The following is an 87055-nucleotide window of genomic DNA, read 5'->3' as shown; positions in this document are numbered from 1 at the left end:
GCTTCGACAGGCGAAGCAGACGCAGAACAAACCACGGGAGCTGAGCATGAGCGCGAAGAAATACGACGCCGGTGTCAAAGAATACCGGGACATGTACTGGACGCCGGACTACGTCCCGCTGGACACCGACCTGCTGGCCTGCTTCAAGTGCACCGGCCAGCCGGGCGTGCCGCGTGAAGAGGTCGCCGCCGCCGTGGCCGCCGAGTCCTCCACCGGCACCTGGTCCACGGTCTGGTCGGAGCTGCTGACCGACCTGGAGTACTACAAGGGCCGCGCCTACCGCATCGAAGACGTGCCCGGCGACAGCGAGTCGTTCTACGCCTTCGTCGCCTACCCCATCGACCTGTTCGAGGAAGGCTCCGTCGTCAACGTGCTGACCTCGCTGGTGGGCAACGTGTTCGGCTTCAAGGCGCTGCGGCACCTGCGCCTGGAAGACATCCGCTTCCCCATCGCCTACATCAAGACCTGCGGTGGCCCGCCGGCCGGCATCTCGCTGGAGCGCGACCGCCTGAACAAGTACGGCCGCCCCATGCTGGGCGCCACCATCAAGCCGAAGCTGGGCCTGTCCGCGAAGAACTACGGCCGCGCCGTCTACGAGTGCCTGCGCGGCGGCCTGGACATGACCAAGGACGACGAGAACGTGAACTCCCAGCCCTTCATGCGCTGGCGCGACCGCTTCGAGTTCGTCGGCGAGGCCATCCAGAAGGCGCAGGCCGAGACCGGCGAGCGTAAGGGGCACTACCTGAATGTCACCGCCGCGACGCCTGAAGATATGTACAAGCGCGCCGAGTTCGCCAAAGAGGTCGGCTCGCCCATCATCATGCACGACTTCCTGACCGGTGGCTTCACCGCCAACACCGGCCTGGCCAACTGGTGCCGTGAGAACGGCATGCTGCTGCACATCCACCGCGCCATGCATGCGGTCATCGACCGCCATCCCAAGCACGGCATCCACTTCCGCGTGCTGGCCAAGTGCCTGCGCCTGTCCGGTGGCGACCACCTGCACACCGGCACCGTCGTCGGCAAGCTCGAGGGCGACCGTCAGTCCACCCTGGGCTTCGTCGACCAGCTGCGCGAGTCCTACGTGCCCGAGGACCGCTCCCGCGGTGTCTTCTTCGACCAGGACTGGGGCTCCATGCCCGGCGTCATGGCCGTCGCCTCCGGCGGTATCCACGTCTGGCACATGCCGGCCCTGGTAACCATCTTCGGCGACGACTCCATGCTCCAGTTCGGCGGCGGCACCCAGGGCCACCCCTGGGGCAACGCCGCGGGTGCGGCCGCCAACCGCGTCGCCCTGGAGGCATCGGTCAAGGCCCGCAACGAGGGCCGCGAGATCGAGAAGGAGGCCCGCGACATCCTCACCGAGGCCGCCCGGCACAGCCCCGAGCTGGCCATCGCCATGGAGACCTGGAAGGAGATCAAGTTCGAGTTCGACACCGTCGACAAGCTCGACGTCAAGTAACAGAGGGCCAAGGGCCAAGGGCCGGGCGGCGACCGGCGGTCCTCGCGCGAGCCTCGGCCCTGAACGCTGGACACAGATGACGGCCTTGCGGCCGGCGGTCACGCCCAACGAATCGACCAACTTCGAACAAACCTTCTATACAGGAGCACCGAACCATGCTGCAGAACACCATGGGTGACTATCAGACCAAGCGGACGCTCGAGACCTTCGGTTTCCTTCCGCCCATGAGCCAGGACGAGATCTACACCCAGATCGCCTACATCCTGGCGCAGGGCTGGACGCCCGCCATCGAGCACGTCCACCCCAGCCAGGCCATGGACGACTACTGGACCATGTGGAAGCTGCCCTTCTTCGGCGCGCAGGATCTGGGCGACGTGGTTGCGGAGCTGGAGGCCTGCCACCGCACCTACCCGGACCACCACGTGCGGCTCACCGGCTACGACAACTACACCCAGAGCCAGGGCTCCTGCTTCGTGGTCTTCCAGGGCCGGGGCTGAGCGCCCGCCCGGACATGGGTAGTCGGTCCGGGCTCGCCACGCGGTGAGCTCGGGCTGACCAGCCGAGGCCGCTGCCGCGCCGCCTGCCGCCCGCAGACAGATGCCGATCGGATGCTTCTCCGTCTTCACCCATCTGGCGGGCGCCGGCGGCGGCACCGCCGGGCGGCTCAGCTACCCGGAGCTGCCGCCCACCGCCCGCGTCGGTGATGGCAGTGACGACGACGGCCCAGATCCGGGCCCGGCCTCGATGATGGCTCCGACCTCGGCCCCGGCTCCACGAATCCGTCCACGAACATCGCCAACGACCCCATCGCGGTCCGAGACAACAGGCACCCGGAAGACTGACATGGCAAGCAAAGCGAACCTGAAATCGAGCGGCCGTGAGGCGGCCCTGGCCCGCCGTAAGGCCATGTCGAGCAAAGGCAAGCAGGGCATGCGCACCAGCGCGCCGGAGCGCACCCGCGAAGCCCCGCGCACGGCGCCCGCCGCAATCGCTCCGGCGCCTGCCGCACCCACCCGCGCGCCGGCGCCGGCCGCGCAGGCAGCGGCGCCGTTGTCCGCGCCTCAACTGAGTGCCCAGACCAGGGCCCAGTCGAGCACCTGGTCGAATCCAAGCCTGAATGCCAGCGCTGCGCCACGCGCGCGCATCGGCAGTGCCCCCCAATCGCCGAGCGCCACGAGCCGTGCGCTCGCGCGTCAGCGCCGCGCCGCGCTGGCGCAGGACGGCCGCCGCGCACAGCGCGGCAGCGACCGCGTGCGCACCGCGGAGGATGGCCTGAAGGGCGGCGCCGCCCAGTCCGCTCCGGACACGCGCAGAAAAGAAGGATGCACCTGCGGCTGCAACGGCGAGCGCAAGGAGGCGTCCCAACCCGCTTCCAGCCAGCCTGCAACTCAGTCCGCCGTGGACCTGAGCCGGTTCGCCCACCAGCCCGGCGCGCCGGCGAAGCTGAGCGGCTTTGGCAACGGCAACGGCAAGTACGGCGCCCTGCGCAACAAGCGCGCCGACGCCGCGCTCGGGGCCAAGCCCCCGGCCCGCATGCAAGTGTTGGCCCGCCGTGCCGCCATGTCGAGCCGCGGCAAGGGCGCGGCCGCCGGTGCCCAGTCGACGGCGAGCCTCGCACGTCAGGCAAACCCGAAGCTGACCGCCCGCGAGCTGGCGCAAAAGGTTCGTGACCAGCGCAGCACCAACGGCGGCGCCGGCGAGCGCAAGTCTGCGCCGACCGGCCGCGTGCATCCGAACAAGCGCAAGGCCCTGCAGGGAGCGAGCCAGGGCGCCACGGATCAGCCGTGGAAGGTCGCCGTCAGCGAGACGGCCATGGGCCAGCTGGTGACGGGCACCAAGGTCGGACGCAGCGCCAGGACCACCGGCGACGAGCCGAGCACTTGCCGCACCGTCACCGGCACCGAGTACATGGGCGCCGACATCTTCCGCGAGTTCTGCCAGAGCGAGCCCGCGGCCGGTGTGGCGAAGGTGCGCGTCAGCGCCACCGGCCACGGCCAGCAGATCACCGGCAACGAGGTGGGCCGCTCTGCCAAGGTCACCGGCGACGAGCCCGGCACCTGCAAGAACGTCACCGGCACCGAGTATCTGTCGCCGGGCCAGTACGAGCGCTTCTGCAACACGAAGCCGGAACCCCGGCCGCGCAAGACCGGCATGGCCCAAACCTTCGGCGGCAAGCCCGTGTCCGGCAACATGGTGGGCCGCTCCGCCAAGGTGACCGGCGACGAGCTGGGCGCCGAGATCAAACCCACCGGCACCCAGTACACCGCCCCATCGGACATCGGCACCGAGATCGCGCCGCCCAAGGTCGGCCAGTCCAGGACCCTGTCCGGGGGCAGCGTCTCCGGCACCCGCGTGGGCCGCTCCGCGAAGGTTACCGGCGACGAGTCTGGCAGCTGCCGCATCATCACCGGCGACGAGTACGTGGACCTCGCCCAATACCAGGCGTGTAACGTCGAGGCCAGGCCGGAGCCGCCGAAGGTGGGCCGTTCCGCCACCAACAAGGGCCAGCTCGTCTCCGGCACCCAGACCGGCCGCTCCGCCAGGGTCACCGGCGACGAGCCCGGCACGTGCAAGGCCATCACCGGCACCCCCTATGCCGGCCTCGAGCAGGCGGCCGACTATTGCAAGCCGAAGCAGCAGGAAGCCATCAGGCAGCGCACCCGGCCACTGGCCATGACGCCGGGGCCGGCCATGACCGGCATCCAGCCCGGCATCAGCTCGCCCAAGGCCGGCGGGCGCAGCTTCGGCGGCGGCGTCACCGGCGCCGGCAAGGGCGCCTGCGAACCGCTCACCGGCACGCCCTACGTGGGCAAGGACCAATACGCCGAGGCCTGCGGCGGCAACGGTGCGCAACCCGGCGATGGCGACTTCCCGCGCGCCATCGACGGCGGCGATGCGCCCGCCAACGCCGCCTGGCAGAGCTTCAGCGTGAGCTCGCCGGCACAGCAGGCGTTTGCCGCGAAGCAGCGCAGCAGCGCCGTCACCGGCACCGTTTACGAGTCGGACCGCAACATCACCGGCCCCTTCGGCATGGCCAGCGGCAAGGTCACCGGCACCGAGCAGGCGCGCTTCGACTTCGGCCAGCCGCGTGCGGAGCTGACGCGGATGGAGCCCCCCAGGATGGAGCCAATGGGCCAGGCTGACGGTGACGCGGAGGCGGCCGGCGAAGTCGTGCCAGCAGACACGGCCTCGGCACGGTCGCGGATCACCGGCGAGGGCCAGAGCTCGGGCCTCAAGATCACCGGCGACGACTGGGATCGCGGCGAGCGCATCACCGGAACCGAGGGCACATCCGCCCGGCGGCGCAACCCGACCCGGCCCGGCCCCATGAGCGCCATGCCGTCGATGGAGCGCAAGCGCAACGACGATGGCCCCGTGCCCACGAGCCGTGTCACCGGTGCCGCGGGCAGCACCGACCGCGGTGCGCTCGTGACCTACTCCGGCGGCGCGCGGGGCTGAGACGACGTAGCCAAACCCCGATGCGGCTGCGAATCGGCCGGCCGTCGTAGGCCGGGCCGACGCCGGACGCCCGACGCGCAGGCCTAAGCAGAAACGCGAGCAATCCAAACAACCCAAGCAGCGAAACCATGCCACGCCGACCCATCCAATCGCCGCGCCGCCGCGGGCTGCCGTCCCAGGTGGACGCGCCCGCGCCGGGCGCAGCGCCGGCGGCCAGCACCCGCCCGCGGGCAGAGGCTGCGCAGGCCGCGCCGCGCTCTGCTGCGGACGCACGCCCGCGCGGCACCGCGCAGCGCGCGCTGGCCGCGAGTGCGACGCGTGCGGATCGCACTGCCGCGGAGGCGCGGGCGGAGCGCGCCAAGGCAAGGCGGTCGGCGGGCGGTCCGGGGAGCCCGTTCCCGTCCAAGCCCCAGCCCCTGTCTAAGCCCAAGCCCCAGCCGGCGGCGCGGACCAGCCGAGCAGCTTCACCGGCCGCGTGGGCGGCGCCATCGTCGCTGCCGATGTCGGGTCGCGCTTACACCTCGGCAGCGGCGCCGGCGCCGAAGCCCGCTCCGGCCATCGGTCGCTCCGCGCTGCATCCGCTCACCGATGCCGCGGCCAACGAGCGCCTGCACGCCTACGAGTCCGCGGTGAAGGGTGCCTTCGACGCCATCGTGCCGGTGCTGCAACGCATCGCCACCGAGCGCTGCGAGCCGGACTTCATCGACCGCGCCCAGGCCATCGCCCGCAACGAGCTGGGCTTCGAGCTGCCGGCACACATCCTGGACGCCACCTGGATCACCGGGCTCGACATGCGCCGGCTGTTCGCGGCCTGCGTGTTCGAGACCTACAAGCGCTTCAGCGACGACTTCTACGCCAGCGACCCGCTGCGGGGCCGCGACGGCGCCGAGCTCCAGGCATTCCTGCAGCGCTGTGGCTTCCACCTGATGGACGTCACGCCCTGCGCCGACGGGCGCCTGGCGCATGCCATCAGCTACGTGCTGCGGCTGCCCTATGGCGCGGTGCGGCGCAAGTCGTACGCCGGCTCGCTGTTCGACATCGAGAACACGGTCGAGAAGTGGGTCGAGACCGAGCTGTTGCGGTTCCGCGAGGGGGTGCCGAACACCGCCGATGCGCCGACGCGGTATCTCAAAGTGGTGCTGTACCACTTCAGCAGCGTCGACCCGGCGCACCAGGGCTGCGCCGCCCACGGCTCCGACGACGCCGCCGCCGCCCGCGAGGGCTGGGAGCGCCTGAAGGCGTTCCGCCAGGCGGTCGAGAACGGTTTCTGCTGCGGCGCCTCGGTGGACCTGCTGCTGGTCGGCATGGACACCGACACCGACGCCATCCGCGTGCATGTGCCGGACGCCGAGGGCTACTGCGACCTCGACCACTGGCTCGACGCCGCCAAGGTCTACGAGATCACCCGCCGCCTCGGTGCCGCCGAGGCGCGCACCCGCATCCTGGAGCTGGTGCGCGCGCATGCGCCGGGCAAGGCGGCTGGTCCGCGCGCGAGCCAGCCCGCGCTGGCCGGCGGTGCCTGGGCCGGCATGACCGAGCTCGTCGCCTGGCTCATCGAGCAGAACATCTCGCAGATCGACTACGTGCGCCAGTACCACGATGGCCACTATGCCGACATCGGCCACGCCGAGCGCTTCATCGGTGCCGGCATCGGCTTCGAGGAGATCCAGCTCCGCAATCTCACCTACTTCGCGTACCTGAGCACCGTCGAGGAAGGCGCCGCGGACCTGGACGTCGGCATCAAGATCTTCACCGGGCTCAACGTCTCGCGGCAGTTGCCGGTGCCCATGGTGGTGCGCTTCGACTACCACGGCCGGGTGCCGGGCGCCCGCGAGCGCGCGGTGGCCCACTGCGAGCGGGTCGCGGCGGCGCTCAGGGCGCGCTACCCGAAGCTCTGCGCCGACGGCCTGCTGCACTGCCTGCGCGCGGTGCGCGACTGCGACGCGCAGGCGCCCATCGAGATCGTCGGCTCATCGCTGGCGCCAGCCGCCGCGGCGGCGCATTGAGGTGCGACGGGGGAATCACGAGCAATGAAGATCTGCCGCGTCGTCAAGCCACTGGTGTCCACGTACCGGATACCGGAGTTCGAGCACAAGCACCTGCAGGTGGTGCAGGACGGCAGCAGCCAACTGGTGGCGGTGGACGCCATCGGCTGCAAGCCGGACGACTGGGTCATCTGCGTCGGCAGCTCCGCGGCGCGCGAGGCCGCCGGCAGCAAGGCGTACCCGAGCGATCTCACCATCGTCGGGATCATCGACGACTGGAATCCGGAGCAGGCGGGCTGAGCGATGGAGATCAACCAGGTGGTCGGTCCGCTCTACTGCACCCATCGCATCCCGGGGCTCGAGCACTGCGCGCTGCGCGTGCTGAAGGACCGCAAGGGCAAGCTGCTGGTGGCCACGGACCCGGTGGGCACGCGCCCCGGCAACTGGGTATTCACGGTGAGCGGCTCCGCCGGGCGCTATGCGATGGGCAACCCGGACATCCTGACCGATCTCACCATCGGCGGAATCATCGACGACTGGGCGCCGGAGACCATCGCGCAGCCGGCCCCGGCGACGACAAGCAACGGCGGTCCCGGCGAGCAGCCGGCGCCGCAGTCATCAGATCGCGCACAGGCGGCGTAACACCGCGGCGCATTTCGAGGATCACGACATGGCCGAGCAGCGGCTTGGTATTGCACTCGGGATGATCGAGACGCGCGGGCTGGTGCCCGCCGTCGAGGCGGCGGACGCCATGACCAAGGCGGCGGAAGTGACGCTCACCGCCCGCGAATTCGTCGGCGGCGGCTACGTCACCGTCATGGTGCGCGGCGAGACCGGCGCCGTGAACGCCGCGGTGCGCGCCGGCGCGGACGCCTGCGAGCGGGTCGGCGACGGCCTGGTGGCCGCGCACATCATCGCCCGCCCGCACCCGGAGCTGGCACCGCTGCTGGAGCAGGCCGGTGACGCCTTCGCACCCGGCCGGCCCGGGCGCTGAGCGCAAGAGATTCATCCCGGCCGCCCGCGGCGTCCGGCATCACGCTAGGCAGATTCTTGAGCTGACACAGACGGAGACACGCAAATGGCGAGCGAGACCATGGGCATTGCCCTCGGAATGATCGAGACCCGCGGCCTGGTGCCGGCCATCGAGGCGGCGGACGCGATGACCAAGGCGGCCGAGGTGCGCCTGATCGGTCGCGAGTTCGTCGGCGGCGGCTACGTGACCGTGCTCGTGCGCGGCGAGACCGGTGCCGTCAACGCCGCGGTGCGTGCCGGCGCGGACGCCTGCGAGCGCGTCGGCGACGGCCTGGTGGCGGCGCACATCATCGCCCGCCCGCACCGCGAGGTGGAGCCGGTCCTGCCGAAGGGCGGAGAGTGATCCACCCGCCGCGGAACCGTAGCGGTTCAGCGGGCGCAGAGCACACACAAACACGCGAACCGGGCCGCTGACGCCCGGCGCACAAACCCAACGGAGACGAGACAATGGCAAACGAGACCATGGGCATCGCCCTCGGCATGATCGAAACCCGCGGCCTGGTGCCGGCGATCGAGGCGGCGGACGCCATGACCAAGGCCGCCGAAGTGCGCCTGATCGGCCGCGAGTTCGTCGGCGGCGGCTACGTGACCGTCCTGGTGCGCGGCGAGACCGGCGCCGTCAACGCCGCCGTGCGCGCCGGCGCCGACGCCTGCGAGCGCGTCGGCGACGGCCTGGTGGCCGCGCACATCATCGCCCGCCCGCACCGCGAGGTGGAGCCCGTGCTGCCCAAGGGCGAGAAAGCGCCCGACTGAAATCAGGGGCTAGGGGCGAGGGGCGAGGGGCTAGTGCTTCGCAGCGGAAATCCCGAAACCGGGCTCCCTCGTGGTCGTGGTCGTGGTCGAATATCCGGACGGTTGAGATCACAACAACGACAACGAGCGAGCCGTAGGTCGCGTTAGCGATAGCGTAACCCGACATTCAACCAGCCATCCCGTGCCCCACCCAGCCCCCAGCAGCAAACCCCAATCAACTCATTCTCATGCGTTCCGCCAGCATCCATCCCCGCACCCTCGGCTACCTCGGCCGGGCACTGAGCCTGGAGTACTCTGCCGTGCAGCAGTACATGACCCAGGCCGGCCTGGCCGACGCCTGGGGGCTCAAGGACGCTGCCGATCGCTTCCGCCACGAGGTGGTCGAGGAGCTCCAGCACGCCGAGCGCATCGTCAAGCGCATGCTGGGCCTGGGCGTGGCGCCCAACGCCTCGCAGCTCCGGCCCGCGGGCGTCGCGCGCAACCTGGTGGACCTGCTCTTGCAGGACCAGGCGCTGGAGACCGAGATCGTCGCCCTCTACCACGAGGCAACGGAGTTCTGCCGCCGCATCGGCGACGCCGACAGCGCCAGCTTCTTCGAGGGGCTGCTGCGCGAAGAACAGCACCACGCCGGGGAGATCGACGCATGGCTCCGGTCGCTCGGCGCACTACCCGACGGAGGCCGCGATGACCGCGCCTACTTCTGATCACGGCGAAGGTCCGGCGCCGGCGGCTGGCCCGCCGACACCACCCCACGGCTGGCGCCGGCGCCAGCGCCCGTTGCGCCTGGAGCGACGGCTCGAGTTCGCCGACTACGATGCGCTGCGGGACTTCCTGGACCAGGTGGCCGACCTCTCCGAGGAGACCGGCATCTACCCGAACCAGAGCTTCGGCCGCACCTATGTCAATCTCACGCTGTTCGCAGAAGACGGCAGCAACGAGATCAGCGCCGCGGCGGAAGCCTTCGCCGAGCGCGTGGACGGTTTTGTGACAGGCTGATCGAAGCCAGCCCATCGAACCCAGAGGATCACGCCCATGAGCGAAGAAACGGCCACCCCGCCGGCGTCCACCACCAGCACCCCCACCCGCCGCGCCACCGCCAGCCGCCGCCGCGCCACCCCTAAGCCCACCGCCACCGGCCCGGCCCTGCCGCCCGAGCGCGACGACGCCTATCAAGCCGCCCCGCGCATCTGGCCCGACTGAACAAATGAGGGGCTAAGGGCTAGGGGCTAGCTGCTAGGGCGCCGCAGGCCTAGCAGCCCTTGCCGCAGCAGCCCTTGTGACAGCAGCCCCTTGTGGGAGCGGCACTCTCGGTGCCGCGACCGGCGCCAAGGCAGCACACCACACCCTGAGCATCCGCCAAGCGCCTGGCAGTCGCGCCGGCCGCCATCGCCTCACAAAACGCGGTGGCGCTTCCACGATGTCCGCTCGGCGGCGCGTGGGGTGCGCGGGCTTGCAATGCAGCGGGCGCGCGGATCACTTGTCCCGGCAGCTATAGCCCGGTTCGCCGGGGTTGGGCTCCCGGTGGGGGTTGCATTCGCAGGTCGTGTGAAGATCGCACATGCAATTGCACTCGGTGGGATTCGTGTCATAGTCGCAGACACAGACCTCGTCACAGGCGCAGAAGTCTGTGCATCCAGCCATGGAGTAGCCATCACGGTTGGGGGTTACCGATCTGAGCAGGATGGTCGCTTCGGTCATGCTTGCACTCCCTCGGTCGTGCTTGTGGAGATGCCGATGATCGGCGTTGCCTTGCCGGCATCGTCCCGGCTTCGGGCCTGCCCGGTAACCGGGCGGTTTGCGAATTGGTCAAGCGCCGATTGAGCGGCGCTTGTCGTGCCGGGCAGGCTCGCCCCGCCATTCCCAGCGGCCTACGCCGCCGACAATGCACAACCCGGGCAACCGCGTTTTCCGGTCCCGTCCGGTCTTGGCGGGGGCGGCCAGTAACCGGCGCCGTCTCAGCCCGCCATCTCGACCACCGAGGTGTCCTGCCAATCACTGTCGGCAATTCCCTCGATGAATCTCGTGGTACCCGCCTTGATCGCGCCGCAGGCATCGGGGTCGACACCGTCGTGGTAACCAAAGCCGGCGCGGCTGATCTTGTAGGGGCACCAGCCAGCGCACGAATACTCGAACGGGCACCGCGCGCAGGCGTCGATTGCCTGCACGTCGCGGGCCGAGATCCGGGCTCGCTTCTCGGCGTCCATCACCGGCGCAGTGCCCGCGGCGTCGATGCGGCCGAACAGGTACGGCGCCTCCTGCGCGTTGCCGGGGTCCAATACCTCGTAACAGGGGCTCAGATCGCCGGCGGGTGTCACCAGGCAATTGCCGGTGGTCATGCCGCAGAACCGGGGTGAGAACTTGCCCCAAGCCAAGAAGGTGGACTTGATGCGCACGCCGCGGGGCCACCAGGCCAGTGCCTGCTCGGCGCAGGCCAGCGCGAAGTCGGTGCGCTCCGGGGCCATACGGGCATCGGCGCGGCCGTCGACTGCGCAGGGCTCCAGGCTCAGGGCCTTGAGCCCGAGGTCGGAGAAATAGGCGATGATCCGCTCCAGGCTCGGCAGCGACTCCGCCGTGACGGTCGTGCGGATACTGACGGGCAGCCCTTCACGCTTGGCCCAGGCCAGGTTTTCGGCGAGGCGGTGCGCGTATGCGCGCGCGTTGGCGGCGGGGCGCTGGCGCTCCTGGATATCGGACGGGCCGTCCCAGCTCAGCGTGAGCGCGCTGCGGTAGCGTGCCAGGACGTGCCGGGCGGCCTCGCCGAAGGCACCGTGGTGGTCACGCTAAACAGCGGCTCGATGCCCCGGCGCGCCGCCTCGTCGGCGAAGGCGGACATCGCGCATTCCAGCTCGCGGACGGCCAGTGTCGGCTCGCCCCCGCCGTGGAAGACGAGCGCCGCGCGCTTGCCGCCGCCGAAGCGGCTGCGCCAGAAATAATCGAGCGCGGCGTCGATCATCGGCCGCGACATGACCCGGGCGTGCTCGCCGGCCTCCGCGTAGCAGTAGCGGCAGCGCAGGTTGCAGCCCGAGGTCAGCATGAGGGTGATGTGATCCTGCCGGGGGGTCTCCTGGAAGGCATCCCGCAGGCGCGCATGGCCGCGCTCGTCCACCAGCACGGCGGATTGCTGGAGCGCGGCGAGGAGCGTGTCCGGATCCTTGGTAAGCGCCGCAAAGGCTCGCTCCCACCCCGCGCGCGACGTCGGCGGCGAGCGCCGCCGCCAATCCGGCATGCAGCTTGCCGGCAGACGGCAGGTGCGGCAGGAAGTAGTAGGCCATGTCTCCGACCTGCGACACGAAGCGCAGGCTCGGGCTCAGCCTCAGGGTCTCGTCGGTTGACATCGGCGTTGCTGCAATTCGTCTGCTGAGCGGGGCTCGCTTGCTCGGACCGGCCCCCTTCGCGCGGCGACTGGCGGCCAATGCGGCCCGCGCCGGCGGAGTACCGCTGCCGGGCTCGGGCGGGAAGCGAATGCCGCCCCGGCGACCGACCCTCGCGCCAGGCTTGCCCAGCGCGATCTGTCCAGACGCACCCGTCAAAATATTTACCCGATTGCAGATCAGGTTACTGCGGATTTTGTGACGGGCGTACCCCGGGGGCGGCATTCGCACCGCGGCCCTGCCGGGTGGGGGTGTTTCTCGATCGAACGGCCCGTGCCCAAGCCGATGTTTCTGCCGCTACCGGCGATCCCGGTCGTGGCGCCCGCGCGCGAAGCTCCCGCCTGAGCACCGAGATTGCCGCCGCGCCGATGCGTGGCGCCGTCGCGAGCTTAGGGGGGATAAGCGCAGAGCCCGTGAAAGTACTCGGCGTAGGTCGGGTAAGCGATAGCGTAACCCGACAATCAATGGCTTATCTGCGCCCATCGTCGGGTTACGCTGCGCTAACCCCATCGACGATCCTCCTGCCCTGGCCGGCCGGTTGCCTTCCCGCAGAGGCGGTATCGCTGGTCTGCGCCTGGTTTCCATGCCCCGGGCGGGTGGCGCCGCGAGGAGCCGCGAGCCCTCAAGCTTGAACCGGCCGCCGCTTGCGCGATCTGAGATGTATGGTGTCGGCATCTGATGCCAGAGGCGAATCCCATGCGAACCGTGATCGATCTGCCGGATGAACAAATCCAACCCCTGAAGGACCTGGCAACCGCCCTCAACGTGTCTCGCGCCGAGTTGATCCGGCGGGCGGTGGCAGACTACCTCCGCCGGTTCGAGCCACCGACCGACGACACCGCGTTCGGTATCTGGAAGCAGCACGGTGAAGACGGACTGGCCTACCAGGAGCGCATGCGCTCGGAATGGGACCGGTGAAGGCGCTGCTGGACACCAACATCCTGATCGACTATCTCAACGGCGTGATCGCGGCTCGAGACGAGATTGGCCGCTACCAGCGCCCCCTGATCAGCCTGATTACCTGGATGGAAGTCCTCGCGGGTACGCCGCAGGGGCAGGCACAGCCGGTCCGCGCTTTCCTACGGCGCTTCGAGTGCGTCGGCATCGACGCCGACATCGCCGAGCGAGCCCGCTCCACCATTTGTTTGCGGTGCTTGCCGCGTTGGTCACATTGTTGCGCCCGGGTTTGTCGGAGCCATCGGGGTGGCCGCGGTTTACCGTAAGTTGCGGCGCTATTGCACGGAGGCCGCGGATGGCCTGATCCTGCCGGACGGCCGAAACGGGCTTACGCAGGTTGGCCATCTGGCGCTGACGCCGGCGGCATTGCTCGCCGTGGAGACGAAGAACTCCGGTGGGCTGGTCCTCGGCCAGGCGGGCGACCGCACGTGGAACCAATGCATCGGTCGGCAGCGCCACAAGCTGCAAAATCCGCTGCGACAGAACCATGGCCACATCAAGGCGGTGCAGGCGCTGGTGCCGGGGGTGCCGGTGTCGGGGGTGGTGGCGCTTACCAATCGCGGGCGATTTCCGACGGGGCAACCTGTGGGGCTCGTTGTCCTGTCGGAATTGCACCGTGTCGTCGGTCAGGGGGTAGGCGCTGGCGTTCCGCAGACGTACCGTCACGCCTGGGAGGCGGTCGTCGGACAGTCGACAACGAGCAGGCAAACAGCAACGGGAAACTTGACCTTGCTGTAACGCCGCTTCCTGCCGCTCTTGCCCGATCAGGTGGGCATTCTGGATGGCCGCTGCGGCTTCGGCCGCGACGCCCGGGCTTCGTCGGGTCCAGCAGCCTGATCCGCACCGCGCTGACGGACGGCCTGGTTCACAGTCTCTGAACTGCTCCAAGCATGCCGGTAGTGGGCGCGCACGGCTGCCCTGTTTATGGTGCGATGAGGAGGATGTAGTTGACTGCGGCTAACGGGGACTTGGGCCTTCGCATGCTGCCGCGCCGGCGGTCGTGGCACCGAGAGTGCCGCGCTCCCACACGGGCAGCCGCCGGAGTGGGGCGAGAGTGAGCTGGTAGGTCTTCGTTGTGCATGTCGGGCACGAACTTTCTGGAATCACTGGTACGGACCGCGCCAAACGGCTATGCTGCCGCGTTTAGCGCTGATTAACGGTGAAACTCAGCGGCAGCTCCGACGCCGCGGCCGGTCCGCAATCCGGACCCCGATGCGGGCCCCGTTCCGGGCCCTGTTCCGGGCCCTGTTCCGGACCAGGCCGCACTCGTCGCCGACCCGTCTCGGGATGTCGGTGACGGCCCTGCCGGTGGCGGCCGCAGCACCAGCATGTCCCCTTCCAACGACGGGCGTCATACCTTCCCTGGCGGCGCCGATTACCTGATCCGCCACGCCACGCTGCGCCAGCTGCAACTGCTGGAGGCCATCGTGCGGCTCGGCAGCTTCACCCGCGCCGCGGAGGAGCTGTTCCTGACCCAGCCGACGGTGTCGATGCAGATCAAGAAGCTGTCGGAGACCCTGGGCACGCCGCTGTTCCGCCACGTGGGCCGCACCGTGGAGCCCACCGACGCGGGATTCGAGGTCTATGCCGCCTGCCGCGAGATACTGGGCACGCTGACGGATCTCGACGTCAAGCTCTCGGACCTGAAGGGCCTCAAGCGCGGCCGGCTGCGGCTCGGCGTAGTCACCACGGCCAAGTACGTGGCGCCGGAGATCCTCGGCGCCTTCTGCAAGAAGTACCCGGGCATCGAGGTGTCGCTGCGCGTTACCAACCGCGAGCACATCCTGGAGCGACTGATGTCGCACGACGACGACCTCTACGTTTCCGGCCAGCCGCGGGAAGAAAGCGATCAGATCGAGGCCACGCCCTTCGCGCCGAATCCGCTGGTGGTGGTGGCCCGCGTGGACCACCCGCTGGCGGCGGAGCGGAACATCCCGATGGCCCGCCTCGCCGATGAGAACCTGATCCTGCGCGAGCCGGGCTCCGGCATCCGTGACGCCGTGGTGAAGCTGTTCAATGAGGCCGGGCTGGAGCCGCGGGTGCGCATGCAGCTCGGCAGCAACGAGGCCATCAAGCACGCGATCGTTGGTGGCCTGGGCATCTCGGTGCTGTCGCTGCACTCGCTGCGGCTGGAGAGCGTCGGCGGCGGATTGGCGCTGCTGGACGTGGAGGGCTTCCCGATCATGCGCCGCTGGCACCTGGTGCACTGGCGCGGTCGCGAGCTGTCGCTGGTGGCACGCACGTTCCGCGACTTCGCCGTCGACTACGAGCCGGAGATCGAGCTGCGGCTTGCGAAGGCCGAGGCCGCCTTCGAGCAGACCCGCGAGCAACTGCGCCAGCGTGAGGCCGCGAGCGCATGACGGCCACCGACGACCGCTATCCGTATCCCGTCGCGCAGCTCGGCATCATCGGCGGCGGCCAGCTTGGGCGCATGCTGGTGGCCGCCGCCAAGCGCATCGGCTGCACCTGCACCGTGCTGGACCCCTATCCCAACAGCCCCGCCGGCCAGCTCTCCGGCCAACAGATCGTCGGCACCTATCACGATCCGGCAGCGCTGCGCGAGCTGGTCTCCGACTGCGATGTCACCACCTTCGACATCGAGGACATCGACACCGACGCGCTGGCGGTGCTCTCCGCCGAGGGCCACCGCATCTTTCCCTGCCCCGGCCTGCTCGCCGACATCCAGGACAAGCTGCGCCAGAAGGAGGTCCTGCTGGACGCCGGCATCCCGAGCGCCGAGTTTGCGCCGGCGGACGCGCCGGACCCGGAGGCGTTCGCCCGATTCGGCTATCCGCTGGTGCAGAAGGCCCGCCGCGGCGGCTACGATGGCCGCGGCGTGCAGGTGATGCAGTCGGCCGCCGACTTCGACAAGCACCTGCCGGTGCCGTCGCTGGTGGAGCGCTTCATCCCGGCACGGCTGGAGCTGGCCGTGATGGTGGCCCGCGGGCAGGACGGCGCCACGGTCGCCTATCCGCCGGTGGAGATGTGCATGCGCGCCGGCGAGAACATCCTGGACATCCTGCTGGCGCCGGCGCGCATCGACACCGCCACCGCCGAGGCTGCCCGGCAACTGGCGGTGGAGACGGTGGAGGTGCTGGCCGGTATTGGCATCTTCGGCATCGAGATGTTCCTGACCGAGGCCGGCGAGCTGTTGGTGAACGAGGTCGCCCCGCGCACCCACAACTCCGGCCACTACACCATCGAAGCCTGCGTCACGGACCAGTTCGAGCAGCACCTGCGCGCCATCGCCGGGCTGCCGCTGGGCGTGACGGACCTGCTGCGCCCGGCGGCCATGCTGAACCTGCTGGGCGAGCCCGGCTTCCGCGGCCGACCCGTGATCCGCGGCCTGCGCGCGGCGCTGGCCATCCCGGGCGTTTCGGTGCACCTCTACGGCAAGGCCGAGACCCGGGCGCACCGCAAGATGGGGCACGTGACCGTGCTGGACGCAGACATCGAGCAGGCGCGCGCCAAGGCCGAGCAGGTGCGCGACCTGATCCGCATCGAGGGGGAGGAGACGGTTTGAGCGAGAGTCAATCCACGCCGGCGGCGCACGCCCTGGTGGGCATCATCATGGGCAGCGACTCGGATCTGCCGGTGATGCAGGGCGCGGCGGATGCCCTGACGGAGCTGGGCGTGCCCCACGAGATGACCATCGTGTCGGCGCATCGCACGCCCAAGCGCCTGTACGACTATGCCGGCTCCGCCGCCGCGCGGGGGCTCAAGGTCATCATCGCCGGCGCCGGCGGCGCCGCCCACCTGCCCGGCATGGCCGCCGCCATCTCGCCGCTGCCGGTCATCGGCGTGCCGGTGAAGAGCAAGGCCCTGTCCGGCCAGGACTCGCTATTGTCCATCGTGCAGATGCCGCCCGGCGTGCCCGTGGCCACCGTCGCCATCGACGGCGCCCGCAACGCCGGCCTGCTGGCGGCGCAGATCCTCGGCGTCGCCGACGACGCCCTGCTCGCCCGCGTCGAGCGCTTCAAGCAGGACCTGGAGGCCCAGGTGCTCGCCAAGGTGGAGCGCATGGCCGCCGGTGAGCTCACCGCCGCGTCCGTCACCGCCGCCCGCGCCAAAGCCTAGCGAGCGTCGAGCGTAGGGCCTCGCGCCGATCCGGCGGCATCAACCCCATAAACTCACCGGATTGCCCAGGTTTGCATTCTCTCGCCGAAGGCATAAGCTGAGTGCGCGCCCGCATAACGCCAGACTATAACGAACAGAGCGAAAGCCACCCAAGGCAACCGGAGGCGTGAGAACCATGTACGACCACGACGATCGCGAGGTGCTCGAGTCCTATCAGCCCGGCAGCCGCGTGCACGCGCTGATCGACAACCCCTGTGACGAGGGGGTCGACGAGGGCTGATGCCGCGGCGATGACGCGGTAACCGAGAACCGCCGCAGCCGATTGTTCGGCGGCTCTTTGCCTGATCGGCAAGTTGGGCCGCGCCGGGAGACCGGCGCGGCTCTTTTTCGTGGCGAGAGACGTGCCGCGGAGCGCGTCAGGCCGCGGCGGAGCTGGCCGGCGCGACGATGGCCCGGACCCAGGTCTCCATGGCGTTGTTGGCCAGCGGCATCGGCGCTTCCAGGAAGCTGATGACGAAGCGGTCGCCCATGTCCGCGACGCCGATGGAGCGCGGGCGCACCGCCATGACGTGCGGGTTCGGCAGGTGGGTGCCGAAGCAGAAGATGATGTGCTTCGCGGCCATGATGTCGGCGGCGATCTCGCCTTCCGGCAGCGCCTGGGTGTGCGCGAGATGGTCGAACTCGCCGATCATGCGCGCCACCGTATGGCCCTCCACGCAGTCGCGCAGGTGCCCGATGATGGCATCCACGTCCGCGAAGCGGCTCTCGGCCTTGCACACCTCCAGGGTGTAAACGGGGTACTTCTCTTGCAGCAGGGTCTGTTTCATCTGCGGCCTTGTCGATCCGGTGAAAGTTCACCGAAATTCTAGGGATCTGCGCCGTACTGGCATTGAAGATTCGCAAAGGGTCAGAGTCGCCGCGGCGCGAGCGGCGCCCTGCCGCGGGCCATGGGCGCAGAGGCGGCACCGAGCCCGATGGCTCCCTAGAGTGGAGGGACGCAGAGATCGGGCAAGAATTTGCCGTAGATCGGGCTGAGCAACGAAGCCCGACGGGGTGCGCGCCGTCACCGCCTGATCGTCGGGCCTCCTGCGTCGGCCCGACCTACAGCGGCGCTCAGGATCGTAGGTCGGATTAGCGCAGCGTAACCCGACGATGGGCGCCAACAAGGGCGCGAGTAAGCCGTTGATTGTCGGGTTACGCCATCGCTTACTTGACCTCCACCCAATACGCGAAATATCCGGCACGGGGGCGCTGGTCTACGCGGCGGTTGTGCCTGAGAGCACCGGGTTGTGACGCACCCCTGGGATCGCTCCGGCGGATCTGGCACAGTGAAGGCTGAATCGCGCGCATGCGCCCCCCCGACCCGAACACCGCCCATGTCCTGGAAAACCCGCCACCGCTCCTTTTACTACCAGGGCGCCCCGGAGCCCGAGGACCTGGTGCTGCCGCCCGCGGAGACCGCGCTTCTGTGCATCGACGTGCAGAACTACGGCATGGAATTGCACGACGACCCGGCCGAGCGCGCCCGCTGGGCACCCTTCCATGCGCGCATGCGCGGCACCGTCATCCCGACCCTGCGCAAGCTTCAGGACAGCTTCCGCGCCAAGGGCATCGATGTCATGCATGCCCGCATCGCCTGCCTGCTGGAGGACGGCCGCGACCGCTCCCTGAGCCAGAAGATGCCCGGCTGGAACAACCTGCTCATGCCGCTCACCAGCGACGCGTCGCAGATCGTGCCGGAACTGGCGCCAAAGCCGGGCGAGATCGTCGTCACCAAGACCACCGACAGCGCGCTCACCGGCACCAATCTGCGGCTCGTGCTCGGCAACATGGGCATTCGCAACGTGGTCGTCGCCGGCATCTACACCGATCAGTGCGTCAGTTCGACGGTGCGGAGCTTGGCCGATGAGAGCTTCAACGTGGTGCTGGTCGAGGACTGCTGCGCCGGCGGCACCGACGAGCTACACCTGCAGGAGCTTGCGATCATCAACATGATCTATTGCCACGTGGTCACCAGCGATGAGCTGCGGGCGATCATGGGGCTCGACTGACGGAGGCAACACCATGCGTAACCGAAGCCGCACATCTGCCGCTGGCTTCCAGGCACCGACCGGCCACCGCCGCCTGCGCGTGCTGCTGCTCGTGCTCCTGTTCGCCGGCCTCGGCGGGTCCGCCATCTGGGCGGGCGACGCCGCCGCCGACGACCTGACCCGTTTCGAGCTCGACGACGGCAGCGTCATCGTCGGCGAGGCGCTCGGGCTCGCCGGCGGCGTCTATCGCATCCGCACCCAGACCCTGGGCGATATCGACATCGAGGCCTCCCGCATCCGCCGCATGGAGCGGGCGAGCAACGCCGTCCTGGGCCCCGAGACCTTCGGTGCCGCCGGCGACAACGCGGCGCCGGAGGGCTATGCCAGCCAGATCCAGGCGCTACAGCAGCGCATGGTGGGCGACAGCAGCATCATGGAGTCCATCGTCGCCCTGCAACAGGACCCGGAAATCCAGCGCGCCATCCACGACCCGGAGCTCATCGGCCTCATCACCTCCGGCAACGTTGAGGCGCTGCGCAACAATGAGGCCTTCGGCCGGCTGATGGAGCAGCCCGGCATCCGCGCCATCATCGAGCAGCTCATGAGTCCCGACGGCGGTCTGCGCTGACCAGCATCTACCTCGGCCTCGACCGGCCGCCGCGCTTCGAGGATGCGACCAGCGAGCAGCGCCTGCTCGACCTCCGCCAGGGTCGACGCGTTGCTCTACCGCTCCTGGTCTGCGAGGCAGGCCAAATCATGCCCGTGCTAACCTGCGGGCAACGCCACCGAACCGAGCACAGGCATGGAACTGAAGCAACTCGACCGCATCACCTTCGACCCGGCCATCATGGGCGGCAAGCCCTGCATCCGCGGCATGCGCGTCACCGTGGGCATGATCGTCGGGATGCTGGCGACGGGACACGACAAGGCGGGCTTGCTCGAACTGTATCCGTACCTGGAGCCCGCCGATATTGATCAGGCCCTGAGTTACGCGGCCTGGCGTGCGGAAGAGGTCAAGGCCCATATCGACGCCGCATGAACCTGCTGGACATGAATCTGTCACCGGCATGGAAGCCGCTGCTGGAAGGTCATGGCTGGCACACGCAGCACTGGTGCGAGGCCGGGGCGGCCAACGCATCGGACGCGGAGATCATGGCCTGGGCGAAAGCGCAAGGGTACTGTGTCGTCACGAACGACCTCGACTTCAGCGCCATCCTGGCAGCAACACGCGCTTCCGGACCGAGCGTGATCCAGATCAGGGGGCAGGATCTTTCCCCCGCGACCCTGGGCACGACCTTGCTGTCCGTGCTGGACGCCGCGCGCGCGACTCTGCAACGCGGCGCGATTCTGATCCTGGATGTCCGCACTTCCCGCATCCGAACGCTGCCGATTTGATCGTGTAGGTGCTCCGGCGCCGTGGTCGCGCGCTGTGGACGGCGAGGCGCGGAGCGCCGGAGAGATCCTGCGCGCCGGCCCCTGATGGGGATCTGGACGGGTGCTGACGGGGCCTGATGGGAGCCTGACTGATTGCGGCTCCGGGCCTGATGCAGCGCCAAGCATTGCGCCGCACTGGCCCGCGCGCCACCCGCGCGGCCCCCCTGGGAGCGCCGGCTGCCAGCCGGCTCGCCGCGTGCCCGGCTCGATGCCGGGCATGCGGCGTCGGCCGACTCAGCCCATGCCGTGCAGATCGCAGACCGCATCTGGTGGGTCGGCCACGTGCTGCCGGATGATGTCTTCCGGTGTCACGTCTACCTGCTGGAGTAGGGCGAGCAGTCGGTGCTGTTCGACCCGGGCTCGCGGTTGACCTTATCCGGCACACTGGGTGCTCACGCAGAGCGCTCGATAAGCTGCGCCCCCATCTGCCCACCTACCCGCTCACCAGGCTCCGCCCATGACCACCGTTGTCGTCGCCGAAAAGCCCAGCGTCGCCCGCGACATCGCCGCGGTGCTCGGCGCGTCCGGGCGCGGCGAGGGCTGCCTGCGCGGCAACGGCTGGTGCATCACCTGGGCGCTCGGGCACCTGGTGCACTTCGCCGAGCCGGACGACTACGGCGCGGACTGGGCCGGGCGCTGGTCGCCCGCGCAACTGCCGATGATCCCGGAGCGTTGGCGGCTGCGCACCGACAAGAAGACCAGCGCGCAGTTTCGCATCGTCAAGGCCCTGCTCACCGCCGCCGACACCGAGCGCGTGGTCTGCGCGACGGACGCCGGCCGCGAGGGCGAGCTGATCTTTCGGCTCATCGTCGAGCACGCCCGCTGCCGCAAGCCCGTCGAGCGGCTCTGGATCTCCAGCCTGACCACGGAAGCCATCCGCGCCGGCTTCGCGGCGCTGCGCCCGGCCGCCGACTACGAGCCCCTCGCCGCCGCCGCCCGCGCCCGCGCCCAAGCGGACTGGCTGGTGGGCATGAACCTGACCCGCGCCTACACGGTGCACAACCGAGTGCTCTGTACCATCGGCCGGGTGCAGACGCCGACGCTGGCGATGATCGTCGCCCGCGATGCGGCCATCGCCAACTTCACCAAGGCCTACTTCTACGAGCTCATCGCGCGCCTCAAGGAGGGCTTCGAGGCCAAGTACAGCAAGGACGGCGAGACCCGCATCGACGACAAGGCCCACGCCGAGCGGCTGCAGCGCCAGATCGATGCCGCCATCGAGCCGCATCGCACCGGCACCGTCACCAGCGTCCAGAAGAAGGTCCGCCACAACCGCCCGCCGCCGCTCTACGATCTGACCAACCTGCAGCGCGACGCCAACCGCCGCTTCGGCTTCACCGCCGCTCGGGTGCTGGAGCTGGCCCAGGCGCTGTACGAGACCCACAAGCTGATCAGCTATCCGCGCACCGAGAGCCGCCACATCGGCGAGGACATGCTGTCGGAGCTGCCAGGCATCCTCGAGCACGTGGAGCACCCGCTGGCGGCCGAGGCCCGCGCCCGCCTCGCCGCCGGCCACCGGCTCGGCAAGGCGTACGTGGACAAGACCAAGCTCACCGACCACCACGCCATCCTGCCCACGGCGCGGCGCCCGCCGGCCGGTCTGCCGGAGCCGCTGCGCAAGATCTACGATCTGGTCGCGGCCCGCTTCGTCGCCGTGTTCCTGCCCGATCAGCGCGTCGAGGAGACCCTGGTGACGCTGGACATCGGCGGCGAGCCCTTCATCGCCAAGGGGTCCGTGGAATTGGAGCCCGGCTGGAAGCGGGTCGAGCCGCGGCGTCGGGCCGCTGCCGGGGGCAGCGCGGGGGGCGAAGCTGGGGCGGACGCGCGTCAGGGACCCGGCGGCAACGGCGAAGCGGCGCCGGCCGAGCCGGCCACGGCGCCCGACACCGCAGCGGACCAGCACCCGCTGCCGCCGCTGGAAAAGGGCCAGATCGTGCACGTGGATGCGCTGGACGTGGTGGAGCGGGAAACCAAGCCGCCGCGCCCGTTCGACGACGCGACCCTGCTCAACGCCATGAAGCACGCCGGCCGCGACATCGACGACGACGCGCTCGCCGCGGCGATGAAGTCCTCCGGCCTTGGCACCCCGGCCACCCGCGCCGAGATCATCGAAAAGCTCCTGCGCACCGGCTACATCGAGCGCCAGCGCAAGCAGCTGCGCGCCACCGACAAGGGCAAGGCGCTGATCGCGCTGGTGGCCGAGCCGCTGCGCAGCGTCGAGCTCACTGCCGCCTGGGAGCAGTGGCTGAAGGACATCGAGCAAGGTGCCGCCGACGCCGAGGGGTTTTATCGAGACATCTGCGATCAGGTCCGGGCGCTGATTCCGCAGGTGGCCGCGGGTCCGGCGATGACGCCGGAGCAGGCGGCCGCGGCGCGAACAGCGGCTCCCAAGCGCGCCGGTGGCAAAGGCCGTGGGACCAAGCGCGGCGGATCGAGCCGTGGCAAGTCCAGATCCAGCAGCGAAGCCAGGGCGAACGCGGCCGGGCTCGGCACCTGCCCGGTGTGCAAGCAGGGCGAAATTATCGAGACGCCGCGGGCCTATGGTTGCGCGCGCTGGCGCGACGGCTGCGGCTTCACCATCTGGAAGACCATCGCCGGCCACGCGCTCACCAAAGAGGAGGTCACGCAACTGATGGCGCAGGGCAGGACCGGCCCCATCGACGGCTTCCGCTCCAAGGCTGGCAAGCCCTTCGCGGCCTGCCTGCGGCTGGATGACAACGGCAAGGTGGGCTTGGACTTCGCCGACCGGCAACCGGGCGCGAGCGCGGACGCGGCGGCGCATGCCGCGCCGCCGCCCGGGCTCGCCGACCACCCGCCCAGCGCCGCGTCGCTGCGCGAGAACCCGCTCGTCTGCCCGCAATGCGGCGCGGGCCGCATCATCGAGGGCCGGTATGCATTCGGCTGCAATCGCTGGCGCGAGGGCTGTGATTTTCGGGTGCCGAAGGAGCACGACGGCCACCGACTGTCCGAGTCCGAGCTGCGGGCGCTGGTGGAACAGCATCCACGGCACGGCGCGGCAGGCGAGGAGTGAGAGTCGGTTCCGGGCTCAAGTGACCCGCGGCCCCCCGGAGCCGTCCAGCGTCGCGCCGCGCACCGCCGGGACCATGGCGAGGGTGAGGCCGAGGCGGAGAAGCTCGGCCTTGCCGCGCACGGTCAGGTCGGTGCTGAATCGGAACTGCTGTCGCGCATCGATGGGATAGGTGCGCAGCCGGTAGCGCGTGCCCCAGGGCTGCTCCTGCGCCACCACCAGGATGGGTCGTTCGAGGTCGACATAGGGGCTGGTCAGCGCGACATCTTGCAGGACGGCCCGCACGCGGGCGGCATCGTGCTCGGGGTGCAGGTAGAAATCCGTCGGGCACTGGAGTTGCGGCTCGCCGTTGTTGGCGTTGCTGACGGCATCGGTCCACAGCTTCAGGTGCGGGATGGTGACCAGGTTGTCGTCGGGGGTCATCAGTTGCAGGGCGCGCATGCCGACGCGCGTCACCTCGCCGTAGACGCCGTCGATTTCCACCCAGTCGCCATTGCGGTAGGGGGTCTCGCCGACGGCGACGACGCCGGCAACCAAGCTGCTCGCGAAGTCCTTCAGCGCAAAGCCGAGGGCGAGACCGAGCGACCCCAGCACCGCGACCATGTTCTGCAACGATGGCTCGATGACGATGGGCACCATCCACAGGAACGCGCCGACGATGATCACCAGGCGCAGCAAGGGCACCATCGCGAGCAGGAAGTGGCGGCGCCGCCCGCGCAGGCGGTTGGCGAGCCAGGGCAGGGTCTTCTGCACCACCAGAATCAGGCCCACCGCCACGGCCAGGATCAGGCCGAGATCCAGCAGCACACCGGCGTTGATGTTCTTGAGCAGGCTGGAGAGGTCCTGTTTCGACATCGTCCAAGTCTCCGAAGTGGGCCAAAGCGGAACTGCGCTCAGTCAGCAGCCACTCAGAAGTCGTCCAGCAGGAAGCCCTGGGCCTTGAGCAGGTCTCGCGCCGCCGCGTAGCCGGCCGCCGTCACGTACCAGTGCCCGCTTTCTGCGCTCGCGACGACCCCGGCGCCGGCGAGTCGGTGCAGGATCGCTTGCACGCGGAATTTCGGCAGCGGCAGCAGCTCGGTGAGCAGAGCGCCGGGCAGACCGTTGTGCTGGAGCAAGGCGTGCAGCACCAGCGCCAGTTCCTCGTCCACGTCGGCGGCGAGCGGTGGCTCCTCGGCGGGGGCCGCGACCCAGATGGTCGCGGCGTCGTCGTCGCCTGCCGGTTTCGCGTCGTCGCCGGCCGCGCCGTCGTCGGTTTCCGGCTCGGCGCGCAGGCGCGCCCGCCACACCTCACGGGCCAGCCCGGCATTCCCGCGGCAGCGTGCGGCGAGGTACTGCAACTCCGCCGTGCCACCGCCCTCGTCGTCCCCATCGACGGCGAATACCAGCTTGCCGCTCTCTGCGTTGCGGAAGCGCACGGGGCCGGCGCCGTGCGCCGCCACCAGGCCGTGGAACAGGGCTGCCAAGCGCTCGCCGTCGAAGGCCTGCAAGGCCAACGGGGAGCGCCCCGGCAGCGGCGCAACGTAGCGCAGGTACGCCCAGGCCCAGCTGTCGCAACCGATGACACCGTGCCCCAGCCGCCCGGCCAGCGCCCGGTCGAGCAGCTCTCGGACCAGGGCTAGCCCGGCCGGATGGCGCAGCCAGCAATGCTCCAGCCGGGGCAGCAGCCAGCAGCGGGCGTCACTCGGCCAGCCGGCGAGCCAGGCCTCACCTGCCTCGAGGATGTCGTGATACGCCGGCGGCTCGATCCAGCGGGCACCCTGCCGGGTCGCCCAACAACGGAGCACCTCGACATATCCGCTGCGCGGCGGGCCGATCAGCAAGCTCACGGGGTCGGCGGTGGCGCGATCATCGAGGCTCCGCTGCAAGGCGTCCGCGGCGGGCTCCCAGTCTACGGCCCCGAGGAGGGACTGCAGGCGCTTTTCGGGCAGCCCGCGCAGGTCGGCCTCGGCGCGGACGGGCGTTTGGTCGTCGTCGTGGCGCTTGCCGAACAGCCGCTTGAGCAAGGCCCAGCGCGCCCGGGCGGCGCTCGCGACCGGGGTCTGCGGCAGTCTGTACTCGGGCACCGGAACCAGCTCCCAGAGGGTCTGTTCGGCTTCCTCGTCCTGGCCACGAGTGTCTGCGTTCTGCTTGGTCATCTCGGCGACACCATGGTAGCGCGGGCGGGGCACGCCAAGCGGCGGGTTGGGAAGGGGACAGGGACGGATCACAATACCCTGCCGGAGGGGTGACGGCCTATAGTGACCGCCTGGAGCCGGTGGTGGGGCCCAGGACTTTGGCCACGACGGCGCGGGCGGCCCAGTCGGGATGGGTTCGGAAGATGGCCGACCGATGCAGGGACGCGAAACCATGCGGAGGTGACACGATGGCCCACGACGACGCGACTCATCGACCGAGCGCAAGCACGCGCACTCCCATGACACCGGCAGCGATGACTATCCTCGTGACAGCGCTCCTGCTCACGCGGTAACCCCGCCAATCCGCTGCGCGGCGTCTTCGCGACGCGCGCCGATGCGGCCCAACCTGATTGCGCTCAGCCGCTGCCGGGTGCTGGGCGTGCATGGCAACGTCATCGTGATCGATGACATCGACGCCTTCGCCGATACGCCGGTATTGGACATCAAGCCCTGAGCGGTTTGCTTAACGGCGCTCCCGGCGAGCGCGTGCCGGAAAAGCGGCGTGGCCACGAGACGTCGCCGGTCGCCTGTGAACCGCATCACAGGCTGTCCGCGGCGGGCTCGGTACTGTCCAGGGGGCCGCCGGCGACGGCGGCTCTGCGCTTGGTCACGCTCTGGGTGGTGCTATGAAGAAATTCGGGTTGCCTGCCACGCTGGCCGCGGTCACCTGGTTGCTCGCCGGGCCCGCTCATGCCATGTGGATCGACGATTACAGCGTCTCTGCCTCGCTGGTCAACCTGAGCACGAGTCCCGTCGACGAGCTTGGACCAATCATCAATGTCGGTGATTTCAACCGGCAACTGGTGGTGAACGGCATCGGCTCCACGGGGTCGTCAGTCGCCATCGACGGCGGCGCCGGGACGGCAACGTTCAGCGCGAGCAGCGTTGGCACCATGGCGGGCAGGATCGTCTACACACCCACCGCCGGCACCATCGACCTCTCGGCGCCCGGTACGACCCTGGACCTCATCTTCGCAGGTTCTCTGAATGGCGCCTTCTACGACGCGAGCCTGACGGTGAGCGACGGCTCGCTGACCGACTCCAAAGTCATCTCCAACTCGGCGAGTCCCGCGGCGCCCGGACCGGTATCGTTCTTGGTGTCCGGCTTCGGCATCGACCTGGATGCCATCAGTGAAATCTCGCTGGATGTCCTCGCTGCGACCGGGCAGCAGGTCTATTTCGATGCCCCCGCCGATGCGCCCGTGCCCGCGACGCTGCCGCTGGTGATGTCCGGCCTCGGCATGCTGGCGTGGCTGCGCAAGCGCCGGTGCTGACGAAATCCGCCAGCGCATCAGGTCGGGGTCGGGGCCGCGGGCGTGCAGCGCGTCGGCTCGCGCCTGGAGCCAGCGATGGAAGCTCGGCTGATCCCGGGGATGGGGCGTCAGTCCTGTGACTGCTCGAACAGATCAGCGATCGAACCCGCATCCCGCCGCGGCTGCGCCATCCCAAAGTGTCGATAGGCACTTTGGGTCGCCATGCGTCCGCGCGGCGTGCGCACCAGGTAGCCCTGCTGGATGAGGAAGGGCTCCAGCACGTCCTCGATGGTGCCTCGCTCCTCGCCGATGGCCGCGGCCAGGCTCTCGACGCCCACCGGACCGCCGTCGAACTTCTCGATGACCGCCTGCAGCAGGCGGCGGTCCATATGGTCGAAGCCGAGACCGTCCACCTTGAGCATGCCGAGCGCCTGGTCGGCGACCTCGAGGGTGATACGCCCACCCGCCTTCACCTGCGCGAAGTCCCGCACCCGGCGCAGCAGCCGGTTGGCGATGCGCGGCGTGCCGCGGGAGCGCCGGGCGATCTCGGCGGCGCCCGCGGGCTCGGCGTGGATAGCGAGGATCTGCGCCGAGCGCTGCACGATGCAGGTCAGGTCTTCGGCACTGTAGTACTCCAAGCGCTGGACGATGCCGAAGCGGTCCCGCAGCGGGCTGGTCAACAGCCCGGCGCGGGTGGTCGCGCCCACCAGCGTGAAGGGCGGCAGGTCCAACTTGATGGAGCGCGCGGCGGGCCCCTCGCCGATCATGATGTCGAGCTGGAAATCCTCCATGGCGGGGTAGAGGATCTCCTCGACCACCGGGCTCAGGCGATGGATTTCATCCACGAAGAGCACGTCGCCCGCCTCCAGGTTGGTAAGCAGCGCGGCGAGGTCGCCCGGCTTCTCCAGCACCGGCCCCGAGGTCTGGCGCAGGTTCACCTGCATCTCGTGGGCGATGATGTGCGACAAGGTGGTCTTGCCGAGCCCCGGCGGACCGAAGATCAGCGTATGGTCCAAAGCCTCGCCGCGGCCTCGGGCGGCACCGATGAAGATCTCCATCTGCTCGCGCACCGCTGGCTGGCCCACGTAGTCCGCGAGCCGACGGGGGCGGATGGCGCGGTCTAGCGCGCCGTCGTCGGTGGCTTCGGCGGGGCTGATGAGGCGTTCGGGCTCGTTCATGGCATGGAGGTGCAACTGGTGCTTTGCACCATGTAATTGGCACCAAGACGATAGCATAGCCCCCGCCCGCGGCCCGACGGGGTCCGACCCGCGTCACCCATCCGCCCGACTTCGGCGTTGCGCCCGATACCCGCCCAATCTCTGGACGCTTTGAGGCGCTGCGCTTAAGCTGCCCGCCACGCCGCCGCCGCGGCCTAAGCAGTCAGCAGCATCCATGATCCAGCCCGACCCCCATGCCGTGCCGGAGGCGGCGTCTCTCTCGGCCTCGCTTGCGTTTGATTTAGTGACAGGTCCGGCCACTGACCCACGCAGCCTGTCCGTGGTTATTCCGCTCTACGAGGAAGCCGATAACGTGGCGCCGTTGGTGCAACGGGTGCACGAGGGACTCGCGGCGTATCGGCATCCGTGGGAGCTGATCCTGGTGGACGACGGCAGCCGCGACGGCACCGGAGAGCGGCTGCAGGATGCCGCCGGCCACTACGGGCCGCACGTGCGCGTGATCCGCTTCCGCCGGAACTTCGGCCAAACGGCGGCGATGCAGGCGGGGTTCGACGCCGCGCGCGGCCACCTGGTGGCGAGCCTCGACGGGGACCTGCAGAACGACCCGGCGGACATCCCGCGGATGGTGGAGGAGCTCATCGACCGCGATCTGGACTTGCTGCAGGGCTGGCGCCGCAATCGCCAGGACGCACTGGTGCAACGCAAGCTGCCGTCGCGCATCGCCAATGCGCTGATCGGCCGCGTCACCGGCGTCGACCTCCACGACTACGGTTGCAGCCTCAAAGTCTATCGCGCCGAGATTATCAAGGAGGTGCGCCTGTTCGGCGAGATGCATCGGTTCATCCCGGTCTGGGTGGCCGGCATCACGGCGCCGGAGCGTATCGGCGAGACCGAGGTCGGCCATCGGGCACGGGAGCGTGGCGAGTCCAAGTACGGCATCTCGCGCACCTTCCGGGTGCTGCTGGATCTGCTGGTGGCGTTCTTTTTCCTGCGCTACGGCGCACGGCCCGGGCATTTCTTCGGCGCCATCGGGCTCGTGTTCGGAGCCGTGGGCGGGCTGATGATGGGCTGGCTCGTGATCGTCAAGTTCGGTCTGGGGGAGGACATCGGCCACCGGCCTATGCTCTTCGTCGCCATCCTGTTCCTGGTGGCGTCGATCCAGTTCCTGACCACCGGCATACTGGCGGAGGTGCTCGCGCGCACCTTCTTCGCCACGGGGGAGCGCACGCACCACTGCATCCGTTGGCAGACGGACCCGAAGACTGCTGCCTGGAAGGAGGCACTATGAGCGTCAATCCGTTGCGCAAACCGCTCCAGCCGCCGGCGGCCTGGCTGCTGCTGGCGCTGGCGGTTTGGCTCGCCTTCTTCTGGCAGCTCGGCGCGGTGCCGCTCTACGACCTCGACGAGGGCGCCTTCACCGAGGCCACCCGCGAGATGCTGGACAGCGGCAATTTCATCACGCCGCATCGCGACGGCGAGCCGCGTTACGCAAAGCCGGTGCTCATCTACTGGCTTCAGGCGGCCTCGGTCTCGGCGCTGGGCCTGAACGAGTTTGCGCTGCGCCTGCCGTCGGCCATCGCCGCGACCCTGTGGCTGGTGGCGCTGTGGGGCTTCACGCGAGCGCGGCTCGACGCGGCCACGGCGACAGTGGCCGCGCTCATCATGGCCTTTGGGTTGGAGGTGCCCATCATCGGCAAGGCGGCGGTGGCGGACGCGGTGTTGAACCTGTTCATCGCGGTGGCCTTTTTCGACATCTACCGCTACCTGGAGGCGCCGCGTCGCGGCCTGCTGCTGCGGGTTTATCTGTGGCTGGGGCTGGGCTTTTTGACGAAGGGACCGGTGGCGGTGTTCTTCCCGCTGCTGGTGAGCTTTGCCTATTGCCTCTCGCTCGGCAGGCTCAAGGACTGGCTCGGCGCCGTGTTCGCGCCGGCCGGCTGGCTCGTGTTCCTGGCTGTCGCCGGGCCCTGGTATCTGGCCATCTACATCGACGACGGCTCCGGCTTCTTCCGCAGCTTCTTCCTGAACGACAACATCGGCCGATTCGGCGGGGTGAAGCATGGGCATTCGGGCTTTCCGGGCTACTACTTCGTCATGCTGCCGCTGGTGCTGCTGCCCTTCACCGGCTGGTTCCTGCGCCTATTGCCGTTGGTGCGGCGGCTCTGGTCCGACCGGCTGGATCGCTTCCTGGTGCTGTGGTTCGTCGCCGTCTTCGTCACCTTCTCGTTCTCGGATACGAAGCTGCCGCACTACATGGTCTATGGCATCACGCCGCTGTTCATCCTGATGGCGCGGCACCGGCAGGCGCTTACCAACCGCTGGCTCGCCTTCGGGCCGCCGCTGGCGTTCATGGCCCTGCTGGTGGTGCTGCCCCTGCTGCTGGGGCCGCTGTCGGCGCAGGCGCACCGCGCCCACGAGCAGGCCATGTTCGCGGAGGGCGCGCAGGTATTGGACTGGGCGTATGTGATGACGACCGTTGCCGGCTTGGCGATCATGGTGGTGCTGGCGTTCTATGGGCGCATCGCGCTTTGGCAGCGACTGTTGCTGGCGGGCGCGGTGCAGACACTGGTGGTGTTCGGCGCGCTGGTGCCGCGGGTCTTCGAGGTCATGCAGACGCCGGTGAAGGAGGCCGGGCTGCTGGCACGGGAGCTGGACCTGCCCACGGTCGTGTACCGCACCAGCATGCCGAGCTTCAGCGTCTATCGTGACGCCATCACTCCCTGGACGTCCCACCCCGAGCCCGGCGAGCTGATTTTCCTGCGCGTCGACAAGCTGGACGACCTCGCCGCCACCCGGCGGGGCGACAAGCTGGTGGAGGTCTATCGGCGGGGACCGGTGGCGCTGGCGACCTTCCCGGAGTCCGGCGGTGACTGACGACCTGCCCACCGATGGCACGGCGCCGCGCAAGCCGACGGCATTGCGGCGCATCGCCGCGGCCTTGACCGAAGACCTGCGGCTCGCGCTGGTGCACGGTGCCGCGCGGGATGATCCGGCATCGACCACCGCGAGCCAGGCCTGGCTGATCTCTGCGGCACTCGCCGCCCTGGCGCTCGGCACGGCGCTTTGGCTGCTCGCGGGCTATCACGCCGGCTTCGTGCGCCTCAATGCGGCGGCCGCCCTGTTGCCGGGCTGGCTTTGGCAGGGGCTCACATCGCTCGGCAACGAGCACGTGGCTTTCGCGCTCAGCCTGTTCGTGGCCCGGCGACACCCGCGAGTGTTCTGGACGCTGATCTGCGCGGCGCTGGTGGCGGTCCTGTACTCGCGGGGCCTCAAGCCGCTGGTGGACGCCGCGCGGCCGCCGGCGGTGCTGGCGCCGGATGCGTTCCACCTGTTCGGCCCGGCCCTCAAGCACGAGAGCTTCCCGTCCGGGCACAGTGTCACGGCGGGGGTGTTCTTCGGCGTGTTGCTCCTGTTCGCGCGGCGCCTGCCTTGGCGGCTGCTGTTCCTGGTGCTCGCCGTGCTCACTGGTCTCAGCCGTATCGCGGTCGGCGTGCACTGGCCGGTGGACGTCGCCTTCGGCCTCGGCGGCGGCTGGCTCGCGGCCTGGATCGGGTTGCGGCTGGCCGCGCGGAGCCCGTGGGGCATCTATCACGGTGCGGTGCACCTGGTCTTCGTGACGCTGGGTGCCATCGTCAGCGTCAGCCTCTGGTTCGATGATGGCGGCTATACGGCCATGGCCTTGCCACTTAAAGCGCTCGCGGTTGCCGCGGTCGGCGTCACCGTCATCGACTATCTGCTGCTGCCACTGTGGCGCGGCATCCGAGCTCAGCGGCGCGCATCCGACTGACCGCCCTGCGGTACCGCTGGCTGCGCTAACATCGTTGGCAATGCGCCGTCCTTTCTTCACTCCGATGCGGTTCCGGCTGCGGTGCCTGCTGTTGCTGACCGCGTGCTGGCTGGTGTCGACCGCGGCATGCGCCGTCGATGGGGCAAGCGGCAGCCTGCCGCGGGTCATGAGCACCAACCTGTGCGCCGATCTGCTGCTGGTGTCGGTGGCGGCGCCGGAGCAGATCGTCTCGCTGTCGCGGGACAGCCGTGACCCGGCCATCTCGCCCATCGCCGGGCTCGCCGCGGCCTATCCCAGCAACGAGGGCGGCGTCGAGGATCTGCTCTATCGCCAGCCCGACATTGCGCTGGTCTATCTCGGCTGGAGCGGCGGCCGTTTCCGGGGCCTGTTGCAAGGGCAGAATATCGAGATCCTGCCGGTGCCCTATCCGACCGACTGGGACGATGCGCTGGCAACGGCGCGCAAGGTTGCCGCGAAGATCGGCCGCGCCGAGGAGGGCGCCGCGGTCGCGGACGCGGCCGCGCGGCGCATGCGGGAGCTGGGACGGGACTTGCCCGCGCTGCGCTCGCTCTATCTGCGGCCCGGCGGCGGGAGTGCCGGTACGGATACCTATGTGGACGACGTGCTGCACCGGCTCGGGCTCAGAAACGTGGCTGCGGAGGCGGGTCGCGCGGGCTGGGGCGTCTTTCCGTTAGAAGAGATCGTGCTGCATCCGCCGGACGTCTTCCTGCTCGGCTATTTCGACCAGCAGCAGCCACTCAGCGCTTCGGCCTACGCGCGGCATCCACTGCTGCAAAGGCTCCTGGCGCGCACGCCGCGGGTGCGGCTGCCGAGCCGTATCTGGGGTTGTGGCGGGTTGGAGCTGGTCGGCGCCGCGGCGGCCATCGCGACGCAGGTGCGGGCGCTGGACATCGGGCCGGCGCCGTGACGACGGCCGTTATGGACCCAATGGCAGTCGCGCGACGAGTTCATGCCTTACCCGAGCAACTCGGGCTCATGGGCATCTTGATGGCGGCGCTGTTGGCGCTGAGCCTGCTGTCGCTCGGCTTCGGCGCGGCGCCGCTGAGCTGGGGCGAGGTGCTGGGCGGCCTGCTCGGCACGGGGCCGACGGAGCAGGTGCTGATCGTGCAGCAGATTCGCCTCCCGCGCGTTCTGCTGGCCTGGCTGCTGGGCGCGTCGCTCGGCATGTCCGGCGCCGCATTGCAGGGGCTCCTGCGCAACCCGCTGGCCGAGCCGGGCCTGCTCGGTATCTCTGCCAGCGCCGGGCTGGGCGCGGTGCTGGCGCTCTATTTCGGCCTCACTGCCGTGAGCCTCTGGGCGCTGCCGGCGGCGGCGATGACCGGGGCACTGCTGGCGACGCTGCTGCTTTACCTGTTGACCCGTGGCGGCAGCTCCAACCTGACCCTGATTCTGGCGGGCGTGGCGCTGTCGTCCCTGGCGGGGGCGCTTACCTCGCTGGCGTTGAACTTGGCGCCCAACCCGTCGAGCGTGCAGGATATCGTGCTCTGGCTGCTGGGCTCCATTGCCGACCGTAGCCTCGCGGATGTGCGCCTGGTGTTGCCCTTCGTGGCCGCCGGACTCGCGCTGCTGCTGGCGGCGGCGCCGGCGCTGACGCTCTTAACCCTCGGTGAAGGCGAGGCCGTGAGCCTCGGTGTCACCCTGTCCCGGCTGCAGGGCCTGGTGATCACCGGCTCCGCGCTGGCGGTAGGCGCTTGTGTGTCGGTGACGGGCACCATCGGCTTCGTCGGGCTCGTGGTGCCGCACCTGCTGCGGGGGTTGGTGCAGCATCGGCCCGGCCGGCTGCTGCTGCCGAGCGCGATCGGCGGCGCGCTGCTGGTGCTGGCATCGGACCTGGCCATTCGGCTGCTGGACACGCCACGGGAGCTGATGCTGGGCGTGGTGACCGCGCTGGTTGGCGCACCTTTTTTCCTGGTGCTGGTACTGAAGAGTAGGCGGGCGCTCCCATGAGCCTGTTGTCTGTGCAAGGCCTCGAGGTACGCCTCGGTGCGCGGCTGGTGGTGGAGGGCGTGGACCTGCGGCTGGATTCGGGCGAGTTGCTGGGCCTGATCGGCCCCAACGGCGCCGGCAAGTCCACGGTCGTGAAGGCGATCGCACAGTTGTTGCCCCACCGCGGCGACGTGCGGCTCCAGGGCCGGTCGGTGCGGCGGTTCGGCGCACGGGAGCGCGCGCGCGGCATGGCCTATCTAAGCCAGGACGATCAGGTGCAATGGCCCATCCTGGTACAGGATCTGGTGGCCCTCGGTCGCCACCCGCACCGCTCACCCTGGGGTGGGTCCGACGCTGCCGGGGACGCGGGGGGCGCGGTGGAGATGGCCATGCGGGCGGCGGATGTCTGGACCTTGCGCGGACGCCGCGCCGACCAGCTTTCCGGCGGCGAACGAGCGCGGGCGCGGCTCGCCCGGGTGCTCGCGGTGAACGCGCCGCTGATCCTGGCGGACGAACCGGTGGCGGCGCTGGACCCACGCCACCAGCTCGACGTCATGGAACTGCTACGCGTCCATTGCGTGGGTGGCGGTGGCGCCATCGTGGTATTGCACGACCTTACCATGGCCAGCCGCTTTTGCGATCGGCTGTTGTTGCTGAACCAGGGCCGGCCCGTGGCGTCCGGACCGGTCAACGATGTCTTGACGCCCGAGCAGCTGCGGCGAGTCTACGGTATTGAAGCCGTGACGGGCGTGCACGCGGGCCAGGCGTACATCGTGCCCTGGGCACGGGAGAAGGGAAGAGGTCTGGGAGGGGGTCTCGATGCGAACGCGAATTGAAGCCACTAGTGATCCGACCATACGGCGGGGCAGTGCGCGCCGGTGTGCGGCGCTGTTGCTTGCGGCGACGGCTTCCGGGCAGGGCAAGACGACGCTCACGGCTGCCCTGGCCAGGCATCATGTGCGGCAAGGGCGGCGCGTGCGTGTGTTCAAAATCGGGCCGGACTTCCTGGACCCGATGGTGCTGGAGCACGCGAGTGGCGCCGAGGTGCTGCCATTGGATCTGTGGATGGTGGGCGCCGACGAATGTGCGCGGCTGTTGCATGACGCCGCCGGCGATGCGGACGTCATTTTGGTGGAGGGCGCGATGGGGCTTTTCGATGGTGAGCCGAGCGCCGCGGACCTGGCCGAGCGTTTTGGATTGCCGGTGGTGGCTCTGATCGATGCCCGCGGCATGGGCCAGACCTTCGGTGCCGTCGCACTCGGACTGGCCGCACGCCGCCCCGGCGTAAAGCTCGCGGGTGTCGTTGCCAATCGGGTCGGCGGCGACCGGCACCGGCAGATGCTCGCCGCCGGGCTCCCGGATGGAATCGGGTTGCTGGCGGCGTTGCCGCGGCTGCAGGACGCGGCGCTGCCCAGCCGTCACCTGGGGCTGGTGCAGGCGGGGGAGATCGCGGATCTCGACGAACGCCTGAACGCCATGGCGGAACAGGTCGCCGATGCTCCGCTCGCGACCATGCTGCCGGAAGTGGACTTCGCGCCACCGCCCGTGCAGGCACCGGCGCCGGAACGCTTGGCAGGCCAGCGCATCGCCGTGGCGCGTGATGCGGCCTTTTCCTTCTTGTATGCAGAGAACCTCAGGCTGCTGCGGGCGCTCGGCGCCGAGATCTCGTTCTTTTCTCCGCTCGCAGATGCCGATGTGGACGCGGACGCGGTGTACCTGCCGGGCGGCTACCCCGAGCTCCACCTGGAGGCGCTGGCTGCCAACGCGTCCATGCACGCGGCGCTGCGCCGGCATGCGGCCGCCGGCCGTTCGCTCTACGCCGAATGCGGGGGCATGCTGTATCTACTCGATGGTCTGACGGACAAGGCCGGCTGGCGCGGCGGGCTTGTGGGACTGCTGCGGGGTGAGGGGCGCATGCAGCCGCGGCTCGCCGGGCTCGGCATGCAGGCACTCCGACTGCCGGCCGGCGAGTTGCGCGGGCACAGCTTCCATCACTCGACGATGACGACGGAGGTGGAGCCCGTCGGCAATGGGATTCGCCAGCACGGACAGCTGCCCGGTGAGCCCTTCTATGCATTGGGCTCGGTCCGGGCGAGCTATTTGCACCTGTACTTTGCGTCCAATCCCTGCGCGGCAGCGCGGCTGTTTTTACCCTGATTCCGTGTTGGCGCGCGAGGAAAGGAGCAAGGGGGGACCACTGCAACAGTGCGCAAGTCCCGAGAGACCGTCCCAGGTTGTGGCTGTGGTCGGATACTCGACAACGACAGCAAAGTTATTGAGCATCTCGCTGGTAGTGTCAGCACTGAACAGCACGGCTGCCCTGAAGACACCGGAATTTTGTAACTACACGAAACACGCAAAAAGGCGCTGATTTGCGACAGGATCGCGAATTTTCGCGCCTTTTGCATGTTTCGTAGTTCCTCTTCAGAGGCTCCGCGGGTACGTGTGCGACTGACACAACTTTCGCTGCGTTTGGTAGGAGAAGTCACGCACTAGCGGCAGCGCCCCTGTCGGGCGAGTCCGGGGGGACAGCCCTTGCGGCCATCGTGGTAACTGTCGCGGTAGTAGCGGTGGCTATTATCCCAATGCCGCACGTAGCGATAGTGGCGGTGGTCGTGATCCCAACGACGCGTATAGCGATGGTCTCGATGGTGGTCGTCGTCGCGACGCCGCGCATAGCGGTCGCGTCGGTCGTCATTCGTCGTTACCGCAGCACCGGCCGCACCGCCGAGGGCGCCGCCGACGACGGCGCCGGTTTGTCCGCCGACTTGGTTGCCGAGGAGGGCGCCGAGGCCGGCGCCGAGGGCGCCGCCGACTGCCGCGTCGACATTGTCGTTGGCCATGGCCGGCGAGGCCATGAGGCCGAGGGCCAGGGAGGTGGCCGCAAGCTGGAACTTCATGAAACGATCTCCCGTAATCGCCTGTTTCGGCAGAACCATGCTATCGGGATGAGCACGCTTGCTCTAGGGCTTCAGGCGGCAAACATTGTGGAAGCTGCGGCTACTTGCCGATGCAAAATTCGTTGAAGATGCGGCCCAAGAGTTCGTCCGAGGAGACGGCGCCGGTGATCTCGCCGAGGCTGCGTTGAGCGAGGCGGAGATCCTCGGCGACGAGCTCCGGCAATTGGCCTTCACCTTGAGCCGCGGCCGCGGCACGCAGGTGCGCGCCGGTGCGACGTAGCGCGTCGAGGTGTCGACGCCGGGCACTGAACTCGCCGCCACCATCGGCGCCGAGGCCGGCCTGCTGGGTCAGGGCACGTCGCAGGGCGTCGAGCCCTGCGCCGGTCGTGGCGGAGCAGGCGATCTCGGTTGTGCCATCGATGCCCGGGCATTCGCCGGGTGAGCGGCCCGTCAGGTCGATCTTGTTGCGGATACCAAGCACCGGCACCTGGGCCGGCAGGTCCGGCGGGGGACGCGCGCCGGCTTGTGGATCGGCGTCGTCGATGACCCACAGCACCAAGTCTGCGTGGTCGATCTGCTCACGGGCTCGGCGTACGCCCTCCTGCTCGATGGGGTCGAGCGAAAGCCGAAGCCCTGCGGTATCCACGACCCGCAGCGGCAGGCCATCGATTTGGACGTCCGCGTGCAAGAGGTCGCGGGTGGTGCCGGGGATTGGGGTCACGATGGCCCGATCGGTTTCCAACAGCGCGTTCAACAGGCTGGATTTGCCCGCGTTGGGTGCGCCGGCCAGCACCACCAGCAGGCCGTCGCGGAGGCGCTCGCCGCGCCGCGCGATGGCGAGCAAGGCGTCGACGTCGGCAAGCAGCCGAGCCAGCGCCACCTCGATGTCTGCCCCGAGGCGCGGATCGAGGTCCTCGTCCGGGAAGTCGAGGGTCGCTTCCAATAGGACGCGCACGGCGGTGAGCGCCTCCAGCAGGGCTTCCACGCGGCGTGCAAAGGCGCCTTGCAGGGAGCGGGCGGCGAGTCGAGCCTGTTGCTCGGTTCCGCTGGCGATGAGGTCGGCGATCGCCTCGGCGCGGGTGAGATCCAGCTTGCCTTCAAGGAAGGCGCGCTCCGTGAACTCGCCGGGACGGGCGGCGCGGGCGCCGAGCGCCAGCAGGCGGGCAAGCAGCCGATCCAACACAACCGGCCCGCCGTGGCCCTGGAACTCCAGCACGTCTTCGCCGGTAAAGGAGTGCGGCGCGGGGAAGTAGAGGGCGAGGCCCTGGTCGATGGCCTCGCCGTCCGCGTCCAGAAAGCGCGCGAGCAGTGCCCGGCGTGGTTGCGGCAACCGTCCGAGGAGCGAGACGGCGATGTCCGCGGCGCGTGGTCCGGAGATGCGTAGGATGCCGACGGCACCGACGCCGGGTGGCGTAGCGATGGCGGCGATGGTGTCGCGCCCGGTCACGTCACACCGAGCCGCACCACCTAGCCGACACCGATATCCAGTTCATGCACCCGGTTCAAGCATCAGGCGCGATGCTTGGCCGCATCCTCTCGCTCGATTTTGCGGGTGATGTACCACTGCTGCGCGATGGACAGGAGGTTGTTCACGGTCCAGTAGAGCACCAAGCCGGCCGGGAAGAAGGCAAAAAACACCGTGAACACGAACGGCAGGGCCATGAAGAGCTTTTCCTGCATAGGGTCCGGCGGCGGCGGATTCAGCTTTTGCTGCACGAACATGGACACGCCCATGATCAGCGGCAAGACGTAATAGGGATCCGGCGCGCTCAAGTTGTGGATCCAGAGCATGAAGGGCGCATAGCGCATTTCAACGCTTTTCAGCAGCACCCAGTAGAGCGAAATGAACACCGGGATTTGCACCAAGATCGGCAAGCAGCCACCGAGGGGATTGATCTTCTCCTTCTTGTACAGATCCATCATCGCCTGATTCAGGCGCTCCTTGTCGTCCCCATAGCGGTCCTTCAGGGCCTTCAATCTCGGCGCCACCTTGCGCATGTGGGCCATGGACTTATAGCTGGCCTCTGAGAGCTTGTAGAAGGAGCCCTTGATGAGAATGGTCAGGATGATGATGGACCAGCCCCAGTTGCCGACAAGGCGGTGGATCATCTCGAGGAGCCAGAAGATGGGCCTTGCGAGGACGGTGAGCCAGCCGTAGTCCACGGCGAGATCGAGTCCGTCCGCGATCTTGTCCAACTCATCCTGAAGCTTGGGCCCGGCGAAGAGCTTGTTCTCGAAGGTGTAGTTGGCGCCGGCGGGCACGGTCTCGGTCGGCGAATACTTGCCGATGATGTAGTGGCCGCTGCCGACCACCTTGCTATAGAAGGTCTCCGTTAGATCCTGATCCGGGATCCACGCCGCCATGAAGTAGTGCTGGAGCATGGCGATCCAGCCGCCGGTGATCGTCACGTCCAGCGGACGCTTGTCCATGTCCTCGAAGGTCTCCTTCTTGTACTTGACGTCGGGACCGTAGTAGGCGCCACCGGTATAAGTGCGAACGAACCTGGCCTCGTTGGGGTCGATGAGCTCGGTACGCTGGAGCTGATCGTAGTTGCGAATGGCGACGGGATGGTCGCTGCCGTTGTTCACCGACTGCTCGGCGCGAATCAGGTAACTGCCGCGCTTGAACCTGTAGCGCTTGGTCACCTCGACGCCGTCGTCGCCCCGCCAGACGAGCTCCACCAGCAGGTCGTCCTCGCCGTGCTTGAGCCGGTAGCTCGTGCGCTCCGCGGTGAAGACGTCATTGTGAGTCGGGACCTTCGTATCAGCGTTGCCCAGCAGCCCCGACTGCGCGATGAACATGTTGGGCGTGTCCGGCTTCAGCAGCTGCAGCGGGACGTCCGGACGGTTGGCAACAGCCGGGTAATCTTTCAGCCACAAGGCCTGCAGAGTACCGCCGCGCGTCGAGATCTCGGCACGGAGGACGTCGGTCTCGACGGTGACGAGCTCGGCGGTGCCCTCTGCCGGAGGCACGGTCGCTGCCGGGCGCCCGGCGGTCGGGCTCGAGGGTGTTTGTGCAGCCGCGACGGGCGGTGCGTCCGGGGTGTCTGTTGGGGTCGCGACGGTTTGGTCGGTGGGTACCGCGGACGGTTCGTCGCCCGCAGGCGGGGCTTCGGTTGTTGCGATCTGCTGGGGCTGTGTGGGCTGCCCGTAATCCTGGACCCAGGCCTGGTAGATCAGGAAGAGCACCGCGGCCAGCGACAACAGGAGGATGAGCCGGAAGTTATCCATTGCGTTGGACTGCTATGGTTGAAGCGTCGGAGTGAACGGCTGCGGCGCGGAGCGCGGGCAGCAGGTGTAGGCTTCCCACCGGGTTTGGGTGCGGCAGTCAGCGCTCCGGGACGTGTGCCGAAGCGGTGCCACACAGGCGCTGGCGAATCCTGTCGAAGTGCGCTTCTACGGATTGCCGGACTTCGGCGTTGGCTGCACGTCTGAGTCCGGCACGACCGACCACGACGAGGTCTACGCTGCAGGGCCACCGCCGTAGGCGAAACGCTTCGCGCACGATGCGCTTGATTCGGTTGCGGTCGACCGCGTGGGGCAGTGCCTTGCGGGAGATAGCGAGGCCAAGTCTGGCGGTGCCACCGAACGGAGCGTCCGACTGGCTGCGGCGTGCGGCGATGGCAAAACAGGCATCGGCGCAGCGCTCGGGCCGGTCGAAAACGCGCTTGAACTGCGTCCCGCGCAGCAGCCGGCGCGACCGGGGGAATCGAGCTTCGCGGTGTGCGGCGGACAAGTCCTCGACGACTCGGCAATTCAGCCGCGAGACGTGGCGGTCTGTTGCTACGGCGACTGGCTACGGCGACAGGCGCACGCGGCCTTTTGCGCGCCGGGCTTTAAGTACCTTGCGACCGTTGCGGGTCGCAGTTCGGGCTCGAAAGCCATGGGTCCGTGCGCGCTTCAGGCAGCTGGGCTTAAAGGTCTGTTTCACTGCGGGATTCCTATTAGAGATGCGGGGATCTCCGGGCACGCTGGGCGATGCGGCGGCGGCCCGCGCAAAGACGGCGAAGCATAGCCCCCTCACGCGCGTTTTGCAATGGTCATCGCCGTTGCTCGACCGTCGGAAGGCTGTGGATAACATCGATGCATGTGGATAGACTGCGGGCGATCCGTCGCCGTTCGGGCGGACGGCACGGCAAACTCATGCCGTTCCGTCGGGGTGTCGGCCGCCTGGCCGATTGGTCGATCAACCTACCGACAGAGGGGGGGACAACGCCAACATGAGTGAGGTCTGGGACGCCTGCGCTACCGCACTGAAGCAGGACTTGACCGGCGCTGAGTACAGCACTTGGATCATGCCGCTACAGGCACGCGAAAGCGATGATGCAATCTGCTTGCTCGCGCCGAATCGGTTCGTGAAGGACTGGGTCAAGCAGCATTACGAGCAACGGATTACACGGCTCTGCGCCGATATCAGTACTGGCCGGATTCATCAGGTCCGATTCGAGATCGGTGCCGTTGGTGACGGCGCCAGCCCCGCCGTCGCCTCAAGCAGCGCTGACGGCAGGCCAAGCAAGGCCGATTCCTCAGTGGAACGCCGTCGCGCGGAGAGCAACCTGAACAAGGATTTCACGTTCCAGACTTTCGTCGAAGGCAAGTCCAACCAGATTGCGCGCGCGGCGTCGGTGCAGATCGGCAAGAACCCGGGTACGGCGTACAACCCGCTGTTTATCTACGGGGGAGTCGGACTCGGCAAGACCCATCTGATGCACGCGGTGGGCAACACCATCGTGGACTCGAACCCAGGCGCGAGGGTGATCTATGTCCATTCCGAACGCTTCGTCTCGGACATGATTCGGGCTTTGCAACACAACAAGATCGACGAGTTCAAAGGCCGATACCGGCGCGTGAACGCGTTGTTGATCGACGACGTGCAGTTCTTCGGGAACAAGGATCGCTCGCAGGAGGAGTTCTTCCACACGTTCAACGCCTTGTTCGAGAGTAAGCAACAGATCGTCCTCTCCAGCGACCGCTACCCGAAAGAGGTCAGTGGCTTGGAGGAGCGGTTGAAATCGCGCTTCGGCTGGGGCCTGACGGTAGGCATCGAGCCGCCGGACTTCGAAACACGGGTTGCCATCCTGCACAGCAAGGCGGCATTGCTGAAGATGGAGCTTCCGGACGAGGTGAGCTACTTCATCGCCAAGCGCATGACCTCGAATATCCGGGAACTGGAGGGCGCGTTGCGCCGGCTCGTGGCAAATTCGCAGTTCATGGGCGCTAAGATCGATATGGACTTCACTCGGGAAGTGCTGCGTGACATGCTTGTTGCACAGGATCGGCAGATTACCATCGAGAACATCCAGAAAACCGTCGCCAACTATTACAAGTTGCGGGTGTCGGATCTCACCTCGGCCAAGCGCACGCGCAACATCGCGCGCCCCCGGCAAGTCGCGATGGCACTGGCGAAGGAACTGACGAAGGCTAGTCTGCCGGAGATTGGCAGCGCCTTCGGAGGCAGGGACCACAGCACGGTGATTCACGCAACGCGCAAGATCGAGGCATTGCGGGCAAGTGACACGATGATCGAAGAAGACTACCGAATCCTGTTGAGAACCCTGACGAGCTGATTGTGGATAAGCTGTGAGCGCCTTGCGCGGGCCGTTTTGTCGACAGGTTATCCACAGCAAGGCCGCACGCGGCTAACAGGTTCTTAGTTGCGGTAAGTCTCTGGCCGCGCTTGGGGCAATTGGTCGGCGCGGGGTTTTCCCCAAGCGTTGTAACCATTACAAAGTGGATACTTCAGAGTTCTGTAATTGGCAACAGGTGAGGGCAGGGTGAAGATCGAAATACCTCGGGATGAACTGGTTGGGGCGCTGGGTATCGTCGGAGGGGTCGTGGAACGCCGCCAGACCTTGCCGATCCTGGCGAATGTTCTGCTGCAGGCGGAAGATGCAGGCCTCCGGCTGGCAGCGACGGATTTGGAGCTCGGGGTTGAGACGCGGCTGGGTTCTGCGGGAGTCTTGGAGTCTGGCGCTGTAACGGTCCCGGCGCGGAAGCTGATGGATTTTTGCCGCTCGCTCCGGGAGGGCTCGAAGGTCATGTTGCGAACGGAGCGGGAACGATGTGTCGTGTCGAGTGGCCGCACGCGCTTCACGCTGTCGGCGCTGCCAGCCGCAGACTTTCCCAGCATGGCGACAGAAGAGGGCATGCGAGTGCTTCGGTTGCCGGCGGGCGAGTTGAAACGGCTTCTGGATAAGACCGCCTTTGCGATGGCCCAGCAAGACGTGCGGTATTACCTGAACGGTGTTCTGCTTGAGTTTTCCGATGGCATGCTCACGGCGGTGGCGACGGATGGGCATCGATTGTCGCGTTTTTCCGTGGACCAGGTTGGCGTGGACGCGGAAAGCGGGCAGCAGCTGATCTTGCCCGCAAAGACGGTGTCGGAATTGCGTCGGTTGTTGTCGGAGCAGGACGACCCGGTGGAGTTCTTTTGGGGCGAGCGGTCGATACTGGTAAAGATCGGTTCGACGATCCTCAGCTCGAAGCTCGTTGACGGAAAGTATCCTGAGTATCAGCGGGTGATACCGAAGGGCCTGCCAAGGCGTGCAGTGGTCGCCCGTGACAGCATGCGGACGGCGTTGCAGCGGGCTGCTATCCTTTCGAACGAGAAATACAAGGGCGTGCGCGTGAGCTTTGGCGCTGGGGTTGTTGGCCTTCAGGCGCAGAACCCTGAGCACGAACTTGCGGAAGATGAGCTGGAAACGGACTACTCTGACGAGGCGGTCACGATCGGCTTCAACGTGGCGTACTTGATGGATGCGCTGCAGAGTATGGATGTCGAAGATGTGGAGATCTCGTTTCAGGACGCGGACAGCAGCTCGATTTGGCGCGGAGTCGGCTGCGAGAGCGAGACATTTGTTGTGATGCCCATGCGGCTCTAGCTGGTAGAAGATTTCCCGTTGGCGTGGATCGAGTCCATCCGCATTCAAAACTTGCGCTGCATTCGTTCCGCCGCGGCCGCATTGCCGCGAGGCTTGGTGTGGGTACGAGGCCCGAACGGAGCTGGCAAGACGACGTTACTCGAAGCGCTGTACCTGATGGATCGGGGCCGGACGTTTCGGGGCAGGAGAGGCGGGCCGCTGACGACGCGGGGGGAGCGGGGGACGGCGATTGCGGGCAAGGTTGTTCTGGATCGGGATCGGTGGCAGTCGCTCTCGTGGATGAGCTCGGGACATGGCGCGAGGCCCGGCGGTCCACAGTTGACACGGTTCGTCGGGGTCAGCAGCTTCAGCATCGTTGAGGGAGATCCTGAGCTTCGGCGGCAGTTTTTCGATTGGTCCCTGTTCCACGTGGAACATGACGTGAGGGAGCTCTGGGCGAAACTGGGTCGACTGCAGCGACAGCGGAATGCCTGGCTGCGGTCGGGCGCGCGCGGGGTGCCGGTATGGGATGAGCCGTACGCCAACCATCTTGAGGAGCTTTGGAGCCGCCGGTCCCGGTTCCTCGATAGGCTGGACACTACGTTTCGCACGTTGACGGCAGAACTCGTGCCCACGGGGCCTCTAGGTCTGCGGTGGGATTGGACCGGACGGGGAGAGTCGCTGACAGCATTGTTGCGCGCTCAGTTGCCGTCGGATTCCATGCGTGGATTTACCTTCCTGTCGCCCTCCCGGGGCGACGTAAGCTTCTTGCGGAATGGCGCGCCGTGGCGCGGATCGCGCGGAGAAAACAAACTGGCGGGCATCGTCCTACAGATGGCCGCCCAGGAAGTGATGGTGTCAGCAACAGGGAATCGGCCGGTTGTTCTCTTGGATGATCCTTATTCCGAAGTCAGTTCCCGGCTAATCCCGCCACTGCTGGAGGCGTGGAGTAGGGCCGCCGATCAGGTTGTGATCACCAGCCTCGACGACGTAGCGAGCCTCGATTTTGCTGGCAGCCCGGCGGCGACGTTCCACGTGGAACAGGGGGCACTTCGCCTCGACTAGCGTCCGCCCGTGCAGCCGTTCCTGCGTCCTGAAGGTGGCGCCCCGCCGATCCGTGTCCCTCGCTCCGAAGGATGCCGACATCGCAGTGTCAAAACGACAGAAACCACTGCGCCAACACCATTGAGCACCCCGCCGCAAAGGCGCCGAACCGCGTTACAATCGGTGGTTTGCGCCGACGCCGACTGCCGACCACAGACGGGTCCACCTGCCTTGATCCAACATACGACTCCGCCACCCAGAAGCCCATGACGTACGATTCCTCCAGTATCAAAGTCTTGCGCGGACTAGACGCGGTGCGCAAGCGCCCGGGCATGTATATCGGCGACACGGATGATGGCACCGGCCTGCATCACATGATTTTCGAGGTCGTTGACAATTCCATCGACGAGGCATTGGCTGGCTACTGCACCGAAATAGAGGTCGTGGTCCACGACGACTACTCCGTCACCGTGACTGACGATGGCCGCGGCATTCCGGTCGACATCCATCCTGAGGAAAATCGCTCCGCCGCCGAGGTCATCATGACTGTCCTGCACGCCGGCGGGAAGTTTGACGACAACAGCTACAAGGTTTCGGGAGGGCTACATGGCGTCGGTGTTTCCGTCGTCAACGCCCTATCGGAGCGACTTGAGTTGCGCATTGGCAGGGAAGGGGGGCTCTATGAGCAGTGCTTCACGATTGGCGTCCCTGACGCGCCATTGCGGCGTATCGGCGACTCCGACAAGAGCGGCACCGTCATCCGGTTTTGGCCATCAGCGGAGGTATTCTCGGACCGCGATTTCCATTACGACATTCTGGTCAAGCGGCTGCGTGAGCTCTCGTTCCTGAACTCGGGTGTGAAGATCCGTTTACGCGACGAGCGCAGCCAGCGCGAAGATACCTTCGAATATGTTGGCGGCATCCAGGCTTTCATTCGTCATCTGAATGACAAGAAGGTGCCCATCCACCCCACGGTGTTCTACTTCTCCGCGCAGCGGGAGAATGTTGTCGTAGAAGTCGCGCTCCAGTGGAACGATTCCTACCAGGAATCCATCTTCTGCTACACGAACAATATTCCCCAGCGCGACGGCGGAACACACCTCGCCGGATTCCGAGCCGGGCTGACGCGCACACTAAACCAGTACATTGAACGGGAGGCCCTCGACAAGGGCCAAAAGACCCGTCCCGTGGGTGACGATGCCCGTGAAGGCCTCACGGCGGTACTGTCCGTCAAGGTTCCGGACCCAAAGTTCTCGTCTCAGACCAAGGATAAGCTGGTGTCTTCGGAAGTGAAGCCCGTGGTCGAGTCGCTCTTGGTTGAGCATCTCGACACCTTTCTCGAGGAGCAGCCGGCTGAGGCAAAGATCATTGCCAATAAGATGCTGGAAGCGGCTCGCGCCCGCGAGGCCGCACGGAAAGCGCGGGAAATGACGCGACGTAAAGGCGTGCTCGACGTGGCCGGCTTGCCCGGCAAACTTGCCGACTGTCAGGAGAAGGACCCCTCGAAATCGGAGTTGTTCATCGTGGAGGGCGATTCCGCAGGCGGTTCCGCCAAACAAGGACGTGACCGAGGCTTTCAGGCGATTTTGCCGCTGAAGGGAAAGATCTTGAACGTCGAAAAGGCGCGCTTCGACAAGATGTTGTCCTCGGCGGAGGTGGGCACGCTCATCACTGCACTGGGCTGCGGCATCGGCCGGGACGAGTACGACCCCGACAAATTGCGTTACCACCGAGTCATCATCATGACCGACGCCGACGTCGACGGCGCGCATATCCGCACCTTGCTACTCACGTTCTTCTACCGACAAATGCCCGAACTAGTAGAGCGGGGGCACATATTCATCGCACAGCCACCGCTCTACAAGGTCAAGCGCGGGAAGCAGGAGGACTATCTGCTTGACGACAGCGAGTTGGGTTCCTCATTGCTCCGAGCGGCACTGGACAAGGCGAGTCTTCGGGTGAGCGAAGAAGCGCCACCGCTGTCCGCCGAGGCGCTAGAGCAACTCGTGGCAGAGTACCAGGCATTCCGTGCGATGCTCGCGCGACTACAACGCCGCTATGATGCGCTGCTCCTGGAAGAACTCATCTCCATGCCGCGCCTGAGCGCCAACGTGCGCGAATCTGATGTAGAGCTTGAAGATTGGCTGCAGAAACTGCAGCTGCAAATGGCCGCCCGCACCGGACCGGCGCTGGACTATCGGCTATCGCTGCGGGCTCCGCCGGAGTCTCAAGGCAAACGGCAATTGCAGGTCGTCCGTTTGATGCACGGCATCCCGGAGACCAGCTACATGCCTATGGAATTCTTCGATGGTCCGGAGTACGAGCGGATCGCTGCCCTCGGCGAGAAGCTGGACGGTCTCGTGCACGCCGGGGCCGAGGCCGCGCGTGGCGAACGTCAGCACTCGGTCGAGAGCTTCGCTGAAGCCTACGAATGGCTCCTTGCCGAGGCGAGAAAGGGATATCAGATCCAGCGCTACAAGGGCTTGGGCGAGATGAATCCGGGCCAGTTGTGGGATACCACCATGGACCCCGCGTCGCGACGACTGTTGCGCGTCACCATCGAAGACGCTGTAGCGGCGGATCAGATTTTTACGACTCTCATGGGCGAATACGTCGAGCCGCGGCGAGAGTTCATCGAGCGCAACGCCTTGGACGCGGAGAACCTGGACGTCTGAAACGGCACGGCCGTCACCAGTCTTGGAGGAAATGTAGAACGATGCGTCGCGTCCCGCCGGGCAGGATGCCAGGTGCCGTATTTGCGATAGCCCGAGATTCCGAACGCGCGACGCTGACGATGAAGGAGATCGAGAACCTCCTGTTTTCTCACGAGCCTCGAGTTTCGCGCCGATCGTGCCATGCCGTCCGACCAGGCCCTTGCCGATCCTCGGGGTCGGGCCGAGCGCCTTACCATTGCCATGCGGATACTACCGTGCCCCCTAAAGGGGGCCTCGAACAATGCCTTCATGGCATTTTTCGAGACACGAAGCGAAAACGCGGTCTCCACTTGGCGTCATTTCTCAAGCGCTTGGGCGCTTGAGAAACGACACAGGCATCCTTTCCCCGCACGGGCACCTCGAATTTTTCGAGGTGCGCCTAAGTCGGCAGCGAATCTACCTGAGCGTTGATCCAGTCCTCCGCGCGCCTATTGATTTCCTTTGCAGAGTGGTCAGCGGCAGGAATGGACTCGCCGACAACAACCTCCACGCAACCAGAGTGCCGCAGTATTCCGCGACGTTCCCAGTAGACGCCGGAGTTGTGCGCAATTGGCACCACTGGCACGCCGCATCTCTCCGCTAGAATGGCGCCGCCAATGCTGAAGGGCCGGCGCTGCCCAACGGCCACTCTTGTTCCCTCCGGAAAGATCAGCACGGAACGTCCCTGTGCGAGCGCCGCGGCGCCATCCGACAGGAGCTGCTTCATCGCTGCACGGGCGGTTGCGCGGTTGATGGCGATGGGCTTCAGGGCGCGTAGCGCCCACCCGTAGAACGGAATCCGAATCAACTCCTGTTTCAGCACCCACGACTGCTTCACTGGCAGGAGGGACGGCAGGGCGACGGTTTCCCAAGCGCTTTGATGCTTGCACATCAAAACCGAAGGCCCATCCGGTAGGTTCTCCAGTCCGTGGACGCGATACGACAGGCCGCAAATTGCGCGCAGCAATGCCAGCACCGTCAGAGACCAGCCGCGCGCAATACGATGCAGAACGTGGTCGGGCGCGAAGGCGGAGGACACCAGTATGAGGCCACCGAAGCCGACTACGGTGAGCGAGAATGCGAGCAGGAACAGGAGCGAGCGAAACAGTGTCATGGCTGGAAACTAAGGTGACAGCAAAGCCTCACTGGCGGCGAGCAAGTCAGGATAAATCGGTACACTAGAGAACGCTGGCGGTAGCGCGCGCGCGACCTCGTTACCGTTTCCGGTGCGAACCAGCACCGGCCGGGCGCCTGCGCGCTCGGCAGCATACAGGTCCCGCAGCGAGTCGCCCACGAAAGGCACCGACTGCAGATGCACCGAAAAGCGATCCGCCAAGCTTCGCAGCAGGCCGGGCTCGGGCTTTCGGCACGCGCAACCAGCATCGGGTCCGTGCGGACAGAAGGCGATTACATCGATGCGACCGCCGACTGCCGCGGCCCGGCTGCTCAGGAAGGCATGGATCCGATTAAGGGTATCGATGTCAAAGTAGCCGCGCGCCAAGCCGGACTGGTTGGTCGCGACGGCGACGTGGACTCCGGCTCGCGTAAAGCGCGCGATGGCTTCCAAGCTGCCCTCAATGGGATGTAAGTCGTCCGGTGAGCGGATGAAATCCCGTGACTCCTCGTTGATGACCCCATCGCGGTCTAGAATGACGAGCTTCATCTCGTTACGGCTGCTCGCCGACACGCAGTCTCGAGATGTCTGCGATGCTGGAAAACAGTTCGCCCACAGCCTGAACCAAGGCCACCCGATTTGCGCGCAGGGAGGAATCCTCCGCCATGACCATCACGTCATCGAAGAAGCGATCAACGTCTGCTCGCAACTCCGCCAGAGCCGTCAACGCGGCTGAGTAGTCCCCCAGTTTCAGCATCGGGGTGATACGCTCGCGCAGCGCCTCGACCTGGTCCGCGAGCGCTCGTTCAGCAGGCTCGGACAACAGGTCCTGCGCTACCGCTACATGACCGGCTTCTACGTCGGACTTCTTCAGGATATTAGCGATGCGCTTGTTGGCCGCAGACAACGCTGACGCAGCCTCGAGGCCGGCAAAGTCGGTTACAGCACGCACGCGTTTGTCGAAATCGCTTGGCACCGAGGCGTCGACGGCCATCACGGCCTCTATGGCATCCGCGCCGACTCCCTGCTCGGCGTAATAGCCACGCAACCGCTCCATAATGTATGCGTAAGCATCGGGCACCGCGAGACTCGCCTGGATCTCCGCCGGAAATGCCGCCGCTGCATCGTTTAGGAGCCCGCGCAGGTCGAGGGCGAGGGGGGTTTCAATCAGGATGCGCAGGACGCCGATGGCAGCTCGCCTCAGCCCGTACGGATCCTTGACGCCGGTTGGACGCTCGCCGATGGCGAAAATGCCCACCAGCGTGTCCAATCTGTCCGCCAGCGCCAGGACGCGGCCGCACTCGGTGTCGGGCAGCCGGTCTCCGGCCTGCCGCGGCAGATACTGTTCTTCCATGGCCGCGACGACGCACGGGTCTTCGCCGCTGCGCGAGGCGTAGTAGCGACCCATGGTGCCCTGAAGTACGGCAAATTCCCCGACCATCGCGGTGACGAGGTCGCATTTCGCGATCTGCGCAGCCCGCTCCACCAATGACGCATCATAGCCCAGCATCTCGGCGATCTGGCGGGCGACGCTGGCGACGCGCCTCGATTTCTCCGCCACGCTTCCGAGCTTGTGCTGGAAGACTACGCGCTCCAGCGTCTCGCGACGCTCGCCAAGTGGCACGCGCAGATCCTGCTCCCAGAAGAAGCGTGCGTCACTGAAGCGCGGTCGGATCACCCGCTCGTTGCCAGCACGCACGACATCGGGGCTTCTGCTCTCGATATTGCTGACGGCAACGAAATACGGCAGCAGCATCCCGTTTTTCCCGACCAGGGAGAAATACTTCTGGTGCTGCTGCATCGTCTCGATCAGCACCTCGGCCGGTACTTCCAGAAACGCCTCGTCGAAGTGGCCCAGCACGGCCACCGGCCACTCGCACAGTGCGGTGACCTCGTCCAGTAGATCGGAGGGCATGCTCGCCTCACCATCGACTGACGCTGCGAGCGCCTTCACCTGCTCGTAAATGGATTCGCGGCGAGCGGCAAACTCCGGCTCCACGTGGGCACGCCTCAAGCTGGCGGCGTAGTCGGTCGGGGTCTCTATCGTAATTGGCTGCGGGTGATGGAAGCGATGGCCGTAGGTTTGGTTGCCGATCTCCACACCCATGAGCGTGCCGGGAACAGCCTTGTCACCGAATACGGCGCAGACCCATTGTACGGGCCGGACGAAGCTCACCTCCCCGGCCCCCCAGCGCATGCGCTTTGGGATCGGCAGTTTACCCAAGGCGTTGGCCGCCAACTCCGGCAACAGGTCCTGCGTTGCCTGGCCGGTTTCGGCGCGACGGTGAACGAGCCAGGCACCCTTGTCGGTCTCTTCTCGCGCGAGCTCCGACACTTCGACGCCGCACGACTTGGCGAATCCGAGGGCTGCCTTGGTGGGCTGGCCTTCGGCATCGAACGCCGCCTTTACCGCAGGACCACGGCGTACGTCCTCCCGATCCGGCTGCCGCGTGGCGAGCTCCCGGACCAGCAGCGAAAGGCGGCGCGGCGTCGCGAACGACTCGATGCTCCCGTGGGTCAGGCCATGTGCATCGAACTGCCGGCGAACCTCCTCTGTGAAGGATTCGGACAGTCGCAATAGCGCGGTCGGCGGCAGTTCTTCTGTGCCGATTTCAATAAGCAAATCTTGGGCGCGTTCCATTAGTTCCACCTCAGTGCGTACGCAGCATTGGGAAGCCAAGCGCCTCGCGGCTGGCGTAATAGGCCTCGGCCACCGCGCGCGCCAGGGTCCGCACCCGCAGGATGAATCGCTGTCGCTCGGTCACCGACAGCGCCCCCCGCGCATCGAGCAGATTGAACAGGTGCGAAGCCTTCAACACCTGCTCGTACGCGGGCAGCGGCAGGGATGCCTCGATCAAAGCCTTACTCTGGCGCTCGGCAACATCGAATGCCGCGAACAAGGCCGGCACGTCCGCGTGCTCGAAGTTGTAGGTGGACTGCTCGCGCTCGTTTTGCAGAAACACGTCGCCATAGCTGACCGGCCCCAGCGGTGTGTCCGCCCACTTCAGCGCGAACACACTCTCGACACCCTGGAGATACATCGCGATCCGCTCGAGCCCGTAAGTGATCTCGCCGCTCACCGGGCGACACTCGAGTCCGCCCACCTGCTGGAAGTACGTGAACTGCGTCACTTCCATGCCGTTGAGCCAGACCTCCCAACCGAGCCCCCAAGCGCCGAGCGTGGGCGATTCCCAGTTGTCCTCCACGAAGCGGATGTCATGCACCAGTGGATCGATACCGAGCATCCTGAGCGACTTGAGGTACTGCTCCTGGATGTCGATGGGTGAAGGCTTCAGGATGACCTGATACTGGTAATAATGCTGCAGGCGATTGGGATTCTCACCATAGCGCCCATCGGTGGGGCGGCGAGAGGGCTGGACATAGGCACAGTTCCAGGGTTCAGGCCCGATCGCCCGCAGGAAGGTGGCAGGATGAAAGGTTCCGGCACCCACCTCCATGTCGTAGGGTTGCAGCACGACGCAGCCGCGCTCGGCCCAGTAGGTCTGGAGTCGGAAGATCAGCTCCTGGAAAGTGGTCGGTGCGACAGCTTGGATGGTCAAATGGTTGATCCGTCAGCTTGGCGAAAACGCGCATTTTATCGACAATGTGCACTGTCGAACCACACCGGGCGATGTCCCTGGTGCGCGCATTCCCTATAATCGCCACCTCGGCGGCCGGCTGTACACCAAGCGCTGCCGATCCTACGTGTTATCCGCCCACACGTCGTCGACACGGGACGGTGCCTCCGCCGTCGAGTGTGATCGAGCGCGATCGTCTCAGCGGGCGCGCGGCAGTCGCGGGAGACCGAGATGGAAACAGCAAGCACCGCTGCCGTGAGCGAGGGCGAGCAGCGTCTGCGCGAGCGCCGCGAGGCCGTCACTCGGACTGCCCTGGTGGGCGCGCTCGCCAATCTGGTCTTGTCCGGGGTGAAGATCGCGGTCGGTTGGGTTGGCCACTCGCACGCCCTCATCGCCGACGGCGTGCACTCGTTGTCCGATCTCGCCACCGATGCGCTGGTGTGGATCGCCGGGCACCATGCCAGCCGGGCTCCGGACTTGGAGCATCCTTATGGTCACGGCCGCTACGAAACCGTTGCCACGCTGGCGCTTGCGTTGTTGCTGATGCTCGTGGCACTCGGCGTCGGCTGGGACGCGACGAAGCGGTTGTTCGAGCCGGAGAGTCTCGCGACCCCCGCCTTGATCACGCTCTATGCTGCGCTGGGCTCCATCCTGGTCAAGGAATGGCTGTACTGGTACACCCTGGCCTATGCCAAGCGCGTTCGCTCCGATATGCTGCGCGCCAATGCCTGGCATCACCGCAGCGACGCCATCTCGTCCATCGTTGTGCTGGTGGGCATCGCTGGCACCATCGCCGGGTTGCCCTATTTGGATGCGGTCGCCGCTGTGATCGTCGCCGTGATGATCGCGCGCATCGCTTGGGAGCTGGGTGTCGACGCCGCCCGAGAGCTCGTGGACACGGGACTCGACGCCGAGCGCCTCGCCGCGGTGCGCACGACCATCCTAAAAGTGGGCGGCGTGAGGGACTTGCACATGCTCCGTACCCGCTCGCTCGGCGGGATCGTGTCGACCGATGTGCATGTCCTCGTAGATCCCTACATCAGCGTCTCGGAAGGGCACTTGATCAGCGTCAAGGTAGAGCAGGAACTCAAGCGTCGATTCGATGAAATCGAAGACGTTATCGTCCATATCGACCCAGAAGACGATAATATTGCGCCACCAACGATGGGCTTGCCGAGCCGGCGCGAGGTCTTGATGCGGCTTGCGGGGTATTGGTCGCAGTTTCCCGAGCTCGCGCGCCCCGAGCGCGTTCAGCTGCACTACCTGGATGGTCGCATCGAGGTGGAGGTCTACCTGCCCACATCCGCAGTGCGCCAGGCTGACGCCACGCCCGAGCTGGCCGCCCGAGCGGCGCGAGCATTGGATGGCGATCCGGTCTTTGGTCGCATCAGTATCTATGCTGGCGGCGCGCACCAAGATAGTGCGACCTGATCATCCTGTGCCTATTTCTGGTGCGTCGCGAGACGGCTGCGGTCAGCCCGAACGCCGCGCACCACTGCCCGCTGGCGCCCCTGCGCGAGAGGCAAACGGCGCGGACGTGCGCAGCCATGGTCCGCACGGACAGGGCCAGGACTCGCGAGTGCGCGGCGCTACAGTACGAATGGCGCTTGGCACGGAAACTGCCTTGGGCTGTTGCCGAGACTGCGGTGACACGCGACGACGCGACCCTTCCATAAGGACGCATCGGGCAAATGCCGGCGTTCGTGCCCTCGCGGCGCTGGCTCATCTGTAACCCCCAACCGAACCGACGGGAGAGCAACAATATGGCATCGAAGGTCCTGGAGACTATCAAGAACGAGGACGTGAAGTTCGTTGATCTGCGCTTCACCGACACGCGCGGCAAGGAGCAGCATGTGTCCCTGCCCGCGAGCGTCGTCAACGAGTCGCTGTTCCAGGATGGCAAGATGTTCGACGGCTCCTCGATCGCCGGTTGGAAAGGCATCGAGTCTTCAGACATGGTGCTGATGCCGGAGGCAGAGACGGCGGTCATGGACCCCTTCGCTGACGAGAACACGCTGATCATCCGCTGCGACATTCTCGAGCCCTCCACCATGCAGGGCTATGAGCGCGATCCGCGCTCGGTGGCCAAGCGTGCCGAGGCCTACCTCAAGTCCACGGGCATCGCCGACACCGCCTATTTCGGTCCCGAGCCCGAGTTCTTCGTGCTCGACGATGTCCGCTGGGGTGCGGACATGAGCGGCGCCTTCTACAAGGTCGACTCCGACGAGGCCGAGTGGAACTCCGAGCGCGTGTTCGAAGACGGCAACATGGGCCATCGTCCGGGCATCAAGGGTGGCTACTTCCCGGTGCCGCCGGTGGACTCTCTGATGGATCTGCGTGGGGCCATGTGCCTGGCGATGGAAGAGATGGGCGTCCCCGTGGAGGTCCACCATCACGAGGTGGCTACGGCCGGCCAGTGCGAGATCGGCACTCGTTTCACCACCCTGGTGCAACGCGCCGACTGGAACCAGATCCTCAAGTACTGCGTGCACAACGTCGCTCATGCATACGGCAAGACGGCTACCTTCATGCCCAAGCCGCTGGTGGGCGACAACGGCAACGGCATGCACGTGCACCAGTCCCTGGGCAAGGACGGTGAGAACATCTTCTCCGGCGACAAGTACGGCGGTCTGTCCGAGGCCGCGCTGTACTACATCGGCGGCATCATCAAGCATGCCCGCGCGCTGAACGCGCTGACCAACGCCTCCACCAACTCCTACAAGCGCCTCGTGCCGGGCTTCGAGGCGCCTGTCATGCTGGCCTACTCGGCTCGCAACCGCTCCGCGTCCATCCGCATCCCGCATGATGCGAACCCGAAGGCGCGGCGCATCGAGGTGCGCTTCCCCGACAGCATGGGCAATCCGTACCTGTCGTTCTCGGCGATGATGATGGCCGGCCTCGACGGCATCATGAACAAGATCCACCCGGGCGATGCCATGGACAAGGACCTGTACGACCTGCCGCCGGAAGAGGAGAAGTCCATCCCGCAGGTCTGCTACGCGCTGGACCAAGCACTCGCCGAGCTGGACAAGGATCGCGAGTTCCTGACCGCCGGCGGCGTCTTCACCGACGATGTCATCGACGGCTACATCGCCCTCAAGATGCAAGAGGTCACGCTGCTGCGCATGACCACCCATCCGATCGAGTTCGACCTGTACTACAGCCTCTAAGCCGGCATCCGGTCGGCCGTCTCGGCCGACCGTGACGCCTCGAGCGGGAGTCGCCTCCCGCTCTATCGTCGCGTCCCCGAATAGGCTTGCCGTATTTCCCGCGATGCCCCAATTCGCACACGGAGCCCTGTACTCTGCCCGCTTTGAACTGTCCGCCGCGCTGCCCTCCGTTGGCCATCGGCGCTGACCTGAAGGCCCTCTTTGCCCCTGGCGCGCGAACCCCGTCCCACCGTCGCCAACGCTGCCTTGCCCCCGCTCCGGCACTGCGCTACAACCGAACGCCAACAACGGCAGGTTCTGGCCTATGTGCATCGGCGCCGCCCTTGGACCGAGGTCATCCGCCGTCACACTTTCATCAACCGCACCTGCGAGCGAAAGATGCGAGCGTTTCTCTCCCTGCTGTTGCTGTCGTCTTGCGTGAGCATCCAAGCCCAGGTGTATCGCGCAATCGGCCCCGATGGGCAGACGGTCTTCTCCGATCGGCCGCTGCCCAATGGCGAGAGAATCGAGCTGCCAGTGGACAGTGCCGACGCCGCAGCCGACGACAGTGCGGCACGGCGCGGCGCCGATGCGGATTCGGGTTTTCTCGGCCCATACGATATGTTCGAGATCGTCTCGCCTGAGAACGACCACCGCACGCGTGACCCGGACGGACCGCTGCCTGTCTCGCTTGTGCTGTCACCCGCGCTCATGGATGGGCATCGCATGGTCATCGAAGTGGACGGCATCGCCGCTACCGGCGAGGTTCCGCGCTCGACCCAACTGCTGGTCAACGGGCTCGCGCTTGGCACCCATCGCATCCGCGTGCTGATTGAGGACGCAGACTCCGCCAGCGTGGCCGCGACGCCGTCCATCACTGTTCATGTGCTGCGTCCGCTGCCGGAGGGCACCCAGCCCTGACGCGGGCCGACGCTTAGCCGCATACCGGCCGACCGACGGAACCTTGAACCTAGAAAGAGCGGCCGGAGCGGCGCTCACCTGGCCCGGTGACGTGCATCGTCTCGCGAGCATCCAACAACCGCGGGCACTTCGACGCCATTGCAAGCGGTCAACTGCTCTTTCTAGGTTGAACCGTTGGGCGTGCGGTGAATTTGTCTCAGGCCCTCCTGCACCGAAAGCGGGCGTCGTTGAATGATGGCCGTTGTCTACGTCCGTCGATGTCGCGCGCGCTTCCAGTGCGCACAGTGCACTAAGATAGTGCGGAGTTTGGCGGGTTCACCCCCCGATGCGTAAATGCGAACGCCGACGTGCCGCGGCTTGATTGGTCGCAACGACCGCGCAACCGGGTGGTTCGGATCTTGCTTTAGGTCAATCCGCACAACCGTTGCACCGCGCGCCGACGGCGGCCGCTGGCCACGTGGCGCGGCGCCCCCGGCCATGCGGTGATTCCGTCGTCGCGGGTCTCGGACCACTAGCGATCGTCTGCGGATCGAGTCAGCTCCATGAAGCAGAAGACCAAAGGAAACAACGAACTGGCCTCTTCGATCTTGGGCAATCTCAACACGGCGGTCCTGCTTTTTGATGCGGACCTCCGCTTGAGCTACATCAATGCCGCCGGAGAGCTGTTGTTGGCGGTGAGCGCGAAGGCCGTTCTCGGCAAGAGCGCAGGCGGCTTGGTGCCTTGCCCGGCGGAGCCGGTCGAGGAGCGCCTGCGCGAGTCCCTGGTAACCCGGCAGCCCTTCACCGAGCGCGAGGTCGAGCTGCGCCGTCCCGATGGCGAGCTTATCCGCGTGAACTGCACGGTGCTGCCTGTGCACCAATTCGAGTCGGCCGGCGAGCTCCTGATGGAGTTGCACCAAGTCGACCGCCAGATTCGCATCACTCGTGAAGAGCACCTGATCTCCCAGCACCAGGCAACCCAGGCGTTGTTGCGCGGACTGGCGCACGAGATCAAGAACCCCCTCGGCGGCCTGCGCGGCGCCGCGCAATTGCTCGAACGCGAGCTGCCCAGCCAAGAGCTTCGCGAATACACCCGCATCATCATCGACGAAGCAGACCGGCTGCAGGGGCTGCTGAATCGGATGCTGGGGCCGAACCAGCTTCCCTTGCTGCGCGACGTGAACATCCACCACGTGCTCGAGCACGTGCGTGGGTTGCTCAGCGCGGAATATCCGAGTGGTCCGCGCATCATGCGTGACTACGACCCGAGCATCCCGGATCTGCGAGCCGACTCCGACCGCCTCATCCAGGCCCTGCTCAACATCGCCCGCAACGGCGCGCATGCCGCCGGAGACGCCGGCACCCTGACCTTTCGCACCCGCGTGCTGCGGCAGTTTACGCTCGGCAACGAGCTGCATCGGCTCGTCATGCGGCTCGACATCGAGGATACAGGTCCGGGCATTCCAGAGAAGCTCTTGGAGCGAATCTTCTTCCCGATGGTGTCGGGCCGTGCCGGTGGCACCGGCCTCGGTCTGCCCATTGCGCAGGAGTTAATCAACCAGCACGGGGGATTGATAGAGTGCGAGAGCCGGCCGGGCTGCACCCGTTTCTTCGTCTACCTGCCGCTGGAGACCGGCGATGAGTGAGGCAAACGATGAGTAAGGTGCCGAGCGTCTGGGTCATCGACGACGACCGCTCCATCCGCTGGGTGCTGGAACGGGCCCTGCGCCAAGCGGACATGCACGTGACTTGCTTCTCCAACGGCGTCGGCATCATGGACGCCCTGCATCGGGAGCGCCCTGATGTGATCCTGTCCGACATCCGCATGCCGGGCATCGACGGTCTCGACCTGCTGCGGCAGGTCAACGCACGCTATCCGAGCCTGCCGGTCATCATCATGACCGCGCACTCGGACCTCGACAGCGCGGTGTCGGCCTTCCACGGCGGTGCCTTCGAGTATCTCCCCAAGCCTTTCGACCTGGATGAGGCGGTCGATCAGGTACGACGCGCCTGCCGCGCGCAAGAACAGGCGGCTGGCGGCGCCGTGCCCTTGGAGAACAGCCCGGACATCATCGGCGAGGCGCCGTCGATGCAAGAGGTATTTCGGGCCATTGGTCGCCTCGCGCGGTCAAACATCACCGTGCTCATCAACGGCGAGTCCGGCACCGGCAAGGAACTGGTGGCGCGCGCCCTGCACCGCCACAGTCCGCGCTCCGCAGCGCCATTCATCGCCCTCAATATGGCCGCGATTCCGCGCGATCTGATGGAATCCGAGCTGTTCGGCCACGAGCGTGGCGCCTTCACCGGAGCGCAGACTCGGCGGGAGGGGCGCTTCGAGCAGGCGGACGGCGGCACCCTGTTCTTGGACGAGATCGGCGACATGCCGGCAGAGCTGCAGACGCGCCTGCTGCGCGTGCTCGCGGATGGCGAGTTCTATCGGGTCGGTGGGCTCTCGCCCATCAAGGTGGACGTGCGCATCATCGCGGCGACCCACCAGAACCTCCAGGATCACGTGCGGCAGGGGCGCTTCCGGGAGGATTTGTTCCACCGGCTCAACGTCATTCGCATTCACCTCCCGCCGCTGCGCGAGCGGCGTGAGGACATCGGGCTGCTGATGCGGCATTTCCTGACCCAGGCCGCACACGAGCTCGGTTGCGAGCCCAAGAGCATCGCGCCGGATGCCCTCGCCCACCTGGAGCGACTCGATTGGCCAGGCAACGTCCGCCAGCTGGAGAACACGGCCCGCTGGTTGACCGTGATGGCCTCCACCAAGGAGATACGTGTCAACGACTTGCCACCGGATCTCTGTGACACTGGTGGCCAGGCCGCAGACGACGAGCAGTGGGAAACTGCACTTCGCGCCTGGACGCGGCGACGTCTGCGTCAGGGCGACGGCGCGATTCTGGAATCGGCTCTGCCGGCCTTTGAGCGCATCCTGATCCAGGTGGCCCTGGAGCACACCGGCGGTCGCCGGCAGGAGGCCGCGCGACTCCTGGGTTGGGGCCGCAACACCCTCACGCGCAAGATCAAGGACCTGAACATGGACTTCGGCCCCACCGCCGGGGGCGAGGACGACGAGGATGCGGCCTGATTGGTGCTCTGTCCGGCCCGAGGACGGCACGGCGCCCAGACATTGAATGCGGGCAGTGCCGCATCGACATGCAAGCGCACGTTCGGCTGCCGGGCATTCCGGCAGTTATCAACAGAGAGTGTATCCAGTGGACAGCAGCAGTATCCAGCTCGCCGGCTCCGAGATCGGCGCCATCGAGCAGACGCAGGACCGCCTGCGCATCCATTTCTCCCGCGCCATCATCGTCAAGACCATGACCGGCTCCACCGAAAAGACGCTCTGGTGGCAGGCTGGCGACCTGCTGCTCGACGCGCCCGAGCTCGTGGGCGATCTCCCCGCCGCGCCGGTCACCTGCGCCGGCGGGGACATCGACGACAACATCTACACCTATCGAGACATGATCCCGCTGCCGCTGGAGAGCCGCGGCGCCATCCGTCTGGCGCTGACGCTGCAAGGTGACCTGCCGCCGCTGATCGCAAGCGGTCGTGCGATCCGGCTCGAGATGCACGACACGCCCAAGTACCAGCACCACATCCGCGACGAGTAATGCAGCCATGGAGCGCGGTACATGGCGCTCCTGGCGGGCATGATCGCGTTCCATGGCCAGCGGATGTCTCACCATCTGCGCCGGGTCTGCCTGGCGCCTACGCTGTTGCAGCCCGCATGCCCTGTGCTATGCTGATGGGCCGATTCCGACAAGATTATCCGCGCGCCGTCACCAAACCATGATCCGGCGGACGCGCGACACGACGACACTGCCTGCCTGAATCCACCCGCCAGCGCGCGGGCCACCACGACTCGCGGTGCACTGGGGCCCCACTGGAGGCCACCCGTCCTTCACCGCATGACGCCACCGACGCGAGCGCGGACACAACGCTGTCCCGGTGCTTGCCACCCCTCGGGGCGCGAACCGCAGGAGGGAAACAACGACCATGACCGCAACAAACCTGTTTCCGACGGGTGAGGTGGACTCTGCGACGGCCGAACAGGTACGGCCGTTCCGCGTCTACACCCAACGTGACCTCGACCGCATCACGGCCGTCCGCCACCTGCCGGCGGAACAGCGCTTCGCCATGAAGGTGGTATCCACCGCGTTGCCGTTCCGAGTCAACGACTATGTCATCGAACGGCTGATCGACTGGTCCAGGGTACCGGATGATCCGATCTTCCAGCTCACTTTTCCGCAGGCCGAAATGCTTTCGCCGGCGCACTATGCCGAGATCGCGCGCCTGCTGCGCCGCGAGGCCGACAAGGCGGAGATCGACGCCGCGGTTGCCCGCATCCGCCATGAGCTGAACCCGCATCCCGCCGGTCAGCGTGAGCTCAACATTCCGCGCCTGCCGAACGGCGACCTCGTCACCGGCATCCAGCACAAGTACCGCGAGACGGTGCTGTTCTTCCCGAGCCAGGGGCAAACCTGTCACGCCTATTGCAGCTTCTGCTTCCGGTGGGCGCAGTTCATCGGCGACAAGGAACTACGCATGGCGACCAACGAAGCGCAGGGTCTGCATGCCTATCTGCGCCAGCAGCGCTGTGTCACCGACCTGCTTGTGACCGGCGGCGATCCGATGGTCATGAGGACGCGGCACATGGAGGCCTACCTGGAGCCCTTGCTGCACCGCGACTTCGACCATGTCCAGACCATCCGCATCGGCACCAAGGCGCTCACCTTCTGGCCCTATCGCTTCGTCAGCGACGCCGACAGTGACGCACTGCTCAGCCTGCTGGAGCGGCTCGTGGCCGCCGGCAAGCACGTGGCGGTGATGGCGCACTTCAATCATTGGCGCGAGCTGGACACGGAGGTCTGTGAGCGCGCCGTGGAGCGTATTCGCGCCACCGGTGCACAGATCCGCACCCAGGGACCGCTGCTGGCCCACATTAACGACGAGCCGGACGACTGGGCGCGGATGTGGCGCACGCAGGTGCGCTTGGGCATCGTCCCGTACTATATGTTCGTCGAGCGCGACACGGGCGCACACCACTACTTCAAGGTCCCGCTGGTGCGTGCGTGGGAAATCTACCGCGAGGCCGCCCAGCAGGTTTCCGGCCTCGCACGCACCGCGCGCGGGCCGAGCATGAGTGCCGGACCGGGCAAGGTCGAGATCACGGGCGTCGCCGACGTCGCCGGGGAGACGGTGTTCGCGCTCCGCTTCCTGCAGGCGCGCAACCCGGACTGGGCGAATCGGCCCTTCTTCGCCAAGTTCGATCCGCAGGCCACCTGGTTGGACGAGCTCAAGCCCGCCTTCGGCGAGCAAGAATTCTTCTTCGAGGAGGAATACCGCGAGCGCTGGACCGGTCTCCTGCACTGAGCGTGGCGCGTCTACACGGCCATTGCGCCGTGCAGATCTCCGCCGGTTCACGGCGGTAACAACGAAAGACCCCGCTGCGGCACTGCCGCAGCGGGGTCTTGTGCGATGATTGCCAGGCGCCTCGTCAGGGGCGCATGGGCGCTGATGTCGCCTGGCTGAGGGACTGTCGGGTTACACCCGCGACGAGCCGACGATTTCGTGAGCGATGTCCACCACGCGGTTCGCCATGTCCATGTACTCCTGGCGATAGTTGGCGAGCAGGCCCTCGCTCGAGGCCCAGTAGTCCTTGCCGCTGACGCCGTGCTCGTGCTCGTAGTCGATGAACTCCTTCTGCATCTCCAGCATCTTGTCGATCAGCTCCTGCTTTTCTTTCTTCAGGGCCTCGATGTCGCTCATGGTCGTCTCCCCATCGGGTGTTCGGTTGGTTAGGCCGTGACGGGCAGCGACGAGGCGCTGCGGCCGCGGTAGCTGTCCGGTCCGGAATATGCAGATCTATTAATATACCATGGTTCTCCGAGACCGCGTCAACGACAACCCGCAGTCACGCGCCGCCGCTCAAGGACGCCCGCCTCCTGTCAGCGCATGTTCCACGTCATCCTCTATCAGCCAGAGATCCCGCCCAACACCGGTAACGTGATCCGGCTGTGCGCCAATACCGGTGCGTGGCTCCATCTCGTCGCGCCCCTGGGATTTACGCTGGATGATCGGCGCCTGCGCCGCGCCGGGCTGGACTACCGGGAATATGCCGATGTCCAGGTGCACGCGTCCTTCGCGGCCTGCCGCAACACGGTCAACTGGCAGCGGCTGCTGGCCTTCAGCACTCGCGCGTCGCACTGCTACGCCGAATGCACTTACGCTGCCGGCGATGCGCTGCTGTTCGGCCCCGAAACTCGAGGGCTGCCGCTGGAGATCCTGGCGTCTTTGCCGCGGGAGCACCGCCTGCGCCTGCCCATGCGCCCGGGCAGCCGCAGCCTCAATCTCTCCAATTCGGTGGCCGTGGTGGTCTACGAGGCGTGGCGGCAATGCGGTTTTCGAGGGGCTGCCACAGGGGCCGCCAGCTGAGCCGATGCCGATTTGGCATACATCGCGTCGGGCAGGACGCCCGCCATCGTCAGCGCCGGAGCCTGACTATTCGTCGAGCTCCGATCGACCCGCGCGCTCCAGCAGGTGCTGGGTGGCCTCGGCCGGCGTGGTGCCAGCGTAGAGCACGGCGTGAACCTCGGTCGAGATGGGCATCTCGACACCGAGCCTGGCGGCCATTGCGTGCACGGCCCGCGCTGTCACGACGCCTTCGACTTCCTGGCCGATCTCCGCCATGGCGTCTTGCGCGGGGCGGCCCGCCGCCAAGGCCAGCCCGAGGCGGCGGTTGCGGGATTGGTTGTCGGTGCAGGTCAATACCAGGTCGCCGAGACCGGCCAGGCCCATAAAGGTTTCGCGCCTTGCACCCAGTGCCTCGCCAAGCCGAATAACCTCCGCAAGTCCGCGCGTGATGAGCGCGGCGCGGGTATTGGCGCCGAAGCCGAGACCGTCGGCGATGCCGGTGGCGATGGCGATCACGTTCTTTGCCGCGCCGCCCACCTGCACGCCGATGATGTCGTCGTGGGTGTAGGCGCGAAAGCGCGGACCGCGCACCAGCTCCGCGAGCCGCTCAGCAAAGCCCGGCGCCGAGGCGGCCACCGTCACCGCCGTGGGCAGCCCGCGTGCCACCTCCCCGGCGAAGCTGGGACCCGACAAAATGCCGACGTCACGCGAGCCGAGGATGTCGCCCGCCACCTCGTGCAGGAGCCGCCCGCTGTCGGGGTCGAAACCCTTGGTGGCCCAAGCGACGCCAAGACCCGGCGCCAGTACGGGTGCCATTTGCCGCAACACCAGTGCGAAGAACTGGCTCGGCACCACCACGAGTACGGCGGTGGCATCATGCAGCGCGGCCGCGAGGTCCGCCGTCGGCAGCATGGACGCCGGCAGCGGGAAGCCGGGCAGGAACGCCCGGTTCTCACGTGCCGCGAGCAGGTCCGCGATGTGGGTCGGGTCGTGGCCCCAAAGACGAACCTCATGGCCATTGCCGCACAGCAGCAGGCCGAGGGCAGTGCCCCAGGAGCCGGCGCCGACGATAGCGATGCGCTCGGATCGCACTTGATCCTCGTCCAAAGGGCCGGCCTCAGTGCGTCGTCGCTGGCTCGCCGCCATCCTTGCCCTCGGCCTTTTCGGCCAGCTTTTGGGCATAAATGGCGTCGAAGTTGATGTGCTGGAGCACCAGCTGCGGGAAACCGCCCTTGGCCACCACGTCCGTCACCGCCTGGCGCACGTACGGGAACAGAATGCTCGGGCAGTAAACGTAGAACAGTGGGCCGTATTCCTGCTGTTCGAAGCCCTGGGCCATGACAATGCCCGCCTGCTGTACCTCGACCACGTAGGCGGTCTTCTCGCCCGCCTTGGCGGTGACGGTGACGGTCAGTACGACCTCGTGGCTATGCTCATCCAGCTGGTTGACTTTGATGTCGAGGTGCAGCGCCGTCTCGGGCTTCCATTCGCCCTGGAAGATTGCAGGGACGTTGGGCGACTCGAAGGACAGATCCTTCAGGTAGACGGTCCGCAGCGCGAATTGGCGTTCGCCGCCGCCTTGGGGCTTGGGTTCTTCAGCCATGAGTCATTGCTCCGGGTTTGCTTGCGGACGGGGCGGCACCTGCAGGGCGCCGGTGGACGCTGGGTGGGCGCTGGCCGAGCCCGTGCCGCCGAGATGGCGTTCAGCGCTTCTTGCGCGTCAATGGCAGGTCTGCGCTCTCCCAGGCGAGCACGCCGCCTTTGAGGTTGTAGACCTCCGGAAAGCCCGCCTTGCGCAGCAAGTGGCAGGCCGCTTGGGACTGCCCCCCGGAACGGCAGGTGACGATGATGGGCTTGTCCTTGAATTTCGCGAGCGCCGCGGTTTGGTTCTTGAAGCCGTTCATCGGGATGTTGGTGGCGTGCAAAATGTGCCCCTTCGCGAAGTCGGCCGCCGGGCGGACGTCCACAACCGTGGCGTCTTTGTGATTGATCAGTGCTGTTGCCCCCATCGGGTCGATGGAGCCCTTCTCACCCACCAGCAGGTTGTAGGTGAGCAACCCGAGGATGACCCCAAGGGCCATGAACAGGACCCAGTGGTTGCCCATGAACTCGAAGATCTGTGCCTGCATTGCGGAAACCGGTTTGAGGTTGTCGCGCGGGCTCGGTGCGCCCGCTCGGAAACGACGCGCGAGTATAAAGAGGTGTCGCCGGGGCGTCACGTGCGCCGCCCGCGGTGCGGAGGCTGGCGGGAGTTCGGGGCGCCCTTCGGCCGTTTGGCTCAGCGCGACTGATGGCAGAACACTTCGCGCATCATGCCGATCAGTTGCAGGGTGCGGGCGTCACCGACACGGTAGTAGACGCGGTTGGCATCCTTGCGCGAGGCCAGGATGCCCTTGTCACGCAGAATGGCCAAGTGCTGCGAGATATTGCTTTGCGAGGTGCCGACGTGCTCGACAATATCCTGTACGCTCACCTCCTCGGCGCCGAGGGTACACAGGATCTTGAGTCGCAGCGGGTGTGACATCGCCTTCAGCGAGCGCGACGCGCGCTCGATGTCGGCGTCATCGGCGAACAGCTCGACGGCGCTGCGCTCGCTGTTCAGCACCGGAATGGGTGAAGATGGCAGATCGGTCATCATGGACGCGGATTCTATATCAATTCATCATCATACGATAATAGACCTTTGGTGCAGCGAGCTGGTCGGCATTTTGCTCCGCGCTGGTCCTGCCCCAAGACCTCTGCCCCTCCCCGGCTTCGCGGCACGGCAACGCGGCGCCGATGCCGTGTCGAGTCGGCGGCTTGTGCGCATCGTGTTCTGTGTGCTCATGCTGCTGTTCCAGGCGCTCGCTTCCGGTGAGCCCGAGCCCGGGACGCAACACGCGGTGCCGGCCCGGGATCAGCCCTTGGACGTGCAGGAGGCCGAGCTGCATGCGACCGAGGCACGCCTCGCTGAACTGCGTGACCGGCTCACCGACCGAGAGGCATACCGGGACGCGCTGTATAAGGAGCTGGAGCGCAACGAGCGGGACATCGCAGAACTGGCCCGCACCGGCCACCGCCTGGCAGAGCGGCATGCCGATCAGCAGCAACTGCTTGCGGAGCTGGATGCCCGCCTGCAGCAGACCCGATCGAAGCTGGGCGCCGCCCGCGACGTGCTGGCCGCGCTGTTGCGCACCGCCTACGCTGCCGGACCCGGCGACCGCCTACGCCTGCTGCTGAATCAGCAGGACCCCGCCCGCGCCGGCCGCCAGCTCGGCTATTTTCGCGCGGTTGCGCGGCTGCGGGCTGCGCGCGTCGCCGACGTGGAGCGCTTGGCCGCCGATCTCGACCGGCTGCGGTTCAAGGCCGAGCAGGAGGCCGCGCGGCTGGCGAAGCTCGCCGCCCAGGAGCGCCAGACCAGGGGGGCGCTGGTGGCCGCACTCGGCGCGCGGCGCGCCGTGCTCGCGGATCTCGACACCGCTATCGCAGGCGACCGCGAGCGTGTCGCCGAGCTGGACGCCAACGCCACGGCCCTGCGCAAGCTGGTGGAGCAACTGCGCCAACGCGCGCGCATCGCCAACGAGATCGCGGTCACCCAGGAGAGCATCACGAGTCGCCGGGGCAAGCTGCCGTGGCCTATCACGCACGCGCGCATCGTCAAGCGCTTTGTCGGCAGTGCCCGTCCCGGCGACCTGCATGCCGATGGTGTCCTGTTCGCCGCGCCGCCCGGCAGCGAGGTATTCCCGGTGCACCACGGCCAGGTGGTCTACGCGGACTGGCTGCGCGGGTTCGGCCTGCTGCTGGTCATCGACCACGGCGACGGCTACATGTCGCTGTATGGCCACAACCAGGCGTTGTTGAAGGAGGTCGGCGAGTGGGTGGACCCAGACGATGTGGTTGCCCTTTCCGGCAGTGTATCCGGGCCCGATATAGTGGGCCATGGCGGCGATGGCGACGAGGGCCGGCTATACTTCGCGCTTCGCCGCAACGGCACGCCGTTGAATCCGTTGCCGTGGCTCGCGCGCGGCCCACAATGAATTTGCATCAGCCCGCACGAGCCCGGCCGCCCCTGTTGGGAACCACTGTTGGGAGTCACTATTGGGAACCGGCCGTACACCCGATGCCCGAAGCATGTTCCTGGAACACCCACGGCCACACGCTATCCAACGAGGAGCGCTGGCGGACTTGCCCGCAAAGCAAAGGCGGCGTCGCGCAAGCTTCCCGATCCGCTCAGCCAGACCACAGACCCAGCCCACACACAGCGCTCTGCGCTCAGATACGCCCATGTCCCAGCAATCCCTTCGTGCGCGGGCGACAGCCCGTGCCCCGGTCATTTCGACGCTCTGCCTGCTGCTCATGGCGGTGCCTGCCCTCACCCGGGCGCAAGCGGAGCAGCCGGTTCCGGCGCCCGCGGCTGCACCGCCCACGTCTGTGCCGGTAGAACCTTACCAGCCACCGGCGCCGGTCGAGCCGCCCGCGCAGCTGCCCGCCGACGGGCCGGCGCCCGCGCCCGCCGCGGGGCCTGAGCCCGGCGCGGCGGAGCAGCCTGCCGGCCCGGCGGTCACCGATGAGCCAGTGCCTGCCCCGGCGCCCGATCAGGCGCCTGACCAGGTTCCGGCAGACGAGGCCGCACCCGCGGACACTCCGGCGGCCGACACCGACGCCGCGGATGAAGCTGCCGCCGACGAAGAAGACAGCGACGCCCTGCCCCTCGACGACCTGCGCACCTTCGCCGAGGTTTTCGGGCGCATCAAGAGCGACTATGTCGAGCACGTGGACGACCGCGACCTCCTGGCCAGCGCCATCCGTGGCATGCTGGACGGGCTCGACCCGCACTCGTCCTACCTGGACCCGGAGGCGTATCGCGAGCTGCGCGTCGGCACCACCGGCGAGTTCGGCGGCCTCGGCATCGAGGTGGGCATGGAAGACGGCTTCGTGAAGGTCATCGCCCCCATCGACGACACCCCGGCGCAGCGTGCGGGTATCGAGGCCGGCGACCTCATCGTTCGCATCGACGGCAAGCCGGTGAAAGGTCTGAGCCTGAGTGACGCCGTCGCGATGATGCGCGGCAAGCCGGGCTCCAAGATCGAGCTCACGGTGGTGCGCGAGGACGAAGGCAACCCGCTCACCTTCAACATCGTCCGCGACGTCATCAAGGTCGCGAGCGTCAAGAGCCGTACCCTGGAGCCCGGCTACGGTTACATCAGGGTGTCCAACTTCCAGGCGCGCACCTCCGAGGACCTGCTTGCCGCCGTCGGCAAGCTCAAGACCGAGAACAAGAATGGCCTCAAGGGCGTCGTGCTGGACCTGCGCAACAACCCGGGCGGCGTGCTGAACGCGGCCGTCGGTGTCAGCGACGCTTTCCTGGACGGTGGACTCATCGTCTACACCATGGGGCGTAACGAAGACGCCAAGCTGGAGTTCAAGGCCGGCCCGGACGACGTCCTGGACGGTGCCCCGCTGGCGGTGCTGGTGAACGGCGGCAGCGCCTCGGCGTCGGAGATCGTCGCCGGCGCGCTGCAGGACCAGCACCGCGCGGTCATCATGGGCGAGAAGACCTTCGGCAAGGGCTCGGTGCAGACCATCGTGCCCATTGACGACCGCACCGCGCTCAAGCTCACCACCGCGCGGTACTACACGCCCTCCGGGCGCTCGATCCAGGCCATGGGCATCGAGCCGGATATCGAGCTGGTGCGTGGCAAGGTGGCTTTGGACGAAAACCCGAACGTCGCGCCGCTGAAGGAGGCCGACCTGATGCGCCACCTCGAAGACCCGAACAATGCGGGCGCGGAAAGCGTGGACAATGCCAACGACGAGGACGGCTCCCTGGCCGCCGAGGACTACCAGCTCGCCGAAGCCCTGCATGTGTTGAAGGGGCTGAGCTTGTTCCGCGGCGCCTCGGCGCGGCAACACTGATCCACTGGAGCCGCGATCCGCGGCGGGAGACGAGCAGATGGCACGGGTGTTGGTACCCCTGGCCCAGGGCTGCGAAGAAGTGGAGGCGGTGACCATCATCGACCTGCTCCGGCGCGCCGGCATCGAGGTCGTTACGGCCGGCCTGGACGCCACGCCGGTGCAGGCGAGCCGCGGCACCGTGCTGGTGCCGGACACGACCCTGGATGCCGTCGCCGAAGATACTTTCGACATGGTGGCGCTGCCCGGAGGCCAGCCCGGCGCAAACAATCTGAACGCTGATCCGCGTCTGGCGGCGATCGTGTCGCGGCAGGCCACGCAGGGTCGCTGGTGCGCGGCAATTTGCGCCGCCCCCCTGATGCTCGCCGATCTAGGACTGTTGGACGGCCGCCAGGCGACGAGCTTTCCGGGCGCGCTGGATACCGCCAAGCATCCGGAGATCCGGCTCAGCGAGGATGCCGTCGTCACCGACGGCAATCTCGTCACCTCCCGCGGCCCGGGCACTGCGATGGATTTCGCCCTCCAGCTCATCGAGCTGCTCGTCGGCCGTGAGCGCCGCGATGAGGTCGAGTCCAAGCTGATGCGCCCGCGCTGATCCCGACGCGGTACGGATGTGCCCCGGATGGGCCTCGACGCGCTAGCCGTTTCGGCCGTTGCGGAAGGACCACCTGCCCCCGTCCTGGTGGTGGCGCCGGTCGTGGCGTTCGGCGTCGCGTTCGCGGTCGTCTGGGTGCTGCGGCGCAACCTGTTCGGCCCGCTACGCATCCTCGACGAGCCCAACGAGCGTTCCCTGCATCAGGCGCCGGTGCCGCGCACCGGCGGTGCGGGCGTGCTGCTTGGGGTCGTGGTGGGTCTCCTGGTGGCGCTGCCCTGGTGGGTCGGCTCCCTCGCGGGCGCGTTCTGGCCCGTGCTCGCCACGGCACTGCTGGCGGCCGTATCACTCGTCGACGATCGCCGGCATGTCCCGGCGCCCTATCGGCTGACCACCCAGTTGTTGTCGGCGTTGCTGCTCTACACGAGTGGGCTTGCATGGTCTCGGCTCGGCTTACCGGGCCTCGAGCAGCAGGCGCTTCCCGCCTGGTTGATACCGCCGCTGACGCTCGCCTTTGTCGTCTGGATGACCAATCTGTACAACTTCATGGACGGCATGGACGGCCTTGCCGGTGGCATGGCGGTGCTCGGTTTCGGTGCGCTCGCCGTGCTCGGCTTTCGTGCCGGCGCCGCCGACTTCGGTCTGCTGGCCGCGGTCGTTGCCGCTGCCGCCGGCGGCTTCCTGCTGCACAACCTGCCGCGGGCGGGCATCTTCCTCGGCGACGTGGGCTCCGCGGTGCTCGGCTTCTGGGCGGCGGGGCTCGTGCTCTGGGGGGCCGAACGAGGGCTGTTCGCGCTTTGGGTCGGTCTGCTCGTGTTCTCTCCCTTTCTGGTGGACGCCACCTGGACCCTGGCGCGACGCCTGCTGCGCGGCGCCGCGGTCTGGCGTGCACACCGCGAGCACCATTATCAGCGCCTGGTGCTGGCTGGCTGGACACCGCGCCAGACCCTGCTCCGGGCCTATGTCCTGATGGCCGCCGCCGCCGCCAGCGCAATCGGGGGCCAGTCCCTCACCGTATCGGAGCAGTGGCTGCTGCTGCTCGCGTGGGCGGGGCTGTACTGGCTGGTGCATCTGCGCGTCGAGCTTGCCGAGCGCGCTGGCGCCGGTGCCGCCGCCGAACGCTGAGGCCCGCCTGCAATGACGCCCTGGCTCGACCGCCTGCGCTCCCGAACCGCCGCCTTCGTGCACGATCTGGTGATGGTGCCGGCGGCGTGGTTCTTGGCGTTCTGGACCCGTTTCAATCTCGAGCGAATCCCACCCGACTACTTCAGCATGGCCCTGCACATGCTGCCGGTGGTGGTGCTCTTGGCCGGGCTCATGTACTGGGCCTTCGGGCTGTACCGCGGCGTATGGCGCTTCGCGTCCCTGCCCGACCTGGTACGCATCCTGAAGGCCGTGGCGGCGACGACGCTCGCCGTGGTCGTGGTCCTGTTCGTCATCAACCGCAGCGAGCACCTGCCGCGCTCGGTCCCGCCCTTGTTCTTCGTGTTCCAGTTGCTGCTGCTGGCGGGGCCGCGGCTCCTGTATCGCTGGCTCAAGGACCATCGCCTGTCGCTGGGCAGCGGCACCCGAGTACTCATCGTGGGGGCAGGACGGGCCGGCGAGATGCTGGTGCGCGACATGCGCCGCGCCGGGGCGCGCCGATACGAGCCCGTGGCCTTTGTCGACGACAAGCTGCGCCGCCATGGGGCGGAGATCCACGGCGTGCCCATTCGGGGTGGCACCGAACTGATCCCGCGACTCACCCAAGAGCTCGGCATCGACCTCATCCTGCTCGCCATCCCGAGTGCCTCCGCCGCGGAGATGGGCGACCTGGTCCGGCTCTGCGAGCGCACGGGCAAGCCCTTCCGCACCGTGCCCAAGCTCGAGAACCTGATGACCGGGCAGGTCAGCATCAGCCAGCTGCGGCCGGTATCCATCGAGGACCTGCTCGGCCGCAACCCCGTGACGCTTGACTGGGACGGCCTACGCGCCGGCCTCGCCGGGCGCGTTGTGCTGGTGACCGGTGCCGGCGGCTCCATCGGTTCCGAACTGTGCCGGCAGGTGGTGGCCGCCCGCCCACGGCGACTGCTGCTGCTCGACAACTGCGAGTTCAACCTCTACCGGATCGAGCAGGAATTCGCCGAGCGCGCCGACGCGCCGGACCTGGGACGCTACCTGCTGGACGTGGGCGACCGCACCGGCGTGGATGCGCTGTTTGCCCGCGAGCGCCCGCAGATCGTCTTCCACGCCGCCGCCTACAAGCACGTGCCGCTGCTGGAGGACCAGGTCCGCGCGGCGGTGCGCAACAATGTGTTGGGCACCGGCGTCGTCGCCGACAGCGCGCACCGCCACCGCTGCGAGCGCTTCGTGCTGATCTCCACCGACAAGGCCGTGAACCCGGCCAACGTGATGGGTGCCAGCAAGCGTGCCGCGGAGATCCTCTGCCAGGGGCTGGCAGTGCAATCGCCGACACGCTTCATCACGGTGCGCTTCGGCAACGTGCTCGGCTCGGCGGGCAGCGTCGTGCCCCTGTTCCAGCGGCAGATCGAGCGCGGCGGCCCGGTGACGGTCACCGACCCGGACGTGGAGCGCTACTTCATGACCATCCCGGAGGCCTGCCAGCTCATCATGCAGGCGGCGGTGATCGGCGCCGGTGGTGAGATCTTCGTGCTGGATATGGGCGAGCCGGTGAAGATCAGCCGCATGGCGGAGCAGATGATCCGGCTCGCCGGCCGTGAGCCCGGCCGTGATATCGCCATCGAGTACATCGGCCTGCGCCCCGGTGAGAAGCGCTTCGAGGAGCTGTTCTACGACGCCGAATCGCTGACCGCGACGGTGCATCCCAAGATCCGTATCGCGCGCCGGCTCGCCACCGACGCCGACGCCGTCGCCGCCTGGCGTGCCGACCTCGCGGACTGTATTCAGCGCTGCGACATCGATGCGCTTGCCGAGCGCTTGCGGGAGATCGTGCCGCAGTGGCAACCTGCCGGCACGCACTACCGAGCCGGGGCGCCGGAGCCGAGCCATGTCTGACGCCATCGAGCGGGAACGCCGCCGCGAACGCGCCGCCAACGCGGACCGGCCCGAACCGCCGCAGTTCTCCCTGGAGGTCGATGCCCTCGCGGACGAAGCCGTCGGCTACCGCGAGCCGAACATCGACCTTAATCTGGATTTCGAGGACGAGCTGCTCGCGGAAGAGCCGGCGCGGCGCCCGCCACACCTGCTGGAGCGCCAAGCCGAGACTTCGCCGCGGGAGCCGGCCGCGGACGAGTCGGCGCCCGAGGTCGACGCCGGCCTGGCGAGCGCGGCCCGGCCGAGCCCGGCTGCGCCGTCCGCACCGCCAGAGCGGGCGGCCGAGCACGCGCTGCCTATCGTACTGTCGCTGCCGCCACCACCGCGGGCCGAGGTGTCGGCCGAGGCCGCAGCCATGCCGCCGCCCGGCGGCGCTGCCCGCACGCTCGCATCGGCACCGGCGGCCGAGGCGCCGCCGGCCCCCGATCTGTCCGCCGCCGCGCCGGAGGTTCCAGGCGTTGCCGACGCCGCTGTTGCCGATCCCGATTTTTCCCCCGTACCGGACACGCCCGAGGCGGCGCTGGTCGCCCACCTGCGCGAGCACGGCAGGCTCACGGACGGCGACCTCGCCCGGGCGCGCAAGCTCGCCGACGACGACGGCGTGCCGGTGCGCTCGATGCTGGTGCGCCTGGGCCTGGTGTCGGAGCGGGACATGGCCGCCGCCTACGCCGCGGTGCTCGACCTGACGCTCATCGGTGCGGACGGCTATCCGGACACGCCGCCGGGGGACGAGCACTTGAGCTTGCGCTTTCTGAAGGACGCGCGCGTGGTGCCGCTGCGCGAGCACGCCAGCGCCGTGGAACTAGCCGTCGCCGATCCCATGGACCGCGCCGCGGTGCGCCTGGTGGAGGAGGCCGCCGGGCGCCCGGCATTGGTGCGGGTGGGGCTGCCTTCCGACATCGACGCGGCCCTGGAGCACCTGTACGAGGCGCCGCAACCGGAAGAGCTGGACACGGACCTCGACGCCGAACTGGGCAACTTCTCCGAGGAAGACATCGAGCACCTGCGCGACCTCGCCAGCGAGGCACCCATCATTCGGCTGGTGAACCAGATCATGCAGCGGGCGGTGGAGTCGCGGGCGTCGGATGTGCACATCGAGCCCTTCGCCGACGAGTTGAAGGTGCGCTACCGCATCGACGGCATCCTGAAAGCGAGCGAGTCGCCGCCGGTGCGCTCCACGGCCGCCGTGATCTCGCGCATCAAGATCATGGCAAAGCTCAACATCGCCGAGCGCCGGCTGCCGCAGGATGGGCGCATCCCGCTGCGCATCCAGGGCAAGGAGCTGGATCTGCGCGTCTCCACCGTGCCCACCATGTTCGGCGAGAGCGTGGTCATGCGCCTGCTGGACAAGGAGTCCGTCAGCTTCGACTTCGACGCGCTAGGCTTCGACGGCCCGCCGCGCGAGCGGGTGCTGGAGATCCTGGAGCAACCCTACGGCATCTTCCTGGTCACCGGCCCCACCGGCAGCGGCAAGAGCACCACCCTATACACGGCGCTCTCGCGGCTCAACACCGGCGACCGCAAGATCATCACCGTCGAGGACCCGGTGGAGTACCAGATCCAGGGCATCAATCAGATCCCGGTGAAGGCGTCCATCGGCATGACCTTCGCGCACGCGCTGCGCGCTATCGTCCGCCAGGACCCAGACATCATCATGGTGGGCGAAATGCGCGATCTCGAAACCGCGCGCATTGCCGTGCAGTCGGCGCTGACCGGCCACGTGGTGCTGTCCACCCTGCACACCAACGACGCCGCCAGCGGTGTCACCCGCCTGCTGGACATGGGCGTCGAGGACTATCTGCTCACCAGCACAATCAACGGCATTCTCGCTCAGCGCTTGGTGCGCCGGCTCTGCCCGGCATGCCGCGAGCCGTTCCGGCCGCTGCCGGAGATGGCCGCGCGCTTCCTGCAACTGCCCGGCGTGGACGAGAACGATCTGACCCTGTACCACCCGCGCGGCTGTGCCGCCTGCAACGGCAGCGGCTACCGCGGCCGGCTGGTCATCGCCGAGGTGCTGGTAATGACGGACCGCATCCGCCAGGCCGTGCTGGCCCACGCCACCGCCACCGAGATCGGCCGCATCGCCGTCGAGCAGGACATGCTCACCATGTACCAGGACGGCCTGCGCAAGGCCGCCGCCGGGCATACGACGGTGGAAGAGGTGCTGCGGGTGGCGGCCGTCAGCGAGGAGTAGCCCCGAGCGCTTGGGCCGCTATCCCGCCTCCCAGATATGCCCCGTTACTTCTACAAGGCAGTCAAGCTCGACGGCGAGGAGATCGAGGGCGAGCAGGACGCCGCCGACGAGGCGGCGCTGGTGCGCAAGCTCCAAGCCGAGGGGTTGATCCCGCTGCAGACCCGTTCTGCCGGCGGGCTCACGGCGACCTTGGCGCGCCGCCGCCGCAAGCGCCTGAGCGCCAAGGATGTCGAGCTCCTCACCCGCCAGCTCGCGACCCTGCTGCAGTCCGGCCTGCCACTGGACCGCTCGCTGACCGTGCTCTCCGGGCTCAGCACCGAGGAGCACGTGGTGCGGGTGCTGGCGGACCTCCAGGACCGGGTGCGCGGCGGTGCCGCCCTGTCCGCGGCGCTGGAGGCGCAGGACGGCCAATTTCCGAAGCTGTACGTCAATATGGTCCGCGCCGGCGAGGCCAGCGGTGCGGTGGACGAGGTGCTGGGCCGCCTCGCGGACTACCTGGAGCGCACCGCCGAGCTGCGCGGCACCGTCACCTCGGCACTGGTCTACCCGGGCATCCTGCTGTTCGTGGCCGGGCTGTCGGTGATTCTGCTCCTGGTCTTCGTGGTGCCGCAGTTCACGGTGCTGTTCGAGGACATGGGCGCCGCGCTGCCGCTATCCACGCGCATCGTCGTCGGTGCCGGCGACGTCATGCGCAGTTACTGGTGGGCGCTGCTGGTGCTGGTCGCCGTCGTGGCGGTCGTGGCGGAGCGTTGGCTCATGGTCCCGGATAACCGCCGGCGCTTCGACTTCGCCGTCATGGCCCTGCCACTGTTTGGGGATCTGATCTGGAAGATGGAGACCGCCCGCTTCTGCCACACCCTGTCCACGCTGCTGAAGAACGGCCTGCCGCTGCTCTCCGCGCTGAATCTGGCCAAGGAGGTCGTGGACAACCGCAAGATCGGCGAGGGCCTGGCCGAGGTGGCCGATGGCCTCAAGCACGGGCGCGGCCTGGCCGAGCCGCTCGCCACCCGCGAGGTGCTGCCGGAGCTTGCGTTACAGATGATCCGCGTCGGCGAGGAATCCGGCACCCTGGACGCCATGCTGGCGAAGGTGGCCGATGTCTTCGACCGCGAAACCAAAGACAGCGTGCAGCGCATGCTGACCCTGCTGGAGCCGGCGCTCATCATCGGGCTGGGCATCGTCGTCGCCGGCATCATCGTGTCCATCATGATGGCCATCCTGGGTGCGAACGAGCTGGTGTTCTGACGGCAGGCGCAAGCGCCCCGGCCGGCCGGTACGACGCGTGGCGTGGAGCGCCGGCATCTTGCCGGCAACTGGGAGCGCCGGCATCTTGCCGGCAACTGGGAGCGCCGGCATCTTGCCGGCACCGGCACCGGCACCGGCACCGGCACCGGCACCGGCACCGGCACCGGCACCAGCGGACGTCAGCCGCGGTACCGCGAGGAGCTCGAGCCCCGGCTAATCATCAGGCTCGTCGCCGAACAGCACCCCCAACTCGATTTCAACCGCCTCGAACGGCGGGATGCGCGCCCGCCGGCGCGTCTCCGCCACGCCGGCAGCGGTAAAGACGCTGCAGTAAGCGCCCGCCTCCAGCGCATAGGCAATCAGCGCGCGGCCTTCCGGGTCAAAGATCCAGTAGTGGGGTACGCCGACGCGCTGCAAGCGCATGAAGTGCGTCAGCACGTCCTTGGATCAGCTCCACCCGCTCGTTACCCTGCCATGCCAGCAGGTCATCGACGGTGTACAGTCGTTTCGCGTCCATTTGTGTGCCTTCGATCGAGGAATGACGTCGTACTCGACGGCTGCGGCTCGGTCGGTCGAGGCTGCTACTCTAGCGCTGCGCAACACGAGCGGAAACGGGCTCAAGGTATCATGGGCCGGACCGAAGCCGGCGCGTGCCGGGACCGGCCCCAACGCCAAGGCTGTGGGTGGTCCGCGCGTGCCGGTGAGCTCAAACTGCCCTTCGATGCAGGAGATGACCGCGTGACCAAGACAAGCCCAAACCGCCGGCGGCCGGCCGGCTTTACCCTCGTCGAGCTCCTGGTGGTGCTCGCCATCCTCGGCCTGCTGGCTGGCCTGGTCGGCCCGCAGGTGATGAAGTTCCTCGGCACCTCCAAGACCAAGACCGCTGCATTGCAGATCGAGGACCTCGGCGCGACGCTGGACCTGTATCGGCTCGAAACCGGTCGCTATCCGGAAGGTCTGGACGCGTTGGTGACCGATCCCGGTGACGCGCCCAACTGGAACGGCCCCTACCTGCGCAAGGGCGTGGTGCCGAAGGACCCGTGGGGCAACGACTACCATTATCGCGCTCCGGGAGAGCATGGCGCCTACGATATCTGGTCCCTGGGCGCCGACAACCAGGAGGGTGGCGACGGCGACGACAAGGACATCAGCAGCTGGACGGAGCCAGAGCGCGGCTGAGACGGCGCATTGCGGCACGCGCGACGCCGCCGGCTGCAGTTGAGGCCCGCGCGGGAAGGCCGGCCCTTTTGACGCCCCTGTGACTGCCCGAAGCGGACGTGCACTCTCCGTGATCAGTGATCGGCGTCAATCGCTGCGCGTCTTCGCGTCGCCGCGAGTGTTGTTCCGCGCGCGCCAGGCACCAAGCGCGTATCGGCAGGGCTTCACCCTGGTGGAGCTGCTGGTGGTGCTGGCCATCGCCGGCCTGCTGCTCGCCTTGACGCCGCCGCTCATCACCGCCGCGCTGCCCGGTGTTGAGCTGAAGGCGGCTGCGCGGCGCACCGCCGGATCACTCCGACTCGCGCGCGAGATCGCTGTCGCCAAGGGGCGCGATACCGCCTGGGTGCTCGACATCGCCCAGCACCGCTATCGCATCGAGGGTGATCATCGCAGCGGGCGCCTGCCCAGTGGCTTGGAGCTCAAGCTGGTGGCTGCCGCGGACGAGATGCAGAGCGACACCGTCGGCGCCATCCGCTTCTACCCGGACGGCAGCTCCAGTGGTGGGCGCGTGATTCTCAAGCGCGGTGACGGTGGCTTCCAGGTGGGCGTGAATTGGCTGACGGGGCGGATCTTGATTGGGGAGTGGAAGCGATGAAGACGTGCACGGTGCGCAGTGCGAAGTGCGTGTCCCGGCGACGGCCTCCGTCGCACCGCGCAGTGCGCACCGCGCACTCCCGCGGTTTCTCCCTGCTCGAGGTCCTCGTCGCCTTCGCCATCCTCGCCATCAGCCTCGGTGTGCTGCTGCAGATCTTCCAGCGAGCCATGAGCAGCACGACGGTCAGCAGCGAGTACAGCCGCGTCGTCGCGCTGGCCGAAGCCAAGCTCGCTGAAGTAGGCGCCGACATCCCGCTGGAGGAAGGCGTCCACACCGGCGACCCCGAGGACGGCATGGACTGGATCGTCAATATCCAGCCCTACCAGCCCGCGGGCTGGCTGGGCGAAGACGAGACGCTCGCGCTGCAGCCGTACCTGGTCACCGCGGTCGCCTCGCTGCCCACCAGCGCAGGCGCCCGCCAAGTGACCCTGCGCACGCTGCGCCTCGCCGAGCCCGTCGAGCCCGGCCTCTAGGCCGCGCGGCACATGATCCCGCCGGCACACCGCAACCGCGACATCCCCGCCGCGGAGGCACCGCGGATCAGCGCGGCGCGCCTGCCGGCCGGGCGCGCGCGCTACATCGAGCCCGGCACCCGCCGCCGCCAAACCGGCTTCACCCTGGTCGAGCTGCTGATCGCCCTGGCTCTGATCGCCGTCATTACCGTGCTCCTGTTCTCCGGCCTCAGGCTCGGCTCTCGCGCCTGGGAGGGGGTCGAGACCGTCTCCGATCGGGTCAACGACCTGCGCGTTGCCCGCAACTTCATCGAGCGCGCCCTGCGCCAGGTGCGGTCGGAAAGCGTCCTCCTCGACGGTCAGCAATGGCCGGTGTTCGCCGGCGACGCCCACAGCCTGGAATTCGTCGCGCCGCTGTCCGAGCACGTCGGCATCCCTGGTCTCTACATCCTGCGACTGGTCGTGGAGCCCGCCGGCGACCACGATCGCCTGGTGCTGGTGCGCTGGCTGCTGCACCCCGACGCGCTCGCCGGCGGCGACGCTTACCCCGCCTGGGAACCCCTCGCCGAGGCCTCCAGCACCGATGCGGACCAAGGTCCCCTCGACAGCGACGTCGCTGCCGGCGCCTACGGCCGCACCGTGCTGCTGCCGCAGGTGAAGCAGTTCGAGCTCGCCTACTTCGGCGTCGAAGAAGGCGAGACCGATCCGAAATGGCTCGAGGAATGGGAGGACCAGTCGGAGCTGCCGCAAAGCGTGCGCATCGCCGTCGGCACACCCCGCGAGTCGTGGCCCGCCGCCGTTCTGGAACTGCCGGGGCGTGGGGCGATAAGCAGTGTGGCGTCGTTGCCCGCGGCACTCGGCCAGTCGCGCGATACCGGCACGAGAACACCACCGGGGCGGCCCGATGATCGGTGACCCGTTCCGGCCGCGACGGTCCATGGCCGCGCAACGCGGCATCGCCCTCGTCCTTGTCCTCTGGGTCATCACCCTGCTCACGGTGATGGCGCTCGGGCTGACGACGACGCAGCGCACCGAGAACGCGTTGACGCGCAATCAGATCGACGCGGCGCGGTTTCGGGCGCGCGCGGAGGCGGTGCTGGCGCTGACGGCGCTGAATCTGCTGACGACCCCGCTGGAGACGGTGCCGGCGGAGGCGGTCTGGACGCCGAACGGGATGCCGCATCCGGTCATGTTTGATGGCGCCGACCTGACCGTCACGCTCAGCAACGAGATGTCGCGGCTGGATCTGAATCTTGCGACGCGGGATCAACTGGCGGCATTGATCGAGCTCGCCCAGGGCGAGGAAGGCTTCGACGAGGCGCAGCGCGATGCGCTGGCGGATGCCATCGTCGACTGGCGTGATGAGGACGACGTGAGCCAGCTCAACGGCGCCGAGGACAGCGACTACGAGGCTGCCGGACTGCCCTATGGTGCGGCCGACGGGCCGTTCCGCAGCGTCGAGGAGCTGCAGCTGGTGCTGGGCATGCCGCGGGCATTGTACCGGCGTCTCGCTCCCGACCTCACCGTGCACAACGATACCGGACGCGTGGAGCAGCGCTTCGCCTCCGCGCGGGTGTTGGCGGCCGTGCAGGGCATTGCCCTGGAGGATGCCGAGCAGTTGGTGCTAGAGCGCGATCAGCCGCTGCTGCCGGACGGGCAGCAGCCGGTCGCCGTCAGCCGCGGTGGGCCGCTGTATCGGGTGCGGGTGGCGCAGGTCACGCCGGAGGGCGCCGGCCGGCAGATGGAAGCGCTGTTGTCGGTCCAGGGGGGGCAGCAGCCGTTCGAGGTGCTTTGGCGGCGCTATGGGCTGCCGGCGGAGGCACCACAGGCGACGGGCGGTCACGCAGCGGACGAGTGACGGGCCATCGCGCTATGCTTGGCGCTCGCGTGGCGCCGGTTTGCGGGCGGGGCGAGGGGTTGGCGCGGTGGCCGGGTGCTGCCTGGCTGCGGCTTCGCGTACCAGGGGGGAGAGCCGCTCGCTCCCTGTTGCCGGCAAAGTTGCCGGCAAGATGCCGGCGCTCCCGGATGCCGGCAACATGCCGGCGTTCCCAGTTGCCGGCACGTCGGCATTGGCCCGCGTCTTAGGAGATCGCCTTGGCATGACCTTGATCGCTCAACCGCCGATGCGCGTACGGCTTTGCCATGCGCGGGAGGGAACGTCTTGGCGGCGTTGAGCCGACCCGCCCGCCTCGCGGGTCTGCGGCTGCCCGTGACGGGCGCGGATCTACTGCGGCCCTGGCGGGATGGGCTGCTTCGCTGCATGCCGCAGCGGCTGCGGCGCTGGCTGGCGCTGCGCAACCCCCGGCTGGTGGTGCAGCCGCACGGGGACGACGCGCAGCTGCTGCTGCAAGTCGGCGACGAGCGCGAGCCCATTGGCGGCCTGGATCTGCGGACGGGCGGGAGCCTGGTCTCTTTGCTCGCGCATCCGCCGAAGCGGGGCTGGCGCGAGACCTGGCTGGAGCTCCCCGCGGAGCGCGTGCTGCTGCGCCATGCCGCGTTGCCGGCGCAGGTGGAGGACAATCTGCGCCAGGTGCTCGCCTTCGAAATGGACCGTCTCACCCCCTTCACGTCGAGCGATGTCTACTTCGACGCCCGGGTGGTCGGCCGCGTCGCCCGCGGCAGCAAGCTGGACGTGGAGCTGGCGGTGGCGCGGCGCGACGCCGCCGCGGATTGGCTGGACCGCCTGCGCGAGGGGCGCTCGCCGGCGTCGCGGCTCGTCTGGCCAGGCGCCTGGCCCGGTGCCAACCTGTTGCCGCGCGAGGAGCGGGCGAAGCGCCCGCGCTTCGGGTCGCTGCTGACGCAAGCGCTTCTCGCCCTGGTGATCACGCTACTGGTCGCGGCCCTGGTGACGCCCCTGTGGCAGAAGCGCCGCGCGCTGGAGCTGCTGGACGCCGAACTGCGTCGCGTGCGCGGCGCCGCCACGGCGGTGGAGGACGTGCGCGAGGCGCTGGAGCGTGCCCGGCTGGGCAGCGTCGAGGTACTGAACCGCAAGCGCGATCACCCGCGCATGATCGATCTGCTGCGGGAGCTGACAGATATATTGCCGGACGGCACCTGGGTGCAGACCCTCAACTTCCGTGACGGCGAGGTGGACATTCGCGGCGAGTCCGACCAGGCGACGGCGCTCATCGGCATGCTCGAGAACGGTCCGGGCATCAGCGCAGTGAGCTTTCGCTCGCCGGTGATGCAGGTGGCCAGCACTGGCCAGGAGCGCTTCCACATCTCCTTCGCGTACGCCCGTCCGGAGGCGGAGTGAGCGCGCCGCGATGAACGAACCCGTCGGCCTCGACGCGCCGGGCTCGCCGGGCGGTGCAACATCCCTCGTCGCCGATGCCGCGCCGGATGCACCGCCGCCGGAGGCCGCGGCACGCCCGCGCCGCACGCGGCCGGGCGTCGACTGCATCGTCGCCTGGGGCGCACTGCTGCTGCTGCCGGTGCTCCTGGCGCTGGCCATCGCCTTGCCCTGGTGGCAGCGGTTGCAGGCGCTGGATGCGGACTACGAGCGCGGCGTCGACCAGCTCTACCGTTATCAGCGCCTGGTGGCGACCCTGCCGGGGCTGCGCGCGGCACTGGCCCGGGAGCAGTCCAACGAGGACTTCAAGGCGTTCTATTTCAATGCGGAAACACCGGCGCTCGCCGGCGCGCGCCTGCAGAGCGAGGTGCAGGAAATGGTCCGCGCCGCCGGCGCCCGTCCCATCAGCACCCAAATCCTGCCCACGAACGAGGAAGAGCAGCCGCCGCGGGTGCGTATTCGCATACAGCTCCAGGGCACGACCGATGAGCTACTGGACGTGCTGCACCGCATCGAGAGCGCACAGCCCTTCCTGTTCGTGGAGCAGATGTCCATCCGCTCGACCGCCCCCCGGGCACCACGGCTGCGCGGGCGCACCATCAGGCGGCGCCTGATGCCGCGTAACGTCGGTCAATTGACGGTCCGGCTGGATATCTTTGGGTATGCACTCGGAGGCGGGGCATGAAGTCGATGCTCCTGTCGCTCGCGTTGCTGCTCGGCTTGGTCCTGGTTGTGCAGTGGCGCGGTTGGTCCGGCGACGCATCCCTGCCGGCGCCGCCGGACGCCCCGGCCAAGGCGGCCGCGCGAGAGGATACTGCTGCGGCAGAGCTGCGCGGCGTTCCGCTCGAGCCGCCGCCAAAGGAGGACTATGCTTCGGTCGTCGAACGGCCGCTGTTCCTTCCGGATCGCCGCCCGCCGCCGCCCGAGGAAACCGGGGAGCAGGAGGGCGAGGAAGAGCCCGTGACCGAGCTCGACGGCGTGGACCTGACGGCCGTCGTGATTACCCCCGACGTGGTCTCGGCTTGGGTGCGCAGCCCCGATGACAATGAGCTCAAGCGCCTGCGGCTCGGCGACGAATTCGCCGGCTGGACGGTGAAGGGCATCGCGCCCGACGAATTGGTGCTCGAGCGACAGGGAGAGACCAATCGGCTATTATTGCGTGATTACGAAAACGCACCGCCGCCGATCCCACCAACCCGCATGCAGCCCCGCCACCAGGTCGGTGATGCCGGGATGGGCCGGGAGCGCGGTGTGCCGGTCGCGCGGCGCCGACGCATGTTGCCGCGGGAGGATGCGCGCGACAACGCCGCGGGGCGACCCGTCCAACGCGGCGGGCAGACGACATCTCAGCGGCAGGCCACCGAGCGCAGCACCAAGCCCACACCCTCCCGGCTACCGCCCACACGCCCGCCCACACGCCAACCCAATGCGACCATACCTGGCTCGTAGACAACCGCAGCGTTGCAGACGCCGTTGGCAGTGGGTCGCTCCGAGGTCCGCGCTGTGGCGCCTTTGCGTCGCCCTGTTGCTGCCGCTGATGGTGATGCTCACCAATGGCTGCGGCGGCCTGATCTTCGACCCCAGCAAGCGCATCGGGGAGTCGACCGGTCATATCACCGACACCAATCGCCGCCCGCTCCCCACCGGCACCGGTGCCGGGCAGCCGGCCAGCATCGCCCTTGGCGAGGAACTGCCGCAGGAGAAGGAATCGGTGCGGCGTGGCACCGGCACCTTCGTCCGCCAGGTGGCGCCCCCGGGCGTGGATACCACGCCGGGCGACATCACGCTGAACTTCGACGGCACCGACATTCGCGAAGTGGTCAAGGTCATCCTGGGCGACCTGCTCGGTGTCAACTACGTGCTGGACCCGGCGGTGTCGGGCTCGGTGTCGCTGCAGACCGGCCGCCCGCTGCGGCGCGACCTGCTGATACCCACCCTGGAAATGCTGCTGCGCATGAACAACGCGGCGCTGGTGGACAATGCGGGCACCTATGAGGTGGTGCCGCTCAGCAACGCCATTCAGGGCCGAATCGTGCCGCAGCTCGGGCAGTCGTCGCGTGCCCTGCCGGAGGGCTACAGCGTGCAGGTGGTGCCGCTGCGCTACATCGGTGCCGAGGAGATGGCCAGCATCCTGGAGCCGCTGGCACCGGAGGGCAGCGTGGTGCGCACCGACAACCTGCGCAACCTCATCGTCATTGCCGGCACCAGCCCGGAAATGAGCAACCTGCTCGATACCATCCAGGTGTTCGACGTGGACTGGATGGCCGGTCTGTCGGTGGGCTTTTTCGTGCTCGAGTACGCCAAGGCGACGGACGTGGTGACCCAGCTGCAGACGCTGCTCGCCGACGACAACGGGCCCAACCCCTTGAACGGCATCTTCCGGTTCATTCCGGTGGAGAGCGCGAACGCCGTTCTGGTGGTGTCGCCGCAACAGAGCTACCTGGCGCAGATGGAGGACTGGATCGACCGCCTCGATCGCGCCGAGGCCAGCGGCAGCACGGCGCAACGGCTGTTCGTCTATCGCGTGCGCCACGGCGACGCCGAGAATCTCGCCGACGTGCTCTCCAAGCTCTTCGCCGGCGAGACCGAGGGCGGCAGCAGCCGCAGCATCGGTGGGGTCGCCCCCGGCATGAGCGAGACCAGCATTGGCGGCGAAGACGGCGGGGAGGGGAGCTTCGGCGGCGGTACTACGACACCGCTTCGTGCCACGGCGAGCACGCTGGAGCTGTCGTCGCAGGTGAGCATCGTCGCGGACCCGGTAAACAATTCGCTGCTGGTGCGCTCGAGCCCGCGGGACTACAAAAAGATCCTCGATGCCCTGAAGCAGCTCGACATCGTGCCCCTGCAGGTGCTGGTGGAGGCGACCATCGTCGAGATCCGCCTCACTGGCAATCTCAAGTACGGCGTGCAGTGGCGCTTCTTCGGCCTCGCTGCCGGTGGCAAGTGGGACTCGGAGAACACCCGCAACGTCGGCGGCTATCGCAGCGATATCTCGTACCGGGGCACTGACAATGGTCCGGCACAGAGCTTTGAGCCCAACGGCACCCCGTCCACCTTCAACTGGTCCGTGGTGCTGCGCCCCGACACCATCCGCGCCACCCTGTCGGCGCTGGCCCAGGACAACCTGGTCAATGTGCTGTCGTCACCGTCGGTGATGGTCCGCGACAACCAGACTGCCGAGATCCAGGTGGGCGATGATGTGCCCATCGCCACCTCCCAGCAGCAGGGCACGTCGACCACGGACCGAATCATCAACCAGATCGAGTATCGCAAGACCGGCGTGATGCTGTCCGTGAAGCCCAGGGTCACGCCCGGCGGCATGGTGCAGATGGAGATCGAGCAGCAGGTGAGCACGGTCGCCCAGGAAAGCGGCGCGCTCAACTCGCCCACCTTCCGCACCCGCAACATTACCAGCAACGTGGCCGTGCGCTCTAACCAGGCGGTGGTCCTGGGCGGCCTGATCCAGGACAACAAGGTAGACGGCAAGTCCGGCATTCCGGGGCTTTACCGAGCGCCGTTGCTGGGCCCGCTGTTCGGCCAGACATCCCACGACGCCGAGCGCACCGAGCTGGTGGTGGTGCTCACGCCACGCGTGATCGCGAGCGACAGCGACATCGAGACCGTAACCCGGGACTTCCGCGAGAAGGTTCGGAACCTGGACACCCGCTTCTGACACCCTCGCCCACACCGACGACGCCCATGCCCGAGACCGCCAGCAGTGCCCGCGCCGCCTGCATCATCGACTGCGCCGCCGTCGCCCGCGAGGTGTTCGAGATCGAGGCCGCCGGCATCCTCGGCCTCACCGAGAATCTGGACGGCAGCTTCAGTGCCGCGGTGGAGACCATCCTCGCCACCCGCGGGCGGGTCATCGTCTGCGGCATGGGCAAGTCCGGCATCATCGGCAAGAAGCTCGCCGCGACACTCGCCAGCACCGGCACGCCGGCCTTTTTCATGCATCCGGGGGAGGCTTTCCACGGCGACTTGGGGATGGTGACGCCGGCGGACGTCTTCGTCGCGCTGTCCAATTCCGGCGAGACCGAGGAACTGGTGAAGCTCCTGCCGTTCCTGCGCGACAACGGCAATCCGGTGATTGCACTCACCGGCAACGCCCGCTCGACGCTGGCCAAGCATGCCAGCGTGCACCTGTCCGTGCGCGTCGCGCGCGAGGCCTGCCCGCTGCAACTGGCGCCCACGGCTTCCACCACCGCGACACTGGCCATGGGCGACGCCCTGGCCGTGGCGCTGATGCGCGCACGCGACTTCCAGGCCGTGGACTTCGCCCGCTTCCACCCGGGCGGCAGCCTCGGCCGGCGCTTGCTGCATCGGGTGCGCGAGGAGATGCGCTGCGACAATCTGCCCTTCGTGTCGCCGGATGCCGACGCGGATGCCGTGCTCACGTCCGTCAGCAACGGCAAGCTCGGCATTGCGCTGGTGAGCGACGACCAGAATCACGCGCTCGGCATCATTACCGACGGCGACCTCCGCCGCGCCGTACAGGCCCACCGCCAGGCCTTCTTCGACAAGCGTGCGGCGGACCTGATGACACCGAGCCCCATCACCATCGGCGCCGATAGCAACATGCAGACCGCCATTGAGCTGATGGCCAAGCACAAGATCACGCTGCTGGTGGTGGTGGACCACGGCGGCGTGGTCGGCGTGGTGCAGAAGTGACGGCCGCTGCGGCCAGAAGAAAGCGGAGACAGCGATGCAGTTCATCGACCTGAAGGCGCAGCAGGCGCGCATCGAGGCCGAGGTCCAGGCCCGCATCCAGGCGGTGCTGGCCCATGGCCGCTACATCATGGGGCCCGAGGTGGCCGAGTTGGAGCAGCGCCTCGCCGACTACGTGGGCGTGCGCCACTGCGTCGGCGTCTCCAGCGGCACCGATGCGCTGCTGGTGGCGCTGATGGCGCTGGACGTCGGACCGGGCGACGAGGTCATCACCACGCCCTTCACCTTCGTCGCCACCGCCGAGGTCATCGCGCTGCTCGGCGCGGTGCCCAGGTTCATCGATATCGACCCCGTCACCTACAACCTCGACCCCGGGCGCATCGAGTCGGCCATCGGCCCCAAGACCCGCGCCATCATGCCGGTGTCCCTATACGGCCAGTGCGCGGATATGGACGCCATCAACGCCATCGCCGCGCGCCACGGCCTACCCGTCATCGAAGACGCCGCGCAGAGTTTCGGCGCCACCTACAAGAATCGGCGCTCCTGCGGACTGTCAACCATCGGCTGCACCTCGTTTTTCCCGTCCAAGCCGCTCGGCTGCTACGGCGACGGCGGTGCCTGCTTCACCGATGACGAGCGGCTCGCGACCCTGATGCGCCAGGTCATGAACCACGGCCAGGACAAGCGCTACAGCCATCCGCGGCTCGGCATCAACGGCCGGCTAGACTCGCTCCAGGCCGCGGTGCTCCTCGCGAAGATGGGCATCTTCCCCGACGAGGTGGAGCGCCGCGCCGCCGCCGGCGCCCGCTACACGGCGCTGCTCCAGGCCTGCGGCGCCAACAGCACTGGCGATGCCGCGGATGGCCTGCTCACCCCCCATATCGCGCCGCATAACACCAGCGTCTACGCCCAGTACACCGTGCAGACAGACGACCGCGACGCCGTGATTGCCCGGTTGAGCGCAGCGGACATCCCGACCGCGGTGCACTACCCCATTCCGCTCAACCGTCAGGGCGCCTATGCCCACCTCTGCCGCCCGGACGGCACGCCGCACGCGGACCGCGCCGCCGCGCGCGTGCTGAGCCTGCCGATGCATCCCTACCTGCCGGCGGAGGATGCCGAGCGGGTGGCCGAGGTCCTCGCCGGCGCCGCTGCCTAACGGAGGATCGGCCGCCGCCAGACGCCGCCTCAGTGCGTCCGGCCTTGCGGCCGATGGAGCGGGACTCGGGATTGCCCGGCTTGCCGCCGACGAAGGAACGATCGATCTTGGC

The 87055-nt window shown here is 67.6% G+C and carries 83 protein-coding genes and 1 pseudogene; 63 read left to right on the top strand and 21 right to left on the bottom strand.

Annotation, left to right across the window (positions count from 1 at the left end):
* Positions 1 to 46: 46 nt before the first annotated feature.
* The 12 genes from LJE69_RS08445 (at position 47) to LJE69_RS08390 (ending at position 9891) form a co-directional block, all read left to right on the top strand.
* Positions 47 to 1462, top strand: a complete 1416-nt coding sequence (locus LJE69_RS08445; protein ID WP_296923866.1) for a form I ribulose bisphosphate carboxylase large subunit — start codon at positions 47 to 49, stop codon at positions 1460 to 1462.
* A 155-nt stretch (positions 1463 to 1617) separates the two neighbouring features.
* Complete coding sequence (locus LJE69_RS08440) at positions 1618 to 1959, top strand: ribulose bisphosphate carboxylase small subunit (protein WP_296923858.1); 342 nt, start codon at positions 1618 to 1620, stop codon at positions 1957 to 1959.
* 346 nt (positions 1960 to 2305) lie between these two features.
* Positions 2306 to 4921 carry a CsoS2 family carboxysome shell protein gene (locus LJE69_RS08435; RefSeq protein WP_296923856.1) on the top strand — a complete coding sequence of 872 codons (2616 nt, stop codon included), beginning with the start codon at positions 2306 to 2308 and terminating at the stop codon, positions 4919 to 4921.
* Positions 4922 to 5421: 500 nt separating this feature from the next.
* The gene (locus tag LJE69_RS08430; RefSeq protein ID WP_296923854.1) at positions 5422 to 6927 is read left to right on the top strand and encodes a carboxysome shell carbonic anhydrase; all 1506 of its coding nucleotides are present in this window, start codon (positions 5422 to 5424) and stop codon (positions 6925 to 6927) included.
* Between the two features lie 24 nt (positions 6928 to 6951).
* Positions 6952 to 7206 carry a carboxysome peptide A gene (locus tag LJE69_RS08425; RefSeq protein WP_296923852.1) on the top strand — a complete coding sequence of 85 codons (255 nt, stop codon included), beginning with the start codon at positions 6952 to 6954 and terminating at the stop codon, positions 7204 to 7206.
* Between the two features lie 3 nt (positions 7207 to 7209).
* Positions 7210 to 7548: a carboxysome peptide B gene (locus LJE69_RS08420; RefSeq protein WP_296923850.1), complete on the top strand. Its 339-nt coding sequence runs from the start codon at positions 7210 to 7212 to the stop codon at positions 7546 to 7548.
* Between the two features lie 28 nt (positions 7549 to 7576).
* Positions 7577 to 7900 carry a BMC domain-containing protein gene (locus tag LJE69_RS08415; RefSeq protein WP_296923847.1) on the top strand — a complete coding sequence of 108 codons (324 nt, stop codon included), beginning with the start codon at positions 7577 to 7579 and terminating at the stop codon, positions 7898 to 7900.
* An 84-nt stretch (positions 7901 to 7984) separates the two neighbouring features.
* On the top strand, positions 7985 to 8281 hold the full coding sequence (locus LJE69_RS08410) for a BMC domain-containing protein (protein ID WP_296923845.1): 297 nt from the start codon (positions 7985 to 7987) through the stop codon (positions 8279 to 8281).
* A gap of 104 nt (positions 8282 to 8385) precedes the next feature.
* On the top strand, positions 8386 to 8691 hold the full coding sequence (locus LJE69_RS08405; protein WP_296923843.1) for a BMC domain-containing protein: 306 nt from the start codon (positions 8386 to 8388) through the stop codon (positions 8689 to 8691).
* Positions 8692 to 8918: 227 nt separating this feature from the next.
* Positions 8919 to 9395, top strand: a complete 477-nt coding sequence (locus tag LJE69_RS08400; protein WP_296923841.1) for a ferritin-like domain-containing protein — start codon at positions 8919 to 8921, stop codon at positions 9393 to 9395.
* Positions 9376 to 9687, top strand: coding sequence for a 4a-hydroxytetrahydrobiopterin dehydratase (locus LJE69_RS08395; RefSeq protein WP_296923840.1), 312 nt, complete (start codon positions 9376 to 9378; stop codon positions 9685 to 9687). Before LJE69_RS08400 ends, LJE69_RS08395 begins: the two co-directional genes overlap by 20 nt.
* A 36-nt stretch (positions 9688 to 9723) precedes the next feature.
* A complete protein-coding gene (locus tag LJE69_RS08390) occupies positions 9724 to 9891 on the top strand; it encodes a hypothetical protein (protein WP_296923837.1) in 168 nt (55 codons plus the stop codon).
* Between the two features lie 755 nt (positions 9892 to 10646).
* Here the strand turns inward: LJE69_RS08390 and LJE69_RS08385 are convergent.
* Both LJE69_RS08385 and LJE69_RS08380 read right to left on the bottom strand, forming a co-directional pair.
* Entirely contained in the window at positions 10647 to 11153 is a 507-nt protein-coding gene (locus LJE69_RS08385) for an SPASM domain-containing protein (protein ID WP_296923835.1), read from the bottom strand.
* A 245-nt stretch (positions 11154 to 11398) separates the two neighbouring features.
* The gene (locus LJE69_RS08380) at positions 11399 to 11803 is read right to left on the bottom strand and encodes a hypothetical protein (protein ID WP_296923833.1); all 405 of its coding nucleotides are present in this window, start codon (positions 11801 to 11803) and stop codon (positions 11399 to 11401) included.
* A 955-nt stretch (positions 11804 to 12758) separates the two neighbouring features.
* On the opposite strand from LJE69_RS08380, the gene LJE69_RS08375 reads away from it, so the two are divergent.
* From LJE69_RS08375 to purE, 6 genes are all read left to right on the top strand, one after another.
* Entirely contained in the window at positions 12759 to 12980 is a 222-nt protein-coding gene (locus tag LJE69_RS08375) for a CopG family transcriptional regulator (protein WP_296923831.1), read from the top strand.
* Complete coding sequence (locus LJE69_RS08370) at positions 12968 to 13285, top strand: hypothetical protein (RefSeq protein ID WP_296923829.1); 318 nt, start codon at positions 12968 to 12970, stop codon at positions 13283 to 13285. Before LJE69_RS08375 ends, LJE69_RS08370 begins: the two co-directional genes overlap by 13 nt.
* A complete protein-coding gene (locus LJE69_RS08365) occupies positions 13266 to 13757 on the top strand; it encodes a nuclease-related domain-containing protein (RefSeq protein WP_296923827.1) in 492 nt (163 codons plus the stop codon). The genes LJE69_RS08370 and LJE69_RS08365 overlap by 20 nt, the downstream gene beginning before the upstream one ends.
* Positions 13758 to 14347: 590 nt before the next feature.
* Entirely contained in the window at positions 14348 to 15379 is a 1032-nt protein-coding gene (locus LJE69_RS08360; protein ID WP_296923825.1) for a LysR family transcriptional regulator, read from the top strand.
* Positions 15376 to 16542, top strand: coding sequence for a 5-(carboxyamino)imidazole ribonucleotide synthase (locus LJE69_RS08355; RefSeq protein WP_296923823.1), 1167 nt, complete (start codon positions 15376 to 15378; stop codon positions 16540 to 16542). The genes LJE69_RS08360 and LJE69_RS08355 overlap by 4 nt, the downstream gene beginning before the upstream one ends.
* Before the next feature lie 47 nt (positions 16543 to 16589).
* Complete coding sequence (gene purE, locus LJE69_RS08350; RefSeq protein WP_296923864.1) at positions 16590 to 17096, top strand: 5-(carboxyamino)imidazole ribonucleotide mutase; 507 nt, start codon at positions 16590 to 16592, stop codon at positions 17094 to 17096.
* 416 nt (positions 17097 to 17512) lie between these two features.
* On the opposite strand, the gene LJE69_RS08345 is transcribed toward purE, so the two are convergent.
* Positions 17513 to 17923: a DUF6858 family protein gene (locus tag LJE69_RS08345; protein ID WP_296923821.1), complete on the bottom strand. Its 411-nt coding sequence runs from the start codon at positions 17921 to 17923 to the stop codon at positions 17513 to 17515.
* A gap of 549 nt (positions 17924 to 18472) precedes the next feature.
* Here LJE69_RS08345 and LJE69_RS08340 point away from each other — a divergent pair.
* From LJE69_RS08340 to LJE69_RS08320, 5 genes are all read left to right on the top strand, one after another.
* Entirely contained in the window at positions 18473 to 19147 is a 675-nt protein-coding gene (locus LJE69_RS08340) for a cysteine hydrolase family protein (RefSeq protein ID WP_296923819.1), read from the top strand.
* Positions 19148 to 19160: 13 nt separating this feature from the next.
* Positions 19161 to 19754, top strand: a complete 594-nt coding sequence (locus LJE69_RS08335) for a hypothetical protein (protein WP_296923817.1) — start codon at positions 19161 to 19163, stop codon at positions 19752 to 19754.
* Between the two features lie 174 nt (positions 19755 to 19928).
* The gene (locus LJE69_RS08330) at positions 19929 to 20165 is read left to right on the top strand and encodes a DUF433 domain-containing protein (RefSeq protein WP_296923815.1); all 237 of its coding nucleotides are present in this window, start codon (positions 19929 to 19931) and stop codon (positions 20163 to 20165) included.
* Positions 20162 to 20521 carry a DUF5615 family PIN-like protein gene (locus LJE69_RS08325; RefSeq protein ID WP_296923813.1) on the top strand — a complete coding sequence of 120 codons (360 nt, stop codon included), beginning with the start codon at positions 20162 to 20164 and terminating at the stop codon, positions 20519 to 20521. Before LJE69_RS08330 ends, LJE69_RS08325 begins: the two co-directional genes overlap by 4 nt.
* A gap of 496 nt (positions 20522 to 21017) precedes the next feature.
* Positions 21018 to 23591, top strand: coding sequence for a type IA DNA topoisomerase (locus LJE69_RS08320; protein ID WP_296923811.1), 2574 nt, complete (start codon positions 21018 to 21020; stop codon positions 23589 to 23591).
* A 15-nt stretch (positions 23592 to 23606) separates the two neighbouring features.
* Here the strand turns inward: LJE69_RS08320 and LJE69_RS08315 are convergent, their stop codons facing one another.
* Positions 23607 to 24443, bottom strand: coding sequence for a mechanosensitive ion channel domain-containing protein (locus LJE69_RS08315; protein ID WP_296923809.1), 837 nt, complete (start codon positions 24441 to 24443; stop codon positions 23607 to 23609).
* Positions 24444 to 24496: 53 nt separating this feature from the next.
* Positions 24497 to 25723: a hypothetical protein gene (locus LJE69_RS08310; protein ID WP_296923808.1), complete on the bottom strand. Its 1227-nt coding sequence runs from the start codon at positions 25721 to 25723 to the stop codon at positions 24497 to 24499.
* A 373-nt stretch (positions 25724 to 26096) separates the two neighbouring features.
* Between LJE69_RS08310 and LJE69_RS08305 the strand changes: the two genes are divergently transcribed.
* Complete coding sequence (locus tag LJE69_RS08305) at positions 26097 to 26216, top strand: TrmO family methyltransferase (RefSeq protein WP_296923806.1); 120 nt, start codon at positions 26097 to 26099, stop codon at positions 26214 to 26216.
* A gap of 172 nt (positions 26217 to 26388) precedes the next feature.
* Entirely contained in the window at positions 26389 to 27036 is a 648-nt protein-coding gene (locus LJE69_RS08300; protein WP_296923804.1) for a PEP-CTERM sorting domain-containing protein, read from the top strand.
* Between the two features lie 107 nt (positions 27037 to 27143).
* On the opposite strand, the gene ruvB is transcribed toward LJE69_RS08300, so the two are convergent.
* Entirely contained in the window at positions 27144 to 28193 is a 1050-nt protein-coding gene (gene ruvB / locus LJE69_RS08295) for a Holliday junction branch migration DNA helicase RuvB (protein WP_296923802.1), read from the bottom strand.
* A gap of 214 nt (positions 28194 to 28407) precedes the next feature.
* Between ruvB and LJE69_RS08290 the strand changes: the two genes are divergently transcribed.
* From LJE69_RS08290 to LJE69_RS08260, 7 genes are all read left to right on the top strand, one after another.
* Positions 28408 to 29481, top strand: coding sequence for a glycosyltransferase family 2 protein (locus LJE69_RS08290; RefSeq protein ID WP_296923800.1), 1074 nt, complete (start codon positions 28408 to 28410; stop codon positions 29479 to 29481).
* A complete protein-coding gene (locus LJE69_RS08285; RefSeq protein ID WP_296923798.1) occupies positions 29478 to 31064 on the top strand; it encodes a glycosyltransferase family 39 protein in 1587 nt (528 codons plus the stop codon). The genes LJE69_RS08290 and LJE69_RS08285 overlap by 4 nt, the downstream gene beginning before the upstream one ends.
* A complete protein-coding gene (locus tag LJE69_RS08280) occupies positions 31057 to 31977 on the top strand; it encodes a phosphatase PAP2 family protein (protein ID WP_296923796.1) in 921 nt (306 codons plus the stop codon). Before LJE69_RS08285 ends, LJE69_RS08280 begins: the two co-directional genes overlap by 8 nt.
* A 166-nt stretch (positions 31978 to 32143) precedes the next feature.
* Positions 32144 to 32905 carry an ABC transporter substrate-binding protein gene (locus LJE69_RS08275; RefSeq protein WP_296923794.1) on the top strand — a complete coding sequence of 254 codons (762 nt, stop codon included), beginning with the start codon at positions 32144 to 32146 and terminating at the stop codon, positions 32903 to 32905.
* Between the two features lie 68 nt (positions 32906 to 32973).
* Positions 32974 to 33945 carry an iron ABC transporter permease gene (locus tag LJE69_RS08270; protein WP_296923791.1) on the top strand — a complete coding sequence of 324 codons (972 nt, stop codon included), beginning with the start codon at positions 32974 to 32976 and terminating at the stop codon, positions 33943 to 33945.
* A complete protein-coding gene (locus LJE69_RS08265; protein WP_296923789.1) occupies positions 33942 to 34760 on the top strand; it encodes an ABC transporter ATP-binding protein in 819 nt (272 codons plus the stop codon). The genes LJE69_RS08270 and LJE69_RS08265 overlap by 4 nt, the downstream gene beginning before the upstream one ends.
* Positions 34744 to 36081 (top strand): cobyrinate a,c-diamide synthase, encoded by a 1338-nt coding sequence (locus LJE69_RS08260; protein WP_296923787.1) that lies wholly within the window; start codon positions 34744 to 34746, stop codon positions 36079 to 36081. Before LJE69_RS08265 ends, LJE69_RS08260 begins: the two co-directional genes overlap by 17 nt.
* 335 nt (positions 36082 to 36416) lie before the next feature.
* Here the strand turns inward: LJE69_RS08260 and LJE69_RS08255 are convergent, their stop codons facing one another.
* The 5 genes from LJE69_RS08255 to rpmH form a co-directional block, all read right to left on the bottom strand.
* Positions 36417 to 36824: a glycine zipper domain-containing protein gene (locus LJE69_RS08255; protein ID WP_296923785.1), complete on the bottom strand. Its 408-nt coding sequence runs from the start codon at positions 36822 to 36824 to the stop codon at positions 36417 to 36419.
* Between the two features lie 100 nt (positions 36825 to 36924).
* A complete protein-coding gene (gene mnmE, locus LJE69_RS08250) occupies positions 36925 to 38271 on the bottom strand; it encodes a tRNA uridine-5-carboxymethylaminomethyl(34) synthesis GTPase MnmE (protein ID WP_296923783.1) in 1347 nt (448 codons plus the stop codon).
* Positions 38272 to 38333: 62 nt separating this feature from the next.
* The gene (yidC, locus tag LJE69_RS08245) at positions 38334 to 40055 is read right to left on the bottom strand and encodes a membrane protein insertase YidC (protein ID WP_296923781.1); all 1722 of its coding nucleotides are present in this window, start codon (positions 40053 to 40055) and stop codon (positions 38334 to 38336) included.
* 97 nt (positions 40056 to 40152) lie between these two features.
* The gene (gene rnpA / locus LJE69_RS08240; protein WP_296923778.1) at positions 40153 to 40560 is read right to left on the bottom strand and encodes a ribonuclease P protein component; all 408 of its coding nucleotides are present in this window, start codon (positions 40558 to 40560) and stop codon (positions 40153 to 40155) included.
* Positions 40561 to 40620: 60 nt separating this feature from the next.
* Entirely contained in the window at positions 40621 to 40755 is a 135-nt protein-coding gene (rpmH, locus tag LJE69_RS08235; protein ID WP_296923777.1) for a 50S ribosomal protein L34, read from the bottom strand.
* A gap of 289 nt (positions 40756 to 41044) precedes the next feature.
* Between rpmH and dnaA the strand changes: the two genes are divergently transcribed.
* The 5 genes and pseudogenes from dnaA (at position 41045) to gyrB (ending at position 47403) form a co-directional block, all read left to right on the top strand.
* Entirely contained in the window at positions 41045 to 42391 is a 1347-nt protein-coding gene (gene dnaA, locus LJE69_RS08230; RefSeq protein WP_296923774.1) for a chromosomal replication initiator protein DnaA, read from the top strand.
* A gap of 207 nt (positions 42392 to 42598) precedes the next feature.
* Positions 42599 to 43705, top strand: a complete 1107-nt coding sequence (dnaN, locus tag LJE69_RS08225; RefSeq protein ID WP_296923773.1) for a DNA polymerase III subunit beta — start codon at positions 42599 to 42601, stop codon at positions 43703 to 43705.
* Positions 43706 to 43723: 18 nt separating this feature from the next.
* Positions 43724 to 43846, top strand: a pseudogene (locus tag LJE69_RS20960) (AAA family ATPase); the annotation flags it as partial.
* 177 nt (positions 43847 to 44023) lie between these two features.
* The gene (locus tag LJE69_RS08220; protein ID WP_296923771.1) at positions 44024 to 44749 is read left to right on the top strand and encodes a hypothetical protein; all 726 of its coding nucleotides are present in this window, start codon (positions 44024 to 44026) and stop codon (positions 44747 to 44749) included.
* Between the two features lie 245 nt (positions 44750 to 44994).
* A complete protein-coding gene (gyrB, locus tag LJE69_RS08215) occupies positions 44995 to 47403 on the top strand; it encodes a DNA topoisomerase (ATP-hydrolyzing) subunit B (protein ID WP_296923770.1) in 2409 nt (802 codons plus the stop codon).
* 418 nt (positions 47404 to 47821) lie between these two features.
* Here the strand turns inward: gyrB and LJE69_RS08210 are convergent, their stop codons facing one another.
* The 4 genes from LJE69_RS08210 to glyQ are packed head-to-tail and all read right to left on the bottom strand — an operon-like array spanning position 47822 to position 52095.
* Positions 47822 to 48535 carry a 1-acyl-sn-glycerol-3-phosphate acyltransferase gene (locus tag LJE69_RS08210; protein ID WP_296923768.1) on the bottom strand — a complete coding sequence of 238 codons (714 nt, stop codon included), beginning with the start codon at positions 48533 to 48535 and terminating at the stop codon, positions 47822 to 47824.
* A gap of 9 nt (positions 48536 to 48544) precedes the next feature.
* Entirely contained in the window at positions 48545 to 49084 is a 540-nt protein-coding gene (gene gmhB / locus LJE69_RS08205) for a D-glycero-beta-D-manno-heptose 1,7-bisphosphate 7-phosphatase (RefSeq protein ID WP_296923766.1), read from the bottom strand.
* Positions 49085 to 49088: 4 nt separating this feature from the next.
* Positions 49089 to 51176 (bottom strand): glycine--tRNA ligase subunit beta, encoded by a 2088-nt coding sequence (gene glyS, locus LJE69_RS08200; RefSeq protein ID WP_296923764.1) that lies wholly within the window; start codon positions 51174 to 51176, stop codon positions 49089 to 49091.
* A 10-nt stretch (positions 51177 to 51186) separates the two neighbouring features.
* Positions 51187 to 52095, bottom strand: coding sequence for a glycine--tRNA ligase subunit alpha (gene glyQ / locus LJE69_RS08195; protein WP_296923762.1), 909 nt, complete (start codon positions 52093 to 52095; stop codon positions 51187 to 51189).
* Between the two features lie 249 nt (positions 52096 to 52344).
* Between glyQ and LJE69_RS08190 the strand changes: the two genes are divergently transcribed.
* The 7 genes from LJE69_RS08190 (at position 52345) to LJE69_RS08160 (ending at position 61541) form a co-directional block, all read left to right on the top strand.
* Entirely contained in the window at positions 52345 to 53544 is a 1200-nt protein-coding gene (locus tag LJE69_RS08190; RefSeq protein WP_296923760.1) for a cation diffusion facilitator family transporter, read from the top strand.
* Positions 53545 to 53876: 332 nt separating this feature from the next.
* Positions 53877 to 55283, top strand: a complete 1407-nt coding sequence (gene glnA, locus LJE69_RS08185; RefSeq protein ID WP_296923758.1) for a glutamate--ammonia ligase — start codon at positions 53877 to 53879, stop codon at positions 55281 to 55283.
* Between the two features lie 201 nt (positions 55284 to 55484).
* A complete protein-coding gene (locus LJE69_RS08180; protein WP_296923756.1) occupies positions 55485 to 56183 on the top strand; it encodes a DUF4124 domain-containing protein in 699 nt (232 codons plus the stop codon).
* A 542-nt stretch (positions 56184 to 56725) separates the two neighbouring features.
* On the top strand, positions 56726 to 57808 hold the full coding sequence (glnL, locus tag LJE69_RS08175) for a nitrogen regulation protein NR(II) (protein WP_296923755.1): 1083 nt from the start codon (positions 56726 to 56728) through the stop codon (positions 57806 to 57808).
* Between the two features lie 8 nt (positions 57809 to 57816).
* Positions 57817 to 59253: a nitrogen regulation protein NR(I) gene (gene ntrC, locus LJE69_RS08170; protein WP_296923753.1), complete on the top strand. Its 1437-nt coding sequence runs from the start codon at positions 57817 to 57819 to the stop codon at positions 59251 to 59253.
* A gap of 127 nt (positions 59254 to 59380) precedes the next feature.
* Positions 59381 to 59779, top strand: a complete 399-nt coding sequence (locus LJE69_RS08165; RefSeq protein ID WP_296923751.1) for a hypothetical protein — start codon at positions 59381 to 59383, stop codon at positions 59777 to 59779.
* Positions 59780 to 60164: 385 nt separating this feature from the next.
* On the top strand, positions 60165 to 61541 hold the full coding sequence (locus LJE69_RS08160) for a lysine 2,3-aminomutase (protein WP_296923749.1): 1377 nt from the start codon (positions 60165 to 60167) through the stop codon (positions 61539 to 61541).
* Positions 61542 to 61712: 171 nt separating this feature from the next.
* On the opposite strand, the gene LJE69_RS08155 is transcribed toward LJE69_RS08160, so the two are convergent.
* Complete coding sequence (locus LJE69_RS08155; protein ID WP_296923747.1) at positions 61713 to 61937, bottom strand: hypothetical protein; 225 nt, start codon at positions 61935 to 61937, stop codon at positions 61713 to 61715.
* 186 nt (positions 61938 to 62123) lie between these two features.
* On the opposite strand from LJE69_RS08155, the gene LJE69_RS08150 reads away from it, so the two are divergent.
* Complete coding sequence (locus LJE69_RS08150) at positions 62124 to 62603, top strand: tRNA (cytidine(34)-2'-O)-methyltransferase (RefSeq protein ID WP_296923745.1); 480 nt, start codon at positions 62124 to 62126, stop codon at positions 62601 to 62603.
* Between the two features lie 66 nt (positions 62604 to 62669).
* On the opposite strand, the gene LJE69_RS08145 is transcribed toward LJE69_RS08150, so the two are convergent.
* From LJE69_RS08145 to LJE69_RS08130, 4 genes are all read right to left on the bottom strand, one after another.
* Entirely contained in the window at positions 62670 to 63689 is a 1020-nt protein-coding gene (locus tag LJE69_RS08145) for an NAD(P)H-dependent glycerol-3-phosphate dehydrogenase (RefSeq protein WP_296923743.1), read from the bottom strand.
* A gap of 10 nt (positions 63690 to 63699) precedes the next feature.
* Positions 63700 to 64185, bottom strand: a complete 486-nt coding sequence (secB, locus tag LJE69_RS08140) for a protein-export chaperone SecB (protein ID WP_296923741.1) — start codon at positions 64183 to 64185, stop codon at positions 63700 to 63702.
* A 100-nt stretch (positions 64186 to 64285) separates the two neighbouring features.
* Positions 64286 to 64711, bottom strand: a complete 426-nt coding sequence (locus tag LJE69_RS08135) for a rhodanese-like domain-containing protein (protein ID WP_296923739.1) — start codon at positions 64709 to 64711, stop codon at positions 64286 to 64288.
* Positions 64712 to 64860: 149 nt separating this feature from the next.
* Positions 64861 to 65220 (bottom strand): helix-turn-helix transcriptional regulator, encoded by a 360-nt coding sequence (locus LJE69_RS08130; RefSeq protein ID WP_296923737.1) that lies wholly within the window; start codon positions 65218 to 65220, stop codon positions 64861 to 64863.
* 163 nt (positions 65221 to 65383) lie between these two features.
* Here LJE69_RS08130 and LJE69_RS08125 point away from each other — a divergent pair, with 163 nt between their 5' ends.
* The 7 genes from LJE69_RS08125 (at position 65384) to LJE69_RS08095 (ending at position 75559) form a co-directional block, all read left to right on the top strand.
* The gene (locus tag LJE69_RS08125) at positions 65384 to 66598 is read left to right on the top strand and encodes a peptidoglycan DD-metalloendopeptidase family protein (RefSeq protein WP_296923735.1); all 1215 of its coding nucleotides are present in this window, start codon (positions 65384 to 65386) and stop codon (positions 66596 to 66598) included.
* A 247-nt stretch (positions 66599 to 66845) separates the two neighbouring features.
* On the top strand, positions 66846 to 68477 hold the full coding sequence (locus LJE69_RS08120; protein WP_296923733.1) for a S41 family peptidase: 1632 nt from the start codon (positions 66846 to 66848) through the stop codon (positions 68475 to 68477).
* A 37-nt stretch (positions 68478 to 68514) separates the two neighbouring features.
* Positions 68515 to 69069, top strand: a complete 555-nt coding sequence (locus tag LJE69_RS08115; RefSeq protein WP_296923732.1) for a DJ-1 family glyoxalase III — start codon at positions 68515 to 68517, stop codon at positions 69067 to 69069.
* Between the two features lie 27 nt (positions 69070 to 69096).
* On the top strand, positions 69097 to 70191 hold the full coding sequence (locus tag LJE69_RS08110) for a glycosyltransferase family 4 protein (protein ID WP_296923730.1): 1095 nt from the start codon (positions 69097 to 69099) through the stop codon (positions 70189 to 70191).
* 12 nt (positions 70192 to 70203) lie between these two features.
* Positions 70204 to 72081 (top strand): nucleoside-diphosphate sugar epimerase/dehydratase, encoded by a 1878-nt coding sequence (locus tag LJE69_RS08105; protein WP_296923728.1) that lies wholly within the window; start codon positions 70204 to 70206, stop codon positions 72079 to 72081.
* A gap of 559 nt (positions 72082 to 72640) precedes the next feature.
* Positions 72641 to 74314, top strand: a complete 1674-nt coding sequence (gspE, locus tag LJE69_RS08100) for a type II secretion system ATPase GspE (RefSeq protein ID WP_296923862.1) — start codon at positions 72641 to 72643, stop codon at positions 74312 to 74314.
* Positions 74315 to 74350: 36 nt separating this feature from the next.
* Positions 74351 to 75559 (top strand): type II secretion system F family protein, encoded by a 1209-nt coding sequence (locus LJE69_RS08095; RefSeq protein WP_296923726.1) that lies wholly within the window; start codon positions 74351 to 74353, stop codon positions 75557 to 75559.
* 213 nt (positions 75560 to 75772) lie between these two features.
* On the opposite strand, the gene LJE69_RS08090 is transcribed toward LJE69_RS08095, so the two are convergent.
* Positions 75773 to 75997, bottom strand: coding sequence for a Uma2 family endonuclease (locus LJE69_RS08090; RefSeq protein WP_296923724.1), 225 nt, complete (start codon positions 75995 to 75997; stop codon positions 75773 to 75775).
* Positions 75998 to 76297: 300 nt separating this feature from the next.
* On the opposite strand from LJE69_RS08090, the gene gspG reads away from it, so the two are divergent.
* The 11 genes from gspG to LJE69_RS08035 all read left to right on the top strand — a co-directional run bounded on the left by gspG (position 76298) and on the right by LJE69_RS08035 (position 86943).
* A complete protein-coding gene (gspG, locus tag LJE69_RS08085) occupies positions 76298 to 76738 on the top strand; it encodes a type II secretion system major pseudopilin GspG (protein WP_296923722.1) in 441 nt (146 codons plus the stop codon).
* Positions 76739 to 76847: 109 nt separating this feature from the next.
* Positions 76848 to 77372, top strand: coding sequence for a GspH/FimT family pseudopilin (locus LJE69_RS08080; protein ID WP_296923721.1), 525 nt, complete (start codon positions 76848 to 76850; stop codon positions 77370 to 77372).
* Between the two features lie 62 nt (positions 77373 to 77434).
* On the top strand, positions 77435 to 77845 hold the full coding sequence (locus tag LJE69_RS08075; RefSeq protein ID WP_296923719.1) for a prepilin-type N-terminal cleavage/methylation domain-containing protein: 411 nt from the start codon (positions 77435 to 77437) through the stop codon (positions 77843 to 77845).
* Between the two features lie 12 nt (positions 77846 to 77857).
* Entirely contained in the window at positions 77858 to 78739 is an 882-nt protein-coding gene (locus tag LJE69_RS08070; RefSeq protein WP_296923718.1) for a prepilin-type N-terminal cleavage/methylation domain-containing protein, read from the top strand.
* A gap of 22 nt (positions 78740 to 78761) precedes the next feature.
* A complete protein-coding gene (locus LJE69_RS08065) occupies positions 78762 to 79682 on the top strand; it encodes a general secretion pathway protein GspK (protein ID WP_296923716.1) in 921 nt (306 codons plus the stop codon).
* A gap of 303 nt (positions 79683 to 79985) precedes the next feature.
* Positions 79986 to 81080 carry a PilN domain-containing protein gene (locus LJE69_RS08060; RefSeq protein ID WP_296923714.1) on the top strand — a complete coding sequence of 365 codons (1095 nt, stop codon included), beginning with the start codon at positions 79986 to 79988 and terminating at the stop codon, positions 81078 to 81080.
* A 10-nt stretch (positions 81081 to 81090) separates the two neighbouring features.
* Positions 81091 to 81801: a type II secretion system protein GspM gene (gene gspM, locus LJE69_RS08055; protein WP_296923712.1), complete on the top strand. Its 711-nt coding sequence runs from the start codon at positions 81091 to 81093 to the stop codon at positions 81799 to 81801.
* Positions 81798 to 82565, top strand: a complete 768-nt coding sequence (locus LJE69_RS08050; protein WP_296923711.1) for a type II secretion system protein N — start codon at positions 81798 to 81800, stop codon at positions 82563 to 82565. Before gspM ends, LJE69_RS08050 begins: the two co-directional genes overlap by 4 nt.
* A 76-nt stretch (positions 82566 to 82641) precedes the next feature.
* A complete protein-coding gene (gene gspD / locus LJE69_RS08045; protein ID WP_367114643.1) occupies positions 82642 to 84789 on the top strand; it encodes a type II secretion system secretin GspD in 2148 nt (715 codons plus the stop codon).
* Positions 84790 to 84815: 26 nt separating this feature from the next.
* Positions 84816 to 85787 (top strand): KpsF/GutQ family sugar-phosphate isomerase, encoded by a 972-nt coding sequence (locus tag LJE69_RS08040; protein ID WP_296923709.1) that lies wholly within the window; start codon positions 84816 to 84818, stop codon positions 85785 to 85787.
* 34 nt (positions 85788 to 85821) lie between these two features.
* Entirely contained in the window at positions 85822 to 86943 is a 1122-nt protein-coding gene (locus LJE69_RS08035; RefSeq protein ID WP_296923708.1) for a DegT/DnrJ/EryC1/StrS aminotransferase family protein, read from the top strand.
* Positions 86944 to 87055: the final 112 nt, after the last annotated feature.

The organism is Thiohalocapsa sp. (assembly GCF_022340605.1).
Classification (GTDB): Bacteria; Pseudomonadota; Gammaproteobacteria; order Chromatiales; family Chromatiaceae; genus Thiohalocapsa.
This window is presented reverse-complemented; position numbering and strand designations above follow the sequence as displayed.

Excerpts from the sequence above, each read along its gene's own strand:
- LJE69_RS08445 (WP_296923866.1), top strand. The coding sequence starts at position 47 with ATGAGCGCGAAGAAATACGACGCCGGTGTCAAAGAATACCGGGACATG.
- LJE69_RS08440 (WP_296923858.1), top strand. The coding sequence starts at position 1,618 with ATGCTGCAGAACACCATGGGTGACTATCAGACCAAGCGGACGCTCGAG.
- LJE69_RS08435 (WP_296923856.1), top strand. The coding sequence starts at position 2,306 with ATGGCAAGCAAAGCGAACCTGAAATCGAGCGGCCGTGAGGCGGCCCTG.
- LJE69_RS08430 (WP_296923854.1), top strand. The coding sequence starts at position 5,422 with ATGTCGGGTCGCGCTTACACCTCGGCAGCGGCGCCGGCGCCGAAGCCC.
- LJE69_RS08425 (WP_296923852.1), top strand. The coding sequence starts at position 6,952 with ATGAAGATCTGCCGCGTCGTCAAGCCACTGGTGTCCACGTACCGGATA.
- LJE69_RS08420 (WP_296923850.1), top strand. The coding sequence starts at position 7,210 with ATGGAGATCAACCAGGTGGTCGGTCCGCTCTACTGCACCCATCGCATC.
- LJE69_RS08415 (WP_296923847.1), top strand. The coding sequence starts at position 7,577 with ATGGCCGAGCAGCGGCTTGGTATTGCACTCGGGATGATCGAGACGCGC.
- LJE69_RS08410 (WP_296923845.1), top strand. The coding sequence starts at position 7,985 with ATGGCGAGCGAGACCATGGGCATTGCCCTCGGAATGATCGAGACCCGC.
- LJE69_RS08405 (WP_296923843.1), top strand. The coding sequence starts at position 8,386 with ATGGCAAACGAGACCATGGGCATCGCCCTCGGCATGATCGAAACCCGC.
- LJE69_RS08400 (WP_296923841.1), top strand. The coding sequence starts at position 8,919 with ATGCGTTCCGCCAGCATCCATCCCCGCACCCTCGGCTACCTCGGCCGG.
- LJE69_RS08395 (WP_296923840.1), top strand. The coding sequence starts at position 9,376 with ATGACCGCGCCTACTTCTGATCACGGCGAAGGTCCGGCGCCGGCGGCT.
- LJE69_RS08390 (WP_296923837.1), top strand. The coding sequence starts at position 9,724 with ATGAGCGAAGAAACGGCCACCCCGCCGGCGTCCACCACCAGCACCCCC.
- LJE69_RS08385 (WP_296923835.1), bottom strand. The coding sequence starts at position 11,153 with ATGGCCCCGGAGCGCACCGACTTCGCGCTGGCCTGCGCCGAGCAGGCA.
- LJE69_RS08375 (WP_296923831.1), top strand. The coding sequence starts at position 12,759 with ATGCGAACCGTGATCGATCTGCCGGATGAACAAATCCAACCCCTGAAG.
- LJE69_RS08370 (WP_296923829.1), top strand. The coding sequence starts at position 12,968 with ATGGGACCGGTGAAGGCGCTGCTGGACACCAACATCCTGATCGACTAT.
- LJE69_RS08360 (WP_296923825.1), top strand. The coding sequence starts at position 14,348 with ATGTCCCCTTCCAACGACGGGCGTCATACCTTCCCTGGCGGCGCCGAT.
- LJE69_RS08355 (WP_296923823.1), top strand. The coding sequence starts at position 15,376 with ATGACGGCCACCGACGACCGCTATCCGTATCCCGTCGCGCAGCTCGGC.
- purE (WP_296923864.1), top strand. The coding sequence starts at position 16,590 with ATGGGCAGCGACTCGGATCTGCCGGTGATGCAGGGCGCGGCGGATGCC.
- LJE69_RS08345 (WP_296923821.1), bottom strand. The coding sequence starts at position 17,923 with ATGAAACAGACCCTGCTGCAAGAGAAGTACCCCGTTTACACCCTGGAG.
- LJE69_RS08340 (WP_296923819.1), top strand. The coding sequence starts at position 18,473 with ATGTCCTGGAAAACCCGCCACCGCTCCTTTTACTACCAGGGCGCCCCG.
- LJE69_RS08335 (WP_296923817.1), top strand. The coding sequence starts at position 19,161 with ATGCGTAACCGAAGCCGCACATCTGCCGCTGGCTTCCAGGCACCGACC.
- LJE69_RS08330 (WP_296923815.1), top strand. The coding sequence starts at position 19,929 with ATGGAACTGAAGCAACTCGACCGCATCACCTTCGACCCGGCCATCATG.
- LJE69_RS08325 (WP_296923813.1), top strand. The coding sequence starts at position 20,162 with ATGAACCTGCTGGACATGAATCTGTCACCGGCATGGAAGCCGCTGCTG.
- LJE69_RS08320 (WP_296923811.1), top strand. The coding sequence starts at position 21,018 with ATGACCACCGTTGTCGTCGCCGAAAAGCCCAGCGTCGCCCGCGACATC.
- LJE69_RS08315 (WP_296923809.1), bottom strand. The coding sequence starts at position 24,443 with ATGTCGAAACAGGACCTCTCCAGCCTGCTCAAGAACATCAACGCCGGT.
- LJE69_RS08310 (WP_296923808.1), bottom strand. The coding sequence starts at position 25,723 with ATGACCAAGCAGAACGCAGACACTCGTGGCCAGGACGAGGAAGCCGAA.
- LJE69_RS08305 (WP_296923806.1), top strand. The coding sequence starts at position 26,097 with ATGCGGCCCAACCTGATTGCGCTCAGCCGCTGCCGGGTGCTGGGCGTG.
- LJE69_RS08300 (WP_296923804.1), top strand. The coding sequence starts at position 26,389 with ATGAAGAAATTCGGGTTGCCTGCCACGCTGGCCGCGGTCACCTGGTTG.
- ruvB (WP_296923802.1), bottom strand. The coding sequence starts at position 28,193 with ATGAACGAGCCCGAACGCCTCATCAGCCCCGCCGAAGCCACCGACGAC.
- LJE69_RS08290 (WP_296923800.1), top strand. The coding sequence starts at position 28,408 with ATGATCCAGCCCGACCCCCATGCCGTGCCGGAGGCGGCGTCTCTCTCG.
- LJE69_RS08285 (WP_296923798.1), top strand. The coding sequence starts at position 29,478 with ATGAGCGTCAATCCGTTGCGCAAACCGCTCCAGCCGCCGGCGGCCTGG.
- LJE69_RS08275 (WP_296923794.1), top strand. The coding sequence starts at position 32,144 with ATGAGCACCAACCTGTGCGCCGATCTGCTGCTGGTGTCGGTGGCGGCG.
- LJE69_RS08270 (WP_296923791.1), top strand. The coding sequence starts at position 32,974 with ATGGGCATCTTGATGGCGGCGCTGTTGGCGCTGAGCCTGCTGTCGCTC.
- LJE69_RS08265 (WP_296923789.1), top strand. The coding sequence starts at position 33,942 with ATGAGCCTGTTGTCTGTGCAAGGCCTCGAGGTACGCCTCGGTGCGCGG.
- LJE69_RS08260 (WP_296923787.1), top strand. The coding sequence starts at position 34,744 with ATGCGAACGCGAATTGAAGCCACTAGTGATCCGACCATACGGCGGGGC.
- LJE69_RS08255 (WP_296923785.1), bottom strand. The coding sequence starts at position 36,824 with ATGAAGTTCCAGCTTGCGGCCACCTCCCTGGCCCTCGGCCTCATGGCC.
- yidC (WP_296923781.1), bottom strand. The coding sequence starts at position 40,055 with ATGGATAACTTCCGGCTCATCCTCCTGTTGTCGCTGGCCGCGGTGCTC.
- dnaA (WP_296923774.1), top strand. The coding sequence starts at position 41,045 with ATGAGTGAGGTCTGGGACGCCTGCGCTACCGCACTGAAGCAGGACTTG.
- gyrB (WP_296923770.1), top strand. The coding sequence starts at position 44,995 with ATGACGTACGATTCCTCCAGTATCAAAGTCTTGCGCGGACTAGACGCG.
- LJE69_RS08210 (WP_296923768.1), bottom strand. The coding sequence starts at position 48,535 with ATGACACTGTTTCGCTCGCTCCTGTTCCTGCTCGCATTCTCGCTCACC.
- gmhB (WP_296923766.1), bottom strand. The coding sequence starts at position 49,084 with ATGAAGCTCGTCATTCTAGACCGCGATGGGGTCATCAACGAGGAGTCA.
- glyS (WP_296923764.1), bottom strand. The coding sequence starts at position 51,176 with ATGGAACGCGCCCAAGATTTGCTTATTGAAATCGGCACAGAAGAACTG.
- LJE69_RS08190 (WP_296923760.1), top strand. The coding sequence starts at position 52,345 with ATGGAAACAGCAAGCACCGCTGCCGTGAGCGAGGGCGAGCAGCGTCTG.
- glnA (WP_296923758.1), top strand. The coding sequence starts at position 53,877 with ATGGCATCGAAGGTCCTGGAGACTATCAAGAACGAGGACGTGAAGTTC.
- glnL (WP_296923755.1), top strand. The coding sequence starts at position 56,726 with ATGAAGCAGAAGACCAAAGGAAACAACGAACTGGCCTCTTCGATCTTG.
- ntrC (WP_296923753.1), top strand. The coding sequence starts at position 57,817 with ATGAGTAAGGTGCCGAGCGTCTGGGTCATCGACGACGACCGCTCCATC.
- LJE69_RS08160 (WP_296923749.1), top strand. The coding sequence starts at position 60,165 with ATGACCGCAACAAACCTGTTTCCGACGGGTGAGGTGGACTCTGCGACG.
- LJE69_RS08155 (WP_296923747.1), bottom strand. The coding sequence starts at position 61,937 with ATGAGCGACATCGAGGCCCTGAAGAAAGAAAAGCAGGAGCTGATCGAC.
- LJE69_RS08150 (WP_296923745.1), top strand. The coding sequence starts at position 62,124 with ATGTTCCACGTCATCCTCTATCAGCCAGAGATCCCGCCCAACACCGGT.
- secB (WP_296923741.1), bottom strand. The coding sequence starts at position 64,185 with ATGGCTGAAGAACCCAAGCCCCAAGGCGGCGGCGAACGCCAATTCGCG.
- LJE69_RS08135 (WP_296923739.1), bottom strand. The coding sequence starts at position 64,711 with ATGCAGGCACAGATCTTCGAGTTCATGGGCAACCACTGGGTCCTGTTC.
- LJE69_RS08130 (WP_296923737.1), bottom strand. The coding sequence starts at position 65,220 with ATGATGACCGATCTGCCATCTTCACCCATTCCGGTGCTGAACAGCGAG.
- LJE69_RS08120 (WP_296923733.1), top strand. The coding sequence starts at position 66,846 with ATGTCCCAGCAATCCCTTCGTGCGCGGGCGACAGCCCGTGCCCCGGTC.
- LJE69_RS08115 (WP_296923732.1), top strand. The coding sequence starts at position 68,515 with ATGGCACGGGTGTTGGTACCCCTGGCCCAGGGCTGCGAAGAAGTGGAG.
- LJE69_RS08110 (WP_296923730.1), top strand. The coding sequence starts at position 69,097 with ATGGGCCTCGACGCGCTAGCCGTTTCGGCCGTTGCGGAAGGACCACCT.
- LJE69_RS08105 (WP_296923728.1), top strand. The coding sequence starts at position 70,204 with ATGACGCCCTGGCTCGACCGCCTGCGCTCCCGAACCGCCGCCTTCGTG.
- LJE69_RS08095 (WP_296923726.1), top strand. The coding sequence starts at position 74,351 with ATGCCCCGTTACTTCTACAAGGCAGTCAAGCTCGACGGCGAGGAGATC.
- LJE69_RS08070 (WP_296923718.1), top strand. The coding sequence starts at position 77,858 with ATGATCCCGCCGGCACACCGCAACCGCGACATCCCCGCCGCGGAGGCA.
- LJE69_RS08065 (WP_296923716.1), top strand. The coding sequence starts at position 78,762 with ATGGCCGCGCAACGCGGCATCGCCCTCGTCCTTGTCCTCTGGGTCATC.
- gspM (WP_296923712.1), top strand. The coding sequence starts at position 81,091 with ATGAACGAACCCGTCGGCCTCGACGCGCCGGGCTCGCCGGGCGGTGCA.
- LJE69_RS08050 (WP_296923711.1), top strand. The coding sequence starts at position 81,798 with ATGAAGTCGATGCTCCTGTCGCTCGCGTTGCTGCTCGGCTTGGTCCTG.
- LJE69_RS08040 (WP_296923709.1), top strand. The coding sequence starts at position 84,816 with ATGCCCGAGACCGCCAGCAGTGCCCGCGCCGCCTGCATCATCGACTGC.
- LJE69_RS08035 (WP_296923708.1), top strand. The coding sequence starts at position 85,822 with ATGCAGTTCATCGACCTGAAGGCGCAGCAGGCGCGCATCGAGGCCGAG.